The 115343-nt window shown below is 55.4% G+C and carries 103 protein-coding genes and 1 pseudogene (2 of these 104 only partly in view); 54 read left to right on the top strand and 50 right to left on the bottom strand.

Translation table 11 applies throughout. From position 1 onward, the window contains the following. The 4 genes from ACP0GE_RS08110 to tmpA form a co-directional block, all read right to left on the bottom strand. On the bottom strand, positions 1 to 863 hold the 5' portion of the coding sequence (locus ACP0GE_RS08110) for an 8-amino-7-oxononanoate synthase (RefSeq protein ID WP_424831472.1). 271 nt of this gene lie to the left of the window's left edge; the window shows 863 of its 1134 coding nt (coding positions 1-863); the start codon lies at positions 861 to 863; its stop codon lies beyond the left edge, outside the window. Beyond that, entirely contained in the window at positions 860 to 1840 is a 981-nt protein-coding gene (gene bioB / locus ACP0GE_RS08105) for a biotin synthase BioB (RefSeq protein ID WP_424831471.1), read from the bottom strand. The genes ACP0GE_RS08110 and bioB overlap by 4 nt, the downstream gene beginning before the upstream one ends. 165 nt (positions 1841 to 2005) lie before the next feature. Continuing rightward, entirely contained in the window at positions 2006 to 2596 is a 591-nt protein-coding gene (gene tmpB / locus ACP0GE_RS08100) for a (R)-1-hydroxy-2-trimethylaminoethylphosphonate oxygenase (RefSeq protein ID WP_424831470.1), read from the bottom strand. Beyond that, positions 2593 to 3738, bottom strand: a complete 1146-nt coding sequence (gene tmpA / locus ACP0GE_RS08095) for a 2-trimethylaminoethylphosphonate dioxygenase (protein WP_424831469.1) — start codon at positions 3736 to 3738, stop codon at positions 2593 to 2595. The genes tmpB and tmpA overlap by 4 nt, the downstream gene beginning before the upstream one ends. A gap of 96 nt (positions 3739 to 3834) precedes the next feature. Here tmpA and ACP0GE_RS08090 point away from each other — a divergent pair, with 96 nt between their 5' ends. After that, a complete protein-coding gene (locus ACP0GE_RS08090) occupies positions 3835 to 4701 on the top strand; it encodes a LysR family transcriptional regulator (RefSeq protein ID WP_424831468.1) in 867 nt (288 codons plus the stop codon). Here the strand turns inward: ACP0GE_RS08090 and ACP0GE_RS08085 are convergent. Next, positions 4682 to 5413, bottom strand: coding sequence for a creatininase family protein (locus ACP0GE_RS08085; protein WP_424831467.1), 732 nt, complete (start codon positions 5411 to 5413; stop codon positions 4682 to 4684). The genes ACP0GE_RS08090 and ACP0GE_RS08085 overlap by 20 nt on opposite strands. 65 nt (positions 5414 to 5478) lie before the next feature. On the opposite strand from ACP0GE_RS08085, the gene ACP0GE_RS08080 reads away from it, so the two are divergent. After that, positions 5479 to 6087: a helix-turn-helix domain-containing protein gene (locus tag ACP0GE_RS08080; protein WP_424831466.1), complete on the top strand. Its 609-nt coding sequence runs from the start codon at positions 5479 to 5481 to the stop codon at positions 6085 to 6087. A gap of 42 nt (positions 6088 to 6129) precedes the next feature. On the opposite strand, the gene ACP0GE_RS08075 is transcribed toward ACP0GE_RS08080, so the two are convergent. Next, entirely contained in the window at positions 6130 to 6900 is a 771-nt protein-coding gene (locus ACP0GE_RS08075; protein WP_424831465.1) for a transporter substrate-binding domain-containing protein, read from the bottom strand. 121 nt (positions 6901 to 7021) lie between these two features. On the opposite strand from ACP0GE_RS08075, the gene ACP0GE_RS08070 reads away from it, so the two are divergent. Genes ACP0GE_RS08070 through ACP0GE_RS08055 form a run of 4 tightly spaced genes read left to right on the top strand, consistent with a single transcriptional unit; the run spans position 7022 to position 9934 of the window. Further along, on the top strand, positions 7022 to 7762 hold the full coding sequence (locus ACP0GE_RS08070) for an amino acid ABC transporter ATP-binding protein (protein ID WP_424831464.1): 741 nt from the start codon (positions 7022 to 7024) through the stop codon (positions 7760 to 7762). 9 nt (positions 7763 to 7771) lie between these two features. Continuing rightward, positions 7772 to 8533, top strand: coding sequence for an amino acid ABC transporter permease (locus ACP0GE_RS08065; protein WP_424831463.1), 762 nt, complete (start codon positions 7772 to 7774; stop codon positions 8531 to 8533). An 11-nt stretch (positions 8534 to 8544) separates the two neighbouring features. Next, positions 8545 to 8880, top strand: a complete 336-nt coding sequence (locus ACP0GE_RS08060; protein ID WP_424831462.1) for a carboxymuconolactone decarboxylase family protein — start codon at positions 8545 to 8547, stop codon at positions 8878 to 8880. 4 nt (positions 8881 to 8884) lie between these two features. Beyond that, on the top strand, positions 8885 to 9934 hold the full coding sequence (locus ACP0GE_RS08055) for a Rieske 2Fe-2S domain-containing protein (protein ID WP_424831461.1): 1050 nt from the start codon (positions 8885 to 8887) through the stop codon (positions 9932 to 9934). Here ACP0GE_RS08055 and ACP0GE_RS08050 read toward each other — a convergent pair whose 3' ends face one another. After that, entirely contained in the window at positions 9935 to 11041 is a 1107-nt protein-coding gene (locus ACP0GE_RS08050; RefSeq protein ID WP_424831460.1) for a hypothetical protein, read from the bottom strand. It abuts the gene before it with no gap. A 145-nt stretch (positions 11042 to 11186) separates the two neighbouring features. Between ACP0GE_RS08050 and ACP0GE_RS08045 the strand changes: the two genes are divergently transcribed. Both ACP0GE_RS08045 and ACP0GE_RS08040 read left to right on the top strand, forming a co-directional pair. Continuing rightward, positions 11187 to 11768, top strand: coding sequence for a carboxymuconolactone decarboxylase family protein (locus ACP0GE_RS08045; RefSeq protein WP_424831459.1), 582 nt, complete (start codon positions 11187 to 11189; stop codon positions 11766 to 11768). Positions 11769 to 11795: 27 nt separating this feature from the next. Further along, on the top strand, positions 11796 to 13460 hold the full coding sequence (locus ACP0GE_RS08040) for a sulfatase-like hydrolase/transferase (protein WP_424831458.1): 1665 nt from the start codon (positions 11796 to 11798) through the stop codon (positions 13458 to 13460). Between the two features lie 15 nt (positions 13461 to 13475). On the opposite strand, the gene ACP0GE_RS08035 is transcribed toward ACP0GE_RS08040, so the two are convergent. The 5 genes from ACP0GE_RS08035 to iolD are packed head-to-tail and all read right to left on the bottom strand — an operon-like array spanning position 13476 to position 18831. Further along, on the bottom strand, positions 13476 to 14303 hold the full coding sequence (locus ACP0GE_RS08035) for a class II fructose-bisphosphate aldolase (protein WP_424831457.1): 828 nt from the start codon (positions 14301 to 14303) through the stop codon (positions 13476 to 13478). Continuing rightward, positions 14300 to 15142, bottom strand: a complete 843-nt coding sequence (locus tag ACP0GE_RS08030; protein ID WP_424831456.1) for a 5-deoxy-glucuronate isomerase — start codon at positions 15140 to 15142, stop codon at positions 14300 to 14302. The genes ACP0GE_RS08035 and ACP0GE_RS08030 overlap by 4 nt, the downstream gene beginning before the upstream one ends. Before the next feature lie 10 nt (positions 15143 to 15152). Further along, a complete protein-coding gene (locus ACP0GE_RS08025) occupies positions 15153 to 16127 on the bottom strand; it encodes a PfkB family carbohydrate kinase (RefSeq protein ID WP_424831455.1) in 975 nt (324 codons plus the stop codon). Further along, positions 16124 to 16963, bottom strand: a complete 840-nt coding sequence (locus ACP0GE_RS08020; RefSeq protein WP_424831454.1) for a phytanoyl-CoA dioxygenase family protein — start codon at positions 16961 to 16963, stop codon at positions 16124 to 16126. The genes ACP0GE_RS08025 and ACP0GE_RS08020 overlap by 4 nt, the downstream gene beginning before the upstream one ends. Next, on the bottom strand, positions 16963 to 18831 hold the full coding sequence (gene iolD, locus ACP0GE_RS08015) for a 3D-(3,5/4)-trihydroxycyclohexane-1,2-dione acylhydrolase (decyclizing) (protein ID WP_424831453.1): 1869 nt from the start codon (positions 18829 to 18831) through the stop codon (positions 16963 to 16965). Before iolD ends, ACP0GE_RS08020 begins: the two co-directional genes overlap by 1 nt. A gap of 135 nt (positions 18832 to 18966) precedes the next feature. On the opposite strand from iolD, the gene ACP0GE_RS08010 reads away from it, so the two are divergent. The 3 genes from ACP0GE_RS08010 to ACP0GE_RS08000 are packed head-to-tail and all read left to right on the top strand — an operon-like array spanning position 18967 to position 22130. Beyond that, positions 18967 to 20070 (top strand): Gfo/Idh/MocA family protein, encoded by a 1104-nt coding sequence (locus tag ACP0GE_RS08010; protein ID WP_424831452.1) that lies wholly within the window; start codon positions 18967 to 18969, stop codon positions 20068 to 20070. A gap of 20 nt (positions 20071 to 20090) precedes the next feature. Then, on the top strand, positions 20091 to 20984 hold the full coding sequence (locus tag ACP0GE_RS08005; RefSeq protein WP_424831451.1) for a TIM barrel protein: 894 nt from the start codon (positions 20091 to 20093) through the stop codon (positions 20982 to 20984). 12 nt (positions 20985 to 20996) lie between these two features. Beyond that, positions 20997 to 22130 (top strand): Gfo/Idh/MocA family protein, encoded by a 1134-nt coding sequence (locus ACP0GE_RS08000; RefSeq protein ID WP_424831450.1) that lies wholly within the window; start codon positions 20997 to 20999, stop codon positions 22128 to 22130. Here the strand turns inward: ACP0GE_RS08000 and ACP0GE_RS07995 are convergent. Next, the gene (locus ACP0GE_RS07995; protein ID WP_424831449.1) at positions 22127 to 23128 is read right to left on the bottom strand and encodes a LacI family DNA-binding transcriptional regulator; all 1002 of its coding nucleotides are present in this window, start codon (positions 23126 to 23128) and stop codon (positions 22127 to 22129) included. The two genes, ACP0GE_RS08000 and ACP0GE_RS07995, sit on opposite strands and share 4 nt — an antisense overlap. Before the next feature lie 197 nt (positions 23129 to 23325). Here ACP0GE_RS07995 and ACP0GE_RS07990 point away from each other — a divergent pair, with 197 nt between their 5' ends. From ACP0GE_RS07990 to ACP0GE_RS07980, 3 genes are all read left to right on the top strand, one after another. Further along, positions 23326 to 24276: a sugar ABC transporter substrate-binding protein gene (locus ACP0GE_RS07990; RefSeq protein WP_424831448.1), complete on the top strand. Its 951-nt coding sequence runs from the start codon at positions 23326 to 23328 to the stop codon at positions 24274 to 24276. 76 nt (positions 24277 to 24352) lie between these two features. Further along, positions 24353 to 25477 (top strand): ABC transporter permease, encoded by a 1125-nt coding sequence (locus ACP0GE_RS07985; RefSeq protein ID WP_424831447.1) that lies wholly within the window; start codon positions 24353 to 24355, stop codon positions 25475 to 25477. A gap of 1 nt (position 25478) precedes the next feature. Next, positions 25479 to 26297: an ATP-binding cassette domain-containing protein gene (locus ACP0GE_RS07980; protein ID WP_424831446.1), complete on the top strand. Its 819-nt coding sequence runs from the start codon at positions 25479 to 25481 to the stop codon at positions 26295 to 26297. A gap of 48 nt (positions 26298 to 26345) precedes the next feature. On the opposite strand, the gene ACP0GE_RS07975 is transcribed toward ACP0GE_RS07980, so the two are convergent. Then, complete coding sequence (locus ACP0GE_RS07975) at positions 26346 to 27329, bottom strand: glycosyltransferase family 2 protein (RefSeq protein WP_424831445.1); 984 nt, start codon at positions 27327 to 27329, stop codon at positions 26346 to 26348. A gap of 228 nt (positions 27330 to 27557) precedes the next feature. Here ACP0GE_RS07975 and ACP0GE_RS07970 point away from each other — a divergent pair, with 228 nt between their 5' ends. The 6 genes from ACP0GE_RS07970 (at position 27558) to ACP0GE_RS07945 (ending at position 34105) form a co-directional block, all read left to right on the top strand. Continuing rightward, the gene (locus ACP0GE_RS07970) at positions 27558 to 29351 is read left to right on the top strand and encodes an ABC transporter ATP-binding protein (RefSeq protein ID WP_424831444.1); all 1794 of its coding nucleotides are present in this window, start codon (positions 27558 to 27560) and stop codon (positions 29349 to 29351) included. Positions 29352 to 29393: 42 nt separating this feature from the next. Continuing rightward, positions 29394 to 30263 (top strand): glycosyltransferase family 2 protein, encoded by an 870-nt coding sequence (locus ACP0GE_RS07965; protein WP_424831443.1) that lies wholly within the window; start codon positions 29394 to 29396, stop codon positions 30261 to 30263. Between the two features lie 163 nt (positions 30264 to 30426). Next, complete coding sequence (locus ACP0GE_RS07960) at positions 30427 to 31440, top strand: D-cysteine desulfhydrase (protein WP_424831442.1); 1014 nt, start codon at positions 30427 to 30429, stop codon at positions 31438 to 31440. Between the two features lies 1 nt (position 31441). Then, on the top strand, positions 31442 to 32137 hold the full coding sequence (locus ACP0GE_RS07955) for an aspartate/glutamate racemase family protein (RefSeq protein WP_424831441.1): 696 nt from the start codon (positions 31442 to 31444) through the stop codon (positions 32135 to 32137). Between the two features lie 229 nt (positions 32138 to 32366). Beyond that, the gene (locus ACP0GE_RS07950; RefSeq protein WP_424831440.1) at positions 32367 to 33314 is read left to right on the top strand and encodes an AEC family transporter; all 948 of its coding nucleotides are present in this window, start codon (positions 32367 to 32369) and stop codon (positions 33312 to 33314) included. 104 nt (positions 33315 to 33418) lie between these two features. Next, complete coding sequence (locus tag ACP0GE_RS07945; protein ID WP_424831439.1) at positions 33419 to 34105, top strand: endonuclease III domain-containing protein; 687 nt, start codon at positions 33419 to 33421, stop codon at positions 34103 to 34105. Positions 34106 to 34139: 34 nt separating this feature from the next. Here the strand turns inward: ACP0GE_RS07945 and ACP0GE_RS07940 are convergent, their stop codons facing one another. The 5 genes from ACP0GE_RS07940 to ACP0GE_RS07920 form a co-directional block, all read right to left on the bottom strand. Beyond that, complete coding sequence (locus ACP0GE_RS07940) at positions 34140 to 36683, bottom strand: plasma-membrane proton-efflux P-type ATPase (protein ID WP_424831438.1); 2544 nt, start codon at positions 36681 to 36683, stop codon at positions 34140 to 34142. A 216-nt stretch (positions 36684 to 36899) separates the two neighbouring features. Continuing rightward, on the bottom strand, positions 36900 to 37529 hold the full coding sequence (locus ACP0GE_RS07935; RefSeq protein WP_424831437.1) for a DUF3726 domain-containing protein: 630 nt from the start codon (positions 37527 to 37529) through the stop codon (positions 36900 to 36902). Continuing rightward, positions 37526 to 39214 carry a hypothetical protein gene (locus ACP0GE_RS07930; RefSeq protein WP_424831436.1) on the bottom strand — a complete coding sequence of 563 codons (1689 nt, stop codon included), beginning with the start codon at positions 39212 to 39214 and terminating at the stop codon, positions 37526 to 37528. The genes ACP0GE_RS07935 and ACP0GE_RS07930 overlap by 4 nt, the downstream gene beginning before the upstream one ends. A 4-nt stretch (positions 39215 to 39218) precedes the next feature. Beyond that, the gene (locus tag ACP0GE_RS07925) at positions 39219 to 40193 is read right to left on the bottom strand and encodes a membrane dipeptidase (RefSeq protein WP_424831435.1); all 975 of its coding nucleotides are present in this window, start codon (positions 40191 to 40193) and stop codon (positions 39219 to 39221) included. Next, on the bottom strand, positions 40193 to 41638 hold the full coding sequence (locus ACP0GE_RS07920; protein WP_424831434.1) for an aldehyde dehydrogenase family protein: 1446 nt from the start codon (positions 41636 to 41638) through the stop codon (positions 40193 to 40195). Before ACP0GE_RS07920 ends, ACP0GE_RS07925 begins: the two co-directional genes overlap by 1 nt. A 97-nt stretch (positions 41639 to 41735) precedes the next feature. On the opposite strand from ACP0GE_RS07920, the gene ACP0GE_RS07915 reads away from it, so the two are divergent. Further along, positions 41736 to 42608: a LysR family transcriptional regulator gene (locus tag ACP0GE_RS07915; RefSeq protein ID WP_424831433.1), complete on the top strand. Its 873-nt coding sequence runs from the start codon at positions 41736 to 41738 to the stop codon at positions 42606 to 42608. 212 nt (positions 42609 to 42820) lie between these two features. Here ACP0GE_RS07915 and ACP0GE_RS07910 read toward each other — a convergent pair whose 3' ends face one another. The 9 genes from ACP0GE_RS07910 to ACP0GE_RS07870 form a co-directional block, all read right to left on the bottom strand. Continuing rightward, positions 42821 to 43627 (bottom strand): alpha/beta fold hydrolase, encoded by an 807-nt coding sequence (locus ACP0GE_RS07910; protein WP_424831432.1) that lies wholly within the window; start codon positions 43625 to 43627, stop codon positions 42821 to 42823. Between the two features lie 411 nt (positions 43628 to 44038). Further along, the gene (locus tag ACP0GE_RS07905; RefSeq protein ID WP_424831431.1) at positions 44039 to 45409 is read right to left on the bottom strand and encodes an MFS transporter; all 1371 of its coding nucleotides are present in this window, start codon (positions 45407 to 45409) and stop codon (positions 44039 to 44041) included. 313 nt (positions 45410 to 45722) lie between these two features. Continuing rightward, a complete protein-coding gene (locus ACP0GE_RS07900) occupies positions 45723 to 46121 on the bottom strand; it encodes a RidA family protein (RefSeq protein WP_424831430.1) in 399 nt (132 codons plus the stop codon). Then, positions 46122 to 47027 (bottom strand): sugar kinase, encoded by a 906-nt coding sequence (locus ACP0GE_RS07895; protein WP_424831429.1) that lies wholly within the window; start codon positions 47025 to 47027, stop codon positions 46122 to 46124. Between the two features lie 42 nt (positions 47028 to 47069). Beyond that, positions 47070 to 48125 (bottom strand): D-TA family PLP-dependent enzyme, encoded by a 1056-nt coding sequence (locus ACP0GE_RS07890; RefSeq protein ID WP_424831428.1) that lies wholly within the window; start codon positions 48123 to 48125, stop codon positions 47070 to 47072. After that, positions 48122 to 49588: a M81 family metallopeptidase gene (locus tag ACP0GE_RS07885; protein WP_424831427.1), complete on the bottom strand. Its 1467-nt coding sequence runs from the start codon at positions 49586 to 49588 to the stop codon at positions 48122 to 48124. The genes ACP0GE_RS07890 and ACP0GE_RS07885 overlap by 4 nt, the downstream gene beginning before the upstream one ends. 88 nt (positions 49589 to 49676) lie before the next feature. Beyond that, a complete protein-coding gene (locus ACP0GE_RS07880; protein WP_424831426.1) occupies positions 49677 to 50717 on the bottom strand; it encodes a DctP family TRAP transporter solute-binding subunit in 1041 nt (346 codons plus the stop codon). 36 nt (positions 50718 to 50753) lie between these two features. After that, positions 50754 to 52037: a TRAP transporter large permease gene (locus ACP0GE_RS07875; RefSeq protein ID WP_424831425.1), complete on the bottom strand. Its 1284-nt coding sequence runs from the start codon at positions 52035 to 52037 to the stop codon at positions 50754 to 50756. Next, positions 52034 to 52552 (bottom strand): TRAP transporter small permease, encoded by a 519-nt coding sequence (locus ACP0GE_RS07870; RefSeq protein ID WP_424831424.1) that lies wholly within the window; start codon positions 52550 to 52552, stop codon positions 52034 to 52036. Before ACP0GE_RS07870 ends, ACP0GE_RS07875 begins: the two co-directional genes overlap by 4 nt. Positions 52553 to 52741: 189 nt before the next feature. Between ACP0GE_RS07870 and ACP0GE_RS07865 the strand changes: the two genes are divergently transcribed. Then, positions 52742 to 53677 carry a MurR/RpiR family transcriptional regulator gene (locus ACP0GE_RS07865; protein ID WP_424831423.1) on the top strand — a complete coding sequence of 312 codons (936 nt, stop codon included), beginning with the start codon at positions 52742 to 52744 and terminating at the stop codon, positions 53675 to 53677. Between the two features lie 1037 nt (positions 53678 to 54714). Here ACP0GE_RS07865 and ACP0GE_RS07860 read toward each other — a convergent pair. The 4 genes from ACP0GE_RS07860 to ACP0GE_RS07845 are packed head-to-tail and all read right to left on the bottom strand — an operon-like array spanning position 54715 to position 60112. Further along, positions 54715 to 56139 carry an aldehyde dehydrogenase family protein gene (locus tag ACP0GE_RS07860; protein ID WP_424831422.1) on the bottom strand — a complete coding sequence of 475 codons (1425 nt, stop codon included), beginning with the start codon at positions 56137 to 56139 and terminating at the stop codon, positions 54715 to 54717. Positions 56140 to 56145: 6 nt separating this feature from the next. Continuing rightward, on the bottom strand, positions 56146 to 57744 hold the full coding sequence (locus ACP0GE_RS07855; protein ID WP_424831421.1) for a 5-guanidino-2-oxopentanoate decarboxylase: 1599 nt from the start codon (positions 57742 to 57744) through the stop codon (positions 56146 to 56148). 26 nt (positions 57745 to 57770) lie between these two features. Beyond that, positions 57771 to 58625 carry a D-amino acid aminotransferase gene (locus ACP0GE_RS07850; protein WP_424831420.1) on the bottom strand — a complete coding sequence of 285 codons (855 nt, stop codon included), beginning with the start codon at positions 58623 to 58625 and terminating at the stop codon, positions 57771 to 57773. Continuing rightward, entirely contained in the window at positions 58622 to 60112 is a 1491-nt protein-coding gene (locus ACP0GE_RS07845) for an N-acyl-D-amino-acid deacylase family protein (protein WP_424831419.1), read from the bottom strand. Before ACP0GE_RS07845 ends, ACP0GE_RS07850 begins: the two co-directional genes overlap by 4 nt. 438 nt (positions 60113 to 60550) lie before the next feature. On the opposite strand from ACP0GE_RS07845, the gene ACP0GE_RS07840 reads away from it, so the two are divergent. The 4 genes from ACP0GE_RS07840 to ACP0GE_RS07825 all read left to right on the top strand — a co-directional run bounded on the left by ACP0GE_RS07840 (position 60551) and on the right by ACP0GE_RS07825 (position 64024). Further along, positions 60551 to 61180, top strand: coding sequence for a GlxA family transcriptional regulator (locus tag ACP0GE_RS07840; protein ID WP_424831418.1), 630 nt, complete (start codon positions 60551 to 60553; stop codon positions 61178 to 61180). Between the two features lie 641 nt (positions 61181 to 61821). After that, positions 61822 to 63171: a site-specific DNA-methyltransferase gene (locus tag ACP0GE_RS07835; RefSeq protein WP_424831374.1), complete on the top strand. Its 1350-nt coding sequence runs from the start codon at positions 61822 to 61824 to the stop codon at positions 63169 to 63171. Continuing rightward, positions 63164 to 63529 (top strand): DUF5681 domain-containing protein, encoded by a 366-nt coding sequence (locus ACP0GE_RS07830; protein ID WP_424831373.1) that lies wholly within the window; start codon positions 63164 to 63166, stop codon positions 63527 to 63529. The genes ACP0GE_RS07835 and ACP0GE_RS07830 overlap by 8 nt, the downstream gene beginning before the upstream one ends. A 90-nt stretch (positions 63530 to 63619) precedes the next feature. After that, on the top strand, positions 63620 to 64024 hold the full coding sequence (locus ACP0GE_RS07825) for a DUF5681 domain-containing protein (RefSeq protein ID WP_424831372.1): 405 nt from the start codon (positions 63620 to 63622) through the stop codon (positions 64022 to 64024). A gap of 29 nt (positions 64025 to 64053) precedes the next feature. On the opposite strand, the gene ACP0GE_RS07820 is transcribed toward ACP0GE_RS07825, so the two are convergent. Beyond that, positions 64054 to 64992: a restriction endonuclease gene (locus tag ACP0GE_RS07820; RefSeq protein WP_424831371.1), complete on the bottom strand. Its 939-nt coding sequence runs from the start codon at positions 64990 to 64992 to the stop codon at positions 64054 to 64056. A gap of 118 nt (positions 64993 to 65110) precedes the next feature. Between ACP0GE_RS07820 and ACP0GE_RS07815 the strand changes: the two genes are divergently transcribed. Next, entirely contained in the window at positions 65111 to 65314 is a 204-nt protein-coding gene (locus tag ACP0GE_RS07815) for a helix-turn-helix domain-containing protein (protein WP_424831370.1), read from the top strand. 701 nt (positions 65315 to 66015) lie between these two features. On the opposite strand, the gene ACP0GE_RS07810 is transcribed toward ACP0GE_RS07815, so the two are convergent. Further along, the gene (locus tag ACP0GE_RS07810; RefSeq protein ID WP_424831417.1) at positions 66016 to 66927 is read right to left on the bottom strand and encodes a LysR family transcriptional regulator; all 912 of its coding nucleotides are present in this window, start codon (positions 66925 to 66927) and stop codon (positions 66016 to 66018) included. An 89-nt stretch (positions 66928 to 67016) separates the two neighbouring features. On the opposite strand from ACP0GE_RS07810, the gene ACP0GE_RS07805 reads away from it, so the two are divergent. The 3 genes from ACP0GE_RS07805 (at position 67017) to ACP0GE_RS07795 (ending at position 71583) form a co-directional block, all read left to right on the top strand. After that, positions 67017 to 68030: a TAXI family TRAP transporter solute-binding subunit gene (locus ACP0GE_RS07805; protein WP_424831416.1), complete on the top strand. Its 1014-nt coding sequence runs from the start codon at positions 67017 to 67019 to the stop codon at positions 68028 to 68030. A 65-nt stretch (positions 68031 to 68095) separates the two neighbouring features. Further along, positions 68096 to 70012 carry a TRAP transporter permease gene (locus ACP0GE_RS07800; protein WP_424831415.1) on the top strand — a complete coding sequence of 639 codons (1917 nt, stop codon included), beginning with the start codon at positions 68096 to 68098 and terminating at the stop codon, positions 70010 to 70012. After that, positions 70009 to 71583 carry a sulfatase family protein gene (locus ACP0GE_RS07795; protein WP_424831414.1) on the top strand — a complete coding sequence of 525 codons (1575 nt, stop codon included), beginning with the start codon at positions 70009 to 70011 and terminating at the stop codon, positions 71581 to 71583. Before ACP0GE_RS07800 ends, ACP0GE_RS07795 begins: the two co-directional genes overlap by 4 nt. A gap of 147 nt (positions 71584 to 71730) precedes the next feature. Here the strand turns inward: ACP0GE_RS07795 and ACP0GE_RS07790 are convergent, their stop codons facing one another. Then, entirely contained in the window at positions 71731 to 72189 is a 459-nt protein-coding gene (locus ACP0GE_RS07790; protein WP_424831413.1) for a GNAT family N-acetyltransferase, read from the bottom strand. Between the two features lie 299 nt (positions 72190 to 72488). Beyond that, a complete protein-coding gene (locus ACP0GE_RS07785) occupies positions 72489 to 73382 on the bottom strand; it encodes an AraC family transcriptional regulator (RefSeq protein WP_424831412.1) in 894 nt (297 codons plus the stop codon). A gap of 168 nt (positions 73383 to 73550) precedes the next feature. Here ACP0GE_RS07785 and ACP0GE_RS07780 point away from each other — a divergent pair, with 168 nt between their 5' ends. Then, entirely contained in the window at positions 73551 to 74504 is a 954-nt protein-coding gene (locus tag ACP0GE_RS07780; RefSeq protein ID WP_424831411.1) for an SDR family oxidoreductase, read from the top strand. Positions 74505 to 75000: 496 nt separating this feature from the next. On the opposite strand, the gene ACP0GE_RS07775 is transcribed toward ACP0GE_RS07780, so the two are convergent. The 4 genes from ACP0GE_RS07775 to ACP0GE_RS07760 form a co-directional block, all read right to left on the bottom strand. Beyond that, the gene (locus ACP0GE_RS07775; RefSeq protein WP_424831410.1) at positions 75001 to 75819 is read right to left on the bottom strand and encodes an outer membrane protein; all 819 of its coding nucleotides are present in this window, start codon (positions 75817 to 75819) and stop codon (positions 75001 to 75003) included. 71 nt (positions 75820 to 75890) lie between these two features. Beyond that, positions 75891 to 77555 (bottom strand): sulfatase-like hydrolase/transferase, encoded by a 1665-nt coding sequence (locus ACP0GE_RS07770; protein WP_424831409.1) that lies wholly within the window; start codon positions 77553 to 77555, stop codon positions 75891 to 75893. 11 nt (positions 77556 to 77566) lie between these two features. Beyond that, positions 77567 to 78829, bottom strand: coding sequence for a DUF3179 domain-containing (seleno)protein (locus ACP0GE_RS07765; RefSeq protein WP_424831408.1), 1263 nt, complete (start codon positions 78827 to 78829; stop codon positions 77567 to 77569). Between the two features lie 25 nt (positions 78830 to 78854). After that, a complete protein-coding gene (locus ACP0GE_RS07760; RefSeq protein ID WP_424831407.1) occupies positions 78855 to 79082 on the bottom strand; it encodes a hypothetical protein in 228 nt (75 codons plus the stop codon). A 223-nt stretch (positions 79083 to 79305) separates the two neighbouring features. Here ACP0GE_RS07760 and ACP0GE_RS07755 point away from each other — a divergent pair, with 223 nt between their 5' ends. Together ACP0GE_RS07755 and ACP0GE_RS07750 are read left to right on the top strand one after the other, a co-directional pair. Then, entirely contained in the window at positions 79306 to 80607 is a 1302-nt protein-coding gene (locus ACP0GE_RS07755) for a tetratricopeptide repeat protein (RefSeq protein ID WP_424831406.1), read from the top strand. A gap of 215 nt (positions 80608 to 80822) precedes the next feature. Beyond that, positions 80823 to 81452 (top strand): annotated as a pseudogene (locus ACP0GE_RS07750) (tyrosine-type recombinase/integrase). Positions 81453 to 81970: 518 nt separating this feature from the next. Here the strand turns inward: ACP0GE_RS07750 and ACP0GE_RS07745 are convergent. Then, positions 81971 to 82960, bottom strand: coding sequence for a helix-turn-helix transcriptional regulator (locus ACP0GE_RS07745; RefSeq protein ID WP_424831405.1), 990 nt, complete (start codon positions 82958 to 82960; stop codon positions 81971 to 81973). 387 nt (positions 82961 to 83347) lie between these two features. Here ACP0GE_RS07745 and ACP0GE_RS07740 point away from each other — a divergent pair, with 387 nt between their 5' ends. The 8 genes from ACP0GE_RS07740 (at position 83348) to ACP0GE_RS07705 (ending at position 90063) form a co-directional block, all read left to right on the top strand. Continuing rightward, a complete protein-coding gene (locus tag ACP0GE_RS07740) occupies positions 83348 to 86089 on the top strand; it encodes an autotransporter domain-containing protein (protein WP_424831404.1) in 2742 nt (913 codons plus the stop codon). A gap of 175 nt (positions 86090 to 86264) precedes the next feature. Then, a complete protein-coding gene (locus ACP0GE_RS07735; RefSeq protein WP_424831403.1) occupies positions 86265 to 86768 on the top strand; it encodes a hypothetical protein in 504 nt (167 codons plus the stop codon). Further along, a complete protein-coding gene (locus ACP0GE_RS07730) occupies positions 86761 to 87255 on the top strand; it encodes a hypothetical protein (RefSeq protein WP_424831402.1) in 495 nt (164 codons plus the stop codon). The genes ACP0GE_RS07735 and ACP0GE_RS07730 overlap by 8 nt, the downstream gene beginning before the upstream one ends. Before the next feature lie 321 nt (positions 87256 to 87576). Beyond that, the gene (locus tag ACP0GE_RS07725) at positions 87577 to 87765 is read left to right on the top strand and encodes a hypothetical protein (protein WP_424831401.1); all 189 of its coding nucleotides are present in this window, start codon (positions 87577 to 87579) and stop codon (positions 87763 to 87765) included. Continuing rightward, positions 87762 to 88016: a DUF3489 domain-containing protein gene (locus tag ACP0GE_RS07720; RefSeq protein WP_424831400.1), complete on the top strand. Its 255-nt coding sequence runs from the start codon at positions 87762 to 87764 to the stop codon at positions 88014 to 88016. Before ACP0GE_RS07725 ends, ACP0GE_RS07720 begins: the two co-directional genes overlap by 4 nt. Before the next feature lie 4 nt (positions 88017 to 88020). Further along, the gene (locus ACP0GE_RS07715) at positions 88021 to 88437 is read left to right on the top strand and encodes a DUF2924 domain-containing protein (protein WP_424831399.1); all 417 of its coding nucleotides are present in this window, start codon (positions 88021 to 88023) and stop codon (positions 88435 to 88437) included. Continuing rightward, a complete protein-coding gene (locus ACP0GE_RS07710; RefSeq protein ID WP_424831398.1) occupies positions 88319 to 89038 on the top strand; it encodes a recombinase family protein in 720 nt (239 codons plus the stop codon). The genes ACP0GE_RS07715 and ACP0GE_RS07710 overlap by 119 nt, the downstream gene beginning before the upstream one ends. Next, a complete protein-coding gene (locus tag ACP0GE_RS07705; RefSeq protein WP_424833826.1) occupies positions 88963 to 90063 on the top strand; it encodes a recombinase family protein in 1101 nt (366 codons plus the stop codon). Before ACP0GE_RS07710 ends, ACP0GE_RS07705 begins: the two co-directional genes overlap by 76 nt. A gap of 814 nt (positions 90064 to 90877) precedes the next feature. Here ACP0GE_RS07705 and ACP0GE_RS07700 read toward each other — a convergent pair. The 4 genes from ACP0GE_RS07700 to ACP0GE_RS07685 form a co-directional block, all read right to left on the bottom strand. Then, entirely contained in the window at positions 90878 to 92071 is a 1194-nt protein-coding gene (locus ACP0GE_RS07700; protein ID WP_424831397.1) for an IS91 family transposase, read from the bottom strand. 10 nt (positions 92072 to 92081) lie between these two features. Further along, positions 92082 to 92969 (bottom strand): tyrosine-type recombinase/integrase, encoded by an 888-nt coding sequence (locus ACP0GE_RS07695; protein WP_424831396.1) that lies wholly within the window; start codon positions 92967 to 92969, stop codon positions 92082 to 92084. 253 nt (positions 92970 to 93222) lie between these two features. Further along, positions 93223 to 94065 (bottom strand): SDR family NAD(P)-dependent oxidoreductase, encoded by an 843-nt coding sequence (locus tag ACP0GE_RS07690; protein ID WP_424831395.1) that lies wholly within the window; start codon positions 94063 to 94065, stop codon positions 93223 to 93225. A gap of 38 nt (positions 94066 to 94103) precedes the next feature. Continuing rightward, positions 94104 to 94916 (bottom strand): SDR family oxidoreductase, encoded by an 813-nt coding sequence (locus ACP0GE_RS07685; RefSeq protein WP_424831394.1) that lies wholly within the window; start codon positions 94914 to 94916, stop codon positions 94104 to 94106. Between the two features lie 161 nt (positions 94917 to 95077). Here ACP0GE_RS07685 and ACP0GE_RS07680 point away from each other — a divergent pair, with 161 nt between their 5' ends. The 4 genes from ACP0GE_RS07680 to ACP0GE_RS07665 all read left to right on the top strand — a co-directional run bounded on the left by ACP0GE_RS07680 (position 95078) and on the right by ACP0GE_RS07665 (position 102915). Next, positions 95078 to 95968 carry an AraC family transcriptional regulator N-terminal domain-containing protein gene (locus ACP0GE_RS07680; protein ID WP_424831393.1) on the top strand — a complete coding sequence of 297 codons (891 nt, stop codon included), beginning with the start codon at positions 95078 to 95080 and terminating at the stop codon, positions 95966 to 95968. Between the two features lie 284 nt (positions 95969 to 96252). Further along, positions 96253 to 98337, top strand: coding sequence for a hypothetical protein (locus tag ACP0GE_RS07675; protein ID WP_424831392.1), 2085 nt, complete (start codon positions 96253 to 96255; stop codon positions 98335 to 98337). 101 nt (positions 98338 to 98438) lie between these two features. Further along, a complete protein-coding gene (locus tag ACP0GE_RS07670; protein ID WP_424831391.1) occupies positions 98439 to 102515 on the top strand; it encodes an RHS repeat-associated core domain-containing protein in 4077 nt (1358 codons plus the stop codon). A 1-nt stretch (position 102516) separates the two neighbouring features. After that, positions 102517 to 102915 carry a hypothetical protein gene (locus ACP0GE_RS07665; RefSeq protein ID WP_424831390.1) on the top strand — a complete coding sequence of 133 codons (399 nt, stop codon included), beginning with the start codon at positions 102517 to 102519 and terminating at the stop codon, positions 102913 to 102915. A gap of 92 nt (positions 102916 to 103007) precedes the next feature. On the opposite strand, the gene ACP0GE_RS07660 is transcribed toward ACP0GE_RS07665, so the two are convergent. Then, positions 103008 to 104399, bottom strand: a complete 1392-nt coding sequence (locus ACP0GE_RS07660) for a GspE/PulE family protein (RefSeq protein ID WP_424831389.1) — start codon at positions 104397 to 104399, stop codon at positions 103008 to 103010. 62 nt (positions 104400 to 104461) lie between these two features. On the opposite strand from ACP0GE_RS07660, the gene ACP0GE_RS07655 reads away from it, so the two are divergent. The 7 genes from ACP0GE_RS07655 to ACP0GE_RS07625 all read left to right on the top strand — a co-directional run bounded on the left by ACP0GE_RS07655 (position 104462) and on the right by ACP0GE_RS07625 (position 110855). Further along, complete coding sequence (locus ACP0GE_RS07655; protein WP_424831388.1) at positions 104462 to 105454, top strand: hypothetical protein; 993 nt, start codon at positions 104462 to 104464, stop codon at positions 105452 to 105454. Positions 105455 to 105615: 161 nt separating this feature from the next. Beyond that, entirely contained in the window at positions 105616 to 105987 is a 372-nt protein-coding gene (locus ACP0GE_RS07650; protein WP_424831387.1) for a GspMb/PilO family protein, read from the top strand. After that, entirely contained in the window at positions 105984 to 106532 is a 549-nt protein-coding gene (locus ACP0GE_RS07645; RefSeq protein WP_424831386.1) for a hypothetical protein, read from the top strand. The genes ACP0GE_RS07650 and ACP0GE_RS07645 overlap by 4 nt, the downstream gene beginning before the upstream one ends. Before the next feature lie 33 nt (positions 106533 to 106565). Next, on the top strand, positions 106566 to 108584 hold the full coding sequence (gene gspD, locus ACP0GE_RS07640; RefSeq protein ID WP_424831385.1) for a type II secretion system secretin GspD: 2019 nt from the start codon (positions 106566 to 106568) through the stop codon (positions 108582 to 108584). A gap of 9 nt (positions 108585 to 108593) precedes the next feature. Next, positions 108594 to 109826 carry a type II secretion system F family protein gene (locus tag ACP0GE_RS07635; RefSeq protein ID WP_424831384.1) on the top strand — a complete coding sequence of 411 codons (1233 nt, stop codon included), beginning with the start codon at positions 108594 to 108596 and terminating at the stop codon, positions 109824 to 109826. Continuing rightward, a complete protein-coding gene (locus ACP0GE_RS07630; RefSeq protein WP_424831383.1) occupies positions 109816 to 110220 on the top strand; it encodes a type IV pilus modification PilV family protein in 405 nt (134 codons plus the stop codon). The genes ACP0GE_RS07635 and ACP0GE_RS07630 overlap by 11 nt, the downstream gene beginning before the upstream one ends. A 35-nt stretch (positions 110221 to 110255) precedes the next feature. Next, positions 110256 to 110855, top strand: coding sequence for a hypothetical protein (locus tag ACP0GE_RS07625; protein WP_424831382.1), 600 nt, complete (start codon positions 110256 to 110258; stop codon positions 110853 to 110855). On the opposite strand, the gene gspG is transcribed toward ACP0GE_RS07625, so the two are convergent. After that, positions 110813 to 111253 (bottom strand): type II secretion system major pseudopilin GspG, encoded by a 441-nt coding sequence (gspG, locus tag ACP0GE_RS07620; protein ID WP_424831381.1) that lies wholly within the window; start codon positions 111251 to 111253, stop codon positions 110813 to 110815. The genes ACP0GE_RS07625 and gspG overlap by 43 nt on opposite strands. Next, entirely contained in the window at positions 111250 to 111786 is a 537-nt protein-coding gene (locus ACP0GE_RS07615; RefSeq protein ID WP_424831380.1) for a prepilin peptidase, read from the bottom strand. Before ACP0GE_RS07615 ends, gspG begins: the two co-directional genes overlap by 4 nt. 16 nt (positions 111787 to 111802) lie before the next feature. Between ACP0GE_RS07615 and ACP0GE_RS07610 the strand changes: the two genes are divergently transcribed. Beyond that, a complete protein-coding gene (locus ACP0GE_RS07610; protein WP_424831379.1) occupies positions 111803 to 112432 on the top strand; it encodes a hypothetical protein in 630 nt (209 codons plus the stop codon). Positions 112433 to 112518: 86 nt separating this feature from the next. Further along, the gene (locus ACP0GE_RS07605) at positions 112519 to 112800 is read left to right on the top strand and encodes an ATPase, T2SS/T4P/T4SS family (RefSeq protein WP_424831378.1); all 282 of its coding nucleotides are present in this window, start codon (positions 112519 to 112521) and stop codon (positions 112798 to 112800) included. A gap of 16 nt (positions 112801 to 112816) precedes the next feature. Here the strand turns inward: ACP0GE_RS07605 and ACP0GE_RS07600 are convergent, their stop codons facing one another. Next, positions 112817 to 113110, bottom strand: a complete 294-nt coding sequence (locus ACP0GE_RS07600; RefSeq protein WP_424831377.1) for a hypothetical protein — start codon at positions 113108 to 113110, stop codon at positions 112817 to 112819. A 3-nt stretch (positions 113111 to 113113) separates the two neighbouring features. Beyond that, positions 113114 to 115343 carry the final stretch of an RHS repeat-associated core domain-containing protein gene (locus tag ACP0GE_RS07595; RefSeq protein ID WP_424831376.1) on the bottom strand. Its footprint extends 3914 nt past the window's final position, so 2230 of the gene's 6144 nt are visible here — the last part of the coding sequence; the start codon falls outside the window, past its right edge — the gene reads right to left on this strand; the stop codon is at positions 113114 to 113116.

Raw genomic sequence — 115343 nt, 5'->3', positions numbered from 1 at the left:
ATGCGCGCGCGGGCGGCCTCAATCAGGCTGTCTTCGCTGGCCAGATGGCTCAGTGCGGCCCGAACAAGCGCTGCGGTGAACGGGGCAGGGGCGGTAGCAAAAATGAAGGGACGCGCGCGGTTTATCAGCGTATCGATCATCACTTGCGGGCCGCAGATCAGGCCACCGGAAACCCCCAGACCTTTGCCGCAGGTGTGCAAGGTCAAAGCTTCGGCCTGAACGCCGTGCGCCAATCCTTTACCGCTTGGCCCGAATACGCCGGTGGCGTGCGCTTCGTCTACGATCAGGACAGCGTCGTTTTCCAGGGCCAGCGCTGACAAGGTATCCAGCGGCGCAAGGTCGCCCTCCATCGAGTAGACGCTTTCCACTGCGATCCAGATCTGACCAGTGCCGCCTTTGGCGCGCCACGTGTCGATGACAAGCTGCGCGTCCTGCGCGTCGTTATGCGAGAACGCACGCGTTTGCGCGCGACCCAGACGCATGCCTTCATGGGCGCTGGCATGCACAAGGGCATCGTACAGAATCAGGTCCTCAGCGGCTGGCAGGGTCGAGAATATCGCCTGATTTGCCTGAAAACCGCCCCCCATGAACAAGGCGGCTTCGGCCTCGAAGAAAGCGGCTGCTTCCCGTTCCAAAGCTTCATGCTCTGGGTGGTTCCCCCGCAACAGCCGAGCACCGCCCGAGCCCAGCGGGACGCCACGTGCCAAAGCCTCATGCGCCGCGCGTTGCAGTGTCGGCGAGTGTGACAGCCCCAGATAGTCGTTTGAAGCGAAATCCAACCCGCGCCGGGGCGCAAGGACCCGGCGGCGATGCCGGGTGTCCAGAACCTCAAGCATCGATTGCATGCGGCCTTTTGCCTTCATTCAGCAGCTTCCGTGCAAGATGCGTCGGCGGTAGTTTCAGCCTGAATCCCGAGCTTGGCGAACAGGATGGCATCAGTGTCTTCTTCGGGATTTTCCGCAGTCAGAAGGGTTTCGCCGACAAAGATCGAGTTCGCGCCGGCCAGAAAACACATCGCCTGCAACTCGTCGCTCATCTCACTGCGACCGGCGGACAGGCGCACGTAAGAGGTCGGCATCATGATGCGGGCGGTGGCGATCACGCGTACGAAATCGATCGGATCGATCGGTTTCGCATCGGCCAGCGGGGTTCCCTCTTGCGGCATCAGCATGTTAATCGGCACGGAATCCGGGGCCGGGTTCATATTCGCCAGCGTCACCAGCATATCGACACGGTCCTGCGCCTCTTCGCCCATGCCCAGAATGCCGCCCGAGCAGACCTTGATGCCGGCTTCCTGCACGCGGGTCATCGTGTCGATCCGGTCGGCAAAAGTGCGGGTGGTGATGATTTCGGAATAGTAGCGCTCGGACGTGTCGATATTGTGGTTGTAGTAATCCAGCCCGGCGTCGCGCAGGCGAATGACCTGATTGTCATCCAGCATGCCCAGCGTCATGCAGGTTTCCATGCCTAACTCGCGCACGCCTTCGATCATGGCGACCAGCGCATCCATATCCCGATCCTTGGGTTCGCGCCACGCCGCGCCCATGCAGAACCGGGTCGCGCCACCGTCGCGGGCCTTGCGGGCTTCGGTCAAAACGCGCTGAACCTCGATCAGTTTCGACGCCGACAGTGTCGACCCATTGCGGGCTGATTGCGAGCAATAGGCGCAGTCCTCGGCGCAGCCACCGGTTTTGATCGACAGAAGCTTGGATGTCTGGATTTTGTTGGGGTCAAAATGTTCGCGATGCACGGTTTGCGCGCGAAACAACAGGTCCATCAAAGGAAGGTCGTACAGGGCTTGGGCGGCTTCCCGAGTCCAAGGCGTAGCGGCGTTTGTCATTTTATCGATACTTTTCGTGTTCGCTATGATTGCGACATCTTTTTATCGATAAAATTCGGAACTACAACTCCATTCTCCTGTTCTCTTTAGGTTTCGGCATAAGGTTGCCTTGCTGCGCAGGACATTGGAAAGGGCGGCGCGGTCAAAGCACCGCCCGGCGCAGGTTTAGATGGCAACAGGATTGCAATGCTGGTCCACAAGCCGCTGCAGAAGCGGGGCGAAATGCCAGAAATCCGGTGTGTCCATACCATCCTGCTTGCCCGCGTCGTCCAGATACCGCACGGCAATGATGGCATCGAGGTTCGGATTGCTTTGGAAGGCTGAAACCTCGGCCTCACTCATCGGTCCGCCTTGCAGGTTCAGCGAATGAACCGAGGCTTCGGACAAGCGCCGCATATATTCGGGGCGGGTGGCGCAGAGGTAACGCTTGGCCGCCACGTGATAGCGCACGCAATCGGTGATGATCGACGGGAAGAACCGTTCCAGCACCTCGGCCCCTGCGTCCTCGTGGTGACGATCTTCGGTGTCGTTCATCGTGAAAGTGCCAAATTCGCTGGTGAAATGACCGATGTCATGCAGCAAGGCGGCGGCGATGATCTCATCCGAGTGTCCCGCCTGTTCGGCCAGCGTGGCCCCCTGCAGCATGTGTTCGCCCATCGTGACGGGTTCGCCCAGATATTCCTCGGTGCCCCGGCGATCAAAGATCGAGCCGAGGAAATCGACGATAGTCTCGGCGGTCAGGTCTTGTGCGGTCATTCTGCGGCCTCCGCTGGTTTGCGGCACATGGCGTCCCGTGTCGACCGCAGCCCGTCCTTATCGGCGTAGCAACCTTGCAGCCAGCGTTTGCCTGTTCCCGAATATGCCTTGCGCGCATGAAGAACACGGGTGTTGTCGACGATGAATGCCTCACCGGGATTCAGGCGGAAGGTGACTTCCATACTGGGGTCGTCGATGATTTCACCCAGCCGACGATAGGCTGCATACCACAAATCCATCTTGTCGAAGGGAATGTCGGTTACCGTGGCCAACGACCGGTTGTTGAAACGGATCGCAATCAACTCTCCATCAGGGGACAGTTCGATCAAAGGGCGACGCGAAGTCAGGCAGACACCATCTTCCCCCGCATATTCAAAGCGGGCGCAATAGTTGGCCAGAACGTCGAAATGCTCCGGGTTTTCCTGTTGCAAACGTCGGGCGCAGGCAAACCCATCCACCACCATGTTCTCACCACCCTCGGCAGTGCTTTCAAGGCAATAAAGAACCTGAATAGTAGGTGCCGGGTCACGATAGGGGTTGTCTGTATGGGCCTGTAGACCCAAACCCGTATAGGCCAGATTGGTTGGGTTCACCTCGGTGCGGACTTCGAACAGGCGACCGTAGTTTGTTTCGCGTACATAACCAAACAGGTCCACAACGCGGAACAAAGCCCCTTCTTCGGTCGGGCCGCCTTCGACTTTGGCAAAACCGTAACGTGTCGCCCCGTCCAGCCAGCTTTTCAGAGCATCTCCGCCGCTTTCCAATTCGGGCAGAGTTCCGGTGGGCACATTATCCGAGATGCTGGAATCCCAGCACTCTACGTCATCTGCGACCCATCCGCGGGATTGCTGAAACGAGCGGTCGTAGGCATGGGCCCGCAGCCAGCCGGTATTGAAGACAACGGTCTTGTCCTCGGGTTCGAACCGAAGCTCGACGCCAGCCTCGCCAATGTTGGCTGAGGCAATCCGGGTTTCGCGGGGAATGTCGCGCAGGGCAATCAGGCGCTGCCCGTTCGCGGGTGAGCGGGTCTCGGCGTCCTGCGCATTGTCGCGCAACCAGATCGCGTGAAAGCGCATGCAATCGTCGCCCTGTTTCAGGGTCAAAACGTTGCCAGTGGGATCAACGGCTATTTCCATGGTCATACTCTCGGTGATGGAAGTGGCGTGTTGTCTTACAAATTCTATATCGGGCTGATAAACTCAAATCAGAAATAACCGCAGTAAGTATCGGTTTTGCTAATGAGTGATCACAAGTTCCAACTGCCGCATCTGGAATGGATTCGCGCGTTCGAGGCCGCCGCCCGGTGCGGCAGCTTCACCGCCGCCGCAGAAGAGACAGGTTTGACTCAACCCGCGATCAGCCAGCGCATCAGCAATCTGGAGCAGCAACTGGGTTCGAAACTGTTCGTCCGAAATGCCCGGACGATTTCCCTGACAGTCGAGGGCGAGGCCTGGTTGCCGGTGGTGCAGGCGGCCCTGACGGAACTGCGCGAAAGCTCTGAGGCGCTTTTTTCCAGTGGCCGCAATCGCCTGACCATTTCCGCCAGCCAGTCGATCATCGATCTGTGGCTGATCCCGCGCCTTGCGCAGATGCAGAGGGCGACGGGGGCAAAACTGTCCTTTCAGTCTTTGGTGTTGGGCGGGCAGACGGCCTCGTTCGACGATGTCATTCAGATCCGGTACGGCGCTGGCAATTGGCCGCACGCCTATAGGTTGCCGCTATATCGCGAGGCGATGGTCCCAGTGGCATCGCCCAAACTGAAAGCTCAGGGCGGTGATTGGGTGTCTTGGCCGCGCATTTCGTGCACAGGTCCACGACCGGGCTGGGGTGATTTTTGCAGCCGTTTTAGTATCGCGGCCGAGCCAGCGTCACGTTTGCGCTTCGACACCTTCCAAAGCGCGCTTGCTGCGGCACGGGCCGGGTTGGGGGTTGCGCTGGGGTCGCTTGCGCTGTGCGCCAGTGACCTTAAGGCTGGGACGCTGGAACGCTTGGGCGACGATATTCTTGATCATCAGGAAACCTATTGGTTGCTGGCATCCAAAGAGGCGATTGCCCGCCGTCAGTGGGAGGCGCTTGCCTCGGTGCTTACCTCTGAAACAGCGTGAATTCCTGTGCGACGGCTTGGGCAGCGGCTTTCAGCAATTCCGTCCCATGCTCGGGTCGCGCCAGCGCAGAATGAGAGCCGACGCGCCCATCTGGAAACCGGGCGCGATGTTCGCCGGGCGGGCCGTGCCGGTCGCCCGCGTGGGCGCGCAGATAATCAGGGCTGAGTTTTTCAGGCGGTTCCGAGGCCTGATTTGCAGGCAATTCCCCCAGCAAGGATTGGGTAATCGCGATTTCCGAAGGCGTCGCGTGCATGCCTTCCCAGTCCCCATAGAGCTGTCGGCGCAGCGTATTCACTGCCTCGGGTTCCCACCAGCTGCGGATCAGCATCTTTTCGGGTGCAAGCCCTGCGGCGACCTGGGTCAGCGGTTCCAGATTCGCGCCATGGCCGTTAACCACGTAAACGCCCAAGAAACCCTGATCCAACAACCCTTCGATAACCTCATGGGCCAGTGCGTGGAAGGTTCCGACCGACACGGATACCGTGCCGGGAAAACCGGCATTGAACGGCGCGGGGGTATAGGCCAGCGACGGTGCGACGATGGCATTGCAGATCTCGGCAGCGGCCAGAGCCACCGCTTCGGCGCAGATCGTGTCGGTTCCGATCCGCCCCATGGGTCCATGCTGTTCGGTTGAGCCGACGGGCAGCAACACTGCGGCGCCAGCGCCAATGCGTGCATCCACGTCGTACCATGTCATGTGTTCCAGCTTCATCCTTGACCCTCTTCCGACGCACAGTATTGCTTTGCCTTTTTGATACACACCGATACTCTGAGCAAATGGAAGATTCACCAGCAATCGCCGCCGAAAAACCGCCTTTGGATCATTTGATCGGGTCAACGGTCAAAGCCAATCGGGTGCTTTCCGGGCTCACGCTGACCGAGCTGTCGGCCCGTTCCGGCGTCTCGACGGCTATGATTTCCAAGATTGAGCGTGGTCAGGTTTCGGCTTCACTGGGAACGCTGGATGCATTGGCCAGCGGGATCGGCGTCCCGCTGATCAGCTTGTTCGCTGGAACGGTTGAACGTTCGGATGTTTCGTTTGTTGTAGCAGGCGAAGGTGTAACGGTGCAGCGGTTAGGGACCGGTTTCGGGCACAGTTACAAGCTCATCGGACGTGCCGAGGCCAATCACGTCAGTTTCGAAAGTTTCAGTGTCACGCTGGAGGCACCGCTGGGCACGCGGCCCTTGTATCAGCATCAGGGGGTCGAATTCATCCACGTGACAGACGGCGAGATGGTCTATGGCTGCGGGGACGAGGCGTATCACATGCGCCCGGGCGACAGCCTCAGTTTTGACTCCAATGCCGCACATGGGCCGGTCGAACTGAAAACGGGCAAGGTGAGTTTTATCACCGTCGTGTCCAAGGCCGTTTCCGGCAGCAACTGAAAACGCCCGACCGCCGGGGCCGGGCGTTTTGTAAAGCGTGGGTCATAGGCCCCACTTTGTCTTGTTTTCTTCAAAAAAGCCTTGGGCCTTCTTCACCTCGATCCAGTTGTTCACGTAGTTGATCCAGACCTGATCGCTCTGCGGTAGCAGCATTGCGATGGGTGAAGGGGACCGGGGTCCGGCGTTTTTGACGCGGACGACCGGGAATTTGGCTTCAAGCGTCGATCCTTCGATGTTGGACGTAATGAAGACATCCGCACGCCCGGCCAGAACCTCCTGGAAACCACGGGCGGGCGCTTCGACCACTTTGATATCCGCGTTGGGGAACCACTCGCGCACGCGCTTTTCAAAGGTGGTGCCAAGGGTGGTGGCGACCTTCACACCCGGCTGGTTGATCGAATCGTACCCGTCGAATTTGTCGGCTTTATCCTTGGTGGTGTAGGGGAACAACTCTACCGCGATATAGCTGTCCGAGAAACCGGCAACCTTCATACGCGGCGGCGAGATCGAGGCCGAACCGGTGATGTGGTACTTGCCGGCAACCACGCCGTTGACCAGGGTTTTCCAGTCTGTGGGCACATATTCGACCTCAACCCCCAGATCGGCGGCCAGCGCGTTCATGATGTCGATATCATAGCCTTTGTAGCTGTTTGTGGCCGGATCGCGCAGGGACATCGGGTTCCAGTCACCCGTGGTTCCGACCTTCAGCACACCGGAATCCAGCACTTCATTCAAGGCCGATTGCGCCTGTGCGGCGCTCGACAATACCAGGCCAAGTGCTGCGGCTGCCGCAGCTTTCCAAAACGTGTTCATCTATCTCTCCCGTTGGTGGCGGTTGGGGCTTGCTGCCATATTGTTTGTTGATTTAAGCGCAAAGACAAAGATAACCTCAAGAAAATATTCCACTGAGAATAAAATAAGGTCAGTCCAGCCAATGCCAGATGTCGCGATCGAACTTGTTGATGTGAACAAGTGGTTTGGCACATTCCATGTGCTCAAGAACATCAACCTGACGGTTGCAAGCGGCGAAAAGGTCGTCATTTGCGGGCCGTCAGGCTCGGGAAAATCCACGGTTGTGCGATGTATCAACCAGTTGGAAAAGCATCAGAAAGGCACCATTCGCGTGGACGGTGTTGAACTGACGGACAACGCAAAATCCGTGGATACAATCCGATCCGAGGTCGGCATGGTATTCCAGCAGTTCAACCTGTTCCCCCATCTGACCGTGTTAGAGAACCTGACCCTTGGCCCGATCAAGGCACGTGGCCTAAGCCGGGTGGAAGCGGAAGAGAAGGCGCGCCACTATCTTGAACGCGTGCATATCCCGGATCAGGCGGAGAAACGTCCGATTCAGCTGTCCGGTGGCCAGCAGCAGCGCGTGGCCATCGCCCGTTCCCTGTGCATGGAGCCCCGGGTTTTGCTGTTTGACGAACCGACCTCGGCCCTGGATCCCGAAATGATCTCTGAGGTGTTGGACGTCATGGTCGAATTGGCGCAGGAGGGTATGACCATGGTGGTTGTCACTCATGAAATGGGCTTCGCCCGTAAGGTCGCGGACAAGATGATCTTCATGGACGCGGGCGAGATCGTGGAGCAGGGCAACCCCGAACATTTCTTCACCAACCCACAGTCGGATCGGTGCAAGAAATTCCTCAGCCAGATTTTACAGCACTGAGTGGGTCTGATGAAAAAAACGCTTCTTCTTCTGTCCCCGTTCCTGCTGATCGCGGGGTGTTCGTCGTCGTCCACATGGGGCTGGTACGTCATTGACCCGACCACGACGTCAGGGTGGGTCAATGTCAAATTCCTGATCTCGGGGATGGGGGCGACGATCCAGATTTCCTTGATTGCCGCGATTATGTCGATTGCCATCGGTTTGCTGGTGGCGCTGCCCGGATTGTCTGAAAAACGCGGCTGGCGTTTGGTCAATAGGGTCTATGTGGAGTTCATCCGCTCGATCCCGCTGCTGCCAATGCTGTTCTGGGTGTTCTACGGCCTGCCGATTGTTTTCCAATCGATGGGTATGAACGTTCCGATTGATCCGTTCTGGGGCGCGATCATTACCCTGGCCTTGTCTGACAGCGCCTTCACCGCTGAGATATACCGCGCGGGCATCCAATCCATCGCGCGTGGTCAGCGTGAGGCCGCGCAGACAATCGGTCTGAATTACATCCAGACGATGCGCTATGTGATCCTGCCCCAAGCGATCCGGCGGATTCTGCCGCCCTTGGCGAACCAGTTCATCTACATCGTCAAGATGAGTGCTTTTGCCAGTGTCATCGGGATGCAGGAACTGACGCGGCGCGCCAACGAACTGGTGGTGACGGAATACCGCCCGCTGGAAATCTATACCCTGTTGATTTTCGAGTACCTGATACTGGTTCTGATCATCAGTGCCGGTGTGCGCTGGCTGGAGCGCCGTATGGGTGCGGATGAGCGCGGATAAGGAGCACACGCATGGACTGGAAAGACTTCATGGCCGAAACCGAGGCCAATATCGGAACCTTCTCGAAAGAGGTGCCGGAAACGGTGCGGGGTTTCGGGATCATGGGCAAGGCGGCCAAAACCGATGGGGCGCTGAGTGAGAAAACCAAAGAGTTCATGGCGCTGGGCATCGCTATCGCCACGCGCTGTGACAGTTGCATTGGCTTTCACGTGAGATCTCTGGTCCGGCTGGGCGCCACGCGGGATGAGATGTGCGAGGCGTTGGCCATGGCGACCTATATGGGCGGCGGACCGTCCTATGCCTACAGTGCCAAGGCCCTCAAGGCGTTTGACGTTTTTTCGGAGTAAGGTGATGCGTCCAGATCTGGCCGGAGCCGAAGGCTTCATTCGAAACTGCTGGTATGTCGCTGGCCGCAGCGAGGATTTTGGCCGCGACCTCAGCGCTGTGCGCATGCTGAACGAAGAGATTGTGATCTATCGGGACACCAAGGGTACGGCCATCGCGTTGGAGGATGCCTGCCCGCATCGCAAACTGCCCTTGTCGCGCGGCACGGTGGAAGGTGATCACGTGGTTTGCGGCTATCACGGCCTGACCTTCGGCTGCGGTGGCGAATGCGTCAGCGCGCCCACTCAGTTGGACAACCCGCCGCGTCGCGCCGCCGTACATGCCTATCCGGCCGAGGACCGCTGGGGATTCCTGTGGCTGTGGATGGGTGATCCTGATCAGGCGCGTGTCGATGACATCATCGACATCCCGAATTTCGATGACCCGACCTGGGGCAAGACGCCCAAAGGCGCGATGGAGATGGCAAGCCACTATCTTTACATTACCGACAACCTGCTGGATCCCAGCCATGTGGCTTGGGTACACCTGACGTCCTTCGCCGGGGCCGGGACGGATAACCGCCCGCTGGACCTTGAGGAAACCGAGGATGGCGTAATCGTATCGCGCTGGATCGCGGATGAACCTGCGCCACCATACTATGCGCCGGTCCTGCCGTTTGGTCCCCACTGTGACCGCAAGCAGCACTATGAATGCCGCCTGCCATCGACAGCGATAAACATGTCCATCTACACTCCGGTTGGTGAGGGCGGGGCGGACCGTCCGCTTTCACCCAATGCCTTCGTGAACATTTCATATAATTTCATCACGCCGGTAGATCATGAAACCTCGCGCTATTTCTGGTTCCAGCATCGAAACATGCACGCTGATGACGCCGGGATGTCTCAGCGCATGTTCGACGGGGCGCTCATGGCCTTTAACGAGGACAAAGAGGTGCTGGAATACGTCCAGACCGGTATGGCGCGGCGCAAGACCGGGTATATCAACCTCGGGTTGGACGCAGGGGCCATGCGATTCCGGGCGCGGGTGTCCAAGATGATCGCGGCCGAGGCCGGTTGATCACTGCGCAGAAAGACGCCCGTCGCGACCCTGACCGACCGATTGCTCGGGCGCGTCGAACACTGCTTTGATACAAGGGTATTCCTCCAGAACCTCCGCGCCTCCGGGTATCAGTTCCGGCTTGAGAACGCCGTTGTCCCAGATGGCTATTCCATCAACCTCGATTGTAGGGTCAAGAACGTTCAGGGAAATCTCGCCCGGCGCATAGTTCCCGCAGGTGTGAAAGTGCATCAGACGTGGATTGCCAAAGGCCGAACCGCTCCAACGTTCGAAATTTTCGAAGGCCGGGGCGGAGTATGCGCAACCCGGGTGGATACCGGCGTGCCAGGAATGCATGGTCATCGGATCGAGGTCGAACATCTTCCCGACCTTTTCATAGTGCATTTGCGCGCAATGCACGTCCATTGGATGTCCCGAGAACCCGGTTAACCTGTTTTCGGTGAAATGAACGGCCAGCCGGTTTTTCAAATCACAGCCATAAGGTTTGTAGAACTTTGAGCCTGTGCCGACCAGAAACCCATCCTGCATCACAACGCCAGAAAACCCCCGTGCAGGGACGGGTGCAAAAACGGACATGGGAAACCGGGCGACGCTGACGTCGGACGCTCCGTCCTTGGGAAAAACGGCACCTGGCCCGCTGAAATCTGTTCCAAGAGGGCAGGTGACACGAATGCGCCGGGCATGGGACAAAAGCGCGTTTATCGCGTTCTTAAGCGCTACGAATCCGGTGTAATTTGCGCGCCCAAAGCCTGAGGCCAACATCCCCGTATCCAGAGCATAGGACATGATCGGACGAACATCGGCCATGTTGCTGTCAAACCGAATCTGATCACCGGTTCGCGACAGAAAGAGGGTACGGTCAACAGACCGCATGGCGCTTACCAGTTCAGACGCCAGTTTGCCGCCCATTGGTTCAAAGGGAATGGTTCGGATCGACGTTTCGATGCCTAGTGCGCGCGCGCTATCAACTACAGCCTGCGCGATTTCATCGTCGTAATACCCCCCGCCGGGTTCTTCGCACAACACCAGAAGACTGTCGCCCTGCGACAGACCTCCACACCTTACGAGCAGATTTTCGGCACCGGCACGCAAATCAGGCGAAAGCATCAAGACGGTTCCTTAACAGACATCCCCGTCTTTTCTAGCGGCTCACATTTCCGTTATCTAGGTAAATGTCGTGGCAGTAGAATTTTTTACTGACACTCATCCGCCGATACGCCATATGCTTGCGCAACAGACTGGAGGACCCGCGATGAGCGCATGGATCGATATGATCTCGGACGAAAAGGCTGAAGGCCGCCTAAAAGAGCTGCTGGACAAGGCCCGTACCCCCCATGGCACCGTTGACACCGTGATGCGTGTCCATTCCCTGCGGCCTGAGACTATGAATGGTCATGTTACTCTCTATCGCTCGGTGCTGCATTCGAACGACAACCAACTGCCCTTTTGGTTTCTTGAAGTTGTCGCGAGTTACACCTCGATTCTGAACGACTGCACCTACTCTTTGACGCATCACTTCATGAACGTGCGCAACCTGATCAAAGATCAACAGCGCAGTGATCGGATATTTCTGGCGCTCAAGGCGCAGCGCCCCGAGGACGAGTTTGACGGAAAAGAACTGGCCCTACTGCGCTATGCGGGCAAGCTGACGACAGATGTAGGCAAGATGGTTAAATCCGATTTTGAAGCACTTAAGATTGCCGGGTGTTCGGACGGAGAGATATTGGAAGTCAATCAGGTCTGTGCTTATTTCAATTATTCCAACCGCCTGCTAAATGGTTTGGGTGCAACGACCGAAAACGATGTGATCGGGTATTATACCGGAGACGAATAGCCCCTTTTTTGTGGACCGGAGTCCCTGATGCCCAAAGCAAAGAACATCCTTTTCATCATGTTCGACCAGCTGCGCTGGGATTACCTGAGCTGCTACGGGCATCCGCATTTACACACGCCACATATCGATCGTTTGGCCAGTATGGGTGTTCGGTTCACCCGCGCCTATATCCAGTCACCGATCTGCGGCTCATCCCGCATGTGCTATTACACCGGCCGCTATGCGCACAGCCACGGCGCGACGTGGAACAACGTGCCGCTGAAAGTTGGTGAGATGACGCTGGGCGATCATCTGCGCAAGGCCGGGATGGGGTGCTGGTTGGTCGGCAAGACTCACATGTCCCCGGATATCGAAGGGATGGAGCGCCTTGGCCTGAGTAGGGACACCGTGATCGGCGCGCGTGTTGCCGAATGCGGTTTTGATATCTTTGAACGCGACGACGGGATGCGCCCCGAAGGACCCAAAGGGTTCTACGACCCCGGCGGCGCTTTGAAATACAACGCCTACCTCAAGGGTGCGGGCTACGACGGTGAGAACCCGTGGCATGACCATGCCAATTCTGGCATCGACGCGGACGGAAATGTTCTGTCGGGCTGGTTCCTGAAGAACGCCTCGGAAGCTGCGAATATCGCCGAGGATGATAGTGAAACGCCGTACCTTACAAGGCGCGGGATGGAGTTCATGCAACAGGCGCAGGACCCCTGGTGCTGTCATCTGAGCTATATCAAACCGCATTGGCCTTACATCGTCCCGGCGCCGTATAATGACATGTACGGTCCCGAACATATTCTGCCTGCCGTTCGATCCGAGGCCGAGCGCGACAATGCCCATCCCGTGCTGGATGCTTTTACGCAAAGTCGCGTCAGTCAGGCATTCTCGCGGGATGAGGTGCGCGAGACGGTCATCCCCGCCTATATGGGCCTGATCAAACAGGTCGACGACCAGATGGGTGTGCTTTTCAATTGGCTGGAAGAGACGGGCCGGATGAAAGACACGATGATCGTACTGACCTCGGATCATGGGGATTTTCTGGGTGATCACTGGTTGGGAGAGAAATCCTTTTTCTATGAGACGTCGATCCGGGTTCCTCTGATCATCTACGACCCGTCATCTGAGGCGGACGCCACACGTGGGACCACATGCGATGCGCTTGTAGAAAGCATCGATCTAGCGCCGACCTTCCTTGAGGTTGCGGGTGGCGAACCGATGGATCACATCCTTGAAGGGGAATCGCTGTTGCCGATCCTGCACGGGCAGGCCGCTGACACGGCACGGGACGCTGTGTTCTGTGAGGTGGACTATACCACCAATAATGAGGCTGCCCTGCTCGGCGCGTCTGCGGATCAGGCTGTGGCCTTTATGGTTGCAACAAAGCGGTGGAAGCTGGTCCATTTCGAGTCCGGGCACCGACCGATGCTGTTCGACCTTGAAAACGACCCGGATGAGCTGAACGATCTGGGCGCATCCGCCGAACACGAAACTATCATCCGCGAGATGTATGATCGTCTGGGTGCCTGGGCGCGGCGTTTATCTCAACGGACCACGGTATCAAAGGCCGCTCTTGAGGAGCGGCGTAAAAAGCACGGTGGGACGGGTGTTCTGATCGGCGTATGGGACGAAAACGAATTGCCGCCAGAGCTGACGGCAAAATACGTCGGCCAAAAAGCCAAAGATATGCGCGAGGATACCTGAGCGCTGTGGCGCGCCTCAGGCTTTGAAATCCTGTAGAACCCGGCGTGTTGCGGCCACCAGCGGCGCATGCGTGTCTTTCAGAATCTGCACCCGATCAAAACGCTCGGGATCTGAATTGACCGCGTCGCGCAAAGCATGACCAAAGGCCATGCGCAATTCGGTTCCGATGTTGAATTTACAAATGCTAGACCCACGCGCGAGCGTGCGGCGCTGGGCGGACGGTACGCCTGACCCGCCGTGGATCACCAATGGCACCTTCGTCATGGCCTCGATGGCTCGGATGCGGGGCTCGTCCAGCCCGCCTTCCTTGTCCTGTTGGAGGTGGACGTTTCCGACCGAGATTGCCATCGCGTCAACACCAGTTTCTTTGGCGAATTGCGCTGCTTCTTCGGGGTCGGTCCCTGCCGAGTTCTCGCCACCGGAATAGCCGACGAACCCGATCTCACCTTCGCAGGACACGCCTGCTGCGTGCGCCATCTCGGCGATCGTCGCTGTTTCATCGATATTCTGGGCCAATGGTTTACGAGAGCCGTCGAACATCACGGAGCTGAACCCGCTATCGATGGCCTCGCGGCATTCCTCGACCGTATATCCGTGATCCAGATGGGCGACAACCGGGACCGAGGCCCCTTCGGCCAGATACCGGAACATCTTGCCAAGCACCGGTAAAGGCGTGTGTTCCCGGCAGGACGGACCCGCTTGCAGGATAACCGACACGTCTTCAGCCTCGGCTGCGGCGACATAGGCACGCATGTCTTCCCAACCCAAGGTCACCAAACCGGCCACGGCATGACCGCCCCGTAATGCCGGTTGCAGAACGTCGGAAAGCGTCACTAAGCTCATTTGAATTTGGCCACCATGTCCATGATGCCGGGAATGGTATGCAATTGCTCGGCATGTGTAGGTTGAAAATATTGTTTCAGACTGCGCTGGCTGAGCCCGCCCAGAATGGTGAAGTAGTACATCTGGTATCCGGGCAGAACCGCACAGGGATGATACCCTTTGTCGATGCAAATGGTTGACCCGTCGACGATGTGATAGGCGTCGCCCGGCTTGTTATCCTCTCGCTGCAGCATTTGCAGGCCAGACCCATAATTTGGTTTGAACCGGAAGTTATACGTCTCGTCATGTCGGGTTTCATCGGGTAGGCGGTCGGTGTCATGCTTATGACTTGGAAAGCCGGACCAACCGCCTTCACCGACGGTGTAGAGTTCCGAGACTAGCAGACGCCCCACCTTGTCATGATGATTGGCGCCAAGGATATGTTTGATCTTGCGATGGGTTTTGGTCTCGTCCGAGCCATATTGCACCACGTCCAGCTCACCGGCGCGGACATCGAACGGTTCCAGCACTTTGTCGTATTTCGCACCAGCAATGAAGGTCTCTGTTTCGTCCGTCAGGCAGGTTATACGCACGTTGGCCCCGACGGGAGCATAGACGCCTTCGGGCTCGCCATCCCAGACATCTTCGGTGCGGTTGCCCAGATTGTCATAAACCTTGCCGTCCACGTCTACAGTCACCGTTCCGATCGCCGGAACGATGCAGGTCTCATAACCCGGTACGGCGTATTCGAACATCTCGCCTTTGCGAAGCTTAACGATGTTGAAATAGTTCAGCGGGACAAGATCATCGTCTGCATCCACGATGGGTTTGTTCTGATTATCATAGGGCGCGATATGCATATGCGTCTCCTTACTCGGAAGGGCCGGGATGCGAGGCCAGAAACGCCTCAAGCTCGGCAGTTGTGGGCATGGCTCCGGCGCAGCCGGGTTTGGACACGGTGATCGAAGCGCAAGCCGATCCGCGCAAAACGGCATCGCCAAGGTGGTGGCCAGAGGCGAGCGAGGCCAGGAAACCGGCCAGAAAACTGTCCCCGGCGCCGTTGGGTTTGACGGCAGTGACCGGATAGATGCCGGTGCGGATCTCTTGCCCGTCCACCAGCGTGATCGCACCCTCTTGTCCCATTTTATAAACGACCATGCGCCCTTCGGCGGCCAATTCGCGGGCTTTATCCAAACCCCTTTCGATTCCACCGGCCATGAACCCGAACTCTTCGTCATTGCCGACGATCAGATCGCTTTCGGCACCTGCGCGCGACAACACATCCGACGCAACCTGGGGCGAGGGCCAGGAATAGGGGCGATAATCAATGTCGAAAATAACCGGCAGACCGGCCTTGCGTGCATTTTCAAACGCCCGAAACGTGGCCGAGCGCGAGGGTTCAGAGGCAAAGACCGTTCCAGCGGTGATCAGAGCAGAGAATGCCGAATAATCCACCGCGTCCATATCATCTTCGGTGACCTGAAAATCAGCGGCGCCATTGCGATAGATAACGTTCTGGAAGTTCTCAATGCAGCTTTCGTACACCGCAAGCGAGGTGCGGGCTTCTCCGCCCACGCTGCGGATGTAGGCCGTGTCGACGCCATAGTCTTTCAGTCGATTGAGGCAAAACCGGCCCACCGCGTCGTCCGAGACCGAAGTCACCAGCGCGGACGCGCTGCCCAGTTTCACCAGCCCAGCGCAGATATTGGCAGACGAGCCGCCCAAATCGGCCCGGAATGTCACGGCGTCTTCGCTTTTGACACCAACCGGGTCGGCAAACATGTCCATTCCCGCGCGACCGAAAACGGCAAAACGGTTGCCTTTGATACCGTTCATCAAGTTCATACGCGGCCCTCGGTGTTACCGGCCTGCGCGGCGTCCAATACTTCGGGGTAGGGATAGTCCAGCCCCAACAACTGACGCATGTCGGGGCTTGCAGTATCCAGAAAGTCTTGTGGCAAGGCGGCGGGCATGTTTTCCATCGGTTTAACCCATTTCGGCAGGTATTGAATCAGAATTGCGCTGCGGTCGTGATCCGCCTTGTTCGGCATCGCGCAGTGCCAAGTCACACCGTAGAACAAGGCGACGTCCCCAGGTTCGCCTGTCATGCGCTCGCAATGCTCGTAGAACCGGTCATCCGGGCCGGGGTAGCGCAGTTCTTTCTGCGATCCGGGCACATAAGCGGTCGCGCCGCTTTCTTCGGTGAACGGGTCCAACAGAACCGAGACCTGAGCGTTCATCGGGAAAGATCCGTTCAAACCTACGGGATGCGTTTCCGGCCGGTGAAAATCCCAATAGGGATAGTCGACATGTGGTTCCTGTCCGGGACCACCCGGCAGGATGCGATTGGCCGCGATAGAGCCCATGATGAATTCGGTTCCCAGAAACTGGCGCAGAATGTCCATCAGAACCGGGTGCGCGGCCATGTTCGAGAATACCTCGCCTTTGGCCAACAGGTTCCAAACGCGTCGTTGCAGGTTCAGCGCGCCGTCCTCAGCTGCGGCGCCCTGAAAGTGGGTCACCTTGTCCGCGGCCTCCTCGGAATGTGCCATAACGATTGCACGGGCCTCTGCGACATCCTCAGCAGAGAACAGCCCAGAGATGCCAACCGCACCACCACCATGCAGCAGTTCATCGACAATTTCTGCAGGATTGGCCGTTTGAGCCGTGAAACGCTTCATCATACACCCCGTCGTTGCTTTTCTCGTGTCGCTTCCCAATCGACATGAGCCTGGCGGACTTTTTCATTTTCGGTGACGTGCGGTGTCCCGACCTCCCACCAGGCATGGCCTTCGGTGGTCCAACCTTCGTAGGGGTCGACATCCATGACGATGACAAAGGTCTTATCGCTTGCCTTCGCGCGCTTAAATGCCTCGGCCAGTTCCGCAGGGTTAGATACCTTTTCGGTGGCTGCACCCATTGATGCGGCATGGGCTGCGAAATCCACCCCGAACGGCTCTGCAATGGTTGGACAGTCGGCGATCAAGTTGTTGAAGCTTTCGTTCCCGGTGTTGTTCTGCAGCTTGTTGATGACCGCAAAACCGCCGTTGTCCAGCACCAGAATGATCAATTTCATCTGACTAAGGACCGAGGAATAGATGTCCGAGTTCAACATCAGATACGAACCATCCCCGCAAAAGGTGATCGTATCCTGATCGGGTTCCTGCTGTTTCTGCGCAATCCGCGCACCCCAGGCCCCGGCGATTTCGTAGCCCATGCAGGAAAAGCCGAACTCGACATCGACAGTGCCGATGTCCAGCGTACGCCAGTTGGCGGTGACTTCGGCGGGCAGTCCACCGGCGGCGGCAACGACTCGGTCGCGCGGGTCGCACAGATCGTTCACCACGCCAATCGCCTGCGCATAAGAGTTGGGTCGATTGCCGTACGAGACATTCTCGGCCACGTAGGCATCCCATTTACTACGTTCTTCCCTGGCCAGCGAGACCCAGCTGTCTGGTGCGCGATAATCCACAGCCTCACCCAGCGCAGCAATGCTAAGCTTGGCGTCGCCAACCACCGGCAGCGACATGTGTTTCCCGGCATCATGACGCGCTGCGTTGAGTGAGATGAATTGCGCGTCCTTGGCAAACGCGGTCCATGATCCGGTGGTGAAATCCTGCAAACGGGTTCCGATGGCGACGATGACGTCCGCCTTTTCCGCAATTGCGTTGGCCGAGTCCGACCCGGTGACCCCAATCGGCCCGATATTCAATGGATGTGTCGCCAGCAGATTGGCGCGGCCTGCGATGGTTTCGACCACGGGGATCTGATGCGTTTCGGCAAAGCTGGTCAGTTCGCTGACTGCTTTGGAATACTGGACGCCGCCCCCGGCGATGATCATTGGGCGTTTGGCCTGGGTCAGCGCCACTGCTGCGTCCGCAATCTCATCGGCGTCTGGAGCCTGACGGCGGATGCGGTGAACCTTCTTTTCGAAGAATTTTACCGGGTAATCGTAGGTCCATCCTTGAACATCCTGCGGCAGCCCCAGAAAGGCAGGGCCGCAATCGGCAGGGTCCAGCATGGTCGCGATTGCGTTCGGCAATGACTGAAGCACCTGCGCCGGGTGCGTGATGCGATCCCAGTAGCGCACGACCGGTTTGAACGCATCGTTGACGCCAAATGTCGGATCGCTGAAGTTCTCCATCTGCTGCAAGACCGGATCAGGCAGGCGGGTAATGAACGTATCCCCGCACAGCATCAACATCGGCAGACGGTTGGCGTGGGCCAGTCCTGCTGCTGTCAGCAAGTTGGCTGTGCCGGGGCCTGCGCTGGCGGTGCAAAACATGAATCGTTGCCGCAGCCATTGCTTGGCATAACCCGCCGCCGCGAATCCCATGCTCTGTTCATTCTGACCACGATAAAGCGGCAGCTCGTCCCGAGCGGAGTTCAGCGCTTCGCCCAGGCATGTGACATTACCGTGGCCGAAGATGCCAAAGCCACCGCCACACAGGCGCATTTCTTGCCCGTCGATCTGGATGAACTGGTTGGAAAGCCACCGAATAATCGCCTGCGCTGTGGTCAGATAAACCGTGTCGCTAGATGTCGCCATTTTTGAACCAGCCCTCCGGGGAAAATCGGTGCATTTTTGATGAAGCGCCGAAAGCAGCTTGCGAGTTTTCGAATCTCAGGATACAAATTTTGCAACCGGTTGCAAATATATTTCCATGTGGGGGAGGCTTGTGGGATGACCCAGATCGGAATCGGCATCCTTGGCGGCGGTTATATGGGCAAAGCGCATGCTGTCGCCATGTCGTCCGTCGGCGCGGTGTTCAACACCGCTTTGCGCCCGCGCCTTGAAATGGTCTGCGCCTCCAGCGCGCAAAGCGCGGAGCGCTATCGCAAAGCCTATGGGTTTCATCGGGCGACGGATGATTGGCAGGCCTTGGTCTCGGACCCCAGGGTCGAGGCGATTGTGATCGCGACACCTCAGGAAACCCATCGTCCCATCGCCGAGGCGGCGTTCGCACTGGGCAAGCCTGTGCTTTGCGAAAAACCGCTTGGTGCTTCGTTGGAGGATGGGGCAGCGATGGTCGCGGCCGCCGAAAGCTCGGGTGTGACCAATATGGTCGGGTTCAACTATATCCGAACGCCTGCCAGCCAATATGCCCGCCAATTGATTGCCGAGGGCGCAATTGGAGATGTCACGTGGTTTCGCGGCGAGCATACCGAGGATTTTTATGCCGATCCGCAGACCCCGGCCACATGGCGCACCGATGGCATGGCGAACGGCACTATGGGTGATCTGGCCCCGCATATGATCAACGCAGCGATGGCCTTGATTGGTCCGATCACCAAAGTGTCTGCCGAGGTTGAGACAGTTCACAAGACTCGCCCAGGTGGAGAGGTCACCAATGACGACCACGCCCAGATGATGTGCCGGTTTGAGAACGGAGTGATGGGGCATCTATACATCTCGCGCATCGCAACGGGGCGCAAGATGGGCTACGCATATGAGATCAGCGGCACCAACGGCGCGATCCGGTTCGATCAGGAAGATCAGAACACGCTGTGGCTTTATCGTATGGAAGGCCCCGAAGCGACACGTGGATTTACCAAGATCCTCACCGGGCCGGAGCACCCGGATTATGAACCGTTCTGTCAGGGGCCTGGTCATGGGACCGGCTATCAGGATCAGATCATTGTCGAGGCCCGCGATTTTCTGAAAGCGATTGAGACCGGGCAGCCGATTTGGCCGACCTTCCGCGACGGGCATGCTGTCAATTGCGTTGTCTCGGCTGCGTTGGCCTCGGCCCAAGTCGGAACATGGAAAGACGTCGAACCTTTCTGAGCATTCGGAGTAGCAATAAAATGGCAATCAGAATTGGCAATGCGCCCTGTTCCTGGGGCGTGGAGTTTGCAAATGATCCGCGAAATCCGGGCTGGCAAACTGTGCTGCGGGAATGTGCCGAGGCCGGGTACAAAGGGATTGAATTGGGGCCTGTTGGTTTCATGCCCGAAGACCCGGCTGTGTTGGCGGATGCGCTGGCCGAGAACGATCTGGAACTGATCGGAGGTGTTGTGTTTCGCCCGTATCACGACCCGGACGCATGGGACGACGTGCTGGATGCCACGCATCGCACGGCGCGGGCGCTGAAGGCGCATGGAGCAGAGCATCTGGTGCTGATTGATTCAATATCCCAGCGCCGAGCGCCAACTGCCGGGCGGGCGTCTGAGGCGGAACAGATGGATCGGGCTGAATGGGCGGCTTATCGGGATCGGATAGCGGAATCGGCCCGGATAGGCGCCGAAGAATATGGCCTGACCGTTGGGATTCACGCCCACGCGGCGGGATTTATGGATTTCGAGCCCGAGCTGGAGCGGCTGCTGGATGAAGTAGACGAAGCAATCCTGAAGATCTGCTTTGATACCGGGCATCATTCCTATGCCGGGTTTGATCCTGTGGTGTTCATGCAGCGATACGCAAGCCGTATTTCCTATATGCACTTCAAAGACATAGACCCGAAGATCAAGGCTGACGTCATTGATAATCGAACCGGTTTCTATGATGCGTGCGGGCAGGGCATCTTTTGCAATCTGGGTGATGGCGACGTCGATTTCCCGGCGGTGCGGCAGGTATTGCTGGATGTAGGTTTCAAGGGCTGGTGTACCGTTGAGCAGGATTGTGATCCGACACTTGACCCCGATCCTGTCGGGGATGCCCGGGGCAATCGCGAATATCTTGAATCCATTGGCTTCAACTAGGGAGAGCAGGCAATGGCAAAGCTGAAATGGGGTATGATCGGCGGTGGTGAAGGCAGCCAGATCGGGCCTGCCCATCGCTTAGGGGCTCAGGCGGACGGTTTGTTCGAATTTGCGGCGGCAGCGCTGGATCACCGCCCGGAACAGGGCCGTGCGTTTGCCCAGGAATTGGGTGTTTCCGCTGATCGCGCCTATGGTGACTGGCGCGAAATGCTGCAGGCCGAAACGGCGCGCCCTGATCGGGTCGACCTGGTGACCATTGCCACGCCAAATTCGACACATTTCGAGATTACCAAGGCATTTCTCGAAGCCGGGTTCAATGTGCTGTGCGAAAAACCCATGACCATGACCGTGGAAGAGGGCGAAGAGATCGTGCGGGTCGCCGAAGCCTCTGGCAGGATTTGCGCAGTGAACTACTGTTATTCAGCCTACCCGATGATACGTCTGGCCCGCGCGATGGTGCGCGAAGGTGAGATCGGGAAGGTCCGGTTGGTCGTTACCAATTTCAGCCACGGCCACCATGGTGACGCAACGGATGCAGACAACCCGCGCGTCCGCTGGCGTTATGATCCGGCTATGGCTGGCGTATCTGGGCAATTTGCCGATTGCGGTATTCACGCACTGCATATGGCCAGTTTTGTATGTGACGACCATGTCAAATCACTGTCGGCTGATTTCGCCTCGACCATTCCCAGTCGCGAGTTGGAGGACGACGCCATGGTGAATTTCCGCATGGCAGGCGGAACCGTTGGTCGCCTTTGGACGTCTTCGGTGGCCATCGGTCGGCAGCACGGGTTCGACATTCAGATCTTTGGTGAAACCGGCGGGTTGCGCTGGATGTCCGAGCAGCCGAACCAATTGATCTACACTCCGGTCGGGGGGCGCACTCAGATCATCGAAAAGGGTGAGGGTGGCATTCACGAAGAGGCTCAGCGACTGTCACGCGTTGCAGTCGCTCATCCCGAAGGGTTCCCTCTGGCCGTGGCGAATATCTACTGCGACCTGGCTGACGCCATCCGGGGTGAAACGCGCGACGGGTTGCCGGGGGCCGAGGATGGTGTGCGGTCGATGGCCGCTGTTCATGCGGCAGTGGAGTCTGCAAAAGGCGAGGGGGCCTGGACGGACGCGCGCCCACCGATGTTCCGTTAATTTGAAACGGGGCGCAAAGTGCCCCGGTCCACCACGGAACAAGGGAATATGCGGGCTTCGGGGTAACGATCAGGGTCGTTCAGCATGGCGACCGTAAGCTCGATGGACGAGTTGACGATCTGACGGATCGGCTGATGTATGGTGGTCAGGTTGATGCTTTCCCACCGTGCCATTTCCATGTCGTTCAGCCCGATGATGCCGATGTCCTCGGGGCAGGAGTACCCGCTATCCTCAATCGCCGACAACGCTCCGATCGACAGCACGTCGTCCCCGCAGAAATAGGCCTGTGCAGGGCCATCGGCGAGAAGGCGCAACATTTCAATGCGGCCTGCGTCAAAAGAATAGGCCGCGGCGAAAGAGTGTGTCACGTGGACGCTTGGATACGCCTCAAGCTCGGACATGAATCCCTTGAACCGGTCTTGGGTGGATGTCGCCGCCTCTGGTCCGCCCATAAAGGCGACATGGTCATATCCTCGGCGCAGCAACTCGCGCGCGGCCATGCGCCCGCATTCCACGTTGTCGATGCCCACCACATGCACTTGCGGGGCCGAGGAGTAGCGGCCGAAGGAATGAACAACCGGCATCTGCGCGTCCCGAAACGCCTTGGCAAATCCGGGCGGCAGGGTCGAGGATGCCACAACGACGCCATCCACCGAATATTGCCGCAGCATGCGGACCGAGTTGGCGGGATCTGTTTCATCCGTCAGGTTCACAAGCAGGGGGCGCAATCCGCAATTCTGCAAGCCACGTGTGAACAGATCGAACACCTCCAGAAAGATCGGGTTGTGAAAGTTGTTCGAGATCAGACCGATCAGTTTTGTCCGCCCGGTGGTCAACGATGAGGCCAGAGCATTCGGGCTGTACCCAAGCTCGCGCGCGGCCTTTTCCACTTTGCGCCGCATTTTGTCCGAAACCGAGGCACCATCGGTGAACGTGCGCGAAACAGCAGACCGAGATACCCCGGCGCGTTCTGCAACGTCTTTCAATGTAACGGCCATCGTTTTCATGTCCCCTTTTCGGCGTACGCCGTTTCCGTCGCTCCTTTTAGAACGTTTCGCCCAATGGCGCAGCAGCGGGCCGATGCAGTCATTTTGCAACCGGTTGCAAGAAAAGGCAAGATGTGCTTTAAATTGAGTCGGAGGAGCGGCTTTGAATCGCTTCATCGCCACGAATTGGTGAAATCTGGGAGGAAATTATGTCATCACTGATGAAGAAACTGGCTCTGGCCGCAACCGTTGCCGCCGCTCCGCTGATCGCAGCGGGTGCCGCGATCGCCGAAGGTGAGAAATACGTTCTGGTCAGCCACGCGCCGGATAGCGACAGCTGGTGGAACACGATCAAGAACGGTATCGCGCTGGCCGGTGACCAAATGGGTGTTGAGGTTGAATACCGCAACCCGCCGACGGGTGACCTGGCCGATATGGCCCGCATCATCGAGCAGGCTGCAGCCGCTGGTCCTGACGGTATCATCACAACTTTGTCGGACTACGATGTGCTGTCTGGCCCCATCAAAGCGGCTGTCGACAGCGGAATTGACGTTATCATCATGAACTCGGGCACGCCGGATCAGGCGCGCGAGGTCGGTGCGCTGATGTATGTCGGCCAGCCTGAATATGACGCGGGCTTCGCGGCGGGGCAGCGGGCCAAAGGCGATGGCGTCGGGTCGTTCCTGTGCGTGAACCACTATATCTCGAGCCCGTCTTCGACTGAGCGTTGCCAAGGCTTCGCGGATGGTCTGGGTATTGATCTGGGCAATCAGATGATCGACAGCGGGCAGGACCCGGCTGAAATCAAGAACAAGGTTCTGGCCTATCTGTCGGCTAACCCGGAAACCGACGCGATCCTGACGCTTGGCCCGACATCGGCAGACCCGACTCTGTTGGCGCTGGATGAAAACGGCATGGCCGGCGATATCTATTTCGGCACGTTCGATCTGGGCGAAGAAATCGTCAAAGGTATCAAGGGCGGTGTGATCAACTGGGGCATCGACCAGCAACCGTTCCTGCAGGCCTATCTGCCGGTTGTTGTCCTGACCAACTACCACCGCTACGGCGTTCTGCCGGGCAACAACATCAACTCGGGTCCGGGTTTCGTCACCGCAGACGGTCTGACCCTGGTTGAAAAATACGCAGGCGAGTATCGCTGATTACATGAAATTGGGCGGCGCAGAGCAATCTGGCCGCCCTCTTTGTATCCATTCCAGGACAACATGAGGATTGATCATGTCCGGAACTTCCCAACAAGCCGCGACGGTTGACGAACGCATCAAACAGCGTTCCCGTTTTCGCGAGGCCCTGATCCGCCCCGAATTGGGGGGTATCGTCGGCACCATTATCGTGTTTGCCATGTTTCTGCTGTTTGCTTCGGATTCGGGCATGTTCACATCGCAGGGCGTACTCAATTGGAGCCAGGTCTCTGCTCAGTTCATGATTATCGCTGTAGGCGCATGCCTGTTGATGATCGCAGGGGAGTTCGACCTGTCCGTCGGTTCGATGATTGGATTTGCGGGCATGATGATCGCAATATTTTCGGTCACACTGAACTGGCCGGTATGGATGGCAATCCTGATCACCTTTGTGCTGTGCATCGCCATCGGGGCGATCAACGGGTTCATCGTGATCAAAACCGGACTGCCCAGTTTTATCGTGACGCTGGCCTCGCTGTTCATTTTGCGTGGTTTCACGATCTACCTGCCGCAAACGATCGAGCGTAAGACTATCATTGGCGGCGTCAAAGACGCAGCAGAGGGTGACTGGCTGGCGCCGATCTTTGGCGGAAAGATCATGACAGGCGTTTTCCAATGGTTGGGTGATGCCGGTATCATTGAAACCTTCGAACGTGGAACCCGTCAGGGACAGCCCGTGGTTGACGGCATTCCGATGTTGATTGTCTGGGCCATTGGATTGGTGATCTTTGGCCATATCCTTCTGACCAAGACCAAGTTCGGCAACTGGATCTTCGCCTCGGGCGGTGACGCTGAAGCCGCACGGAACTCGGGTGTTCCGGTCAGCAGTGTCAAGATTAAGATGTTCATGTTTACCGCCTTCTGTGCCTGCATCTTTGCCACCTGTCAGGTGATGGAATTCGGCTCGGCCGGCGCGGATCGTGGTTTGCTGAAGGAATTTGAGGCCATCATCGCGGTTGTTATTGGCGGAGCGTTGCTGACCGGAGGCTATGGCTCGGTTCTGGGGGCTGCGCTTGGGGCGCTGATCTTTGGCGTCGTCCAGCAGGGTTTGTTCTTTGCCGGGGTCGAAAGCTCTTTGTTCCGGGTGTTCCTGGGGCTGATCCTGCTCTTTGCCGTGGTGCTGAACACCTATATCCGCCGCATGATTACCGGAGAGCGTTGATATGACCGAAGATACCAAGTTCCACCATGGTGATCCGGCTGCAAGCACCCCGATCATCGAGATGAAGGACATCGAAAAGCACTTTGGCGCGGTTATCGCGCTGGCCGGGGTATCCGTGAATGTCTACCCGGGTGAGTGCCATTGCCTGCTGGGTGACAATGGTGCGGGCAAGTCGACCTTTATCAAGACCATGTCAGGCGTGCACAAGCCAACAAAAGGAGAGATTCTTTTCGAAGGCAAGCCGATGCATTTTGAGGATCCACGCGACGCGATCGCCGCTGGCATTGCGACGGTGCACCAGCATCTTGCCATGATCCCGCTGATGTCGGTCAGCCGCAATTTCTTCATGGGCAATGAGCCGTTGCGCAAAGTTGGGCCTTTGAATTTCTTCGACCATGAATACGCCAATCAGGTGACCATGGAAGAAATGCGCAAGATGGGTATCAATCTGCGCGGGCCCGATCAGGCCGTGGGCACGCTGTCAGGTGGTGAGCGTCAGACTGTGGCAATCGCCCGGGCGGTACATTTCGGGGCCAAAGTTCTGATTTTGGACGAGCCTACATCAGCCCTGGGCGTGCGCCAAACGGCGAACGTTCTGGCGACCATCGACAAAGTGCGGAAACAGGGCATTGGAGTAGTGTTCATTACGCACAACGTGCGTCACGCTTTGGCGGTCGGCGACAGGTTTACGGTGTTGAACCGAGGCAAGACCCTGGGCACCGCCAAACGGGGTGAGATCACTCCGGAAGAGCTTCAGGATCTTATGGCCGGTGGTCAGGAGATGGTTGAGCTGGAAGGCAGCTTGGGCGGAACCGTCTAAGCCAACTTGCGATAAAATGGCGGCACAGCGCAAAGGCGCTGTGTGCAATCAGTGGCCGGTGACTTTCTTGTACAAAGCCGACTTGTACCCCACAAGGATCCCCAACACGCCGACCAGCCATCCCATCAGGCGGGCGATCTGGATATACCTTTGGTTCGGTTGAAAGGGCAAAAGAACCACTGCGCCCAACAATGCGATCAGACGAAACGGCGCGCCCAGAAATCCAAGCGCGGCTTTCAGTGGTGACGCGCTGAGCTTGCGGCGTAGATGCGTATTCGACTGGTCGCGCCCGCGCGCGACCTGATACCAAAAGGACAGCCTGTCCGGCGGAATAGTTTCGTAAACAAACGCATCTTCGACCCAACCAACCGGCAGGCCAGCCGCAACGGTTTCCGCGTAGAATTTCGCGTCGGTTCCGCCTGTCATCCGCATTTTTTCGTCAAACCAGATACCGTGTTCGGTGAACAGCCGCGTCTCGCCCAGCCAGTTATTGGTCACAATCGTCACGCCACCGGTTTCATTCAGCGTGGCGCGTCTTGCGGCGGCTTTCTCCTTACCTAAATATCGATTGGTGATGTTGTGCAGCATCAGACGCTGCAAGGGAGTCTCGGACCCTGAGGGTTGAGCGGCCCTGAGCGGAGCCCCCAGCAGAACAGCCGAACTGTTACGGTAACCGTCAACTAGCTTTTCAAGCCAATCCCTGGCGACAACTTCGTCGTCATCTACAAAACACAGCAGGTCCGCTGAATCGGCAATCGCCTCGCGCGCGGCGCGATTGCGGCCAAAGGGGATCCCGGGTTCGGTTTCAAGGACATAGTCGAGAGGGACGCCATTAGGCAACTTTGCCCCCCAAGCCTCAATGACCGTTTGACTGTGGGGGATTGAATCATTCTCGACAACCAGACACCGAAGCACGGTGTTTTCCGGGATCAGCATCTTGCCCCAGCTTTCGACAAGCGCGTCCAGCATCTCTGGCCGCCGCCGGGTTAAGGTTGCAACTGTAATTCGGAGAGGAGTGGTCCGACGATTCATGGCAAGCTGATACAATTTTAACTGATCGTTTGGCAAGCAATAGGCCTTGCAACGGGTGAACCTATGACCATATGAGGCCTTCGTGCCAATCGGCGGGCGAGGGTTGGGCATACGCCGGGATAAGGTTGCATTCCGGATAACCGTGAGGTCAAAGTCGCCTGAAACTCTTAAGGAGCCGTTAACCCTGACGCACGGCTCCAGTAATGGCAGGTCTTCGTTTTGCGAAACATGAAGCTGAAGTTTTTGGACAAAAAGAACGAGTCGTTGTTGTGGCGGCTGGTTAGTGAAAATGTACGCTCGCAATCGGTGCCATACATCATCGCCATCTGTGCGATGGTGTTTGTGGCTGCGACAACCGCGTCAATCGCCTGGATCATGCGCGACGTCGTGGATTCGCTGTTCGAGCCCGACAATGCCTCGAAGGTCTGGGGTGTTTCGGTTGCCGTCTTTACGATCTTCTTCATAAAAGGTGTGGCGACTTATGTTCAGGTGGTCGCGTTGACCCGGGCAGGCAATCGGATCGTCGCGCTGCAGCAGATCAAGCTGTACGACAAGCTGCTCCGGCAAGGCGTGTCTTTCTTTAACCTTACTGAAAGCTCACAACTTCTGACGCGGGTGACCCAATCCGCACAGGCGGCCCGCAGCGTGATCGAGTCAATTGTCACAACAGCGGTCCGGGACACGCTTACCTTGATCGGCCTGCTTGCCGTCATGTTCTATCAGCAGCCGATCCTGTCCCTGTTCACTCTGGTGATAGGTCCTTTGGCAATTCTCGGGGTTCGTGCGCTGCTGCGCCGGGTTCGGGATATCGCGGATATGGAGATGCAATCGCTGGGCGCGATCATGAAGGTTATCCAGGAAACATCGGCCGGAATCCGCGTTATCAAATCGTTCGGGTTGGATCAGCGTATGGCGGAACAAATGTACAAGTCCGTCAAGAATGTCGAAAAACGTCGGAATAAGCTGGCGCGCCTTAAGGCAGCAACCAGCCCACTGATGGACATATTGGCCGGGTTTGCAATTGCAGCGGTCATCGGGCTGAGTGCCGCGAACATCTTTGGGTCCAGAGGGTCCACTCCGGGTGAGTTGTTGTCCTTTGTTACTGCACTGATGATGGCCTATGAGCCCGCAAAGCGCCTGTCCCGCATTCGTGTCAATCTTGAGATCGGATTGCGGCGTGTGAAGATGATGTTCGACTTGCTTGACCAGCCGGAAACGCTGATCGAGGAGGCGGACGCAAAGGCCTTGCCCGAAGGCCCCGGAGAGGTCCGGTTTGACGATGTCACGTTTGGTTATAGCGAGACGGATCCCATTCTAAAGAACCTGTCGCTGACATTCCAAGCGGGGCAAACCACGGCTCTTGTTGGTCTGTCAGGCAGCGGTAAATCGACCATTCTGAATCTCGCTTTGCGCCTTTATGACCCGCAAAGCGGCAGCGTTCTGATTGACGGACAGGATATCAGATACGCGTCGTTCGAGACCTTGCGCAAAGCAATGTCTTTTGTCGGGCAAGAAACCTTCCTGTTCTCTGCGTCGATTGCCGAGAACATCCGTATGGGCCGCGAAGACGCCACGCGCGAAGAGGTCATCGAAGCCGCCAAGGCCGCGAATGCTTATGACTTCATCATGAGGCTGGATGATGGCTTTGATACTTTGGTTGGTGAAAACGGTGCTTTCCTGTCTGGTGGCCAGAAACAGCGCCTTGCCATCGCGCGGGCCTTGCTGCGGGATAGTCCAATTCTTCTGCTGGACGAACCGACCAGCGCGCTGGATTCCAAATCGGAACATCAGGTTCAGGAGGCATTGCACCGCCTGACCAAAGGACGCACGACCATCATTGTGGCGCACCGGCTGTCGACTATCCTGCATGCTGACAAGATCGTCGTTGTCGAGTTCGGTGAGATTGCTGAACAAGGAAGCGCCCATGAGCTGCTGGACCGCGATGGGCCGTTCCGCAATCTGTATGATCATCAGTATTCGAATGCCGTGACGTCTTCGGCTGGTTCTGGCGAACAGGATTGAGTGATCGGACCCTTAATTACTTTCGGAGCAAGTAGAACCAGAATGGAAGCATCCGTCATCATTCCAACCTACCAAAGCTGGGACGACTTGCAGAACTGCTTGGATTGTTTGGCTGTTCAGACAATCGACCCGGGCTTGTTCGAAGTTATTGCAGTCAACAACGACCCGAATGACCCCGTACCCGCTTCCTTCCGTTTGCCAGCGAATGCCAGGATTTTGACCGAGGCCAAGCCGGGCTCATATGCCGCGCGCAATCGCGGCATCGCCAAGGCGCAGGCGGATCTGTTGTTTTTCACGGATGCTGATTGCCGCCCAGATCCGGATTACTTGGAAAACGGGTTGAAGATCGCCAAAGACAACCCCGAGGTTGGCCGGTTTGGCGGAGATGTTGTGCTGTTCCCGGCGGGCGATGATTGGACTGCGCCGGAACTGTACGATTCTCTCTGGGGTCTTGAGCAAGAGAAATGGATTCCGAAAGGGCGGGCGGTGACGGCCAATCTGATTGTGCGCCGCAGTCTTATTGATCGCATCGGTCCCTTCAACGACACTGTCTTTTCAGGTGGTGACATGGAGTGGAATGATCGCGCGACCGAGGCGGGCGAGCCCATTCTCTTTGCTGAGAAAGCCAAAGTCGGACATCCCGCGCGCACTCTGCACGAGCATCTGCTTAAGGCGCGCCGGATCGAAGGGGCGCGGCTACGACGCAATGCCAGGCGCGGGTTTGTTAACTACATTCCTCCGATTCAAAAACTCATCCCGTCGTTCAAGACTTTGGTGAGATTCTTACAAAACCCTGATCTGAGTACGCGGCGGGCTTTTGATCTGTGGGGGGTTCACTACGCGATCAGGGTAACAAAAATAGCAGAAGTTATCCGCCTGTTGTGGTTCAAACGCCCGGACCAGCGCAAGTAGTTCAGCGTCTGATATCCCAATATGTCCCATCCGGGTTGACATGATCCTGTTCGCAGCGCTGAGTATCGGCCTAGACAAACCCATCACAGCTCGCATGGCGCAACTCGGCCGAGGGGCATGATGCGGCGTGATCTGCCCGCGAAACAAACCGACAGGACCCAGAATGCATTTGTCCCGCTTTCCCCGTGTTCACCTTGCCCATTTGCCGACACCTCTGGAACGGTTAGAGCGTCTGTCGGCAGAATTGGGTGTCGAAATATGGATCAAGCGTGACGATTGTACCGGCATGTCGACCGGCGGGAACAAAACCCGCAAGCTGGAGTTCCTGATGGGCGAAGCGCTCGAGCAGGGCGCGGATATGGTCATGACACAAGGGGCGACCCAATCAAACCATGCGCGCCAGACGGCGGCTTTTGCTGCAAAACTGGGCCTCGGGTGCCATATCCTGTTGGAAGATCGCACCGGCTATAACAACGCCAATTACAACGAAAACGGCAATGTCCTATTAGATCACTTGCATGGTGCCACGACCCAGAAATTCCCCGGCGGTCATGACATGGTCGCCGAGATGGAGCGGGCGGCCGAGGCAATGCGGGGCAAGGGGCACAAGGTCTATGTCATTCCGGGTGGTGGCTCAAACCCGACCGGGGCGATGGGCTATGTAAACTGTGCGATGGAACTTGTGGGGCAGGCCAATGAAAAGGGCCTTGTGATCGACCGGGTTGTTCATGCCACCGGGTCTTCCGGGACGCAGGCGGGTTTGGTGACCGGGTTGTGCGCCATGAACAGTGGCATCCCGGTTTTGGGAATTGGAACGCGTGCGCCGCAGCCCAAGCAAGAACAGATGGTGTATGATCTGGCCTGTAGAATTGCGGACAAACTGGGATGCGCAGGTGTCGTCAAACCAGAAGACGTGATGGCCAATACAGACTATGTCGGCGACGGTTACGGCCTGCCGACGGATAGCGGGCTGGAAGCGATCCGCATGTTTGCCGAGTTGGAGGGTATTCTTCTCGATCCGGTATATTCTGCAAAGGGTGCAGCCGGGCTGATTGATCTTGCACGCAAAGGAACATTCGCGGGCGAGCGGGTGGTATTCTTGCATACCGGAGGTTCCGTCGGTCTGTTCGGCTATGATTTTGCCTTTCACAATGATGATCGCTGGGTCGAACTCTGACATGACCCGCAAAGTGGTTGGCATTTTGGGTGGCATGGGGCCAGAGGCGACCATTTTGCTGCAAAAACGGCTATTGCAGATTGTGGATGCACAGGATGACGCGGATCATTTGCCGTTGCTGATTGACATGAACCCACAGGTCCCTTCGCGCATTGCGCATCTGATCGAAGGGACCGGCCCTTCACCCGCGCCGGTTCTGATCGAAATGGCCAATCGGCTGGAGCAGGCAGGCGCGACGGCGCTGGCCATGCCTTGCAATACGGCGCATCACTATCTGCCTGAAATCGTTGACCATTTGACGGTGCCGTTTCTGGATATGATCGCGTTATCTGTGGCACGTGTTGCTCAATCCGCAGAAACGGGCGCGCGCATTGGTTTCCTTGCTTCACCAGCTGTTCAGATTGGCGGCGTGTTCGACAAAGCGCTGAAGCAGCATGGCCTGACACCCGCATGGCCTGAGCAGATGGACCTGTTATTATCTGCCATTCGGGACATCAAAGCGAATGGTCCAACGGATCGTGCCGCCAAAATCCTGTCCGATGCGGCGTCAGAGTTGGAAGGCAAAGGCGCTGCGCAGCTTATTGTCGCCTGTTCCGAGTTTTCGTTGACCACATCCTCGCTGAGTGCTTCGATTCCGGTCATAGATACAGTGGATGTTTTGGCGCGGGCCGTTCGGGATCATATGATTGTGTCCTAAATCGGGGACACTTTGACAGTGTGCAGATCCCGATCTGCAAGCAATGCAGAAGCGTTTTCTTTGACCCTACGGTTTGCGGTGGCAGGGCGCGAAGAAGATGAAACATCCAAGCGCCGTACCATCGCTGCCCCTTTGTTTTGGTGGATGCCGGTTACTGCGCTATAGTTGCCCAACCGCAAACGAAAACGCCCTGAGCGCAGGCGTTTATCGACACGGAGTTGGGCAATAGGTGCAGTTCGAAAGTTTATTCGATTCCTTTGTTGTCATGCTGGCGCTGGTGGGTGCGGCGATCTGGTTTCGGCAAAAAGGGGTCATCCAAGACCACGAACAAGGAGTTTTTGCACGCCTTGTAACTGATTTCGCACTACCCGCCCTTATTTTTGCAAACCTAAGCCGCGAGCCGTTCCGGCTGCAGAGTTTCGAACTCGCGTTTGTGCTGTTTGTCGCGATTGCGGTTGTGATGGTCGTCGCGTGGCTTATCGGGCGTTGGATGCAGCTTGCGCCACCCGTGCTGGGCTCGGTCATTTTGGTGTCGGGGGTCGGCAGTACCTCGACACTCGGATATTCATTGGTTCAGGGCATCTACGGGGAGAACCCCGAAATCATGAGCCTTTTGGTCGTCATGGGAGAGGTGGGCGTTGTACTTCCCCTGTTCACCATTGGCGTTGCGATTGCCAGCTATTTCGGAGGCGGCACCACGGGCGGGCCAAACGTGACCGACGCGGTCAAGACGTTCGTTCGATCGCCCATTTTCATCGCTTTTGTACTGGGCGTTCTGGCCTCGGCATTAGAGCTGCCGCAACAGAGCAAAGTTATGGTTCTGCTGAACGGCTTTCTTGAGATTGCCAGCGCATCTTTGACGGTTCTGGTGGCCTTTACCATTGGCCTGATGTTGAAGCCCGTCGCGCTTCGGGACATGGCAGGTTTGCTGGTTCTGGTCTGCCTGCTGAAGCTGATCCTTGAGCCATTGGTGGCTGCCGGGTTTGCCTATGTTCTGGGACTGCCGGATGTTCAACGGGATATCCTGATTGTCGAAGCCGCGATGCCATCGGGTGCATTGGCCACTGTCATTGCCGCCCGCTATGGCTGCGACGCAGCTGCGGCCTCGGCACTGCTGATCGCCACTTTCGCGTTCAGTCTAGTTGCCATTCCTTTGATCGGGTACCTTGCCCTGTAGTCCTGTTTGCCGCCACGCGGAGGTCGGTGTCAGGTTTGGGCAGGCGTTAATGTTCGCTTTTTGTTCTTTTCACATCTATACTGACCTCCATGCAGTTGCCTTTGATGCCGGACAATCGCTCGGACCAGTTGATGACGATCCACAGACGGCTGTTCCACTGCTTTGGTCAACCTGGCCCATATCTGATGTTGGACCCAGTCTCTCAACTGGTCATGGGGTTGGTAGGCGGCAGAACACGTGGAGATGTTTCATCCGCCGCATTCCTCCGCCTCGCACGGCGATTTTCGGGTTGGGAGGACCTTCGCGACGCATCTGTTACCGAAATCCGGACTATTATCGCTGACGTCACGTTTTCCGAACTCAAAGCACCGAGGCTCAAGGCGGCGCTTCAGGCGGTTACAGCTAGTCAAAGCACGCTGACACTCGATTTTCTCGCCGAACTTTCGGTGAGCTCCGGGCTTTGCTGGTTGGAGCGTTTGCCGGGAGTTGGCCGCAAGACTGCCGCAACCGTCTTGAACTTCAGCACACTCAGAAGGCGCGCCCTTGTGGTTGATACGCACAATTTGCGAGTTTTTCAGCGTCTTGGCCTGGTCAGGCCGCAGGATGGTGCAATCGAGGTTTATGAAACGTTGGTACCGCTATTGCCCCACGATTGGCAGGCCCGAGATTTCGATGACCACCACCAGCTTGTGAAGATGCTCGGCCAAAGGCTTTGCCGTCCAACCTCGCCGGTATGTTCCGTATGCCCCTTGCGCGATCTTTGTCGATACGGAACGGCACAATTGGATTAACGTCTGGTTTCAATAAATCCGGGCATCCTGACCATTAGGTCGTTCGAGGCTGAAGATGGCCGTGAGAGCGTTGCAACCTGCGGTACATCGCTAGCTTCACCTGATCCAGAATGACCATCCAAACAAGCATGTAGGCCCAGACCATAAGGATAATCGTCCATGGAATTTGGTCGACAAAAATGCCAAGGCCGCACAGCAGGACCGCAAGTATCTGTGTGCCGGTCACCGCGATAAACAGCGGCGGTGCTGGCCAGGGGCGCGCGAAGACAGCGCCACGAGATCGAATGACAAGCAAAAGCAAATGGCCGCCTGCTGCAAGTTGCAGGAACAAAACGGTCTGAAGTTGCGCCTGTGTCAGAGGAATCCACGCCTGCAGGTTTTGATTGTTGATCCACTCCATACCGATCAAAAGCAGCCCAAAGGTCTGCACCACCGACAGGACGCCCATCAGGCTCGCCCCGAACAGAATACGCCGCATATCCCATCGAACTGGCGCTTTGGGCAGGTTCGTATTGTCATAGGCGATGGTCATGATCGGAACATCGTCAAGCAGCGCGAGCATGATGATCATGATCGGGGTCAGCGGCGAAAATCCAAAAAACACCGTCGCAAAAACCACTACGCACATGATGTCCAGGGTCATTGCGACGCGGTAAACGATATAGTTGACGATACGCTCAAAAATCTGGCGGGCCTGCTCGATGGCATCAATGATCGTCGATAGGCCAGGGGCTGTCAGGATCAACGCGGCTGCTGCCCGGGCCGCATCGGTCGCGCCACTTACGGCCACGCCACAATCCGCCTGTTTAAGGGCAGGGGCGTCATTCACACCATCGCCGGTCATCGCAACAACATGACCACGGTCCTGAAGCGCTTTGACAATGGCGTATTTGTGTTCCGGGAACACCCTTGCGAACCCATCGGCCTTTTCGACGCAAGCGGTCACAGACTCTGGCAGATGGCTCAGATCCATTCCGTCTTTGAACAGGTCTGATGCGGCTTGAAGATGCGCACCCATTCCAAGCTGACCGGCAATCTCGTTTCCGATGGCAACATCGTCCCCGGTTACCATCTTGACGTGCAGGCCATGGGCCATCGCGCGTTGAATGGTCTCTTTTGAATCGTCGCGCGGGGGATCGTAAAGCGATAGAATACCCAGAAACTGCCAGGTTTTCCCCTCGTCCTCAGACCGCGCAACACCAAGTGCGCGCATGCCCTTGGATGCCAGATCATCGACTGATTTCTGTGCCTCTGTCTTTGATGTCTCATCTACATCGCTCAGGTCCAGAATGACCTGAGGCGCACCCTTTGTGTAACAGGTTTCGCGCCCTTGATCATCCGTGATAAGAGCCTGGGTTCGCTTGGAGACAGGGTCAAAGGGTGTAAAGTTCGATTGAGTGTAAGGCGACAGATCATCACGGTTTGCGAGACCGGCGACAACGGCGGCATCAATCGGATCATCCCCATCGAAATGGGAGGCCAATGAGCCCGCCAAAACCAGTTCGTGCGGGTCTTTCGCCGCAAATAATACCGGATCACCCAGGCTTAGCTGGTTTTTCGTCAGCGTCCCTGTCTTGTCCGAACACAGAACATCGACACCCGCCAACTCTTCGATAGCCTCCAGCCGAGACACGATTGCTTTTTTCTTGGACAGATTCATGGCGCCCAAAGCGTTGGTGACGGTCATGACAGTCGGCATGGCAACCGGTATGGAAGCGATCAGCAGGGCCAAAACCGTGCGCAGGATGTCCGCCGCAGCGGCCCATTGCCATGAATGATCTACAACTATATCGCGATAGAGCTCTGCGCCGACCAGTATGAAGGCAAGGATCAGCGATAGAATAATAAGGAAGTCGCCGATATGCGTGACGGCCTTTTGGGAATGCGACGCGCTTGCGCCTGCACCGGCGACAAGACTGGCGGTGCGGCCAAAGAACGTGTTGTCACCGGTTGCGATCACAACGGCGGTCATCTCGCCTTTCTTGGCAATACTGCCCGAGTACCCGACATCTCCGACCGTTTTGGTGACGGGAAGAGATTCTCCGGTCAGCGCCGCCTGATCGATACTGACATATTCACCGTCGGTGAACCGCACGTCGGCAGGCACAACGTCACCCAGCTTTACACGCACAATATCGCCAGGGACAATTTCAGCGGCATCGATTTGAGTGAACTTTCCATCGCGTTTGGCCATTGCTTTGGGTGCCATCCCGGCTTTCAGCGCGGCCAATGCGTCGGAAGCCTTCCGCTCTTGCCAAAACCCTGAGACGGCGTTGTAAACAAGCAAAACAAAGATGATGCAGAAGTCGGACCAATGCCCAATCAGGGCGGACAGGATCGCAGCGATTTCTATCATCCACGGGATCGGACCCCAGAGGTATTTGAACAACCGCTGAAGGTTGCTGACCTGCTTTTCCGCCAACGCGTTGCGCCCAAACGTGTCCAGACGTGTCTTCGCGTCAATCGAGTCCAAGCCATTATGTGATGTGTGTAAGTCTTCCAGGACTGACGATAGGTCAGCTTGTTCCAGATTTGGCTTGTTATCTTCAGCGTCCTGTTCAACGTTTTTGCCAGTCATACTATCATCCGTTACAAATTCGCTTGGCATTCGGTCTCAAATGGATCGCAACTCCTGAAAGATGAAAGTCGCCGGGGCATAATTTGGGGGCTGCGTGGATTGATTAGACAGCAGAATCCGCTGGTTGGGCAAAGATTTTGTTGTTTTTCCTCGAGTTATTCACGCTTTGATCAGCATATGGTGCTCAATTGGTCGGCCCTGATCGTGTTAGTGTCTTCAATCGTTGTCTGAAAGCCCGGCCCCAGCACCCAGCAGACGGGATTCCTCGGTTTCGGGGGCATATGTGCGGCGGGCAAAGCGGTTTAGGGTATCCCAATGCCGCATTGCCGGATAGGCGCGCGAGTGCTGTTTGCGTGGGGCCGAGGACGCACCACCCTGTGAAACGGAGACGCTTTCTGCCGTAGCTGGCAAACTATCCGGGGCCATCAGGTTATCCCCATCGGTCACCGCCCGCGCACCGTCGATTTTGACCGTCAGTGTAGAATTCAACATGCGTGCCGCATTTGAGGCAAACGGCAGCAGCAGAGCGGGCGCGGTGACCGTCTGCATCTCAATCCGGCCTGCCGTAAGCAGATGAGTGTTGTCAGACAACGAGGCCCCCGCCAACAATGGGCAAAGATCACCTTCACCTCGCCACGGGCTATCACCCTGCTGTGGACTATGGATTGCAGGGGCTGCGGCCAACCCACGTTCCAATAGCTGTGCTAGAATCCCGGCACCGTCCAAACCCTGTAAACATAGCCAGCGCGTCGCTTTTGACGCCTCCTCGGCCAGCCCCCAGGGATAACCTGCGCCACGAGTGGCTCGTTTGGCAATTGCCTCCATCTCGTTCAGAGAAAAATTCATACCGGACCCATTGGGTATATCCAGAAGTCAGCGTTTTCAGAGGTTAACTCGTCTGGATAAGGCGCGCCGGAATACATGCAGATGCGCACCCAGCGATCCGAGCGTGGATCAAAATGGGTTGCGCCAAAGAAGGACAGCTTTGCACGCAACATGTCGATGGGCAGCACTTCGGCCCCAATTGTGTTGTCACGGATTTCGCCAAAAGGCGCGGATGGGGTCATTTGAACCCGCCGGATCGTGTGACGGTGTTCGGGGTGGTGCAGCAGAAATTCGGCTACGGGTGTCAAGCCGTCCCAGTCCCGCAACGCGGCAAAGGCAGCCGCTGCATCCCGTGCTGGCGCCAGAGGTTGTTCATACTCTGCGATGGGCTCGTCAAATCGTTCGCCTAGGCGGGGTTCAAGCTTTTCCTCCGACACATACCAGGCCCGGGCGCAGTTCTCACGAGCCTCCCAATCCAGATCCAGCGCCCAAGCGTATGTCTCGCGGATCAGATCGCGGGTCTGTCTGATGGATTTGGTTCCATCAATCACAAATGCCTGGCTACGGCTATCCGCCATGCAAGACGCCAACCCATCTACAAGATCGCCATAAGGCTCCAGTATCAGCGAGGCCAAAAACTCCTGCCCTTCTTCGCTAAGCGCGGCTTCCGACCAGGTCACCAACCGATCCCATGGACGGTGTCCTTTCAGGTTGTCCTTGCGTAGATGTTCGGCAACCAACCGAAGGTCGGCGTTCAATGCTTCAAGCTTTTTGACCTGTATCGGATGCTCAGACCGCCACCATGAAACCGACAGCTTGCTGCGTTCGAAAACATCCCGGAAGAGATTGATTTCGGCCTCGCTGGCCACCTCCAGCGACCGGACCCGCGCGATTGCTTCTTCCCGCACCATGATCCAATTGTTGAACAGAACCGGATGGTTGACGATAAACGGTGCCATGCCAAGTCCGGTAGAGTTGCCGATGCCCAACCAGCGTGCGATCTCCGGGTCCAGTCTCGCAGCCTGATCACCGCCTTTAACGTTCGCCATATGCTGCACCAGGTCCCGGACAAAGGTCCGGGTCAGGAAGACCGACAGCATCTCGACCTGAAATGGCGCCTGGGTCTCGGGACGGTCGGCGACTTTTTCCCGATCCGCTGCACCGAACTTGCCCGAGCCATACACGGCCGTTGTTCGCATCAGGTATCCGACCTGATAGATTTGCTCCACATCCGGTTGCTGCCCGTTGGCCAGAGCCTCCACAACATGATCCCAAAGTCGAACCGAGCGGTTGGCGCGAGACAAGGACAGCTCGCTTTCCGTGACCCGTCCGGCCTCTTGCAGGGGAACGTTTTGGGAAAGGCGCTGGATATCGGCCTCGGTCGGGATGCCATCGAACAAGGCAAAGGTAGCGTCCCACGCCTCGGCAATCACACGGTCCGAGCGTTTTCCCGGTGGCAGGTCATGTGCGAAGGCCACCAGGGAATAGGCGCGATCTGGCCCTTGGGCTATGTAGACCGCGCGGCCGACACCATTCACGTCAATGTCGAACACAGGGCGCGAGAATGACCAGTTCTCGCGAGCCAAGCGGCGGGTTAGCTGCCGCATGAAGCTCAGCCGACACTGATGCAACGATCCCAGCCGCGACAGCCGCATGACGGTGGCCGGGTCTCGCCTTTCGATCGGTGTCTGCGCCTGTGTCTCCATTCAGCTACCCTTGAGGCACAAAGTTCTGGGAAAAGAACCTATACCAGTTTCCTCCCATGATACCGGCCACTTCCGCATCGCTCAGGCCGGTCGCACGCAGCCCTTTCTCGATATTGCCAAAGTCCCGATTGTCCCGGAACCAACCTGGCATACGAGGGAATCCTGCATTGCTGGCCGAGCCTTCGCCGTAGTCGATCTCCTTCGACCAACGCCCGACGCGCATCCATTCGACCACGCTGTCAGGTTGATCCTGGCACAGGTCCGTTCCGATCCCCAGATGTTCCGCACCATAAGTCTCGGCCGTCCGGGCGATCATCTCGCAGAAACTTTCCAAAGTGCAGTCCGACTTGCCTTTCAGGTGATGAGGATAGACCGAAAAGCCCAGCATCCCACCGTTTTCCGTCACCGCCCGGATCACCGCGTCACGCTTGTTGCGCAAGGCAGGTGCCCAATCAAACGGGTTTGCATGCGTGATCGCAATGGGGCGCTCGGACAGCTCAGCCGCCTCGATGGTCGACCGATCGGCAGAATGGCTCATGTCCACCACAAGCCCGACACGGTTCATTTCCTTGATTACCTGACGCCCCATGCGGGTGATCCCGATATCTTCGGCCTCGTAGCAACCCGTCGCCAGTAACGATTGGTTATTGTAGGTCAGCTGCATAAACCGCGCGCCCAGCGTATGCACGATTTCGACCAGACCGATGTCATCTTCGATGGGCGATGGGTTTTGAAACCCGAAGAATACTGCTGTGCGCCCGGTTTCCCGCGCCTTATCAATATCGCTGGCCCATTGGCCCTTCATAATCAGATCCGGGTATTGCTCGAACCACCTGTTCCATTTTTCAAAGTTCAGAACCGTTTCGCGGAAATTCTCATGATAAGCGACGGTAACATGAATCGCGTCCACGCCCCCTTCGCGCAATTGCCGAAAGATCTTTTCGGACCAATTGGCGTATTGCAGCCCGTCGATCCTCATCAGACTGGCTTTCCAGCGCTGATGTAAGCGGTTTTGACCGTTGTGTAGAATTCCGCCGCAGCCTTACCCTGTTCACGCGGACCGTATGAGCTGTCGCCGCGTCCGCCAAAGGGCACATGATAGTCGGTTCCGGCAGTGGGTAGGTTCACGGTAACAACGCCGGTGCGTGCGTTGCGGCGGAAATGCATGGAGCGTGCGAGGTTTTGCGTGACGATGCCCGAGGTCAGACCGAAATTGGTGTCGTTGACGGTGGCCAAGGCCTCGTCATAGCTGTCCACTTTGATGACCGAGGTCAGAGGCGCAAACATCTCTTCCCGGTTGATGCGCATATCGTTCGTCGTGTTCAGAAACACGCCGGGGTTCATGTAGTAGCCGTCATGAGGCATCTCTAAACGTTGACCGCCACAGGCAAGTTCGGCCCCTTCGGATCTGCCAAGATCAACATAAGCGAGGTTCTCAGCCAATTGCTGTTCGCTGACAACCGGCCCCATCTGCGTTCCGTCCTGTAAGGCGTGGCCTACTTTCATCGCATTGGCACCAGCGACCAGTTTTTCGACAAAGGCATCATGCACTGCGGCATGTACCACCAGTCTGGACGACGCTGTGCATTTCTGACCGGTTCCGCCAAACGCTCCGCCCAGAGCCAATGAGACCGCAAGATCGAGATCAGCGTCATCCATCACGGCCAGGGCGTTCTTTGATCCCATCTCCATCTGCACCTTGGTCAGGTTCTGAATGGCAGCTGCGGCAATGCCCTTGCCCACCGGAACTGAACCGGTGAAAGAAATCGCGTTGACCTTGGGACTTTCCACCAACCGCTGGCCGACAGACCGACCCGACCCCATGACAAGACTGAACAGGCCCTTGGGGATATCCTGACGGTTGATGATTTCAGTAAGGGCGACCGCCGAAGCCGGAGTGATGTTTGCTGGTTTCCAAACCACAGCATTGCCATAGCAGAGCGCCGGAGCGATCTTCCAAGAGGCCGTCGCGGTTGGGAAATTCCAGGGACTGATGACAGCGACAACACCAACGGGTTCACGGCGAACATCGACTTCAATATCAGGGCGTACCGAATCCGCGTTCTCGCCAGTCTGGCGCAGACATTCAGCAGCGTAGTAGGTAAAGAACTGCCCGGCGCGGTAGACCTCACCCTTTCCTTCCGCAAGCGGCTTGCCCTCTTCGCGGCTGAGCAGGGTGCCCAATTCTTCGGCGCGGGCCATCAGCTCGTTTCCGATATCCATCAGCGCGGCCTGTTTGCGTTCGAGCCCAAAGGCCGCCCATTCGGCCTGTGCCACATGTGCCTGATCCAATGTGACCTCAAGCTGATCCACATTGGCTTGTGCGAAATAGCCGATGAGGTCACTTAGATCCGATGGGTTGCGGTTTTCGATCTCACTTTCGCCAGCAAGCCATTCACCAGCGATCAGGTTAAGGTTGGTCACGGTTCGCCCCTAAACAAATATATCGGGGCAGAGTGGACTTCCTCAGTGACATCAGTCAAATTCAAATAGCTCAACAAAACTTCAGGAAAATTGAAGTATGGCTATTAAGATCGAAATGCTGCGCTGCTTTTGTGCTGTCGCTCAATCCGGCAATCTGTCCGAGGCCGCTGATCGTCTGGGCCGCACGCAATCGGCCGTCTCTATGATGCTGAAGCAATTCGAAAATCACCTGGGAAAAAAACTGTTCCTCGGAGAGCGCAAGAGCCACCTCACCGCGCTGGGGGAACAGGTGCTGGAGATGGCCCAGAAACAAATCCGCCAGTTTGACCAGACGGTGCTGGACATCAAAGCCGCCGCCGATGCCACCCATGGCCAGATAAGAATAGCTTCCGTTCCTTCGGTCGCTGCGTTGATCTTCCCCGCGGTGCTGGATCAACTCACCCGCCAGTTTCCACGGGTCAAGGTCGAACTTCGGGACACGGACACGCAACAGGTGCTGGACGCGCTTGCAGATGGTAAGGCAGATATCGGAATCGCCTCGCGGTTCCATTCGCTGAAGGGCGTCAAGGCGATGCCTTTGTTCGAAGATCGTTTCGGACTGGTCTGCGCGTCCGACCATCCGTTGATCACAAGGTCCGAGCCCCCGACCGCAGCTGACGTGATTGCGGCCCAGTTTGTTCGAAATGCCTTATGTGACCTTATCCAGACCCCACGGTTTGTGGCGGCAATCAAAGATGCGGATGTTACTATTCACAACACGCACTCATTGATAACTATGGTGAGGACAGGCAACTGGGTAACAATTCTTCCCCAAACCCTCGCAGGCTTTATTCCTGATACCATTGCTTTTAGGGAGTTTGTTGATCTGCCCGACAGGCGGCAGGTTTTTTTGTACATCAGCGAAAGATCTCGGTTCAAAGACCTGACGACTGCGTGTAGCGACTTTATCATGAGCAAGAAATGGATCTGAAACCTCTATTCTCAAATTGAAATGCCCAATAGGGGTTTTCTGAATTGGAAACGTCACTTCAAACTTTGAACGCGGGTTGGCTTTGTCTATGAAGATCTGACGGGAAGTCGGAACAGCACTTCCAAAGTGCAGATCATTCAACGTTCGCGCTACCGATAGCGGTTCGTTCATTGCGCGGCCGTTTCCTTGATGGGTTCGGCAAGACGGACTACCTAACCCCCAGAGCGCTGAATTGTGCGCTCGACCAGGGCAATCACCTGATCTGGTGTTTCGATCGACGAAGAATGACCGGCGCCTTGAAATACAACCAGCTCTGAAGTCGTGATCACACGGTGCATACGTTCAGATTTCTCTGGAGTCGTTGCAACGTCTTCATCACCGACGCCGATACCAACGGGAAGCGTGATCTTTCCAAGCAGATCTGCACAGCCATCCCGTTCGATTACACCTTTAACCGCGCGCGTAATCCCAATCCGGTCATTGCCCGTAATGGCCTTTGACCACCTGTCCTTTTCTGCCCTTCGCCCCGGATCGTTAAGAAATGTGCGTCCGAACATTATTGGCATGACCCTTCCTATGACGGCCCACAGCCCGACCCAGCGCGCGACAAGGTTCAGTAGACGATATTTAACGGCGTTTTTCGGATCTTCCGGGTCGGCGCTGGTTTCAAGCAATGTGAGGGATTTCACCAGCTCCGGCTCTTGGGCTGCCAACCTCATTCCCACAAATCCCCCCATGCTTAGGCCGACAAAATGACAGGGCGCAGCGTTAAGGCTTTTGATGAGTTCTGCGGCGTCCGCCGTCAGTGTGTCCATATCAAAGCCATCATCAGTCACACCGCTTTGTCCCTGACCTCGATGATCGAACGTGATGCAGCGAAAGCGGTCTTTTAGATGTTTAACCTGAGCTTCGAACATGGCCCCGCTGAATAGAAGGCCATGGGAAAACACGACCGGTTCGCCATCGCCACCAGTATCTTCGAAGTGGATTTTCGCACCATTCAGTTCAGCTGTCGGCATGCGATACCTCCAAAATTGTGATGGACCCACTTTAGCACGTGTGCGGTCATTTGCCTGTAAGGCAGATTTATCGCTGGGGTGTAGACGGCACATCTGGCCCCGGCGTTTTGGATGATGAGTTATCGCGACGGCAAAAAATCAAATATTGGGACGCAAAGTCCGGAGGTACGACATTTGGTGCGTCAGACTGGATTCAGCAAGCGGCGGAACCAATTGCGCCATCAATGCGCAAGCTGTGGCCAGCGTCCAAACGGCTTGTCGCGAAATTCGAAATGGAGCCTGACTTCTCGAACGTTATTTTCGATTGGTTTGAAGGGGTTGGTCCATAGATTGGCAATGCTGCGGATACAAGGCCAGTCTTGGACAAGCCCCGCGGGTTTATTAACTTTGCTTTCCACTTTGCAGCCTATTTCAGTCGTTACCCGGAGCGGTCTGTTTTCCAGCTTCCTGAATATCGATTGCGAAGTATGAGTAAGTGAGAACCAACAGGGAAATAAGGGCAGCCACCCAAAATACCGCCGCATGAGACGCGGTCACCGCCAGTATCGTGCTGCACAAAGCCATTCCGAGGGTCCCCCCAATCAATTGACTTGAGAGCACGATCCCGCCCGCCTGACCTTGCATATGAGAAGGGACCGACATCGTTACAGCGCGCTGAGATGGAACAAACATGAGCGAAACGGCCGCGCCGAAAAAGACGAAACCAATGAAGATAATCGCCATTGTTTTAAACATCATACCCGTCGCAACGAGGCTTAGGCCCACGGTGATAAACACCAAACCCGCGAGGGCAGGCCAACGTGTTCCGCGTTCGTCCGACAACTTGCCGGCGATCGGCGCGGCAAGGGTTGTGGGGATAACGGCTGGAAGCAGGGCCATTCCAGCCCAGAGCGGCCCCCAGCCTTCAACTGTCTGCAGGTACATCGATCCAAATACGAAGGTTGCTATTTTCGAATATTGGGCCGTTCCGACAATCAGGTTAGAGGCAGTAAACGTTGGGTCCCGAAAAAGAGCGACCGCAACCAGAGGATCGGTGTGCCGAGTTTCAACAAACACAAATACCACAAGCGCAAGAACCCCAACGATCAAGGCGGCGAAAACGTTGAAGTGTAGCCAACCCACTTCTGGCCCTTGCATAATTCCATAGACCGAAAGGGAAAGCCCGAAGACCAAAAGCACCAAACCAGCCAAATCAAAGCGTTCTTCGATGTGGCTTGGTGGGTCACGCCAAAGTCGCCAGACGACAAAGCCAACACACATCACAACAATTGGGTTGATCCAGAATATCCATCGCCAGGACAATCCGGTGGTCAGCGCGCCACCGACCAACGGGCCAGCCGCCAGAAAACAGGTTCCAATCGCGCCATAGATACCCAGGGCCTTGCCGCGCTCTGCTCCGTCAAATGACAATGCTATAAGCGTCAGGGAAAGCGGAAAGATCGCAGCGGCGCCAACGCCTTGAACACCGCGCGCCATAAGCAAGGCCAGCCCATTTTGTGCAAAGCCTGCGACGACTGACGCCGCTCCAAAAACAAAAAGCCCTGCGGTCAGAAGCCCCCTAATTCCGACGATGTCGCCAATTCTGCCCGCAGCGCCAGCCAGGCAGGCCAATGTTAACAGGTATATATTGACCACCCAGTGGGCAGAGATTTCCGAAAGCCCCAGCTCTTTGCGTATTGTCGGAAGGGCCACGCCGACGGCCGTTTCGTCTAACAAAATAACACCGAGGATTGCGCCCATCGCCCCCAGAAGCCACCAGCGATCATTGTTGTCAGTGCCCAAGGCAAATCGCTCCTCTAAACAACTCTGCATGACACATCAGCCTGTGCAGAGCATCCAGGATACATGAAATTTAGCGTTGTGTCGCAAACCTTTCGGCAATCGGTCCAAAGCGGAATTTCAAAGACAACGCATCTTTCACGCGATTCGAAATACTAGCTTGCACAGAAAGTGGTTGTCTCGCTTTACCATTTGGAGCGGATTTATCCCGATGGGGAATTCCTGCTTTGGTTCCCAAAATCGGCCCAATCCTCTGGGCAGTATGAACTGGCAAACCTGCGACAGTTCATACTGAAAGTTGAGAACTGCTTAACGATCAATCAAGCGGTTTGTAAACGACCGCATCGATCTCGACTTTTGCATCGACCATGATTTGGGAACGGACGGTCGAACGCGCGGGGCCACCATTGGGGAAATAGCTCGCATAGACTCGGTTGAACGTCCAAAAGTCGCGTGGGTCGTCCAGCCAAACGCCGACTTTGACGATATCGTCCAGCGTGCAGTCGGCAAGTGCCAGTGCTGCAATTAGGTTTTCCATGGTCTTACGGGTTTGGGCTTCAATGCCGCCGGCCTCGATTTCTCCGTTCTCTTTCATCGCGACTTGGCCGGAAATGAATACGAAATCTCCGGCGCGCACGGCGGGCGCAAAGGGAAGGGGCTGTCCACCTGCCCCGGTTCTGTCATCGCCAAGGCGTTGGATCTTTTTCTTAGACATTTAAACGGGTTCCTTACTTAGGTCCTTTGGGAATGGGATGGAGTCCACAGCGCCGAAGCCAGTGGTCGATAACGCCGCCGCACGATTGGCAAGTTCGGCCGATTTCATGGCATCCTTGGTGCGCAGGTAACAGGACAGAAAGACTCCGTTGAAACAGTCGCCTGCGCCGGTGGCGTCTACGGCGTCGACGCGCAACCCGGGCAGAGAGTGAATGCCGTCTCCTTGCGACAGCGCAATGCCGTCCGATCCCAGAGTGAGGGCCACAATTTCAGCACCCAGATCGTGGTAGAAGCGGATGATGTCCGAGGGACTTTGAAGCCCTGTCAACTGGCGTGCATCGTCGAGACCCGGCAAAGCGATCTGGCAATGTTGCATGACGCTATGCGTGACCTCGCGGGCTTGTTCCAGAGGCCACAAGGCGGTGCGCAGATTGGGGTCGATCGCAACCGGGACATTGGCGCTGCGCGCAGTGTGGATCGCATGCTGCGTTGTTGTGCGCAGTTCAGGACTGACGCCTAAGCTGATGCCGGAGGTATAAAACATCCTGGCGTTTGCCATGGCCTCAACCGGCACGTGACGCGGCATCATCAGGCTCGCGGCCGAGCCCTTTCGGCGATAAACGAACCGGTGCCCCTCGTCGTCATGAAAGACGAAGTACATTCCCGTCTCGCCGTCCCGGACGTTTGCGACATGGGTGTGATCCACACCCTCATGGGACCATAGTTCCCTTAGTTGGTCGCCAAAGTGGTCGGCACCAACGCATGAGATCAGCGCGCTTTTTGTACCTTGCCGCGCCGCTGCCACAGCCACATTAGAGACATCGCCCCCAAAACCGCTTTGGAACGCGCCGTCCGTCCGGGCGTTCAACTCAAAAAGAGGCTCGCCCAGACATATCAGATCAGCCATGAAACCATCCACGTTTGAAATTTGCACCATACCCCTTGGCGATCACAGTACCTTCCCCCTTGCGACGACTGGCACGGCACCCAAGGCGCGATTTCCTCGGATGGTTTCGATCTGGTCTACCATATTGGTGACGACGCAAGCATGGTTTGGGATGATGCGAAGACGGTCACCAATCTTCAGATTGATGTTCTCTGCCCTCAATACGCCGTGTTCTTCCGACAAACCGTCAACCAGAATGTCCGGCCGTCCCATAACATGCCCGTGCCCTTCCAGCCCCAACAGATCAGACGTGAGCACTTTGGACCCTGCATCAATGACGGCGCGATCATTGGCTGGCACCGAGATCACGGTGACCAGAACGCTCAGGGCGCAATCGTCCCATGTGCAGATGCCTCGCGCCTGCAAAGAGCGGTCATTGTAGACGTAGGTTCCAATCCGGTATTCGGTCGCAATTGGCACATCCTGCGCCTGCCACATGCCCGGAGAACCGCCGTTCGAGATCACATCAACCGTCAATCCGGCCTTTTCGATTTCTGCTTTAGCGGTGCGGAGCCAATTCTGAACCGCGTCTTCCTGTCCAACCGGCGGATATGTCATGAGACCGCAAAACGACAGACCGGGCTTGTCCGAGATATAGCGAGCCAGTGCGCGGGCTTGTTCGGGTGAAGTCACGCCGCATCGCGCGGCACCGGTGTCACATTCGACAAGGACGCTCAGCGGTTCGGATGCATCTGCAAAGAAACGTGACAAGCCATTTATGGTTTCATGGTTGTCCGCCACAACAGATAGGCGCGTCCTTTCGGACAAGGCGCGCAGGCGGGACAGTTTTGCGTCGCCCAGAATGTTGTAGGTGATCAGAACATCGTCAATGCCGCCCTCGGAAATCATCGCCTCGGCCTCGCTGACCTTCTGGCAGGTGATGCCAATGGCCCCGGCCTGCAATTGCCGTTTGGCCAGCATCGGTAGTTTGTGGGTTTTGATATGGGGCCGCACGGCCAGCCCGTGTTTGGAACAGTGGACCTGAAATCTGTCGATATTGGCCTCGGCAATATCCAGATCGATCAGAACCGCCGGAGTGTCGATTTCGGGAAAGATCATTCTGCGGCCTCCGTATGAGGGTCTTTGACAATTGGCCAGATCGCGCGTGTGAGGTTTTTGTAGGGCGTTTTGGTTGGGTCGTTCGGATACGGGCCTTCGACTGCAGCGTAAATGATTTCGGACGCGACGTCTGAAAAAGCGCCATGGAAATGGTTCGTCGACTTAACGACCAGCACCTTCTTTTGCGTGATTTCTATGCCAAGATTGGTGAAGAGGTCGGGCGAGAACGCCTGACTGCGGTTCGAGTTCAAAACGACCTCAATCCCGCCCAAACGGATTACGGAACAATCACCCAACGGAACGACAGAAGCCCCGAAGCTCTGTACGGCGTTGCGTTCGTTGCGCAGCACCGTGACCTTGGCGTCGATTGGATTGCCAGCCAAGGCGGACGTCTTGCCGCCAAAGCGCAGATCAAACTCTGCTCCTTCCCCAGCGGCGTGGCACAGGCGCACGGCCATCGGATCCCAGATCGTGCCGAAGGCGATCGAGGACATGTTCCGCGCGATGGCCTCTTCGAGAATCAGGGTTGAGTCTCCCGCCACACCGCCGCCGGGGTTGTCCCAGACATCTGCCACAACGACAGGACCGCGCGGGGCCTGTGCCGCTTTGGACAGGGCCTGTGCTGGCGCGAGGTAATCAGGCTTGGTCTGCCCCCGAAAGGAAAACAGCTCTGCACCCAGATTTCGGGCAGTACGATCCGCATTGGGCAGGTCATTGTCGGTCAGAACGATGATCTTGGCCCCAAGGTCCGGCGAGTCTCCGGCCATGAAGCCGTGAATGACCGAAGCAGAAAGCACCTTCCCTTCGGCCTCCATTTGCTTGATCCGGTCTACAAACCCGCGCATGGGTTCCTGACTGGTCGGCAAAACATCCAACATCCGGACATCGAAAACCGAAATGACGGGCTGGATTTCGCCCTTTATCGTGCGCAGGGTCAGGTCAACACAGGCTTCGCCTGCCTCGACAAAATCAGTGTGGGGGAATTCCTTGAACACGGTGATGACGTCCGCCTTGTCAACCCGTTTCCGGCTAAGGTGGCTATGCGGGTCGAAACTGGCGCCGATGACCGTTTCGGACCCAACGATGTCACGAATGGCTTCGATCAGGACACCTTCGCAATCCAGACATCCTTCGGCGATCATTGCGCCATGTAGTCCCAGAACAACCCCGTCCAAGGGCAAGGCTGCTTTGACTTGATCCAATACTTCCTGCTTTAGCCGCTGCCATGTTTCCTTGTTCAGCAAGCCGCCGGGCTCGGCCCACGTGGCTGTACCTTCGATCAGCTCCAGCCCATCGTATTGCACCCGTTTCCGCAACGCTGGGAATACGGCGCTACACAGGGTTGGCGTCTCAGGGTGTTTGCCCGGGGGTGCGTAAAAGCTCTGCTCAAAATCGGAGAAATCCGTGCGCAGGGGGGAAAACGTGTTTGTTTCGGTCGCAAGCGACGCACAGAAGACCCGCATGTTCTTTCCAATTCGTTGGTGATGTCGGAGACCGATCCACGGCCTCCGACAGGAAGCGCTGCCGGTTTCCACCGGCAGGCTGGGAGGATCAGTCGAGATACGAGGCGCTGTTGGCCCCGTCGACAGCGGTTTTGAAGCTTGTCAGAAGCTCATTGGCCTTTGCGTCGAGGTTCTCTTGAACATGTGCCTCAAATGCAGGCTGGGTCGCAGCAGCCATCGCGGCGCGCTGATCGGCGCTTAGGGCCGTGACCTGAATCTGGTCCATCAGTCCGGCCAATCCGCGATCTGATGCTTCGATGATGCGCGACAGGCCGCGGCTGGCAGTAACACAGTTTTCGGCGGCAGTGCGGATCGTGGCCTGTTCAGCCTCGGACAGACCTTCAAAGAAGGCGCGGTTGATCATGAAAGTGTACGGCGAAAACAGGTGATTGGTCAGCGTCAGATATTGCTGCACCTCGGCGAAGTTCGCGAACGAGATGATCGGAACCGGGTTCATTTGTCCGTCGATCACGCCGGTTTGCAGTCCGGAATAGACCTCGCCCCAGGACAGCGGGTAGGCTTCAGCCCCCAGCGCCTGTACGATCTTCTGATGCGACGGCAGGGTCATGGTGCGGATGCGAATGCCGTCGAAATCCTTCAGGTCGGCAATGGGGCGTTGTGAGTTGGTGACGGCGAAGAAACCACCGGTATCCGGGAAGCCCAGAACGACCACATCGCCCAGTTCGGCCTCGATATCTGCTGCCAGCGCTTCACCGAATTCACCGTCGAACACCTCATAGGTTGCGGCGTTGCCATTGAAGGCAAAGGGCAGGTTCAGCACGTCAATGCGCGGGTAGTAGCTGGCCAATGCGCCGGTTGACGTCAGCGTTGCCTGAATGATGCCATCGCGTACCTGCTGCACGTGTTCGGCGGCTGACCCCAACTGGTTCGAACCGAACACCTCGACCGACACACTGCCATTGGTGCCTGAATTCACGAGGTTCGAGAACACAGCCGTACAAGCGTGTGCCGGGTTTTCAAACGGATCAGTCTTGTTGTCGTGGCCGAACTTGATGACTCCACCTTCGGCCAGTGCCGTGCTGGCCATCATGGTCGCGGTCAGCGCGACGCTTGTAAGGATGTGCTTCATGATACTTCTCCTGTTGGTTTGGTTTTGATGGGGCAGTTACTGGGCAAAGCCCAACATTCGGGGCAGCCACAGGGCTGCGTCTTCCCAGAAGGCGAAGACAAAGAGGATGCCGATTTCCGCGATCAGAAATGGGAAGAGTTTCAGGGATATCCGCTCCAGCCTTTCGCCGGTGACCGAAGACAGCACGAACAGGCAAGCCCCCACCGGAGGCGTCATCAGTGAGATGTTCAGGGCCAGCACAAAGATGATCCCGGCATGGATCGGCTCGAGCCCGACCTGCTGTGTCAATGGCACCAGCACCGGAGCGAGGATGATCAGGATCGCGGTGATATCCATTACCATACCGACGATCAGCAACAGCCCGATTATGATGGCGATGACGGCATACCGGTTGTCGGACAGACCCAGAACAGTTTCGGCGATCAGTTGCGGGATGCGCTCAAAGCTCATCCACCAGCCCAGAATGCCAGCGAAGGCGATGATGACGAAGATCACGCCGGTGATGCGCGCCGTGCGCACCAGCATCCGGTAGAAGCCTTTGAACGTCAGCGTCCGGTACACGAAGATGCCGATAAACATGGCATAAGCGACCGCGATTGAGGCCGCCTCGGTCGGCGTGACCACGCCGCCAAGGATGCCGCCGAGAATGATCACCGGCATCGCCAGCGCTGTCAGGGAAGACACGAACGTTTCCCACACCTCGCGCGGAGTTGCGCCGCGCAAGGCTTTCGGCAGGTTTTCTCGCTTACCACCGATAGCGATGACGGCCATGCACACAAGGCAGATCACAAGACCAGGGAGGACACCGGCGGCAAACAGACCTGCGATAGATACGCCCATCAGTGACCCATAGACGACCATCAATCCCGATGGCGGAATGGTGGGGCCGATGATTGACCCCGCCGCCGTGACAGCACAGGCATAGTCGCGCTTGTAACCCTCATTCACCATGGCGGGCACGAGTGTCCGCCCAAACGCCGCAGCATCCGCCGTAGCAGAGCCCGTCAGACCCGCAAAGAAGACTGAGGCCAACATGTTCGTATGCGCCAAACCGCCGCGAAACCGGCCCACCAGAACCTGTGCCAGTTTCACAAGACGACTGGTGATCCCGATGTCGTTCATGATTTCTCCTGCCAGAATGAAAAACGGCATGGCGAGAAACGGAAAGATGTTGAGCCCGTTGAAGACCTTGCTTGGGCCGATGGCCAGAAATTGGGTTCCGCCCATATCGATCAGGCCAACGACACCGGCCAGACCGATGGCAAACCCGATGGGCATTCCAAACAGGATGAGAGCCACAAAGACGATTGCGACAATCATGACGCATCCTCCACCTCGGTCAGAAAAGGAGGGTCGTCAATTTGCGTGCCGAGATCGCGAAACAGGACAAGGATAAGCTGTATCGCTGAAAGCGCCGCGGCCACCGGTATGGCTGCGTAGAACGGGGCAAGGCTCGCCCCAAAAATCATCGCCTGCCTGGGGGCACCGCTTTGGGTAAAGCTGATCCCAAACCACGCTACATAGACGAACAACGCCAGAGCCAGAACGTCCATAACGATCAAACAAAACCGCCGCACATTTTTAGGAAGCATCATGACGAAGGCGGTCAGTCCGATGTGGTCACGTCGTGCAATACCCGAGGACACGGCCAGCAAAGCAGCCCAGATCATCAGGTATCGCGCCAGAACCTCGGGCCAGGGCAGTTGCCAGTGAAAATAGTAGCGATCCACGACACCTAGCCAAACATCCAGAACCAAGGCCAGCATCAACGCCGCGACGATCCCCTCGACCACCGAATTTATCCGTGCACTTGCGGTGGCAAACTGGTTCGACACTCGTACCCCTCCCAAGATCGCGAATCTGTAACTGAGTTTCATATTGCGTGATGGTAAGTAAGAAATCAACGATTTTATGTTACTTGGTTTCATATTTTGCTCAGAATCGATGGATTCTGCTGGGTTTCTTGCCCATTTTCCAAAAACTGTGTAACTAAATTTCACGCTTGCTGGATAAGGTTCTGAGACTTGGCTGACGATTTAAAGCACCCGGGACATGACGAAACGCTTCCTTATAAGGGGCGTTCGGGCGCAGTGGATTTGATCTCGGCCTTGCACAGCTCACAGATCAAGTTGGCCGTTCAGGAGCAGAAGGTCGCTGATTATGTCAAGGAGCATCTGAACGATATCAGCGCGATGACAATCGGGGATCTGGCCGAAAATTGCTCGGTGAGCAAACCTACGGTGGTCCGGTTCTGCCGAAGCCTCGGATGCGAGGGGTTCCGCGATTTCAAGCTGCGCTTAGCTCAGAACATTGCGGTCAGCGCACAATACTTGTTTGGCGCCCATGGGGCAGAAGGCTCGGATGCCGATGCGGCCATAGATCAGGTCCTGGGCGCTATGTTCGCAACGCTCGACATCATGCGCCGCCAAATCGATACGGACAGGTTGGAAGCTGCCAGAGACGCGTGCCTGGACAAGCGGCAAATCCTGTTCTCGGGTATTGGCGGCGGGTCTTCGTTCGTCGCGCAAGAGGCGTCCAACCGTTTTTTCAGGCTTGGCATCCCGTCCTTTTTCACCAACGATAGCTATGTGCTACAAATGCGGGCCGCGGCGCTCGGGGCTGACGATGTTCTGTTCCTTGTGTCCGCCAGCGGCGAGGCAGACGCAATCGTCGCCGCCGCCGAAGTGGCCAACGGTTACGGGGCGACGACGATCTGTGTCACGCGACCAAATACACGGCTGGCCGATGCCGCAAAGATCGCCCTGCTGACCGACCTGCCGGAAGATAGTGACATCTACAAGCCAACGGCATCCCGTTATGCGCATCTGGCCATTGTCGATACCCTGGCGATGACGGTTGCACAGGAGATGACGGATGAGACCAAAGAGAACCTGCGGCGAATCCGAGCCTCTCTTACCGCCTACCATGGGCGAACAGGCCCGCAGCCGTTGGGGGACTGATCCAGTGTTGGTAACAACCCTGTTCTTCTGTTCGCTGTAGGAAACCGACTAAAAGTGGGTTTATGCTCGGAGGCACTCAGCTTCCGACACCAATCGATCCCCAAGTGGTCGTTCATTTAGATTGCAACGAATGACGGTTTCCCGCCTGTGTCTGAAACCCCCTTCATTCTATTTTCAATGCAAACCGGAAAGGGTGCCGAGAAACCAACGGCCGAGGTAAGATCTGATTACCTAGATGATGTAAGCACTTAAATTGTCGCGCAAAAACCGAAAATAAGTTCGGCAAGAATCCAGCGCCGAACTGGGATAATTTTAGTGTTGCCTAGCGCGTGACTATGGTATCGATAAACCGTCCGAGGCTGTGGCTTGTTAACATTTTGGTTTTAAATGGAATCTGTGGCTGTGCGCGTAGTCTCAGGCTATCCAGTCTCACGCAGAATTCCCTGTTAACAGGGAAAATACAGGGATAACTTATAGATTTGGGCCATTTGCGGTGGTTTGGGGCTCGAAGTTACTTATTAAATCAGTCGCTTGTGTGGAACTTCCCGAGATCGGTTAACAGGGAATTTTTCTATGATGATCAGGGAATTTCTTCCGACTAACGGGAAGAGGATAGGGGGAGCGGGCCAAACTAATCTGATCTGAATGTCGGAAGCCGACATTCATGCGAAGTGTAGCCAACGGCTGTTGCGAGCCCATCTTGACTGATGCTGCATGACGCATGTACGGGCGCGAACCACGTATTGCCGCCATTGGTTATGGTTAGTAGGGCCCATTGCAGCCACTCGTTACCTCCCCGCCCGCCGCGATGCAGCTCCATCGAACCGGCCATTCAGGCGGCTTGCAACGATGTGGGCACGGAGAATTCACAGATCACGGACAGGTCGGACCTTTAACTTTGTATTGCGAGTGTCCGGTCCGCCTCCACATTATCTAATACAACGTCTTTAGCAGTAGGCGGAAGGTCCTAGAAGCTGGGCGGCATAGGGGCCGCTCAGTTTGGGCAGTCTTTTTTCGTGAGACCACATGCTGGCGTTTCAGCCAAAATGCAAAGTCTTGAGTTCCTGATAGTCTTCCAATCCCCAGACTCCGCCCTCGCGTCCGTTGCCGGAGTGTTTGTATCCGCCAAAAGGAGAGCCATAGTTGTACGCACCACCGTTGATGTGCACCGCGCCCGCGCGCAGGCGGGCAGCGACGCGTTTGGCGCGGGTCAAGTCGCCGGTTTGCAGATAAGCGGCCAGACCATAGGGCGTGTCATTGGCCAGTGCGATGGCCTCTTCCTCGGTGTCAAAGGGCGTGATCACCAGAACGGGACCAAAAATCTCCTCGCGATAGACTGTCATATCTGGCGTCACATCAGCAAAGATCGTGGGCTTGGTAAACCAGCCGGTTTTCTGCCCGTCCGGCTTGCCAGAACCTCCAGCCAGCACACGCGCGCCTTCTTTGGTTCCTGCTGCGATCAGGGCTTGCACACGGTCATATTGCAGCTGATCAAACATTGGGCCCAAGTGGTCGCCTTCAGTTGATGGATCCCCGACGGTGAGGGTTTCCACCGTCGCCTTTGCGATCCCCAGCACCTGTTCATAGCAACTGCGCTCGACCAGCAGGCGGGTTGGTGCGTCGCAGCTTTGGCCGGTGTTGTACATGCATTCATGCACGGCCCTGGTAACAGCCGTTTCCAGATCAGCATCCGCAAAGACCAGATTTGGGGATTTGCCGCCCAGTTCTAGCGTCACCCGCTTCACGGTATCGGCGGCGTCTTTGGTAATGGCCACACCGGCGCGGGTTGAACCAGTGAAGGACATCATATGGATATCTGGGTGGCGCGACATTGCTGATCCCACCTGCATCCCGTCACCAAACACCAGATTGAACACGCCGGGCGGATAACCCGCCGCGTCGATGATTTCGGCATAGATAGCCGCAGACAGCGGCGTATGTTCGGACGGTTTCAGGATGCAGCAGCAGCCCGTTGCCAGCGCCGGAATGACCTTCAGCGCGATCTGGTTGATCGGCCAGTTCCAGGGCGTGATCAGCCCGCAGATGCCGATCGGTTCGCGCAGCAGCACATCACCATTTGGCAAGGTCTCACGATCGGGCAATAGATCAAAGGCATCAATGAACCCTTGCAAATGGCCGATGGCAGCATCGGCCTGCGCCTCGCGCGCCATGGTGATCGGCGCGCCCATCTCAGCAGACATAGCCTGGGCCAGATCTTCCAGCCGTGCCTCGGTTGCCGCGCGCAGCCGGTGCAGCAGCGCCAGCCGTTCTTCGCGCTGAGTGAAGGCGAAGGTTTTGAACGCCGCTGTAGCGGCAGCGACGGCGCGATCCACATCGCGTGCGTCACCCAAGGCCACGGTGCCGATCTGTGCCTCAGTCGCCGGGTTGAGGATCGGCATTCGGGCGTCCCCCGCAGGGGCCACCCATTCACCGCCAATATAGAAGTGCAGCAGATCGGTCATGGCAGCTTACCCTTCGGGGGATTCGTGGAACACGATCACCGTCGGGCGATCTGCGGACAGCGCGGCGACAAACGCCCCTTGCGCCTCTTCCACTGTGCTTACCTCCAAGCCGTGGCAATGGCAGGCCTTGGCCAGCATGACAAAATCGGGGTTGATGCCTTCCACCCCAACGCGGTCACAACTGACGCGATCCATATCGTCCTGGATCTGCTTCAATCCGCCGTTTTCCCAAATGATGATTGGCAGGGCGAGCTTTTCCTCGGCTGCTGTCACCAGCTCGGGCATGGTGAACATAAAGCCGCCATCACCGGCCAAAACAGCCACCGGACGGTCCGGGCGGGCCATCTTTGCCCCGATCCCATTCGGCAGCGCATTGCCAAGGGCGCAATAGCCCGCCGGATAGAACCACTGGCGCGGGCCGGTCACATCCATGGCAAAGGCCCCGGTATAGACCAGCTGGCAGCTATCGCCGGACCAGATGGTGTTTTCAGGTGCAACGGCGCGCAGCCCGTCCAGAAGCGCCACATGCTGGCGCTCGGATCCTGTCAGGTTGCCAGCAATTTCGGCACGGACCGCTGTGACGCGGGCTTCGGCAGCGGCGCGGTTTTCTGATCTGTGATCCGCCAGTTCCGCAGCCAGCACAGTCATGGCCAAAGCCGCATCAGCAACGATGCCAATTTCAGCAGGGTAAAAATCGTTGATTTTTGATGGGTCGATATCCACTCGGATGATCTTGCCATTCAAATCCATACGCTCAACGAAACTGTCGGTTTCTGCCAGCTCTGTGCCAACGGCCAAAATGACGTCCGCCTCACCCAGCAGCGCCTGCACCTCGGGCCGCACGGTCGAAGCCGAGAGCGACAGTGGATGGTTATCCGGCACGATGCCCTTTCCTGCGGTCGAGGCCACGACGATGGCACCCGTCGCTTCGGCAATGGCGGTCAGTTCAACGCATGCGCCCGAGGCCCCGCCGCCGGTCATAATCAGCGGGTTCTTCGCGGATTTGAGCAGCGCCGCCGCCTGCGCGATCTGGCTCTCTGCTGCGGGCGGCAGGTCGGCTGGCATCAGTGCCCGCCAGTCGCCGTCAACCATTTCGGCCTGCACATCAATTGGGATCGAAATATGTACGGGCCGGGGCCGACCGCCTTTGAGCACAGCAAAGGCGCGGGCCATGATCTCGGGCACATCCGCCGCGCGGTAAGCAGTTGCAGAATAGCCCGTCAGCGGCTCGGTCACCTTTTTCTGCTCGGTCACCTCATGCAACACCCCCCAGCCTTTGCCGATGGTGTTCGATGCCGCCTCTGCCGAGATCAGCAACATCGGTAGGCTGTCAGCGTAACACTGCCCCAAAGCCGTGGTCGCATTGGTCACACCGGGGCCAGAGATCACCAGCGCCACGCCAACCTCGCCGGTGGCACGCGCCCAGCCTTCGGCCATGAAACCTGCGCCCTGTTCGTTGCGCGTCTGCACATGGCGCACCCCGCCATTATCGAGGCCCCGGCAGAAATCCAGCGTATGAACGCCGGGAATGCCAAACACGGTTGTGACGCCATAGCGCGCCAAAAGGTTCATTGTGGCTTCACCACAAGTGATTTGATTGCTCATATTTGTCTCCTGAATTTGGCGGGGCGCTACCGGAATGAGGCGCGCACAGCTTTGAGATATTCTTCGCGCAACAGCGCAGTGACCGGACCGATCTGGCCATCACCGATCTGCTGGCCATCGATTTCGGGCACCGGCTGAACATAGCTGGAGGCTCCGGTGGCGAACGCTTCATCCGCTGCAAGGGCATCATCCAGTGTATATGTGCCTTCGATCACCTTCAGGCCCTGTTCATCAGCGACCCGCAGCATGGTCTGGCGCGTGATCCCCGGCAGAACTTCTCGGCTGAGGGGGCGGGCATGGATGCGGCTATCCTTGACATAAAAAAACGACATGGCCCCGCATTCGGTCACTGTGCCATCGGGGGCAATCATCAGCGCCTCATCGGCTCCGGCCTTGCGGGCGACTTCCTTGGCCAGAACCTGCCCCAAAAGGTTGCTGGTCTTGATGTCGCGCCGCGCCCAGCGGATGTCAGGGGCGCTGGCCAGCCGTAGTGGCTGGGGCGCATCTGCCGCAAGCCCACCATGCAGGGGCTGGGTAAAGGCAAAGACATTGGCCGTCAGCCCGTCAGGATAGAGGTAATCGCGATCATGCGCGCCGCGTGTGATGTGCAGGTAAAGGAAAGCCTCCTGCACACCGTTGCGCGCGATCAGCCCCATCAACCCGTCAAACAGGGCGTCCTCATCTATCGGCTGTTGCATTTCCAGCTCGTTTAAAGACCGGTTCAGGCGTTGCATATGATAAGGGAAATCAATGATTTGCCCGTCCAGTACGCCAAATCCTTCATAGACAGCATCGGCAAACAAAAGCCCACGATCAAAAATCGGCAGCTTGGCGTCTTCTTCGGGCATATATTGCCCATTTAGCCAGATGGTTCTGCTCATTGATCCCCCCGTAGGTTTGGTTGATTGTCCAGGAAGCGCCCGGCGCGGCCGCTGGTTTGCAGTCCGTTGGTAAAGGCGACCTGCCCATTGACCACAACGGTATGGATGCCTTTGCTGGGGCGTTCAGGCGTGTCAAAATCCGCATGATCCGCGATTTCATCCGCATCAAACAGCACAAGGTCAGCCTTTTTCCCCACGGCAATTTCGCCGCGATCCGACATGCCGAATTTGGCCGCAGACAGGCCGGTCATCTTGTGGACCGCCTGTGCCAGAGAAAACAGTTTGAGATCCCGGGCATAGTGTCCAAGCACGCGCGGGAAAGTACCCCACAGGCGCGGATGCGGCTTTTCAGTGCCCGGCAACCCGTCCGAGCCAATCATCGCTGCTGGGTGCTGCATGATCCGCTGCACATCGTCTTCGTCCATGTCGAAATAGACGGCCCCGGCGGGTTTCAGGCGGGTGCAGGCCTCTTCCCGCGTTACGCCCCAATCCGCTGCGATGTCATCCAGCATCCGCCCGCCGCAATCTGGATGCGGGGCGGACCAGATCACAATCACGTCTTTCGCCGCTCCGATAAATCGTTCCATCAAAGCGGAGGAAGAGGCGACATAGGGATAGACATCCAGGGCAACCTCGCCAGCCCTGCGCGCCTCATCGATCATCGCAAGCGTGATTTTGCTTTTGCCAAAATTGCGGTGACCGCAACATTTGTGGTGCGACAGAACCAAAGGCACCTCGGCCTGCTGCCCGGTGGTCAGGGCCTCTTTGACGGCATCGACTACCGTATCACCTTCATCCCGGATATGGGTGGCATAAACTGTGCCTTTATGGCGGCGCAGAACACCCGCCAACGCCACAATTTCGTCCAGCGGAGCTTCCAACGCGGCAGGATAGTCCAACCCGCTTGAGAGCCCGGCGGCTCCTTCGCCCAGAGCAAGGTCCAACAGATCGGCCATTTGGTTGATTTCATCAGCATTCGCCGGACGGTTCAGATCTGGCCCCATCACCGTAGCGCGGAGCGCCGAATGTCCGACCAGCAGCCTGACATTCACCGCAGGCGGAGACTCGGTGATGGCCTGGCAGTAGGCACCGACGGTTTCAAAACTGAACTCCTTTAAGCCCGGAACCACGTTGAACGGGTCCGGCAACCCCTCCTGCATCCTGAACGGCGCGGCACTGATCCCGCAATTTCCGGCCACCACAGTCGTGACGCCTTGAGTGATCTTGAAGGGCATGTCCGGTGTCCGCAGCAGCGCCCAATCGTCATGCGTATGCACATCAATGAAACCAGGGGCCAAACAAAGGCCCGCCGCATCAACGACAGTCTCGGCACGAAGGTCTTGCAGATCACCCACACCAACAATCTGATCTCCCGCGATCGCTACATCTGCATGGCGTGCCGGACCGCCCGTTCCATCAATCACCGAAGCATTGCAGATCAGGAAATCGCATTCTTCTGGTATCAGTTTTTTACGTGTTTCACGCACGGCCAGCCTCCGTAGTTTAGTTATGGTATCGTCTGTGAGGCTTTACATATGGCTGATTTTGAGCATTCTACGGTGCAAAATGTGCAACATTGGAACGCTATGCCTCATTCCAGCCCGCAAGAACACAATCGCCTTCATATCGTCCTGGCTCTGATTCCGGGCTTCACGCTCAGCAATCTGACTGTCGCACTGGACTTGATGCGCATTGCCAACCGCGAGGCAATGGAAGAGGTATTCTCGTGGGATATCGTCACCCTCTGCGATGTCCCCTGCCGATCAAGCGCTGGCATCGAGATCGCACCGACTTGTGCAATTGGGCAGATTCACACAGCGTCAGCTACAGCCGTACTGGCGTCCTGGTCGCCTGAGGCTGGCTACGTAACTTCTCTGTTTACCTGGCTGCATCGCATTGACCGCCAGGGCGGTATGATCGGCAGCATGGAGAACGGCGCCTTCATTCTGGCCAAAGCGGGTCTTTTGGGTTCTGCGGAGGCGACACCGCATATTGAAAGCCGCGATAGCTTTGCCGAAGAGTTTGCGCCTGAACTCCTAAGTAAAGATCTGCATATCCTGACCAATCACCGGCTCGGCTGCACTGGTATCGTGTCTGAGTTTGATCTGTTCTTTGCGCTCATCCGCCAAACTCAGGGGGGCAAGCTAGCCGATAGCCTAGCCGATATCGTCAGCTATGGCAGTCCCGAAACCAAGTTCCTCTCGCGCCCTTTGCACAGAGATCAATTGCTGTTCCGTTCCGACCGGCGCATCGCAAGGTGCATTGAGCTGATGCTTGCAAATCAGGAGCAACCGCTCTCTCTCGCGGATATTGGGAAACGGGCTGGAATTTCGGTTTGGCAGATGCGGCGGCTGTTTTTAAGGGAACTTGGTCGCACCCCTTCAACCTATTATTCAGAATTGCGCCTGCAGCGTGCTAGGGAAATGCTTGAGCATGGGCGCGCGTCATTGCGCGAAATCGCATTGTCTTGCGGCTTTGCCGACGCTTCAGCCTTCGGCACCGCATTCAAACGTGAGTATGGAATCACGCCCAGGCAATGCCGTGCGCAGGTATAAGAAAGACGCGGAAACCGGGGCAAATAACAGAGGGAACGGCCACAGATGGATTGGAGTAATTTCTGTGAAGAGCAGTAGACTCTCTGCGATCTTGCCATAAAAGTCTGCTTTTCGACTTCAGATCTTGTCGCTGTGCAGCTGCGGCGAATGACTGTTTTCGCCCTTGATGCAGAGATCAAGGTCGCGATGCGCGAATTGCAGAAGTTGGGGTCCGCGACGCGAATTCACGCTTTGTCCGCACAGCGGTAATTGTGATCGGCTTTGGACCCTTCTGGATCTTTTGATTGGCTCTGATATTTGTAGCTCGATTCTAGCAATAACAATGCTATCTCAATGAGAGTGTATTGGGTTCAAAAATGGATTTGTCGGCGTTCTGAACCTGATCGGTTTGCCTGGAGTTCGACTTAGATGCATCGGTGGATATTGAATCTTTCACTGCGATAGTTACATTGATCTCAACAATAAAATGGCCGGAATGATCTTGACGTTGTCTGAGATTGAACCGGGACAGCGCCTGGCTGAAACAAGTGCCCAGACATATATCACGTTAGAATGCGCTTACGTGGACCCGAAGTGAAACCCGGGGCCGCATTGTATCTGACGTTTTGAATTCGGCTCCGCTTAAGTGAGGAGCCAGATCATTGACTGCGCTGAAGATAGTTTATCAATCCCCCAAGACGCTGAAGCCGCGGGACAGGAATCCCCGAACGCATTCGAAAAGCCAGATTCGGCAGGTGATGCGCTCGATCGAGCACTTTGGCTTCACCAACCCCGTTCTTGTCGATGAGGATAATCGGCTCATCGCGGGGCATGGCCGTGTCGAGGCGGCCAAACAGATGGGTCTGGAGCAAGTCCCAACGATTTGTCTTTCAGGCATGAGCGAAGAAGACATTCGGGCTTATGTCATCGCGGATAACAAGCTTGCCGAAAATGCGGGCTGGGATGCTGGTCTTCTGGCGCTGGAATTCCAGTACCTTGATGAGTTGGAAATCCCGTTTGACCTTACACTCACCGGTTTCGAGTTGCCTGAAATCGATCTGAGCATCCAGACGCTGAAATTGGATGGTGAAGAAGGGCAAGATCCATTGGATCAGGTTCCGATCCCAGTCGGGAAATCACCGGTAACCCGCGGGGGTGATATCTGGCACATTGGCCCTCATCGCCTGATCTGTGGAGACAGCACCGACGCGGAGACCTATGCTGCCTTGCTTGGGTCGGAACGTGCACAGATGGTTTTTACAGATCCCCCTTACAATGTCCCCATACAGGGACACGTTTCGGGCTTGGGGTCGGTACAGCATCGAGAGTTTGCCATGGCGTCCGGTGAAATGTCGCCAGAAGACTTTCAGAGCTTTTTGACATCTGTATTCCAACACCTTGCCTCTTATAGCGATGACGGTTCCATTCACTTTCAGTGCATGGACTGGCGTCATATGCGTGAAATTCTCGGGGCAGGGGAGGTGGTTTATTCAGAGCTAAAACATCTGTGCGTCTGGTCTAAGACAAATGGAGGGATGGGATCGCTCTACCGGTCACAGCATGAGTTGGTGTTTGTATTCAAATCGGGGACCGGCAAACACATCAACAATGTCGAGCTGGGCAAGAATGGCAGGAACCGGACAAATGTCTGGACCTATGCCGGGGCCAATAGCTTTGGTGAAGGGCAGGGCGGTCTTGAGATGCACCCTACCGTCAAGCCGGTGGCATTGGTGAGGGATGCCATTCTGGACTGCTCGCTTCGTGGCGGGTTGGTGTTGGACCCATTTTGCGGGTCGGGATCCACGCTTATCGCGGCTGAGCAATCGAGTCGGCGTGGATTTGGGATCGAGATTGATCCAGCCTACTGTGACGTGATCCTGCGCCGCCTGACGGATACATTCGGCCTGATCCCGCGTCTTGGTGACAATGGGCCGGTGTTTAAGGAGGTGGCGAGCGAACGTGAAAATGATGGCGCCAGTGCGGCGGCAGAGCAGGAGGTGGCCAATGTCTGATAAAGGCTACAACGTTGGCTACGGTCGTCCGCCCCGTGAAACGCAATTCCAAAAAGGTCAATCTGGAAATCCAAAAGGAAGGCCTCGGAAAAAGGGGACTGTTGAACTGGATCTGGATCAGGTCCTGGATCAGCATGTTAGAGTTAAGTCGTTAGGCGGCAGCAAAAAAATGGATACGCGCGAAGCGGCACTGCGGATGCAGGTTGCGAAAGCGCTTAAGGGAAACATTCAGGCCGCAAAGCACGTGCTAAAGCAGTTTGAAAAATATGATGCCATAACGCCGCCACGATCGAAGATACAAACAGGTGTGGTGATCGCACCTAGAGCCTCTTTTATAAAGCCTGAGAGAGATAGTTGATGGATTGCTGGGATCATTTGATGAATGGGCGCGTACTGCGGGAAGCAGAGTGTAAATGCCGCGACAACTGTATCTTCAAGGAACCAAACTATGACCGATGGTACTGACCCGATTGAGGACTTCGATCCTCTTTACCCCAACAGGTTCCAAAAAGGAAAATCTGGCAATCCCAAGGGAAGACCGTGCGGCGCGAAAGGGATGAAGTCTATTGTCCAGAGAGTCGCGCATGAAACGCATATCATAACTGAAAACGGTGAACGTAAGCGCGTCTCAACGGTGGACCTATTGCTAAAGACGATTCAGTGCGAAGCTCTAAAGGGCAACTTAAAAGCCAAGATTCTACTTGATGAACTACGGGAAAAATATAGCCCGCAGGAAGCCAACAATACGGGCTACGGCTGTCTTCTCGTGCCTGAAGGTTGCACGCTGGAGACCACGCTGCTCAGGGTCGAAGACGTTGAGGATGATGAACGCCTCAGGCACCGTTTGACATAGGCAGAGGTGGACTGTCGCAGTTCAGAGTGTCAGACTATTCTTTCGGACAACCATTTGAACAATCCGGACTCCACAGTCTGTGAAGCGAGCTCTTTGCCTGTCCAAATGTTTAAGTTCAATTCGCTTTGCCTTGGGAGGGCCAGTGCGCCGCGTGGATTGGCGCATGCAAATATGAAACGGTTACAGGACCCATCAGCTAAGAACCGATCAATGTAGCTGTCAAGTTCAGCCTGTCCAGCCTGGCTCTTGACCTGAACCCAGGCCGTTTCTCCGGTCAGGGGTTGCTCAAGCACCAGGTCCACATCAGGCATGTTTCCACCCAGCAGGCTGGTGCGCCGCCAACCGTTGCGCAGGAAAATGAGATCAATCAGTGTTTCAAATTCTGCCCAATGCAAGTTCCCGATCATTTGCTCGGTTAGGCTATACATCTCTGCGGTGAGAGCATTGGCGCTGTGTTGAAGTGGATGGCGTTCTATCCGGATTGATCGCAGCAGGTAGTCCTGAGCCTCGACACGGCATATTGTTCGCCTGTATGAAGCTGTTTTTGTAAGTGCTGAACTCAGGGTGTTTAGTTGTAGAGGAGTGCCAGCAAGCGACATTTTGGACCAACCACTTTGTGTGGTACGCCAACGAACCGGGCCTGACGATGTTATCTTGGATAGTTCGATCTTGTCGCCCACAAGCGCCCACCACAGATGCCCATGTGCCATCGTGATCCAAAGTGATCCTTCTGGCAGGTCATAGAAGTCTTTTAGTTCCCGGATGTCTTCTTTTGCAGCCTGAATTCCGCGTCCGGCCTGGGTCATCGTTGTTAGCAACATATCCCAATCGCCTGCCAGACACAGCGCATGATCGGCCAGGTCAAAGTCGACAGGTATGACCGCGTTCTCCAGGGCATAATCAACATGTTTGCCGCCAGAGCCTAGCTTTACATATCGCACATCTGGTGGGTTCAACTGGTCTTGCATGTGCCGCGCCTTGTCGTCGATCGGTGACATAGAAACGCTTCGTTTGGACGAGAAGTCAACTGAATATATCACTGATCGTCTGTAGACCGATCAACTGCATCACTGTCCAAGAAGCAATATGGATGTGCAGAACCGCCTGGCAAAAAACATGCGACGCTTGCGGCAGATGAAAGGCTGGTCGCAGGAGGAGTTCGCGCATCGGGCGGATATTCACAGGACGTACATTAGCGATCTCGAGCGCAGTGCTCGCAACCCTACGATCACCGTTGTTGATAAGCTGGCTGCGGCGCTTGGTGTCTCGTTGGGTGAGTTGTTGGATTAGTTCTAAAGACTGACTGACCACCGATCCAGTGCAAGCCCGTACGCCCGCTTTGCGCAATCCAAAGTTGGTGTTTTGCTTCAGGTTCACCCACTCTGACGGGCTAAGAGCTCAATCGCCCGCATACGCGCGGCGGCGTGTTGCAGTAGGACCTGGAGGGACTGAACAAGCTCTATTGCTTCTTCTGGGCTAATCTTCGATCGCTGGCCTCTGAGAGCATGCGATGCCGCGTCCTCCAAACTACCCGTTAGCTTTGCAAAAACGAAATTGAGCTGTTCACGGGTTGTGTCGTCCATGCCAGCAGTACCGCTTGCCAGGCCATGGAAGTCGAGCAATTTCTTTACTATCATCGGATGTACGACAAAAAAACGCTTCGAGGAATCCACATCAATTTATGGGACATGGAACAGTTAATTGAGGTCCCAAACTTGCGGGTCCAAAATCCCATGAGATGAAGCATCAGTCATGGGTCAAGAAAATGCGACGCCGGAAACGGCCCAAAGCCGACCTTGAGCATCGCGTTTAAACGCTGCGTCTGCAGCCCGCATTGCGGACATTCGTTTCGTCCACAAAACTTGACACCAGTTGAACCAACGGTGCTTGTGACAAAGCGGGTTGTGCAAATTGCTCGAAAATTATTTCGGAGTAAAAGAATACGCTCTTTGCAAAACGCAGATAGAGCGGTCTCGTAAGACGCTCCAAGCTCAGACAGGAAAATGAACTGCAAGCGATTTCTTGAGTGTGTGTAAGAAGCGATCTTCAATTCTGCTTGCGGCAACTCCGGCGCGCCGAATGACCCCTAAAGGCCGATGAAATTGCTGATGATCGAAATTCAAAAAGAGCAGTCGATCTTCCAGGTATGGTGCGGTCGTTGCCCTTGGCATAGTTGTAATCAAATCGGTCTCGGAAACGATCTCCAGGACCGACCGAATGGAGTCTGTTTCGCAGCCAATTCGCATGGAGCGGACACCAGAGGCAATCATGGCTGCTTCGGTTTGTTGACGCAGCAAACTCCCTCGAGAATGCGCAAGCCAGATCTGTGCTTCGAGATCTGACGCCATGACCTGCTTCAAAGCAGCCAGGGGATGACCCGTCCGACACATCACCCCAACACCGTCATCAATGAGTTCTTCGAATTCCAACCCGTCTACAGGTTCAGCCAAGCTTTCTGGGCCGAACACAAGGTCCACCTCACCTCGCTCTAGCAATGTCCGAAGTTCATGGACAAGACCGGTTCTGGTTTCGACACTGCAATTGGGATTTGCCTTGATAAATTGCGCCAGAGCATCACTCAGAAAGCGCCCGGACACGATCGGAGGCGCGCCGATCCGCAATTCACCGATCGAGCCATTCGCAGACTGGTCTGCAAGAATTCCGGCTTGCTCTTCCGCCAAACGAATGGCCAACCCGTTTCGCGCCAGTTTAAGTGCCAAGTTGTTAGGAATAGAACGCCGCCCCACTTTTTGAAAAAGCGGCGTACCCAATCGATCTTCTAACGCTTTCATGTTCCGGCTAAGTGCTGGCTGCGTGGTACCTAGCCGGCTTGCGGCGGTTTGATAAGAACCAGCCTCGACGATAACAGAGAGCTGGGCGAGATGCTTGGGGTCAAGTTTCATATCTAATTGTTATGTATAAGGCATAAAGTTTGATTATTCCATATAGTTTTGTACTGCTAAATTAGTCAGCAATTGACTGGGAGGAGTCCATGTTTCTGTTCAAATCGTTGGGTCGTACGCTTGCGGCGGCGACCTTTGCTTTCGCGGCCGCAAATGCCGGATCGGCTGAGATATTCAAAGGAGAGACAGCAGGTGTTGGTGATCCGGTCCACACAGTGTTCGTTGCGTTCTCGAACCAAGCGGGTAAGTCCGGTGTCGAAATTCAGGTCAACGCAGGTCAGACACTGACCAAATCGATGCTGAAAGGCGCAAAAGGCGAGATCGATTTTTTCTCTACCGTGCCATCGCTGGTCAATCTCATGGCTGGTCAAAAGCGGATGTATGAAAAAGTCGAGGGTGCGCCTGAACTCTCCAAGAACATCCGCGCAATCCTTGGGTTCAAGGCCGGAGCTTACCATCCAGTTACGTTGGCGGGTTCCGGGATCGAGACTTGGGACGATATCAAAGGCAAAACCGTTTTCACCGGCCCACCGGCCGGATCAGCATCCGCAACATCTGAAGCGCTGATCAAAAACATCACCGGTTATGTCGCCGGAGAAGACTACCAAGCCGTGCGGCTCGGCTGGGGCGAAGGATATGCGGCACTTGCCGACGGTAAAATAGATATGATGGTGCGGCCTGCCGAGATCGGCTCTGCCAACATCGAGCGCTTTGGCCTGTCAGGGGAATTCCGCGTGCTGTCGATCCCTGAGGATAAAGTCTCCAGCGAGGAAATGCAGGCCCTGTTCGGACGACCGGGCCGAGGCATGATGCAATTCAATGGCGACGTCTACAAAGGGCAACTGACCGACGGCGAGATTACAGCTTTGGGCTTTACACAGTTTGTGGGTACACACGCGGATGTTTCTGAGGATGTGGTTTACAATGCGACCAAATCCTTCTGGGAAAATCTGGACGAGGTGCACGCAACAGCGTTCTTCCTCAAGGATGTGACCAAAGATACGGCCTTTACTTCGATCAACGTGCCGCTGCACCCCGGTGCCCTGCGTTACTACGACGAAGTCGGCTTCGAAGTTCCAGACGACCTTCGCCCCGGCTCCTGAGGCTTACATCAGGCCAACGCACTGGCCTGGCGTATCCCCTTTCCTTTTGGATGAGAGATGCTCCGATGACTGATGCGGTTTCCATCACCCGTGTCTCAATGAGACTATTCGCCCTGGCCTCGATGGTCGCGTGCTGTGCACTCGGCCTGATCACACTCTACTCATCCGGCGTGGGTTTGATCGACCCCAAGATTCACCGGGCCGCCGGTTTTGCGCTAGCCCTGATCGTTGCCGTTGCGGTCTCGCAAAAGCGTCAATCGATCTATGGGGAGCTAAGCAGCGCGCGTGTCCTGATCGATATCGCCCTTATCGTTATTGGGATGTGGGCGATCTGGTCTTTCTATTTCGTACAGACCGAGATGGAAACGGCGCTTTACGACGTGACTACGAAAGATGCATGGCCGGCGTTGGCAGGATTGGCAGTATTCCTTGAACTGTGCCGCCGCCTTTGGGGATGGGGATTGTTTGCGGTTGGCACGCTTGGCGTCATCTACCTTTTGTTTGGGCAGGACTTACCGGGCATTATGGCGCATGCGGGTTTCTCTCTAAGAGAAGTTGCCGAGGCGCTTTGGTACAACACCAACAAGGGCGTGTTCGGTTCGATCACAAACATCGTTCTCAGCACCGTTTTTGTGTTCATCATTTTTGGGGTGTTGCTCGAAGGAACCGGCGCTGGCGACACGCTTCTGAAATTCGCTTTCCTTGCCACCAGGCGTACACGTGGCGGTCCGGCGCACGCCGCCATTCTAGCATCGTCCATGTTTGGCACGATGTCGGGGTCAACCGTGGCCAATATCGTGGGTACCGGTACATTCACTATCCCAATGATCAAGAAACGGGGCTTTTCGCCCACATTTGCAGCTGGGATCGAGGCCACGGCCTCATCCGGAGGGCAAATCATGCCGCCGATCATGGGCGCAGCAGCTCTGGTCATGGCGGATTTGACCGGCGTTGGGTACCTGAACATCATTATCGCTGCCTTGTTCCCGGCACTGTTTTACTATTTCAGTTTGTTTGCTGCCGTGACGGTTGAGGCGCGCCGTCAAGGTATCGAGGTTCAACCCATGACCGTTGACGATCAGATCACCCGCACAGACCTAATAAACTCCGTCCTGTTCGTCGGGCCTATTCTTGTCGTGATCGGTTCTCTGCTAGCGGGATTGTCCACCTCTGCTGCAGGATTCTACGCCGTTGTGGTTCTCCTGGTATTGTCTGCGATCAACCCAGAAGTTCGAGCCGATCCAAAGCGTATCTGGGATTCGTTTCTCAAAGGTGCGGAATCGGGCGCGCTGCTTTTGATTGCCATCGCCGCAATCGGTATTCTGGTCGGGTCGCTCGACAGTACCGGCCTTGGCCTCAAACTGGCCAATGTTATTGCTACGATCCGCGGAGAAAGTCTGTTCTCGGCGCTGCTGGTCGCGATGGTGGGGGCTCTGGTTCTTGGGATGGGCATGCCCACACTACCCGCTTATCTGATTATCATACTTGTGATGGGCCCTGCCATTCAGGAACTGGGTGTTTCGATGCTGACCGCGCACATGTTCGTCTTCTATTACGGCGTTGCCTCATCCCTGACACCCCCCGTTGCCATCGCCGCCTATGCAGCAGCCCCAATCGCGCAGGCCAATCCTTTGATGACAGCCTTCATGTCGTTCCGGCTTGGCATGGCAAAATTCATCATACCCTTTGTCTTTGCCTTCTATCCGACCATCCTGATTATCGAGCAATTCAGTCTATTGCCTTTCCTTTGGATCGTTGCTCGCACCTGCTTTTGCATTTGGCTATTCTCATCGGCCTTGTCGGGTTTCGACAGACGCAAGCTGACCATCCCTGAAATCGTTGTGCGTTTTGGTGCTGCATTTGCCTGCCTCGCGACTGATCCGTTGATCCAGGTTCCGGCCATTGGCATCGGAATGGCGCTGGTCGCATATGACTTCATGGCAGGTCGATCCACGCCCGAAACTTCAAAGGCATCCCAATGAGCAAACGACCAAATTTCCTGTTCATCATTACGGATCAGCATCGAGCGGATCACTTGGGCTGTTATGGCAATGACACTGTTCAAACACCCAACATCGACAGTCTCGCGGCGAAAGGCACGCGCTGGGATAGGTTCTATGTTGCCAATCCCATCTGTATGCCCAACCGCGCATCCATTATGACCGGGCGCATGTGTTCAGTGCATGGTGCACGCCACAACGGCATTCCCCTGTCAAAGGATCACACCACCTTTGTCGAGCTTTTGCGCGATGCCGGGTACAACACCGGTCTGATCGGCAAATCCCACCTACAGAGTTTTACCGGTTTGCCCGCCACTAATCAGTTCGAGCCACAGGACGGTTTGACAGCACCATCCGTCGCTCTGCGGGACGCCTACAAAAACAACAGGCATTCATCTGACTACGATCTTGAAGTCGCGCCCAAATGGGACAGACCGCTGTCCGAGCGTTTGACAGGCGATTTTTACGGGTTTGATCATGTAGAGGTTACTGCCGATCACGGCGACCAGGCCTCGGGTGACTATCTGCTGTGGGCCCGTACACAGCATCCTGACTTTGATAATTTGACCGGTCCTGACAACGCGTTGCCGAACAATCGAATCAATGCGCCTCAAGCCTGGCGGACGGCTGTGCCGGAAGAACTTTACTCTACCTCATGGATTGCCGATCGGACCGAAGCCTGGCTGACCGAACAGGCACAGCAGGACGCGCCATTCTTTCTGCAAATGTCTTTCCCGGATCCGCATCACCCGTTCACACCGCCTGGGCGGTATTGGGATATGTATGATCCGGCAGAGATGGCGTTGCCCCTCTCGTTTGGTCATGGTGATCTGCCACCGATCAAAGCCATGAAAGAGGCGATGGCACAGGGAACAGATCCGCGTGACAGCCAGAACCCTTTTGCTGTCAGCAAGGATGAGGCTCGCGCGATTATAGCGCTAACCTATGGGATGATCACCATGATCGATGATGCCATCGGTCGGGTGCTGGCCCGGCTTGAGGCATTGGGGCTGGCAGAAGACACTGTGGTGATTTTCACCTCGGATCACGGCGACTATATGGGCGATCACGGGCTGATGCTAAAGCTCTTGCTGCACTACCAAAGCATCATCCGCGTACCGTTCATCTGGAAAGACCCCAAAGCAAATCAGGCTGTAGTTGATACCGGCTTAGGTTCTTCGATCGACATTGCAGCAACAATTCTGTCCCGCGCGGGCATACAAGCCTTTAATGGTATTCAGGGGCGCGATTTGCTCACATCAAAGCCCCCAAAGGCCATTCTTGTTGAAGAGGACAGCCAGCGAACAATGACCGGTTTCGATCGGCCACAGCGAGTGCGAACTGTGGTAACGGACAGATACAGAATGTCACTGCGCGAAGGTGAAGATTGGAACGAACTTTACGACTTGGAACATGACCCTCACGAGTTGCGAAACTTGTTCGACGATCCGTCAGCAGAAATAAGTAGTGTTCGCCAAAGTGTCGTGGAAACGATGCTTCGAAGAATGATAAACTTGCAGGACCGGGCACCTCTTCCTGCATATCGTGCCTAAAATCGCTGATAGTAATCAAACGGCCCTTTCCGGACCTTCACCCTATAGTCTCCATGCTGCGGTGCGGCCTGTCGAACCTGCCGTTCGCTGCGAGCGCAGAATCAAAGGCTGCATGAACTCGCGAAATGCGGACATTTCCGCCGTTCGTCAAATCGTCTTCTCGAAAAAGATGCGGTTGAATCCATCTTCTCTTCGCCGTTCCGTTTCTTGATATCCGAGATGCGGGTAGAGCGACAAATTCTCAGTCATTTTTTCATTCGTGTATAGCTTCACTGACCCTAAGTTGGCATCCTTCGCTACTTCCTCACAAAATTCGATCAGTCGCTTACCGACGCCCCTTCCTGTTGCATTTCGGCGTACCGCGACATTCTCAAGAAACATATGATCACCCCTTTGAAAGAAGGCGATAAAGCCGAGTATGTCGTCATCTAAATCGACTGCGACATACACATGCTCGGAATCAATCAAAGAAGCAAAGTCTGCAACCATGGGAGCGGGCTTTTTGCCAATCGCAGCAGCGTATTGTTCATATGCTTCTTCTGCGCACTGTCTAACGGCAGGTTCGTCTTTGGTTTGCGCTCGTTTTATTTCCAAGTGTTTGCTCATTTTTGCTGCTCGTGGGTCTACACAAAAACACTATTCCTGCGGTGCAGCATTGGTCAACAAGGGGCTCTATGCCGCCATCGGAGCGACCGCGGCATCCTACCGTTCGGGCCGTCTTGAACCGATGAGGAGCGGCCCAAACCTGCCATTCACCGACCGATCAACATGCTGCAGTCCCAGCTCACATAGCCGCCGTTCGCTGCAAGCGTAAATTCCAAGCTTCGTCGGACTCACACATCGCGGGACAAAGCTTCTGTTCGCTGCGGTGGCTCCAAGGTCCGCTCTGCTCACGCAAGTTAGCCTCAAGCAACTTTGACCAGTAGTTTCTGTGCCTCTCCCCATTGCCTCGGCGATTGCCCATACATGCGCCTGAACTCGCGACTGAATTGGGACGGGCTGACATAGCCAACGTCCATTGCGGCTTCGTTCACAGGCATCCCGCCCGCGATCTTCATTGCGGCGTTGTTGAGGCGCATCGACTTAACGAACTGGATTGGTGCCATCGTCGTGACCTGCTTGAATTTGCGATGGAAGACCGCCCGGCTCATGCCCGCTCGGCTTGCCATATCGTCAATCGAGATCGGCGCATCCAAGTGTGACGACACGTGCGCTATGGAACGTGCGATGGCGTTGCCAGCACCGAATGCCTGCCGTGCGAAGGTGCCAGCTTCTCCCTTCAGGATCGAATAGAACAGTTCACGCAATCGCGCCTCGCCGAGAACCGCTGTATCCATCTCGCTGTCTCCGAGCCGCAGTAGCCGTAGAAGCGCATCGGTGAACCCATCATCCCATCGCGCGAGAGTAATTCCCGGCTCCCGAAGTTCTCCTTTGACCGAAGGCAGAACGCCTTCAGCATTTTCCATCTCCATCGACAACTCGGCCATAACACGTTGTTCCAGTGAGATCATAACCCCGTAGAGAGGGTTGTCATGCGAGGCCAGAGGCGTCCCCGCCTTGACCGGCATCGACACTGGGCAGCAGAGATACTGGCTGCTATTGTATTCGTATCTTTGACCATCCAGAACGGCTTCCTTCACCCCGCTCACGATGGCCACGATGCAGGGCTCGTAAACGGCTGGAACGCAGGGGATTGATTGCGTGGCGCGAAAGAGTTGCACACCCTTGATGCCCGTCTCGGTCAGGCCGTCCGTTTCGGTTCGGTCTGCGATGTTTTGCTTGATCTGATCCTTGCTCATAGGAGAGATGTAAGGGCTCCAGATCAATGCAGGCAACTACCTTGATACAATCGGGCAAGTATTTGCGATGATCTCGTCTGTTTCTACGATTTGGCGAGAGTTATCTACATTTCCAAGTTGAAGCACAATTCGCTCGCCCCCTGCGTCGACGCAGATAGGAGACAAAAGATGCCAGATACCACATTCGGACCCAAGGGCTGGACGCCCGAGCGCCTCGGTGACCTCTCCGACAAGACCTACCTCATCACGGGTGCCAACGCCGGTGCCGGGTTCCAGGCCGCGCGGACGCTTCTTAAGAAGAACGCTAAGGTTGTAATGTTGAACCGCTCGGCTGAGAAGTCTCATGCAGCTGTTGCGGACCTGAAAAGCGAGTTCGGCAGCGAGGCGGAAGTGAGCTTCATTCGCATGGACCTAGCCTCGCTCGCTAGCGTACGCGAAGCTGCGGACGAGGTTCTGAATTCCGTTACCCAGATTGATGCGCTCATCTGCAATGCTGCTATCGCGCAGGTGCCAACCCGCAAGTTGACCGTGGATGGCTTTGAAAGCCAGCTCGGCACCAACCACTACGGGCATTTCCTGCTTTGCGGGATGCTGTTCGAACGGATCACGCAATCGAACGGTCGCATCGTTGTCGTGGCCAGTCTCGGCTACAACATGGGCCTGAAGACGATCAAGTTCGACGACATGAACTGGGAAGAGGGCTACTGCCCGAACATCGCCTATTCGCAAAGCAAGCTGGCGCAAATGATGTTCGCTTATGAACTACAGGACAGGCTTGCCGCCGCCGGGCGCCCCGAGGTCGAGGTCTATGTCTGCCACCCCGGCTCGTCGGCAACGTCACTGATCAGTACGAGCGGCAGCCGGACGATGCGGTTCATCTGGTGGCTGATGACCAAGACACCGATGGTGCAAACGGCCGAGCAAGGGTCCTATCCCGAAGTCATGTGCGCCACCGAAGAGACTTTGACGGAACAACGCGCGCTCTATGGACCAACAGGCCGCTTGGAAGCCATTGGTCCGGTCGGCAAGGGTACATTGAACCCACACGCGTATGACAAAACCGTCATGACAAGGCTTTGGGAGGTCACTGAAAAAGAAATAGGCTTGAAGTGGGAGATTTGATCCAACAGGTCCCATGCGGCCGGTGATGCTTCAGCCACAATCGGACATTCGTGCACCGTGCAGCATTTAGTAGAATGGGGTCGAAGCGGGACTCAGAAGCGGCGCAGCACTGGAACGACCTGAGGTACTTAGAGAGAGAAGGCGGCCCATGCCAGACCTTCATGGAAGACCCACGCTGCCGCACTGCGGCCCGCCAGACCAGACTTTCGCTGTGGTTGCATGATCGAGGGAGCTCCGAACTCACACATCGCGGACTTTGCAGCCATCCGCATTTTTACTCCAGAGGACCGCAGTCAGCCCAAACCAGACGATTTGATCACTTGCGATGAACAAATATTCCGCCCCGTAGCGCATGCTTCAAAGCTCTCATCGGGAAGTAGCGAATATGTACCAATCGCGAAAACCGACCGTTCACCGGATCCATTTAGACGGGTTCATGCATCACAACGATAAAAAACGATTTGCGTCGCCGCCAGACTTGTACAACAGAACCAGCCTAGTTGAAGAAAACCTTTACGCCGAAATAGGGTCCGTGCTGGGTAACATCATAGCTGAAATCACCGGAATCGAGCGTGTCACTGTAGTCGACGCTGAAAAATCGGTAGCCGAACGTAATCGCCGTGTTCTGCCAGGGCTGATAGTCAAATCCAATATTGGCGCCGACCTGAAGGTCGTTTCCTCCGGCTCCGAAGCCGCCAAGATCCAGTGAAGCGATGGTCGTCCAGCGGTCGTTGAGGCGCCACATACCGCGGGCACCAATCACAGGCTCAATCCAATCCTGATCGCCGCCCAAAGTGGGTGGGTTTGTCGGGCCAGACGTTGTGAAATCGATCTCTTGCCGGATCGAATTGTAGCGGACGCCCCCCTGTAGATCGACTGTGTACCGTTGGTTGTTCGCACCATAGGTTCCGTCAGCAATTCGATATGCGCCTAGGATTGCGAACCATTTCTGTCGAACATCCACATTTACGGCAGTAGCACGCGGGCCAGAAAGTGTCGTGTCCTCTTCTATGCCCACATAATTCGCGTCGACAATGATCCCCAGATCACCGTTCCACGCCTCATACCGTCCGGCCGCGGCGAAATCCAGAACGCTCAGGACATCGCCCAGGTCAAGGTCAAGGTCGGCAGAAACGCCCGCGACCGTCGAAGTGCCCGTGGTTCTGAGTGGCGTGAACAGGTAGAACCCCAGCGTGTGCCGCCAGCCCTCTTCGTCCTGCCCCGGTGCGGATAGGGATTGGGCAGACACGCCGCAGGCCAGCAAGAAGGACAGTGCAGTGGCGCTTGCGATGCAAGCAGTTGAATGAATGGGCATGTCTTACTCTCCTTGCATGATGCTCGCCGCCAAACAGGGCCCCGGCTTTACTTGAACGCAAACCGCTCTGATCACTTGCTGACTGAGGATTGTTTGAGCAGGAACGCCTCCACAGCGGCCTGCGTTTCGGGACGCAGATTTTCAATGCCTTCATAAGGGACGCCGCGCGCGGGTTCGATATCTGGGTACTTTTCCTTTCGCTTCAAATGCCGTCCGAGAATGCGCACAAACTCTTGACCGCCCCAGGCCCCGACCTCGGTAGAGACCGGATATTTTTCGTGCGTGTCGCGGTAGACGTCAAAGAAGTCCGCAAGGATCGCGCTTTCGCCAGCCCCCGGTATGCGCAGCTTTAGCTGATCCTTGATAATCGCCTTTGGTGAATTGACCGAATAGACGATCAAGTGATCCCGTCGGCCTTTGGTTTCGCCCAGCAACAGCAGGGCAGACTGATCAACACCGTCCACCAACCGATCTCGCGGGATTTTCGACTCCGCACCCGCAAACCGCGCAAGCGTGGTGTAGAGATCAGAGACATGAACAATGTCGCCAACGATCCCGTCAGCTTCGATCATTCCTGGCCAGCGAATAAAACTGTCCACCCGAATACCGCCTTCGGACACGTCGCCTTTGCCGCCAGCGAAAACCATTGGGGTGAAACCAGATTGGGGAGAGTATTTGGTGAAATGACCATTATCGCCCATCACCACAACGATGGTGTTCTCCGTAAGACCCAGAGCCTTCATCTCGTTGAAAATATCTCCAAGCCAACTATCGAGAAGCTGCATTTTGTCCACGTAAAGTCCGCCATTTGGAGACTGAGGCCCCGAACGGCCAGAGCGCGTGTTATCGAGCGGGATCAGCGGCCAGTATTGGAGGAAAAAGGGTTTGTCACCGCCCGCAAGCTCTCGCAGCTTTTCGAGCGTTTGATCTTGATAGCGCTGGTTCATGGCGTCATATTTTTCGGCGGTCCAGCGCTCGCCCGCTGTCATATCAACTTCACGTGCGATTTCGCCTTTTTCTGCTTCAAGACCAGTGACCATGGCGGCCGGGTCGGGACGAAAGAAATCGTCCAGAACGAACCGGTCATCGAAGTCAGATATTCCAACCGAAACTTGTTCTTTGATCGCATCGTCATTGAAGATGGTCAGTTGCCCCTGCTGATGCACCGGGAAGCCAGCCCAGTCGAAACCTTGATTGTGAGGCCAGGCTTCCGGAATGTCGCCCATATGCCATTTGCCGACATGGGCCGTCGCATAGCCAGCTTCAGATAGAACCTCGGCCAGTGTGACCTCATTTGCGGGCAAACCGAACCCAGCAATGTCTACGGTGGTATCGCCCATCCCCATCCGAACCGGTAGCCGCCCAGTCATCATTGCGACCCGTGTTGGTGTGCACGACGGTTCGGTGTACATGCGGACCACCCGCATCGCCTGATCGGAAAAGTCGTTGATATTTGGGGTAGAATACCCGCGCACGGCATTGAGTTCGGGAATGCCCAGATCGCCAAAGCCGATATCGTCGATCAGAATGTTGAGGATATTCGGCGGCTTACCTCCGTTCGAAATTTGGAACTGCTCCAATAACCGATCGACCTCGGTATTGTCCGCCGCCCATTGCTCCGCGTTTTGCGCTTCGAGGATGTAATACTCGGCATCATGGACGATGGGCGCGTCCTGCGCTGTCGCGATGCTTGCCGCGAGACAGATGAGCGCCGATAGGCCAATCCGGTGTTTCATTTCGGTGCTCCTCATTGGTTCTGCTCCGGTGTTGGTTGAGTTTTGGATTTGCTGGTGTCTTGTGGGTGGCGGGGGCCAGCTTGCTCCGCATTTGTGCGGTTGATGTCGGTGTCGGGAAAGAACTCGACCCAAACATGCCAGAACATCCCTGACCGCAGGGTTTCAACGCGGTTCAGCTTTCCGCAGTTTGCATTTCCAAAGAAATCGATTTTGGTGACTGGCGCACCGCTGTCATTGTACCAGGCCCCGACGCTTTCATAAGTCGGGTCATATGACACCACGATATCGCGACCGCCCAGCGTGGCGTTGATCAGCCCATGATGCTCTGCAATGAAGTCATCAGTCCAGCACACTGCGTCGTTATCGATCGTAACGCCCCAAACATAGGTTTTATTCGGAAGCCGATCATCGCTATGGCTCATGTTATCCATGACAGGCGCAGCTTCTTGATGCTGCTTTGCAATGCCCGAGGAGAACACGGTTTCGGTAAACATATCGAACAGCCGTAGAAATGGGTTCGAAGACGGTTTGTTCAGAAACACCTCTCCATCAGGGTAGGCCTTCTGAAAGCCGCGAAAGCTCATCCGGAAGGTCGGCCAAGGCTGCATCGCGGACTGCTTTGAGGTATCGCTGTCGAAGTGGCCATATATCTGTTGGATCGGTTCACCGGTGGTGTTGTCGCGCAGGATCAGATTGTTGCCATGCTGGGCCAGTACTTCCAGATCCAGTCTCTTGCCATCGACGACGGGCTTGTAAGCCAGACCAAGATTTGCCATCGCGCAATAGGTCATCACGATGTCGTCGCCACCCAAGCCCTTCGCATTCCCCGCCAGATGCGGGCGCATCAATTGTGCGTCGGAGTGCGCACGCGCGTGGCCATTGTTTTCGATAACTAAAACGCTTGCGGATGGGTTGATAAAATCGCGCGCCTCCGAGATCGGGAAATACTGCGCGCTGTTTTGCTGATTGCGCAGACCGATATGCACCCAAACCCAAGGGAAGACGAACAGAAAGATGATCAGTAAGGCCACAGCCGGCATGCCTAGGAAAAACAGCCAACCGGGGCCGCCGCCCATCAAATGGCCAACCAGCATCAGGACCAGCGCCCCTATTCCGGCGGCCAGGTAGGTCTGTTCGTTCCGAATAAAGCGGATCATGTTGTTCCGCTTCACCTTCAATACCATCTGGCTGATGTCGCCGAGGTCGCGGAAATACATGAACCCTATGGTCAACGATATGATCAGCCCGACGTAGAACAATAGATTGGCCAGCATTTGGATCGCCTTTGCTGTGTTCTGGTCAGCCTTCGGGTGGCTTTGATCCGGACGTGAGGTAGAGTTGAATTTCGTCCTCAAGTCCCCGAAGGCTATTGATTAAGTCTGAGTAGGTTGGATCGCTGGTATCGCAGGGCAGCAGGGCATTCAGGTTTTCATAGTCAGCGCAGATTTGCGCAAACACTGTGTCCACGCTTCGCAAGCGTCCGATTTCGTTCATCCGATCCGGAAACAACATCGACAGCGTATCCATAGTGATCTCCAAATGGAAAAATCCGAATTGATGCCCAGCGACTAAGCGCATCCCCCTCCTTTCGCGGCCAGTATCGCCGAAATCTATTTACATATTCAGGTATCTTAACGTATGTTACGACGTAACATGTTTATTTTCAGTGACTTACCAAGCTTCTGAAACTGGCAGCAGGATGTCGTTAACAAGTTTGCAGACAAATGCGGGTCATGATCCGGACAGGCCAATGCCGCCGGATAGCGAAATCCGACAGGCGTTGAGGGCGATTCTGGATAGCCCTGAATTTGATGGCGCAGAGCGTCTGCAGTCCTTTCTGAGCTATGTCGTCGAAAAGTACCTGATGGGGCAGGCCGATGACATTCGCGCCAAATCTATTGCCGAGGACGTCTACGGTAGATCGCTGGACGCTGGCAGCGACCCGATGGCTGTCGTGCGTGTTGACGCTGGTCGAATGCGACGACGGCTGGCCAATTACTACACGAATTCCGGCAAACTGCAGCACCTGCGCATTCATGTCGACCCCGGAGGATATGTGCCCCGGTTCGAGCTGTTAGAAACCGAGCGCGACGATGCCCAAAATGTATTGCGGTTGAGATATGTTTTTCCCGGAGCGATGGTTTTGGCGGCGTTGACCATTGGAGGGATGGCCTATTTCAAAGCGCCAGACGTACCTCAAGATGGTGATGTCCAGTTGGGAAACACCTTGAAACAGCAAGCCGTTCGAGAAGCGCTGTTTTCGACGAATCCTACAAAACTACAAGCCCTAAACCTTGCCTCCGAGGCGCGCCCCTTGATGTTTCCGGTTTTGGATCGCGAACGGTTACGAGCGGTGCGTGGGATGTTTGAGCGCGCCATTGAACTGGATGAGACGTATTTCGGCGGCTTCGCAGGCTCTGCACAGGCGACAAGTATTCTCGCAATCACGGTGCCGCCCGGTGATGAAAAGGGTGACTTGCTGAAGCTCGCAAGAGCTCGTGCAGACAGGGCCGTTGAATTGGCTCCCGACGAAGGGTGGAGCCATTCGGCGCTTGCATTGGTTTCATTCGCCCATCGCGAATTTGATGCAGCCCTCGCACAATCAGCGCGCGCAACCAGCCTTGGTCCGGACGACATTCATGTCACAAATTTTGATGCCTTGTTTGCACTGTTTGGTGGTGAATTTGAGCGCGCCATTACCTCCGCCAATCGCGCGCAAGGCATCGATCCAAACAACCGAAGGTTTCCGTACAGAAGCGTGTTGGCGTCGGCCAGTTTTCATCTCGGAAACTACCAAGAATCCGTGGATCGATTTAATGAGGCAATCAGGCTGGGTGATCCTGTAAGCGCGATTTCAATTGGATATCTTGCTGCAGGATACCAACAACTCGGCGACTATGAACAAGCAAGAGCGACCATGCTGCTCTTGGACGAAGCCTGGCCAAACTATCCTCTGGATACATTGTTTCGAGCGCTGTTTTCAGATAAAAGCCACGCCGATGAAATACTTAAATCGCTGAACGAAATCCCGTCCGAGCGAAGCGGCGAATGAACTTTCGGAAACGGTATTGAAAACAAAAGAGCTTTTATGGCGCTCGCGCCGAAGCTTTCGATCTGTTAGCCGTTCAGACGTCGCCTCGCCTGGATTCGAAAGCTCGCTTTGGGCTCACTGCTGACATCGGAAGCGACGCGGCCTCCTGTGGTATGACGTCCGTGTCAACGTCGGGTTGTCGCTTTGGAAGGGCATGGCGGATCGGAGGATCAGTCATGGAAACACCAAACTTACCAGCCATTCGCGCGTCGCCCAGCTTGGAACAAAGGACGTATCGTTGGCCAGAAACGACCGTTGAAGCCAAAGCACGTCTGGGCGATCCGAGTTCGACTTGAACTGGCCGAGAACCATCGCGGCCTCGCGCTTTTCAATATGGAAATCGACAGCAAACTTCACGGTTGTGATCTAGTGAGAATGAAAGTCGTCGACGTGATGGCATCGGGACAGATCAAAGAGCGCGCCTCCGTCCTGCAAAGCAAAACTCAGAAACCAGTCCGCTTCGAGACTTCCGAGGGCACGCGTGCTTCAGTCGAAAAGCGGACGGAGGATGAACTTATGGTTGGTTCGGAGTATCTTTGGCCTGGCCGCTTCCATGAGCGCCTGCAAATTTCAATGCGTCAGTATGCACGGATCGTCCGTGATTGGGTAACATTCATTGGCCTTGCGGCAAGTGCATACGGAACGCATTCAGTGCGGCGAACCAAAGTAACCCAGATTACAGGAAGACTGGCAATCTGCGCGCCGTGCAGTTGCTTCTTGGACATACGAAGATGGACAGCACAGTCAGATATCTGGGCGTCGAGCTTGAAGACGCCCTAGCTATCGCCGAAGCCATTGAAATCTAGTACCGTTGGGCCGCTTTCATTGGCGGCCCTTAGCGGATTTTGAACGCATTTGCCGTCGCGGCAGCGCAGTATCACCGGACCAGTCATTCGCCGCAAATGCGAAATCCGGTGAAGATCGAATTCACTATCTGCGGACTTTGCGGCCATCCGCAGTTTCTGCCTTAAGAGCAGCCGTAGCCCCATAGCGGACATGCCCGATCTGCAGTTTCGGCAGCAAGTAGAATTTCCCCGCTGATGAAACTAAACTATAAATTAACGTAAATGCGGCCATTTGGTTGGACCTCTCTCGGACAATCGAGAGCGCTTACGCCACATACATTTAGGTTCACGACTACTATTTGAGACCTGCTGGTGTTCACGGCCAATTCGAAATCCCAAGCTGACAAGCACGTCAACCCTTTGGCGCGCTGCTTTACCAAGGCCCGGTTCAAAAGGGCGGTATAACATCCTACTCTAGCCAAACCGATAATATATGATCCTGATTTTGTGGCAGCTTAAGTGTCTGGCTCACCGCAGACTTATAGTTCCAACATTTCCGAGGCGTTAAACCCGAACTCTTTTTTGAAAGCACGAGAGAAAGTCGCGGTGTCCACAAAACCATATTGTTCAGACACCCTTCGTACCGCACCACGAGTAAGGGGCCCGTTCTTCAAGGACAAAAGCGTGTGATACAATCTGCGTTTTGATATGTATGAGTGCACGCCGCCATCCTCTTCAAACATCCGGTAGAGTGCAGCCCGCGATACCCCAAACTCCTGTGTCAAGGTCGCAGCGCCAAGCGATCTGCTTCGAATGCACTGGTCGATGAAGGCATTCATCGCAAGCCGCCTCGCGCGGGCAACGTTCTGGCGGTTCACCTCTTTTCGGTTCTTCAAGATCACATCGCGGAAAAGATCCGTTATTTCCTCAACCATTTCCGGGACGTCCTGAGACGCTGTATACGGCATACGAGAGGTCACATCTAAAATGGCCGCGCCGATCAACCGGCCCTTGGAACTTTCTAAACCGAAATCGAACTGTTCTTTGTGAAGAGACGGGTCATAGCCGATGATCTCAAAAGGCAAGTAGAAATTTGCCATATGTGCACCAAACACAGTGTCGGCCTCTTCTATGTCCATCGTGCGGACCGTAACTGCATTTTTCTGGACGGCAGCACTCGTGTCGCATTTCGTGTAGCCAGACAGAATGGTTCCAACTTGCAGGATTTCTTTGCCCCAATGCCGATCAGGGTGGCGTCTGAACGTAACACCATCCCAACGGCTCCGCGCCAAAGCAAAACTGTCAGAGACCCAAAGATCGGTGTCGATATTGACGTCATCAATCCTGAACGCTGCATCGATGTCATAAATACTGCGATACCGGTCCACCGCAGTCTGCAATTGCAGGTCTTTTGGCAAGCTTCCATCAATTCCAAGGGACGGTATCGGGTCCAACGAGCTATAGGCCGGTACGGTATGATCAAAAAGCATAGCTAAATTAGTTTCTCTGTTTGATTTCGTGCATTCCAACACCGCGCATGAGTGGCTTTTAAGGAAAATTTAGTCGCCTTTTACGCGAAGCGAAACTGTCGGCCTCGGTCATTCGAGTGCTTTGGATATCCCTTTCTTCCGCGATGTTAAAATAACAACTTCTTCGGACTCCGCCAAAAGCCAAAGATAACTGCATTTTCGCAACGCCTTGGCCCGCAGTCACACGGGCGACGCATCGAACGAGCCTGCATAGCGTGAGACAATAAAGCTATTGGAACTCGCGAAAATGAGACTCTGTGACAATGAAGCTTCGCACCGGATTGAATATGGGACCTGCGTTGGCAGATTCCAATCAGCGCCGTGAAACCAGCCTTTTGTCTGAAACGGTGAGTGTCTGCCGTGACAAGAAAAGAAGAATGGGCAGACATGAGCAGAGAGACGAAATCCAACCTCGATGGGCGAACTGTACGCGGCGGCCGGGTGCTTAAGATGAAGGGCAAAGTGGCGAGCATGGCGCCTTCCCTCTTCCTTGCCATCGTGACTGTCCCGGCGCTCTCTGTGGGGTCCGTTCGGGCGCAGACAATTATAGATGTGCCGCAGACGACACCTCTGGATGTCACGACAAACGAAGAAGTGACCATCACGAGCAACGGGGCGATCAATGTCGCCTCGGCCAGTGCGCCCTTGGTGACGATAGATGTCGCAAATTATTCAAGTGCGTTCATCAGCAACGGTGCGATTACAGGTCAATTCGGAGTTGAGCGGGCTTGGGGCGCGGAAATCACGCAAAGCCTCGCCGGTACCGCCCAGATTGTTAACAATGGGGTTGTCAACGTAGATTCAGGCAGACCGTCAGGTAATGTTCGAACTTACGCCTTCGATTTCGCCGGTGCCGTTTCTGAGGGAGCTAGAATAACCAACTCCGGTATGGTTGCCACTCAGGCTGACGGGGCGGGTATTGTTTCGTCAATCGGTTACAGATTCTTGGCTGTAAACAATGGGGATTTCGACAATTCCGGGACCATTCAGGCGACAGCTTCGTCGTCAAACAACTCTGCAAATACGATTGGCCTGTTCGCCCTAAATGGCGTGAACGGCACGATCGACAATAGCGGAACGATGATTGTGCGCTCCGACGCCTTGGGCATGAACAGAAGCGCAGGGGCAGATGCCTTTCGCATTCAGCGAGGCTTGACGGGCGATTTCATCAATTCCGGGTCGATTATAGTCGAAGCAACATCCGACACCGGACTTGCTTCGGCCGACGGTCTTAACATCACCAGCAGGGGGGTGACGGGCAACATCGTGAACAGCGGTGCTTTGTCTTTGAATGCCAAAGGACAAACCAGAGCCTTAGCCTACGGCTTCGAGATATTTCAAGGCTTGACCGGCAGTTTCGTCCATTCCGGTTCAGCCAGCATCATCGCGACAACTGTTGACGGCCTGGCAGAGGCCTATGGCCTCGAAGTCTTCAATGGCAACGTGAATGGCATGATCGACAACAGCGGTGCATTGAATTTGCAGGCGAGCGGGGACAGCGCGACGACCCGCGGCTATCACCTGCACCGGGAGTTTACCGGCGATTTCACCAATTCCAGTTCGATAGAGTTGATTGCCACGGCCACAGATGGCAATGCGCTTGCTGAGAGTTTCAGCGTCTCTAGCAGAAACATGACTGGGACGATCAACAACAGCGGCACAGTCTACGTGCGCGCGGACGGAACGGATGCGACAGCGCGCGGATACTTTATAGCTGGCGATCTGATCGGTGACTTTGAGAACTCGGGCAGTATCGAAGCTATTTCCCGAAGCGAAGGCGGGTCTGCGGAGGCGTACGGCGTGCGTCTGGGATCGGTGTCAGGCGCATTCTCGAATACCGGATCGATCACGGCGACGTCGGGCGGCCAGGCCTACGGACTGTACATTGAAACATTCGACAGCGAGATCACGGATGTCGGTCAGATCGCCGCGTTCTCCAACTCGGGCGATGCCTACGCGATTTTTCTTGAGGGTGGCAGCGGTACATTGAACCTCGATACAGAAGATGACGTGACCGGGCTGATCCGGGTCAACGCGCATGATGTCAATCTCAATGCCCGGGGGCGCAGCAATATCTTCCGCTTCGAAGATGCGAACCCCGATGCTGGAACGTTTTCAACACGCATTTCTGATGACCGCTTCGCTTGGTTTGTTGAGGATCAGAGTGGATCAAATCCGATCTATGCCGCTGCGAAGGTCGCCGACCTTGCCCCCTCGGACGACGTTGTGGCGTTTTATGGGGATATCGTCGGCAACGGCCGAGCCGCCCTGACCTATGATGTGCCGTCAGAGGTGACGCGTGGATTCTCTTTGGGCAACCGTCAGGGCGGGTTGGGTCTGCGCCCATTCGTACTGATCGACGCGGAATACAGGCAGTTCGATACAGATGGTGGTCACACCACGGATGTTTCTGTTTTTGACGGTGAAGCAGGGTTCTCCGGCCAGACAGATAACGGTTTGGCTTTTGCGGCAGGTCTGGGTGTCTTCCGAGCAGATGGTAGTGGCGATACGCCAGACTTTGACACCACAGGCGTCTATATCGATGCTGCGTTGGGGCGCCAATACGGGTCTTGGACCGTGGAAGGCGGCCTCGGGTTTGGTTGGCTTTCGACCAGCCGCACCCGCCAGATTATGGGCAGTGCTGACGCGACGGCGGACTACAACAGTCGCTTGCTGACGGCCAATCTGGCTGTTGAGAAAGCCTTCGATCTAAGCCGAAATGTTGATTTGCTTGGGTTCTTCGAGGCACGCTATACCCAACAAAAGGATGACGGATACACAGAAACCGGATCCTCGGCGAATGCCACGGTGAGCGATACCACCACAGAAGTTATCGAGGCGCGCCTGGGCATCGAACCCAGCTTGACCCTCAAGGGTGGCGGAGTGCTGAAAGGCCAACTCGCCGGGGTTGTGCGCAGAGGCCTTGGTGATACGGAAACCAATGTGACAGTATTCTCGGACGCTCAAGCCCTTACGTTCGCCGCTACTGATTTCACGGGCGGTAGCATTGCAGTGGGGTACGAGCACGGCCTGTCCCAAGGGATTGAACTGGAACTAACCGCAGAACAGGAGATCGGCAGTGACGCGCAAGGCCCCTTCGTCCGGGCAGGACTCAAATGGGCTTTTTGAAGAGAAGGCGAGCTTTTCTGATGAATACACTCAAGGGAGGCGACCTACTGCACCGGCAACAGGAGCCGGACGACCGCAATACGTCTGTATCTAGCCGTGCACTCGGAACGGACCGTAAATTGAACATTGCAAAGTCGACCTTCTGCGCATAACCGCTGCTCGCGCATTGAGCATCATGGGTAAGATGGGCTCAGAGCTGGCATTAGGAGCAATAGTCAATCAATACATGGCTTTGGTGGATAAAAAACTTAAAGACCAAGTTGCGAGGGTAGCTCGCGAGAAGCGCGATGGCAGTTTCTTTGATACATTTTATAACACCTATGGCATGACAGGTGTCGTTTTCAACATTGGAGACACAGTTATCGGCGGTGAATTTACGGGGAGCGTAGAGGAGCAACATGGCGTTCTAAACGTACAAGGCTCATTTAATTTCTACTTAAGAGATGAATTTGCTGACCCGGCTGACATAGGTGTTGAGGTCATTGATCCACGCGAGACGATTTTTGAGAACATACATAGGCCGCTAGATAACTACCTTAGAGGCCGCACCCGCCTTCCACCGCGTGGACCTCAACGACTTGGGGTTCAAACCGGTGAGCCCTATTCAATAACTGACGATTGGTCAGGAACCCTGAAAGGGCAAATCTACCTAGACCCCGCGCGAAGTACCTATGGATAAATTCCGCGTCCTTTTCGTTACCGGAACATGTGCTGCAATTTTTGCAATCGCCTTCTCTTGGGGGGTCCCAACACACTGCGTTCAGCTTCCGAACGGTATGAATATCGGAAAGCAAGCCCTGATCGACCTGAACAGGCCATATTTCATACCCGATATTGTCCCAAAGTTCAGAAACGGACGGTCGCTACTACCTGGAGACGCATGGCCGTTCTTTACCACAGAAACAACAGTTCACGGGCTTGCGTTAGAAACCGATCCCGAAGATGATTTCTGGTTCGCATGGCGTGAAGACACTGGTTTGGTCCTAAAGAAAGAAAACCTTTCGCTTTATGAAACGCTCGTTTCCGAAGCTGGCGCACCGATGGGCAACAAAGGTATCAATGTCGTAGGTTCTCATATCGTGATGATGGAACTGCAAAGACGACCGGAATATGCCAATCAAACGTGTCGAACGCGATGGATGACAATCGGAACGGGTAATCTCTAGGCCGCAACCGCCTCAGCACTGTTTTTCGCCATTTTTATATTCCGCACGGTGGTCGCGTGCCATTTGCCGCCCCGCGCAGTATTGATGCCCCGCGCGTTCTATTCCGCCGCGATCTGGCGAAGGGATGCAACACAGCCGACCTTCGCGCGTCGCGCAGCATTGGTCAAATTGGGCTCATTCCGGACCTCGATGCCATTGCAGCACAGTTCCCTGCTCCGCCGTCAGCCAATTGTGTAGAACGGCCTATTTCGTTGAAAAACTCTTGCTTGATCGTGAAGTAGGTCGCTGATTCAATTCCCTCGACGAGCGGAGGAACTGGTGATGATGGGACCGAAGCAGGAAGCGCAGGGGGCATTGTTCAACGAAATACGCCCTTTTTCGGCAAACAACTGGACTTTGGCTTGTACAGAAGCGGTACTGACGACGGTCAGGATTCGCCCGGAACAGCCGGGCTCCACTCAGTACAGGGCACAGGATCAGCCTGTGTTCGCCAAGTGGAGATATCAATGACAACTTCATCTGATACAGAAATCAAAACATCGCCCTCCAAACCTGCCCGAAACAACCTGACGCGTCAGCAACAGTTACAGAAACTGCTGTCCCACAAGTCTGGTGCCACGATTGCGCAGATTCAGAAGGCGTTTGACTGGCAACCGCATTCCGCGCGTGCGGCGATTTCGGTGATGCGCAAGGCGGGACATACAATTGAGCGATCAGGATCTGACAAAGGCACGATGTATCGGATCGTGAAGGGGGGGTGAAACTATGGATACTACGCGCGCGGACCGTGACCTTGCGAAGGTATTCGACGACATTGAACACCTGGATCGCCCCGGCTGCCTTGATCGATGGCGGGAAGTGTTCGGTCGACCCCCGCCAAAATACCTGTCCCCGCAATTCATGAAAAGAGTTTTGGTCTGGGAACTACAGAACCGGGAACTGGGCGGGTTATCTGTGAAGACAGAACGTCGACTGAAGCAAATCGCGTTGGGTAAAACACCGCCACCTACTCTGAAACCGGGATCACATCTGGTGCGGGAATGGAACGGGCGCACCTATCAGATTGAAGTGGTTGATCGCGGGTTCGTCATGGACGGCAAGATGTGGCGCTCCCTGTCAGCCATCGCAAAGCATATCACCGGGGCACACTGGTCAGGCCCGCGCTTCTTTGGGGTTCAGTGATGCGACGTATCCGCTGCGCCATATACACCCGGAAAAGCTCGGAGGAGGGGTTGGAGCAGGATTTCAACTCACTCGATGCCCAGCGGGAAGCCTGCGAAGCTTATGTTGCCAGCCAAAACATGAAGGCTGGGAGCTGCTGCCAAACCACTATGACGATGGCGGTATCTCGGGTGGGCATCTTGAGCGTCCAGCTCTGCAGCGGCTGATGAGGGCCGTCGACGATAAACACGTGGATCAGATTGTTGTCTACAAGATCGACCGGCTGACGCGCTCACTTGCTGACTTCGCAAAGCTGGTGGAACGCCTTGATGCGGCAGACGCGTCTTTCGTGTCAGTTACCCAGTCCTTCAATACGTCTACCAGCATGGGGCGCCTGACCCTCAACGTGCTGCTCAGCTTCGCCCAGTTCGAACGGGAAGTCACCGCTGAGCGTATCTGGGATAAAATTGCAGCCTCCAAACGCAAGGCCTGTGGATGGGCGGGAATGTTCCGCTTGGATATCAGGCTGACGGCCGGACGCTTAAAATCGACGACAAGGAGGCTGAGACCATCAGAACGCTCTTTTATCTCTATCTGGAACATCAGAGTATTCTTGACGTGAAAGAGCAGGCGGAGGCACTGGAGCTCCGGTCCCGGCGCCGGGAACGCCCGGGCGGACGCGTGACAGGCGGTAAGTTTTTTGACCGCGGACACATCCATCACCTGCTCAGCAATCCTATCTATGCTGGTCGCATCCGACACAAGGGGCAGGTTTTTGAGGGGCAGCACTCTGCCATCATCGACCCGGCAGTTTGGACCCACGTGCAACAGCTGTTGACAGATGGCGCAGCCAAGGAGCGTGGAGTAAAGCAGAAAGCAACGCGATCAGCGCTGGCCGGAAAGCTCTTCGATGAGACCGGAGATCGGCTGACACCCAGTCATAGTCGCAAAAATGGGAAGCGTTTGCGTTACTACATCTCCGGACGTCTGGTGACTGATCGCAGTCAGAAGCATTCTGATGCGTGGCGGCTGCCTGCAGAGCAGCTTGAGAGCCTTCTGGCCGAAGTGGTCAGACAGCATTTGAGCCGATCGAACGCGGCGACATCAATGACACGGGATATGTCGGCGACCGAAATTGCTTCAGCAACAGAGCTTCTCAGAGATTGCCAGTCCGTCAGGAAATGCCTCGGCCTGATTGAGAGGGCAGATCTGCGACAGGGGGTCTTGGCCGTGCAACTGGATTCCCGGGCACTCGCCCGAACGATGGAGTGCAGGGCGGATCAGGTCGATGCAGAGGAGCTATCGATTGAAGCGCCATTCCGGATGCGCCGCAGAGGCGTGGAATTGAAATTGCACTTGGGCGATCCGCCTCCTGAGATCGATCAGACACTTGTCCGCAACATCATCAAGGCACGCCAATGGTTGGCGATGATCATTGATGGCAGAACGTTCTCAGAAATCGCGGAAGCAGAGGGCACGTCCAAACGCCGTGTGCAGGATGTGGTCGATTTGGCAATGCTGGCGCCTGATGTTCTGGAGGCCATCACTGCAGGCGAACAGCCTGTCGGCCTGACCACGGATTACCTGATCAAGTCCGGCTTCCCGGCTATCTGGTCAGATCAGCACAAGCAGTTCGCTGCGCTCTGATCCACAGACTCTTCCAAAGTCACCAAACTCGTACCGCCGGAATCGCGAACTGAGACTGCGACCCGAAATCGACCATTGTTGCGCATAAACTCAGGTCTCAGCTGGAATAGCCGGATGATAACCTGCTGAAAACACGCGGTAATAGGCGTCCAAATATTCAGTGCGTGAGATTAGGGAAAATTATGGCTGTGCGCGTAGTCTCAGGCTATCCAGTCTCACGCAGAATTCCCTGTTAACAGGGAAAATACAGGGATAACTTATAGATTTGGGCCATTTGCGGTGGTTTGGGGCTCGAAGTTACTTATTAAATCAGTCGCTTGTGTGGAACTTCCCGAGATCGGTTAACAGGGAATTTTTCTATGATGATCAGGGAATTTCTTCCGACTAACGGGAAGAGGATAGGGGGAGCGGGCCAAACTAATCTGATCTGAATGTCGGAAGCCGACATTCATGCGAAGTGTAGCCAACGGCTGCTGTGATGAAGATTTTCTGATGCGGGCCAGGATGTGAGGTTTCAGCTTGGCCGTAATGGTGGCCCGCGTTGGAAAATCTCTCAGGGAGGAAGCCGCGGGGGTTGGCGGTGTCTATGGGGAGAGTTTACTGCCGGTTGGATTTGAGGCTGCTGCGGATGCATTGGTGTGGGGGTTGAAAACGGTTGTTTTCACTTTTGACCGGAGTGTTTTCCTTGGATTTAGCCCGGGCTGCTGACGGTTTGCGCCTTTTACGTGACTTCCCGGTTCGCTGCGCACAAAGGGGTTTGATCGGTTTGGCTGAGTCAACCGGTCTGCAATGGATGGGATGAACTGGCACTCGGTCATGCGGCCTGTTCCCTTGGTGGAGCGCGGGATCGAGGAACCTGGCCGCGCCGGAACGTTTCAATGATGCGCATCGAGCTACCGCAACAGAGGCACGGCTCGCGCAGGGTAAGTGGTGCGGGATTATCCTCAGGCGGAGGTTCTTGCTCTGGTGTGCTTGCCCCGATCAGGACGCGGACCTTTGCGATATTGACCTTGCGCTGTACCGAAGCCAGCAGGCCGTAGTGGCGGATGCGGTGAAAGCCGTCGGGCAGGACATGCGTCAAGAACCGGCGGATGAACTCGTTTGTGTCGAGCCGCATGACCTTCATGCGGTCACCTCGTTTGATGCGATAGTCCTTCCATCGGAATGACACGGTGTCGGCACTGGCACTGACGAGGCGGCTGTTCGAGATCGCGACACGGTGCGTGTATCGGCTGAGATAGGCCAGCACTGCCTCGGGTCCGCCCAAGGGCGGTTTGGCATAGACGACCCATTCGGATTTGCGGAACGGGACAAGCCATGCAGCGAAGGCGTTCGCGTCCGCCAGTTCGGCCAGATCGCCGAAGAAGGCAAGCTGCCCGGTCCGATGCAGACCCAACAGTCCTTCGAGGAATAGCCGTCGGAACAGTCGTGACAGAGCCCGGACATGCAGAAAGAACCCCGGCCGACAGGTGATCCACTTTGTGCTGTCCGGAGACAGGCCGCCGCCGGGCACAATCATGTGGATATGGGGGTGATGCGTCAGCGCCGAACCCCAAGTATGCAGTACACTGGTCATGCCGACACGCGCGCCGAGGCGCTTGGGGTCGTCGGCGATGGTCATCACAGTCTCGGCCGACACCTTGAGCAACAAGCCGTAGATTGCTCGCTTGTTCCAAAGGGCGATCCGCGCGATCTCTGCAGGCAGGGTGAAGACCACGTGGAAGTACTCGGCCGGCAGCAGGTCTTCGGCCCGCGCCTCCATCCAGTCGCGCGCTGCCGAGCCCTGACACTTCGGGGAATGCCGGTTCTTGCACGAGTTATACGCTATATGCTGGTGGCCGCATTTGGTGCAGGCCGCCACATGCCCGCCGAGCGCCTCGGTCCGGCAGGCCTCTATCGCCGACATCACCTTGAGCTGTCTCAGACTGACATGCCCGGCATTGGCCCGCCGCCACGCGGGGCCGTATCTGCGGAATATGTCAGCAACCTCCAGCCTTGCACGGGGCAAGGCCCGCGTCTCACCCCGGTCGCTTGTTACGAGCTCGCAGGTTCAATTGCTTGAGGGCCTCAAACGGGCTGGCTGTGTCCCGGATCATCTTGGTGGCGACTTTGGTATATTGGGCGGTGGTCGTCAGTTTGGCATGACCAAGGAGCACCTGGATGACCCGTACATCCGTCCCCGCTTCCAAAAGATGCGTGGCGAAGCTGTGCCGCAGGGTATGCAGCGTCGCGGGCTTGTTGATCCCGGCCATGCGTTTGGCCGAGGTGAAGGCGCGGTTCAACTGACGTGGCGAGATCGGGTTGATCTTCGGCTTGCCTGGAAACAGCCATCCCTCGGGCCGGGCCTCGCACCAGTAGTCCCGCAGAAGATCGAGCAGATCGGGCGACAGCATGACCTTGCGATCCTTCCACCCTTTGCCCTGCGCGACATGGATGAGCATCCGGTCGCTGTCGATATCGCCGGTGGTGAGATTGCAAACCTCGGAAGCTCTCAAACCTGCACCGTACGAAATGCGTAGCGCGGCACGATATTTAAGCCCAGGGCCAGGTGCCACCGCCAGAAGCTCGGAAACTTCCTCGGCGCTCAGCACCGCGGGCAGTTTGCGCGGCTGGGTGCGGAAACGCATGTATCGCTTCATCTCCTCGCGACCACAGGTCATCGAGAAAAAGAAGCGCAGGGCGGTGATGCGCGCGTTGTAGACCGAGGGCGTGACCCCAGTATCCGTCATGTGAAGCTGATATGCCCGAAGCTCTTCCGTCGTCGCAGTATCGGGCGAGCGCCCCAGAAACCCGGCAAAATCCTTCACCGCCCGGATATGCGCTCGCTGAGATTGGGGTCCCAGACCCCGAATGCGCATATCCTCAATCATCCGCTCCCGAAGCGGTGTTGTTCTCTCCTCTGTCATTGGAACCTCCTCTGCCGACTGAGAAAGCCTCAATCGTCAGACAGGTTCGTCAGTTCACAAAATGCACGACGTCAGGAACAGGGCGAAACATCAGCCACAAGCGCCATTGCCGCGCGAGCAGCTTCGTCCGTGAGCCCATTTTGACCAATGCTGGGCTTGGAATAAACGTCCGCTAGGAATTTAGAAGTGGTGTAAGCCTTGTTGTTTGGTCACTGTTTCGCTGGCTCTATGCCTGACCGCTCTTTGAGACCGGCTATGCCGAGACCTCGTGCGCCGCAAAGGCATCTGCATAGTCGGGATGCCATCGCGAAAGAGCCGGGCGATTGTTGATAATATCTCCTGCAGCCCATTCAACCCGTTTGCGGTCGCGCTCTTCGGACACATCATTGTCCGGACAAAGAATATAAAAATCCCCGTCCGACATGCGCCTCAGCAGATACTCAATTGCCTCTTCACTTGTCCAAGCTGCCGCAGGTTTTTCCGGCATGAACTTCTCAATCATACCAGTATAAGTAAATCCCGGCACGAACAGATGGGCGGTGATATCCGCTTCGGCCTGCCGCAAATCATGCGCAAGCATTTCTGTCATGACCTTCACGGCAGCTTTGCTGGTATTATAGGCGGGGTTTCCGGGTGGTGTGGTGATGCCCTGTTTTGACCCAGTGTTGACCACCACAGCCGGACGCGCCGCCTTAATCATACGCGGCAGGAAAGCATGGACACCGTTCATGACGCCAAAAAGATTGACCTCAAACAATTTGCGCCAGTTTTCCGCGTTTTCCCAACTGCCGGACGGCACCGCGATACCGGCATTGTTCATCAGGACAGCCACCTCGCCGAGCGCAAAGACCTGATCCACCAAGGTATTCACAGCAGTGGCGTCGGTGACATCAGTCGGAACCGCCTGAACAATTACGGACGTCCCAGCCTGATCGCGCAATTCCGCCTCAGCTCTGTCCAAGGCCTCACCCGTCAGATCGACCAGCACGACCCCCAGACCGTCCTGAATAAATCGTTGGGCCGCGGCCTTGCCAACACCGCTTGCAGCCCCGGTTACAACGGCCAGACCACCTTTATCGATTGCTTCGCGATACATGGATCACCCTCTTTTTCTATGAATGACTAAGCGGTTCTTCAGGGCGTCATCTTTTGCTTGAGGCCACCAATGAACGTCTCGTCATCCTGTTGTTTCCGCGCGTTCAGCAGTTCTTCGGCATCAGGCCCTGCGCGAAAACGCAGGCGGCTCCCGGTCTCGTTGGCCGCATCCCAAATGACCTGCGCAACAGTTTCTGGTTCAGAAGGGGTCGCGGCCAGCGTGCCAAAAAGACGCCCCATGGCTTCGGCCATTGGTGCGTAGTCCGGCAGGTTCTCATCCATCGCGAAATCGAAAGAGCTGCCGCCGAAGTTGGTCCGTATCATGCCCGGTTGGACAATACGGACCCGAATGCCAAGGGGTTCCAACTCGTAGTGCAACGCCTCAGATAGCCCCTCTACTGCGAACTTGGTGCCGTGATAAAGCGCCCCAAGTGGAAATGTGATCTGTCCTCCAATGGACGAGATATTTATGACCGTTCCTGACCGGTTCTGACGGAAATGAGGCAGAACCGCTTTGGTCACTTCCATCAACCCAAGCACGTTGGTGTCAAACTGACGTCGGATGCGATCCATCGAAAAGGCCTCTAACGCACCGTAGGCGCCGTAACCCGCATTGTTCAACAAAACATTAATCTGCCCAAACCGTTCGATGCCACCTTGCACGGCCGTTGCAATTGAGCCCGCATCCGTCACATCCAGCTGGGTCAGATGTACGTTGTCCAAAGCCCCCAGATCCGTGCTGCCCGCGGGGTTGCGCATCGTGGCAATGACATTCCAACCGTTTGCTTGGAAATGTCGGGCAGTTGCCGCACCAATACCGGATGAGGCCCCGGTGATCAGAATGGTTTTCATATTATTGCTCCGCAGCTTTATAAGCACACAATAATCACCGAGGGAGGATGTATCTTTCTATATCCTCCAGCTTTCTTGTCTAATCCTCCAGAAGTATACGTTTTCAGTAATAATCGTTTTTGATTCCGTGCTAGCGATGAGGGCAACAACAGGAGGCATTCATGAGACCTCAGAAACTATTGGACTATGTTCTGGCACTGCTTGACCACGCGGGAGTCGCGCAGGGTGTCCTGACACATAAGGAAAGCGGGGCGGTTTTTCTCACCCAGCCGTCGACCACGCAACATGACGCAAATGTCTACCGCCCGCTGTTGTGTGCGGTTTTGCAAGGCGCCAAAGAGGTCGGGACCAGTACCAGAACGCTCACCGTGCAGGCCGGGCAGTCGCTGATCGTCAGCAATGCGCTGCCGGTTGTCTCAAGGATTACCGAGGCCACATCCGAACGTCCCTACGTCGCGCTTGTGTTCCCCCTTGATCTGGATCTCTTGCGCGCCCTGGCATCGTCACTGCCGCAATCTTCTACCAAACGCGTGTCGGATCCATTTTCGATCTGCCTCGCTGAAACCGATGACGAAATGAAAAGCGCTCTGTTGCGGTATTTTCAGCAGTGCGAAACCAAGGAGACGCATCACATGCTGGCGCCGATCACGGTGCGGGAAATCCATGCCCGCCTGCTGATCGGGCAACATGGCGGCACGCTTCAAAAACTGGTATGGCACGAAAACACGTCCAGCCGGATTTTCGCGGCGACACATGAAATCCAGTCAGATCTGGCTAATCCTCTTGTCGTCGGAGAGCTCGCCGGGCGTGTTGGTATGAGCAGTTCGGCCTTCTTCGAACAGTTCAAGGCCGTCACAGGAACCTCCCCGCTGCAATACCAGAAAGACCTGCGTCTGCTTCATGCCCGGAATGAGCTTCAGACCACTGGCTCAAAGATTTCAGAGATTGCTTACGGGGTTGGATATGAAAGCCCGGCTCAATTCTCTAGAGAATATGCCCGCAAGTTCGGGCGCTCTCCAAGACAAGAGCGCGTTGCCGAAACTGGCAGATAGGGCTGCTGGGATAAAGCTGAAACGTGTAGATAAATCTGTATGTTGAGGGTGAATTCCCTGAGCATCCGAATAAGGAAATTTTAGCGTCTTTTCAGTGAAAACTTGCGGCCCCCCGAAGAAAGAGCAGCTCCTTCAGTTTTGTCCGTATGAATCCTTCAGCGGTAAATCGAAGTTTCCGATTGACGGGCAACGGTAGATGTGCGACTCCCAAGTCTCAGCCACTGGTGGAATATTCTTTCACCTAAGCGACCTAAAGATGAATTCCAGCGGTGGCTCCGTCTTAGATGCTTTCCTACAAATTTCTCCCGACGCTTTTGATTCTAATGGCCCTTCATGTTCTTCAATCGACAGAACTGAGGGCGCAAGACTTAGTCCTATCCGGTGATCCTCTGGAGTTCTCGGAAGGCCGGGCACGTGATCCTGTTGCTGTGTCTGGCTCGTTTACTCAGATGCTCGACTTTGATGTACCGGAGTATTTCGATATCCAGCCACAACTGGGGTTGTCATATAGCTCAGCGCATTCCGGGTTCGGCGACCCTGACCGGGTAGTGGGGCGCGGATGGGGCGTCTCGGGTGTTTCCAGCATTCGCAGACATAGCGCTGGCGGTGGAGCACCATTTTATCAGGAAGATCAAGACGTCTTCTATCTGGACGGGCAGGCGCTTCTGGCGTGCAAAGATACGAACGCAACAAATCCGTGGCCAGGCCCTTATCCAACGCTTTGGCACACGACTTCGGAATCAGCATCCTGCTCGAGCGGCGGCAATTTTGTGGCCTTGCAGGAAGATTACCGCAAGATCATAAAGTCGGTAGGCAAATGGGAAATTTGGGAAAAGGATGGAAGCGTCAGGGTTTACCACCCTGTGGGCTACCATACTTCTGCTACTGCTGAAGCTGGTAGTGACGCGGATTTGCTGCTGAACCAACACCATTGGCTGTTAACTGAAGTGCAGGGGGCGCAATCAGATTATCACACCGTTATCTACAATTGGTCGATTGGGTCGGTTGATGATGGATTCTCGCATCGCCTGGCCGACGTCACCTATGGGGCTTATGAGATTAAGTTCAACTACGAGTTTCCCGGTCAGAAGGTCACCTATGGTACGGGTACCGGGATTTTCGGCAAACAAGGGGCGAGGTTGGCATCGGTTGAAGTGAAAGATGATGTTGCCGGTTTGCGTGCCTATCGTCTGGACTATCAAATGACGGCGATCACCTCCCAGACGGTTCTGGTATCGGTCCGGGAATATGGCTCTGATTATCAAATGTCCGGTGTTCGTCCGTCCTCTGGTTCGACATTACCAGAATACGGCTTTGAATATTCTCAAGAGAGCTTCGAATACCAGGATGTTGAGCTAAGTGGGACCGGCTTAAACGGAATCGGGTTTGATCGTGTGTTTCCGCTGCAATCTGCGGACTTTGATAATGATGGTCGAGATGAGGCTTTTTTCCCCGGTCGACACGACCGACAAAGCTACGTTTCAAACTGCGCAGAAGGGTGCCACTACCAATCAAGCAATACTATAGTTCACGGGGTTGCAAACTATGTAGCCCTGGGTTTTTTAAGGTCATTTGGAGGTGAGAGGGGTCAAGCTTTTGGTGAGGGGAATCAACTATTAAGTATGTTGTCGAGTGGGGTAAATGAAAGACAGTTTATTGGAATTACTCCCAAAAGCAGCAATACCGGAAAATCTTATTTAGTTGAAATAGAAAATTATTTGCAACAATCGAAAGGCCTCATAACTCTTGACCCCTCAATAGATGATTCTGCCAACTTGAGCTTTGGCATTGTCGACCGGATTGGCGACGCTACTGTGACCGTAGATGTCGGGCGTTTTGATTTTGAACGCGGCATTCACATCCTTGACGCTCGGAGATACGGCTTTGAGAGTTCAAATTGGAATAATCGATCATTCCTACTAAATGATGGTCAATTTGAAGTAAGCGATATCGATCTTGGTGATTTTGGAGGAAGGGCTTGGAATGTAGGACCGAACCTTAATGCAGAGCCGGTTATTGTATTTGACCTTGATGGAAATGGCCTAACGGACTTGCTTCATGATAGGCGTGTTAATCGCACCAAGCCGGGTGATTTGGGTAATGACTTTGGCACTATACTTGGTGAGCTAGGCGTACACGACGACTACGCAATTGGTGATTTCAATGGCGACGGCATGCAGGACGTTGTTTATGGATGGTCGAACAAAAACGACATTGATGTCTACCTGAGCAGCGGAAAGGCGTTCCTTCAGAAGCAAAAGTGGGCTTCTCCAGCACAATATAGCCTTCAAAAAAATGCCGAACCAGAGAACTCCAGCCCTCCTGTGGGGGGGCGTTGCGGTTATCCGCGATTAATGCAGTTGATGTAAACCGCGATGGGCTAACCGATATAATTCAATACTATAAAAGTAGCATCGCATATGGTTGCCATGTTGTCCCGAATTCCTCATATCATGATGTTGCAACAAGTTTGTATTGCTCGCGCCACAAGCTTTACCCGGCACGTATATTCCTTTCCACCGGGAATAGTTTTGTTCCGCTGACGGGCACAGATGGCAATCCGGTCATCATCAAAGATTACGCGGGAAGCGGTGATTTCGACGGTGACGGCAATCTCGATTTCTGGGGTCGGGTTGGCTCGTCGACGGCGCGTTATTCCACCATTGCCTATGCAAACCACGAACGCAGTAATCTCTTGACCAAAGTCACGACTCCATTGGGAGCCACTACCGAAGTTACCTATCAGTCTATCCGCAATACATCTGAGAACTTCCTTTCGCAGGAAGTGGACCTGGTCAAACAGGTCGTTCAGCATGACGGTCGCGGTGGTGCCCCCAGGGTTACAGGATATGCATTCTCCGGCGCACGTCAGGATGAGGTTTATGGTCTTTCTCTGGGGTTCCGAACCGTCACCGAAACCTTGCCAGGTCTTGAGAACGAACTTGAACCCCTCACGGTGACAACCACCTATTCGCAGGCGCTTGGAGGCGTTGGGCTTCCAGAGGTGATTGAAACCAAATTGGGCGAAACGGTTTATGAGCGTGAGACATTCACTTACGCACAGCGAAATCTGGACAGGCCATTCCGTGGACAAATGTCTAAACACACAGTTGAAATGCGCCATGGAAGTGATCTTACACCTCAAACCACGGAGTATGTTCATAACCTCTTTGGAGAGGTTACGGATATCCGGGAGTTGGGATTTGACGGTCCTGAGGATGATCGCACGACATGGTTTTACTTCAACCCCAATCCGGACGCCTACATTGTCGACAAGCCGATGGTGAAAGGCGTCAATGCTGGCTCGACCTGGTCGGCGGATCAGGCGACCTGGCTGTCAGTGGACTACTTCGCCTATGATGGTGAGGTGTCCTGGGGGCAAGCCCTTCCGACGAAGGGTCTTTTGACCCAAGTGCGCCGGATGCGCAGGGATGCTCAGCATGTGGCCTCAGAACAAACAGTTGGCACCTATTCTTATGACGCGTGGGGTAATGTTGTCTCAGAGACGGATGCGAAGGGTCGGACGACGACCCACACGTATGACACGCAGAAACACCTGTTCCGGACGAGTTCAACTAACGCGGCGGGCCACACGGCGAGCACGCAATGGCACCATGGCTGTCAGGTTCCGCTGACGGAGACCGATCTCAACGGTCTGGTGACCACGGTCACGCTTGACGGGCATTGCCGGGAGGTAAAGAGAACCGCCCCGAACGGGCATGAGGTCAACTGGTCCTATAATCACTTTGGCGATCCCGATGCGCAATATGTCGAGACCCGTGCAGCGTCGGCTGATGTGGCCAGCGGTAACCCGGACACGGTATCGCGGCAGTATTTCGACGGGTTTGGTCAGACCTACAAGGACACCACCAGCGGTGCGACCGATCAGATCGAAGATGCGATTGTGACGCTCAGCGGCCATGACACACGGGGCAATGTCGCCTGGACCAGTATTCCTCTGACCTGGGCCGAGGCTGCCGGAAACACTGCCGCTGCAAATCAGCGGGTCAGCTTCAGCTACGACACGCTGGGGCGGGTGATACAGACCATCGCCGCAGATGGAACATATGTCCAAAGAACGTATGGGCTGTCGCTTTCGAGAACTTCGTACAGAACTGGTCAGACCCTGACCTTTCCATCTGTAGAGCAGCAAGATGCGCATTGTTTTGACAATGACGCTGCCACGATCTGTGGCTGGACGCGCACTCTGTTTGATGGGCATGGAAATGTCATCTGGTCGGGCGTGAGAAATGACAACACGGACCCGAACTCTCAGTGGTTTGATGAAACCGACTATGCCTACGATCATCTGGATCGCCTGATCGGTGTCCGTGATCCGGGCGGAGCGGAATGGACCTATACCTATGATACGGTTGGCAACCGGCTGACGGCGGATGATCCGGGCCTTGGGCTGTGGAGTTTGTCTTATGACGAAACGGACAACCTGATCGCGCAGACCGACGCCAAGGGCCAGACGATCGCCTATACCTATGATCAGCTGGACCGCGTCCTGACCAAGACAGTCAGCGGCCCGGGTCTGGACACTATCACCACCCAGCACAGCTATGATCAGCCCCGCAGCGGCTTTTACAATACCGGCATGCTGACAGGCCTTTCGATCGATGGCCCATATGCGCATACGATCGAATATGATTACAACAATCAGGGCCTGCTGGCTGAAGAGCGGTATGATCTCATCGGTCGTGTCTTCCGGCTGCAGACCGAATACGCCGCCAATGGCGTTCCGCTGCGGCGCGCGCTGCCGGACACGCCGGATGCCGAGACCAGCAGCTGGACGGATGTGTTCTCATACGATGCCGCAAACCGGCTGACCGGCTTTGGTCCGCATATCACCAGCGTCACCTATGATTTGCGCAGCAACCCGACTGAGATTGTCTATGGCAACGGGTTGCGGACGGTCAATGAGTTCTCGTACAGCCGCGGCTGGATGGACCGGACCGAGGTGCGCGACGCCTCCAGCCAGGTCATGGCCAAAACGCAATATGTACGCTCGGCGACGGGCCGTGTGGCGCAGCAATGGACGACGCAGGATGAGGGCAATCTGGATTATGCCTATGATTATGCCGGGCGCCTGACCACGGTCACCAACCGCAGCGGTGTGACCGCGTTCGACCAGAACTTCACCTATGATACTGCGGGCAATATGCGCTCGAACAGTCATCTGGGCACCTATGACTATCTGCCGGGCACCCACCGCCCCACGGCTGTTGCCGGTCAGAGCTTTACTTACGACCCCAACGGCAACATGACGCAGGGCCTGCATGGCAAGGTGATGACCTATGATGGCGAGAACCGCCCGCTGAGCGTCACCTATGCCGGCACAAGCACGACCTATGTCTACAGTGCCGACGGCACGCGGATAGCGCGGTTCGACAATGAAGGCCAGACGGATGAGACGATCACGGTCACCTTCAGCGATGTCGAGATCCGCAACTTCGGGGATGGTCCCAGCGAAGAGGTCATCGTGACCTATCCGCATCCGGATGTGCGGCTGGTCAATGGCGTGGCCAGCTACATGCACCGCGACCAGCTGAACTCGGTCCGCCTGATCACCGGCGGTGACGGGGCCGAGGACAAGCGCACCATCTACCACCCCTTCGGCCAGGCCCAGGACTGGACCTCAGACCTGATCGCCGCCCCCGAAGACAAAGGCTACATCGGAGAACGCTACGACGCAGGCGCAGGCCTCCAATACCTCAACGCAAGATATTACGACCCAGAACTCTCCATCTTCATACAACCCGACTGGTTCGAAGTGACCCAGCCGGGAGTCGGAACAAACAGGTACTCCTACTCGTTCAATGATCCCGTGAATCTGAGCGATCCGGGGGGGAACTCATGGCTCGATAGAGCCTGGGATAGCGTTTTTGGCGAAGACTCATTTAATAACACTTTTGGAGACGCCGGGTCGGCCTGGTCAGACCGACATTTTGGCAATGACCTCGAACAGTTTGTTGGTGAGGTATACAAACGCGATGTTGGCAAAGATAGCCTCTCCAGCCTGGGGTATGACGAAGACTACGACTACGACGACTATAAGGAAGGTACGATAGCCGCAGCCAGCGGCTTGGCCATGAGCGCCGATGGCGCATTGGTTGAGGCGGTTGCAGGGGCCAACACAATTGGACTGCTGTACAAAGCCGGGCGTTGGACCTATCTTGGTGTAAAGACAGTAATCAACCCCAAACAAGCACTTGGCGGTGCAGCCACAGCGGGAATTGGCGTAAAGGCCACTACATCAATAGCAAAAAGGCCTCATGGCAATAGCAAATTAAGCAATGAGCCCCAAGTTCTTTACAATCTCGTTGACGTTGGCACTGGCGCTATTGCAAAAATTGGCATTACCGGTGCAAAAACCGGAAGCAATAGATACACACAGGGATATTACCGTGAACACAACGTGAGGTATGTTGCTGTGGCCCGCTATAACAACAGGCTGCTAGGTTACGCAGTGGAAACTGCGTCATTGATTGGGCACCTGGCCAAGCACGGAAGCCTGCCGAGGCTGAACAAAGGATTTCGTTGAAGTGAAATATTGGGAAAGCGCAGAAGTTGAGAAATCTCTTGATTCAAGCTTGAGAAGTAGTCGTTTACTTCTTAGCCCAAAAATTGGCGAGATTTTGACGCGTGGGACCTTGGCAAACTTAGATTGGGAGTTCTGCTACATTCCGATAGTCATGGGCCCTGATTTTATTGATCTTTTCCCTGCCAGAACCCGTTTGGACAGGAAAGAAAAGAAGTTCTTTCACTCACCCCAACTAAGTGCCGGAACTTTCAAAACAGGTAATGAAAAGCAAAAAGCTGCCGAGTATCTACGAGGAATTCTGTTGGCTACAGAACGTTTAAAATCAACTATTTTGGACGATTGCCAATTGGCAGAATTTCAGTCTGGAATTGAAGCTTTGGTTACAGAGTATCAGAATTGATCTGGCGGACAATTTCGCCCATCTGCTCATCCCTAGGTTCCAAAAACATCAACATAGTTGGGTCCCGCTGTAGTAGACATCAGCGGTCAAATTTAAGCTACTAATCTTGCCTGCAACTGCCGCACACACCCATCCTCAACCTCCAACCGCTGTCCCAATACCCCACGCAGCACATCCTTCACCACATAATCCGGCACACCCAAATCCGTAAGCCGAGTTACCGCCCCTTCCGGCGTGTTCGTGTGCAGGGTCGACAACACCATCCGCCCGACCAGTGCCGCCCGACAGGCGATCTCGGCCGTCTCCTGATCCCGGATTTCCCCCACCATCAGCACATTCGGGTCCTGACGCAAAAACGACCGCAACGTCCGCGCAAAAGTCAACCCGATCTCCTCATGTACCTGAACCTGCTCGACGCCCGGCAAGTTGTATTCAATCGGGTCCTCGACCGTCAAAATCTTGCGCCCTTCGTCATTCAAATGCGCCAGCGCGGTGTAGAGCGTCGTGGTCTTCCCCGATCCGGTCGGACCGGTCACCAGAAACAACCCGTTCGGCTGTTCAATAATCTCGATGATCTGTTGTGTCGTGTCAGCATCGAACCCCAGCTTGTCCCACCCCAGCCGCAAAGCGTCCGGGTCCAGAACCCGACAGACAATGCTCTCGCCAAAACTGGTCGGAACCGAGGATACCCGAAAATCAACCTTGCGCCCGGCAATGGTAGAGGTGATCCGCCCATCCTGTGGTAGCCTGCGTTCCGAGACATTCATTCCCGACATGACCTTAAGCCGCGCCAGAATGGAAGCGACGCTCAGAGATCGGTCCACCGGTTGGGACCGCAATATCCCGTTCACGCGCATCCTGATGCGAAGCCCATCCTCCTGCGCCTCAAAGTGAATATCGGATGCGCCGGTTGCGACGGCTTCGTTAAAGACCTCTGACACAAAACGGATAACCGGCCCATCGATCTCACCACGCCTTAGCGCTTCCTGATCCGCTTGCAATCTCTCATCCGAGATTTCAGAGTTCTGCGGCTCCTGATCCAGCGAGGCCAGCAGCGACCTGATCGCCCGGGTTGGCGCAACAACGATATTCGGCTCGCTCTCGAGAAAAAATGAGAGCTCAGACAGTAGGGATGAGTTCGCTGGATCACAGGACAGAATGTGACAAGTGTTCTGATCATCCACGATCGGCGCAACAAGTTGGGACCGGCAATATGGAAGCGTCAGTACATCCATCGAGGCCATATCCAGCTCATGCTTCCCAAGGCTGGACACATGAATGCATTCGATTACCGAAGCCAGTTCCTTCAGCAGTGCTTCTTCATCCACAAGGCCGAGTTTCAGGATGGCCCGGTCCAGAGAAATCTGCTCAACTTCAGCGATTGCGAGCGCCCTTGACAGACTCGCTTCACTTATTACGCCTTTTTCGGTAAGGTTATCGCCTAGTGAACTATTCCAATTAAGGTTTTCAGCAAGCAAAGACATCTTGGAGCTTCGACCCTTTTCATACTATAAGTTGTACAAACTCTAAATCACCGGGTGACGAATTGAAAGAACACACGGGAATACAGGCGTACATTGGATGGCGGCTTGTTGCGTCATGGAGGTGGGCTTATCAGCAACTTCCGGCATGGCTTGTCCTTCCCGGATTTCTGCGGCAGTGGTCCCATACGGTGCAAATTGATGCTATTCCTTTTGAGATAGATGGAAGTGTTTCGGGACAGTTCGTGGATGTGGAATTGAACCCGGCCCTGATGCTCCAGAAACAACTAATCGTTCCGCATGCGGCCAAAGCAAAACTGGCGCGCACCGTGGAACTGGATGTGCGCCAATCCCTTCCCGGCGGAGGTGACGATCTTGTGTGGGTCTCGACGATCGAGAAAAGAGAGGGCTCAAACCTGCATGTCATCGTCTATCTGATAAAAAGAAAGACACTGGAGCAAATCGAAGAGCTCCTTGCATCGAAGAATGCGATTGCGCGGACAATCTCTGTTTCAGGTGGCTACAAGCTGAAACCTTTGATTGATCATAGGCGTGTCACTGACCGATCACGTAGGGTTTGGGACATTGTTTTGGTTTTGCTTTTGGTGCTTTCGTTCGGTTTGGTATTTTGGGGAGAGCTGCGAGAACGAGCTGAACTCCAAGCTCGCATAAGCCTGTTACAACAGCAAAAAACGGAATTGAGCACCGGGCTGTTGAGTCTCAGGGAGAAGTTGGAAAACGAGAGTTCAAGTTATTCGGCCATTTTGAATGATGCGAACGCCCTCATGTCGGAGCACCAAAGGCTTCATGCAATTTTGGATCTGACAGAGGTTCTCGATGACAAGACTTGGATTTCAGAGCTGGTCTTTAGTGGCTCGAACCTGAGACTTTCCGGGTTCACAGGCGACGAAATAACAAGCGTGATCGATGCAATTCGGCCCCTAGGCTGGGTCAATCGCGTCGATATCAGCGGTCCAATAACGTTTGACACTTACACTCGAAAAAATCGGTTTGATTTGTCGGTTTCCACTAACAAAGCGGGGGTTATCGACAATTGAAGAATACTCGACCCGTACTGGCAATCGTAATTTTGGCCTCTGCGCTCAGCGGGTTGCTGTGGCTCTCACGACTTCCGTTTCACAACCACAACGCAAAATTGGCTAAAGAAGTGGCAACTTTGGACGCGGAGATTACTGGGCTTCATCGCAGGCTCGCAACCTTGTCCAACGACGCAATACAGGTTGAGTTTCCGGCCGAGTTGATGTGGCCGGAAGAAACCAAAGCCGATGCTGAACTGTCTCTTCAAAAGGTCATTGTCGATCTTGCATCAAAGTCCGGTATGAAGGCGACCACCTTCAACAACACTCTGACCAAACGCAACGCTCAGCGAGCGATTGCTTCGTTTAACATTGAGATGGAGGGCGTTCTCGACGACGCGTATGCGTTTCTGGCAGGATTAGAGGCACACCAACCGAAAATCGCAGTGGGGAACCTCCGGATACGCCCCGGTCAATTGCGAACTGGTCCGGCAAAGCAGGGCGTTGTCAGGGTGCAAGTTGATCTTTGGATCTATTGGAGTTCCGATGCATGATGGTACTTCGTAGATGTGCACCACCTTTGATATTTTGGATGCTTGGCGTTTTGCTTTTGTGTCAGATTGGGCTCCTAAATAATAGTCAAGCAACATCAGATTCAAATCCAATCAAAGGCAAGCTGCCAGGTAAAGTTGGGCTTCAGCAGGCAGCGACAAAAGTCACTCTGCCCAACGCTCACGATCATTGGGAGCGACTTATTGCGCTCGGTAGCAAACCACTTTTCCTAGAGGCAAGGAAATACCCTCAGAAGAAGACTGAAGAACATGACGCGACGGCTGTAGTGCAGCTTGAAAGCGCTGAGCCTTTGGATGCCTCCATTCAGGAGCAAGAAAGTGCTCCAGTGCCACCTGAGGTCCTGTTTCGCGGCTATATTCGCGAGAGGGATGTGCTTCAAGTCTTATTGGCTTTTCCTTCTTGGGGTGAGGAGCGGTGGGTCGCAATCGGTGACAACGTAGAGGATTGGAGCGTTGCGGACGTGTCAGAGTCCATGGTCCGATTGGAAAATGGCAGTTTCGAGCATGTCGTCACGAAATCTGAGTGACGATAAACAACAACAAGAGAACTGGGGGACGTGATGCGTCTCGATTTCGTAACCATAGTCCTAGCCTTTATCACCGTAGCTAGTTGCACAGAAACTGTGACAACAAGTTCCGGTATCTTTGGTGACGACGTTACTGTTGAACGTCACTCATTTTTAAATCGTTCAGATAGCGTGGGCACCGATCCCGGTTCTGGTGTTCGACCAGGAGCGTTAGCGCGCGGCAATGATCAGTTTGTTAACCCCAGGCGCGTTGCAAATACTCGCCGGTCAAAGGCCATCATCGTTCCGCGCGACAGAGAAATGGTTGAGGTTTCGCTTGTCAATGCAAGTGTAGACGCAGCCGCAGAAGCCGTGTTGGGCGATGCACTAGGATTGCGTTATGCGATCAGTGACCAGGTGAGGGGAACAATAACTATTCAATCCACCGGACCAATTCCAAAAGACGCACTGCTGGAGCTTTTTGAAGCCGCTTTGTCCGCAAATGGTGCCCGCCTCGAAAAAGAGGGGAATGTTGTTTCGATTGTTCCAGGCACTTCCGGGAATCGAGCCTTTCGCTTGGCATCCGAGGGTGTTGGGAGCGGAGCAAACATAGTCGTTGCGCGTCTTGAGTACATTTCGGCAACTCAAATGGTCAACTTGCTGGAGCCGTTAGTTACTGAAGGACTAACAGCAGTTGCCGACAAACGTCGAAATCTGATGATGATGACGGGCACCCCACCTCAACTGGAAGCGGCGCTGGACGCGCTGAACCTTTTTGATGTTGATGTATTGCAGGGGAAATCTATAGCGCTTGTCGAATTGTACTCTGCCGCTCCGGAAGCGATTGTGGAAGAATTGAAAGTGATTTTTGAGAATGAAGAGGGTGGCAATCTTGAAGGCGTGATAGAATTCATTCCAAACAAACGCCTTGGGTCCGTCCTAATCATAACCTCACGCTCCCGCTACCTTTCTACGGCCCAAAAATGGATCCGGCAATTGGACAGGACGGCGAGTGGAGCCAATAATTACATCCAGATTTACGAGCTTCAAAATCGTTCAGCCGTTGATGTTGCGCCCATTCTCAACGATCTACTTACAGAGGGAGTTTCTACTGATGAAAAAAAGAGTGAAGATACAGTAGCAAGCGTAGGTGGATCACGTGTGGCCGCAGACAAAGCCAGAAATGCTCTGCTGGTTCGCGCAACCCGAAGAGAACATCGCGAAATTCGCAACCTTCTCAACCAGATTGATAGTAGCCCACAACAAGTGATGCTTGAGGCCACAATTGCCGAGGTTCGTCTGAATGACGAACTGGATCTTGGTGTGCGCTGGTTTTTCGAAAGTGGGAACTTTGACTATACATTCTCTGATGCTCCCAATGGAAGTACCGGTCCGGTTTTCCCAGGTTTTTCTGCGGTTTTTGGGACAGGTGGAGCCAGTGCAGCCCTGAGCGCACTATCAGGAGTAACAGACGTAAAAATAATCTCGTCTCCCACACTGATGGTGTTGGACAACGAAGAAGCTGTCCTGCAAATTGGCGATCAGGTTCCAATTGCGACCCAAACATCGACCGACAATACGTCAAACGATGCACCCACCATCACGAATATTGAATATCGGGATACCGGCGTCATTCTAACGGTCACACCCAATATCAGCCGCAACGGAAGGGTCGTGTTGGATGTTGTTCAGGAAATCAGCAGTGTTTCACAGGAGCAAACTTCGGGAATTGATTCTCCAACAATCAGGCAGAGAAAAGTCGCGACTAATGTAATGCTGAGTGATGGCTCCACGCTGGCCCTTGGCGGTTTGGTTCAGTCTTCGGATACAAAAACTGTCACAAAAGTGCCCGGCCTTGGCGATGCGCCAGTTGTTGGCAGCCTGTTCAGAAGAACTGAAAGTGACAAGCGTAGATCTGAACTCCTAGTGCTCATACGCCCACGTGTCGTCTTCACCGAGAACGATGCCCGAACGGCCACTGAATACTGGCGAGCAAAGCTCTCCGGTGCAAACTCCATTCTGAAGACGGGCCTGGGCTCTCCAAAGCATACAGTTAGTGACGTACTTGATTGAGGGTTATTGATGCCTTTGTATTCCTATCGAGGGTATGACAAAACTGGTTCGAGCGAAGAAGGCACAATCGACGCGAGCAGCGAACAACTCGCGTTCGAAATACTCAAATCACGTGGCGTAACAGTATTTCATCTTGCTGCCGGTATTGCTTGGCCAAACGAAGAAATTCCTTGGTATAGGCGTGATATCAGGCTCTCAGGCGCTGAGCTTTCTTATCAGGATCAAGCTATTGTTGCAGGTTTGCTGGCAACATTGTTTCGAGCCGGGTTGCCAGTTGCAGACGTCATACGAATTGCTGGCCTATCCGCCGATAAAAAGGAAGTAGCACGTCACTTTGAGCGTGTTGGACTGCGGGTGGCAGACGGGGCCAATTTCCCTGAGGCATTCAGGGATGAAAACCACATATTCTCACCCGTTTTTGTCTCGTTCCTGAAAATCAGCGACACAGCCAATTCTCTACCAGCGCTTTTGTACGAGCTCTCTGGATTCTTTCAAAAGCAGTATGCAGCAAAGCAGAAGGTGATTTCTGCGCTAATCTATCCATCTGTCTTGGTGTGCGCTTCGGTAGCCCTGTTTCTGGTCATTGTCCTCTATCTGGCTCCAAATCTCTCCCCAATTTTTGCATCAGTTGGGCGCGAAGTACCTGCTACAATCGGAATATTGCTGAGTATAAACCTATTTCTGAAGAGCCACTGGCCGCTAGCTACTCTTGCGGTGATCTCAGTATCCTTAAGCACCATCGCGGCATTGCAGCTACCGCAAATTCGCTCAGCCGCATCAATATTGAAAATGCGGTTGCCAGTTTTTGGTTCTCTCTTATCTCTTTCTACGCTGACACGTCTTGTACAATCGACCGAACTTTTATTGCGAGCGGGCAACCCTCTTTCTGAATCCCTTAGAAGCTCTGCCGAGAATATGGGAGTGGGAACATCGTTGGGCAGTCGGTTTTTGGAGGCAGCTGACGCCGTAGAGGGCGGGAGATCAGCAGCATCAATCTTCGACCAAGATCCTGCTTTACCATCTTCATTTAAGGAGCTGTTTCGTGTTGGAGAGACCACAAACAATCTGCCGGTGACTCTTTTGGCATTATCCGAACACCTCAGTTCGGATCTCGAAAGAAAATCTGAGAGACTTCTCGGTCTGATAACCCCAGCGCTTACCCTGATCATGGGCACCGGAATTGGTTTCCTGATTTACACGCTTATGGCAGCGATTCTTGAGGTAAACGATATTGTGCTGTGACTCATCTCAACGGAAATGCGATCGGGGGTTCTCGCTTCTGGAAGTGATGATTGCCATGGCGTGTGTGGGTTTGTTGTTGACGACAATCTACAACATGTCGGTGAGTTTAACCCGCAAGCAGGCCGAGGCTTGGATGTCGTATGAAAACACCGCAATGGCGCGAGCTTTGCTTGACGAGTTCGTAACCACCTACCCGCAAATGCCAACCTCTGGAAACTACAAGAGCAAGTGGGACTGGAGAATAACCGAGGAAATGCAGCCCGCCTCGGAGACTACAGAGTTCGATAACAATATTGAATTGATCAGGGTCACAGTTGAAGTTCGGAGAGTCGGGGCAGTTCAAGATCCATTCTATAGCAGTGTTGTAGTTTCTCGAAGAAATGGTGGTTTATGAGGCGAACCCATAAATCTGGCATCACTCAGCTGGAGATGATGATTGCCCTGGCAATAATGGGGATGATTGCCGTGCTCCTTGCAAACGCTTTGAGTTTCAATCGGCAAACCATCGAGCGTTTCCATGTGCTGAATTCAAGCACCGATGAAATTTATGCGCGCCGCCTCCTCAAACAATGGATCGAACAGATGCCTCTTTCGAAACGGAATGGGGACAATACCTTTGGACTCGATGGAACCAGAGATAGCCTGACTTTTGGTACGTTGGTCGATGACGGTCAATTTGAGGCTGGGTGGTACACGGTATTTTCTGTCGAATTACAACCGCAAAATGGTTCGTCTGCTTTGGTCCTTCGGGGACTGGGAAGGGGTGAGCCCAATGATCAGCAAATCGAGTTACAGTGGACAATTGCAAATGCGGTTGAACATCTTTCCTTCAGCTACTTTGGGCAAACGGATTCGTCACCCCAAAAAGCCTGGTACACGGATTGGTCAAGTGACTATCCTCTTCCCGATCTCGTGAAATTGGAATGGGAAACTGAGACGGGTGTACCCAGCCCTCCAATAACTTTGCTGCCAGGAAAGCATAACCATCAAAGATTTATGTCGCTATCTTCTTTGCTGCCACCTGGATGACCATCCCTTCCATAAGTGAACAAGTCGAATGCCCCCTCCGCGCCCGGATTGCGGTAATAGTACACTCTTCCCCACGGGTCCTGGATGTCGCTGTTCTGATCAAGGTATGGACCGCTCCAGTTGCTTGTGTCGGATGGGCTCCGCAGCAGGGCTTCCAAACCTTCTGATTCTGAGGGATACCGCCCGACGTCTATATAATACAGCTGGAGCGCTCCCTTGATATTCGTCAGTTGAATCTCCGCAGCTTTTGATTTCGCCTTGCCGAAATTTTCCATGATGCGTGGAGTCGCGAGGCCGACAATAAGTGAGATGATCACAAGGACCACCATGATCTCCAATATGGAGATACCGGATGTTCCGTTGCGTCGTTCCGCAGGTCTAACAGGCTGTGATTTCATACAAAAACACCGTTCAGAAGACTAAGGATGAATATGGAATAGGCAACAAATGGACCAAAAGGAATGCCCTGACGAGGACCATTGGAAAACACTGTTGCCATCAGGTACCCGACAATTCCGCCAAGGCTGGAAAACAAGAGAAACTCAGGTAGTTTTAGCGGACCCAACAGAATGGCTCCGGCACCAAAAAGCTTTGCGTCCCCGATACCTAAACCCTCTTGCTTTGCATGGCGAAAGTAGAGTTCGCCAACCAGCCAAAAGAAACCCATGACCAGCAGTCCTGTAGAAAGGTGCACTACCAAAGAAGCCGTTCCGGAAATCCAGACGGCAACCGCGCTGACTATTGCGACACCCAGGGTGGCGATATCCGGAATCTCCAGCGTGTTCATGTCGCACACCGATAGCCAGATCAGCATCGGCGCAAGGGCAGCCGACAACCCAGCCTGAAACCAATCGCCGTATGTCCAAAGACTGCAAAACGTGATGAAATACAGTACAACGAAGGGTAGAGTCGTATTGAACTGAGCTTTCAAGGTCTTGCGTTTCCTCATGAACGATACGGAACAACTCCAGCGCCAACCCCAATGCGGTATTATACTGCTTTCCACCTTGGTCATGCTAATCCTTATGGTTAGCCTGATTGTTGTTACTCAATCTCTGGCTGTGGGCAATATCAAATCGATAACGCGTTTGCGGCAGGCTGAACAGCGGGATTTACTGGAAGATTCAATTCGTGAACTGGCGCGGCCTCTGATTGCCGAGGCAATGTTGGGGTTTCGTGAACCGCATAATCTGAAACTTGATGGATCTGACTATCCGATCCGTTTCCAGGGCCAGACAGTATATGTTTCGGTTCAGAATATTGAGGGGTTGGTGTCGGTTTCGAAGTCGTCAGAAGAGCTTATCAGGCAATACTTGCCAGGTGACCTAGCAGAAACCGTCATCGCGATGAAACATGACGCTCAGCCTGGTCTCTCCCTGCGTCAAAGATTTGTCTTGGCTGGAGGAGATTTGACGGAATACCCGGATATCGAGTTCTGGATCACAGATCATCCAGAGTATTCCCGATTCAACAGCACGAGTACCCCAGAGTACTATCTGCAGAGTTCCGCCGGATCGTCCCTGCCTCAATCTGGAAGCGGGTTGCAACCTAAAGCCGTAGTGCTGTCGGTGCGCTAGTGGCAGATCATACGTCGGACAAAATCAAACTGGAGTGGGGCAGGTTCAGGCGCGCGAGGAGATCGGGCTGATTTTTTGCGCGGACGTTGCGGTCGTTTTTGCGTCAGGACCCGAATGTGCTGATGGTGGGGGAAATCCGGGATGAAGAGACGGCCGAGATCGCCTGTCGGGCGGCACTGGTCGGGCGGATGGTGTTGTCGACCTTGCATACGAACACGCCGGAAGGGGCGGTAACTCGGCTTACGGATCTGGGTGTGCCGGAGTATGTGGTGAAGGATGTGTTGCGCGGAGTGTTGGGGCAGCGGTTGGAGATTGCAGAGGGTGGTGTGCGGCGGCTGCAGGCGAAACTTGCAGCGTTGGCCCACTAAACTCTCCAAGCTGAGATTAGCCACTCTGGACGAATGCCTTCACCTCAAAACAGTCAAAACAAATAAAAACATACACCATTCCGACATCCGCAAACACAATATCGTCACCAACCGAGTCCAGTTGGCACAGAAAGCTCATTTGTTCACCACATGCGTCGCATGTTGGTGTATGGTGGGGCTGAAGGTAATCAGGTGCACCTCCTAGCTTCGACCTCTTTCCAATTTCAGAGCCTGCCCATTTGAAGCCCATCATTTTAGATGCTTCAACCGACAACGGTTTCAACTCGATTTTGTACTCAGGTAGTTTCATAACTTACTTATATGGACCAATAGGGAGATCGTCTAGGTTGTATTCACGCCGCAATTTATTCATATGCTCAAGAACTTGTGACTTCGTTGGGCTAGGATTTTTTGAGAAGAAATCAGCCCAGCGACTATTCCACTTTCCTGGTAAGCCGTTTAGACCTTTGCCGTGAACACCACGCAGATGCGTCGAGCGGCCTAGAGCTACTGTAAAGTCATCAATGTTGATTCCAAGGCGGGCAAATTGCTTTCTAAACTGCTGCGGCAGAAGATGATGCCTCTGAATTGCAAGTGTTGTCGATGGAGCTATGGCCTGAGGAGTTGGTTTCTTCCGGAAGATTTTCTTTGCAACCCACTTGACGATGGGCTTAGCGATGGTAGCGATGGAGCCCCATACTGCTGGTTGAGGCGACTTAAAGTAAAACCCATTTGACTTGCTCACGATTTGCGAATTATGTGCTTCGGACGCGCTTCCCTGATACTGTTGGGGGTAGGCTGCGTCTAAGACGTTGTGAAAGCCGACATTTCCAAAGACACCTGCTTGGTAAGCGCGCGCGAGTTCTGATTTTCCATCCAGGTAGTCATGGTAGGCTTCTTGTGAAGCGAACTCTCTTACGTATCCCGTCTCATTTCCCAAGTGGTCGACTTCGTGCTGAGTAACGCCTCCACCGCTGTGATAGGTGGTGCCATTTCCACTTGGGTCAGAGAGGTTAATGGGATCATTGAACGAGTAGGAGTACCTGTTTGTTCCGACTCCCGGCTGGGTCACTTCGAACCAGTCGGGTTGTATGAAGATGGAGAGTTCTGGGTCGTAATATCTTGCGTTGAGGTATTGGAGGCCTGCGCCTGCGTCGTAGCGTTCTCCGATGTAGCCTTTGTCTTCGGGGGCGGCGATCAGGTCTGAGGTCCAGTCCTGGGCCTGGCCGAAGGGGTGGTAGATGGTGCGCTTGTCCTCGGCCCCGTCACCGCCGGTGATCAGGCGGACCGAGTTCAGCTGGTCGCGGTGCATGTAGCTGGCCACGCCATTGACCAGCCGCACATCCGGATGCGGATAGGTCACGATGACCTCTTCGCTGGGACCATCCCCGAAGTTGCGGATCTCGACATCGCTGAAGGTGACCGTGATCGTCTCATCCGTCTGGCCTTCATTGTCGAACCGCGCTATCCGCGTGCCGTCGGCACTGTAGACATAGGTCGTGCTTGTGCCGGCATAGGTGACGCTCAGCGGGCGGTTCTCGCCATCATAGGTCATCACCTTGCCATGCAGGCCCTGCGTCATGTTGCCGTTGGGGTCGTAAGTAAAGCTCTGACCGGCAACAGCCGTGGGGCGGTGGGTGCCCGGCAGATAGTCATAGGTGCCCAGATGACTGTTCGAGCGCATATTGCCCGCAGTATCATAGGTGAAGTTCTGGTCGAACGCGGTCACACCGCTGCGGTTGGTGACCGTGGTCAGGCGCCCGGCATAATCATAGGCATAATCCAGATTGCCCTCATCCTGCGTCGTCCATTGCTGCGCCACACGGCCCGTCGCCGAGCGTACATATTGCGTTTTGGCCATGACCTGGCTGGAGGCGTCGCGCACCTCGGTCCGGTCCATCCAGCCGCGGCTGTACGAGAACTCATTGACCGTCCGCAACCCGTTGCCATAGACAATCTCAGTCGGGTTGCTGCGCAAATCATAGGTGACGCTGGTGATATGCGGACCAAAGCCGGTCAGCCGGTTTGCGGCATCGTATGAGAACACATCCGTCCAGCTGCTGGTCTCGGCATCCGGCGTGTCCGGCAGCGCGCGCCGCAGCGGAACGCCATTGGCGGCGTATTCGGTCTGCAGCCGGAAGACACGACCGATGAGATCATACCGCTCTTCAGCCAGCAGGCCCTGATTGTTGTAATCATATTCGATCGTATGCGCATATGGGCCATCGATCGAAAGGCCTGTCAGCATGCCGGTATTGTAAAAGCCGCTGCGGGGCTGATCATAGCTGTGCTGGGTGGTGATAGTGTCCAGACCCGGGCCGCTGACTGTCTTGGTCAGGACGCGGTCCAGCTGATCATAGGTATAGGCGATCGTCTGGCCCTTGGCGTCGGTCTGCGCGATCAGGTTGTCCGTTTCGTCATAAGACAAACTCCACAGCCCAAGGCCCGGATCATCCGCCGTCAGCCGGTTGCCAACCGTATCATAGGTATAGGTCCATTCCGCTCCGCCCGGATCACGGACACCGATCAGGCGATCCAGATGA

It is taken from the genome of Ruegeria sp. (assembly GCF_965243365.1).
Classification (GTDB): domain Bacteria; phylum Pseudomonadota; class Alphaproteobacteria; order Rhodobacterales; family Rhodobacteraceae; genus Ruegeria.
Note: the sequence above shows the minus strand (reverse complement) of the source record. Positions and strands in the feature narration are given on the sequence as shown.

Coding starts and splice junctions, on each gene's coding strand:
- ACP0GE_RS08025 (WP_424831455.1), bottom strand. CDS start 16,127: ATGAACTTGATGAACGGTATCAAAGGCAACCGTTTTGCCGTTTTCGGT.
- ACP0GE_RS07645 (WP_424831386.1), top strand. CDS start 105,984: ATGATGGTACTTCGTAGATGTGCACCACCTTTGATATTTTGGATGCTT.
- ACP0GE_RS07810 (WP_424831417.1), bottom strand. CDS start 66,927: ATGAAACTTGACCCCAAGCATCTCGCCCAGCTCTCTGTTATCGTCGAG.
- ACP0GE_RS07940 (WP_424831438.1), bottom strand. CDS start 36,683: ATGACTGGCAAAAACGTTGAACAGGACGCTGAAGATAACAAGCCAAAT.
- ACP0GE_RS07910 (WP_424831432.1), bottom strand. CDS start 43,627: ATGCCGACAGCTGAACTGAATGGTGCGAAAATCCACTTCGAAGATACT.
- ACP0GE_RS07985 (WP_424831447.1), top strand. CDS start 24,353: ATGTCCGGAACTTCCCAACAAGCCGCGACGGTTGACGAACGCATCAAA.
- ACP0GE_RS08055 (WP_424831461.1), top strand. CDS start 8,885: ATGCGTCCAGATCTGGCCGGAGCCGAAGGCTTCATTCGAAACTGCTGG.
- ACP0GE_RS07830 (WP_424831373.1), top strand. CDS start 63,164: ATGTCTGATAAAGGCTACAACGTTGGCTACGGTCGTCCGCCCCGTGAA.
- ACP0GE_RS07680 (WP_424831393.1), top strand. CDS start 95,078: ATGAGACCTCAGAAACTATTGGACTATGTTCTGGCACTGCTTGACCAC.
- gspD (WP_424831385.1), top strand. CDS start 106,566: ATGCGTCTCGATTTCGTAACCATAGTCCTAGCCTTTATCACCGTAGCT.
- ACP0GE_RS07600 (WP_424831377.1), bottom strand. CDS start 113,110: ATGAAACTACCTGAGTACAAAATCGAGTTGAAACCGTTGTCGGTTGAA.
- ACP0GE_RS07850 (WP_424831420.1), bottom strand. CDS start 58,625: ATGAGCAGAACCATCTGGCTAAATGGGCAATATATGCCCGAAGAAGAC.
- ACP0GE_RS07730 (WP_424831402.1), top strand. CDS start 86,761: ATGGATAAATTCCGCGTCCTTTTCGTTACCGGAACATGTGCTGCAATT.
- ACP0GE_RS07825 (WP_424831372.1), top strand. CDS start 63,620: ATGACCGATGGTACTGACCCGATTGAGGACTTCGATCCTCTTTACCCC.
- ACP0GE_RS07995 (WP_424831449.1), bottom strand. CDS start 23,128: ATGGCCGTTACATTGAAAGACGTTGCAGAACGCGCCGGGGTATCTCGG.
- ACP0GE_RS08030 (WP_424831456.1), bottom strand. CDS start 15,142: ATGCATATCGCGCCCTATGATAATCAGAACAAACCCATCGTGGATGCA.
- ACP0GE_RS07785 (WP_424831412.1), bottom strand. CDS start 73,382: ATGAGCAAGGATCAGATCAAGCAAAACATCGCAGACCGAACCGAAACG.
- ACP0GE_RS08060 (WP_424831462.1), top strand. CDS start 8,545: ATGGACTGGAAAGACTTCATGGCCGAAACCGAGGCCAATATCGGAACC.
- ACP0GE_RS08090 (WP_424831468.1), top strand. CDS start 3,835: ATGAGTGATCACAAGTTCCAACTGCCGCATCTGGAATGGATTCGCGCG.
- ACP0GE_RS08080 (WP_424831466.1), top strand. CDS start 5,479: ATGGAAGATTCACCAGCAATCGCCGCCGAAAAACCGCCTTTGGATCAT.
- ACP0GE_RS08020 (WP_424831454.1), bottom strand. CDS start 16,963: ATGAAGCGTTTCACGGCTCAAACGGCCAATCCTGCAGAAATTGTCGAT.
- ACP0GE_RS07725 (WP_424831401.1), top strand. CDS start 87,577: ATGATGGGACCGAAGCAGGAAGCGCAGGGGGCATTGTTCAACGAAATA.
- ACP0GE_RS07855 (WP_424831421.1), bottom strand. CDS start 57,744: ATGAGCAATCAAATCACTTGTGGTGAAGCCACAATGAACCTTTTGGCG.
- ACP0GE_RS07755 (WP_424831406.1), top strand. CDS start 79,306: ATGCCGCCGGATAGCGAAATCCGACAGGCGTTGAGGGCGATTCTGGAT.
- ACP0GE_RS07715 (WP_424831399.1), top strand. CDS start 88,021: ATGGATACTACGCGCGCGGACCGTGACCTTGCGAAGGTATTCGACGAC.
- ACP0GE_RS07635 (WP_424831384.1), top strand. CDS start 108,594: ATGCCTTTGTATTCCTATCGAGGGTATGACAAAACTGGTTCGAGCGAA.
- ACP0GE_RS07965 (WP_424831443.1), top strand. CDS start 29,394: ATGGAAGCATCCGTCATCATTCCAACCTACCAAAGCTGGGACGACTTG.
- ACP0GE_RS07980 (WP_424831446.1), top strand. CDS start 25,479: ATGACCGAAGATACCAAGTTCCACCATGGTGATCCGGCTGCAAGCACC.
- ACP0GE_RS07780 (WP_424831411.1), top strand. CDS start 73,551: ATGCCAGATACCACATTCGGACCCAAGGGCTGGACGCCCGAGCGCCTC.
- ACP0GE_RS07900 (WP_424831430.1), bottom strand. CDS start 46,121: ATGTCTAAGAAAAAGATCCAACGCCTTGGCGATGACAGAACCGGGGCA.
- ACP0GE_RS07685 (WP_424831394.1), bottom strand. CDS start 94,916: ATGAAAACCATTCTGATCACCGGGGCCTCATCCGGTATTGGTGCGGCA.
- ACP0GE_RS07945 (WP_424831439.1), top strand. CDS start 33,419: ATGCCGGACAATCGCTCGGACCAGTTGATGACGATCCACAGACGGCTG.
- ACP0GE_RS07775 (WP_424831410.1), bottom strand. CDS start 75,819: ATGCCCATTCATTCAACTGCTTGCATCGCAAGCGCCACTGCACTGTCC.
- ACP0GE_RS08035 (WP_424831457.1), bottom strand. CDS start 14,303: ATGAGCTTAGTGACGCTTTCCGACGTTCTGCAACCGGCATTACGGGGC.
- ACP0GE_RS08050 (WP_424831460.1), bottom strand. CDS start 11,041: ATGCTTTCGCCTGATTTGCGTGCCGGTGCCGAAAATCTGCTCGTAAGG.
- ACP0GE_RS07960 (WP_424831442.1), top strand. CDS start 30,427: ATGCATTTGTCCCGCTTTCCCCGTGTTCACCTTGCCCATTTGCCGACA.
- ACP0GE_RS08005 (WP_424831451.1), top strand. CDS start 20,091: ATGGCAATCAGAATTGGCAATGCGCCCTGTTCCTGGGGCGTGGAGTTT.
- ACP0GE_RS07675 (WP_424831392.1), top strand. CDS start 96,253: ATGCTTTCCTACAAATTTCTCCCGACGCTTTTGATTCTAATGGCCCTT.
- tmpB (WP_424831470.1), bottom strand. CDS start 2,596: ATGACCGCACAAGACCTGACCGCCGAGACTATCGTCGATTTCCTCGGC.
- ACP0GE_RS07760 (WP_424831407.1), bottom strand. CDS start 79,082: ATGGATACGCTGTCGATGTTGTTTCCGGATCGGATGAACGAAATCGGA.
- ACP0GE_RS07695 (WP_424831396.1), bottom strand. CDS start 92,969: ATGACAGAGGAGAGAACAACACCGCTTCGGGAGCGGATGATTGAGGAT.
- ACP0GE_RS07765 (WP_424831408.1), bottom strand. CDS start 78,829: ATGCTGGCCAATCTATTGTTCTACGTCGGGCTGATCATATCGTTGACC.
- ACP0GE_RS07885 (WP_424831427.1), bottom strand. CDS start 49,588: ATGCGGGTCTTCTGTGCGTCGCTTGCGACCGAAACAAACACGTTTTCC.
- ACP0GE_RS07860 (WP_424831422.1), bottom strand. CDS start 56,139: ATGACCGATCTGCTGCACTTCTATATTGGCGGTGAATGGGTGGCCCCT.
- ACP0GE_RS07880 (WP_424831426.1), bottom strand. CDS start 50,717: ATGAAGCACATCCTTACAAGCGTCGCGCTGACCGCGACCATGATGGCC.
- ACP0GE_RS08085 (WP_424831467.1), bottom strand. CDS start 5,413: ATGAAGCTGGAACACATGACATGGTACGACGTGGATGCACGCATTGGC.
- ACP0GE_RS07955 (WP_424831441.1), top strand. CDS start 31,442: ATGACCCGCAAAGTGGTTGGCATTTTGGGTGGCATGGGGCCAGAGGCG.
- ACP0GE_RS07820 (WP_424831371.1), bottom strand. CDS start 64,992: ATGCAAGACCAGTTGAACCCACCAGATGTGCGATATGTAAAGCTAGGC.
- ACP0GE_RS08075 (WP_424831465.1), bottom strand. CDS start 6,900: ATGAACACGTTTTGGAAAGCTGCGGCAGCCGCAGCACTTGGCCTGGTA.
- ACP0GE_RS07795 (WP_424831414.1), top strand. CDS start 70,009: ATGAGCAAACGACCAAATTTCCTGTTCATCATTACGGATCAGCATCGA.
- ACP0GE_RS07790 (WP_424831413.1), bottom strand. CDS start 72,189: ATGAGCAAACACTTGGAAATAAAACGAGCGCAAACCAAAGACGAACCT.
- ACP0GE_RS07770 (WP_424831409.1), bottom strand. CDS start 77,555: ATGAAACACCGGATTGGCCTATCGGCGCTCATCTGTCTCGCGGCAAGC.
- ACP0GE_RS07890 (WP_424831428.1), bottom strand. CDS start 48,125: ATGATCTTTCCCGAAATCGACACTCCGGCGGTTCTGATCGATCTGGAT.
- ACP0GE_RS07930 (WP_424831436.1), bottom strand. CDS start 39,214: ATGGAGACACAGGCGCAGACACCGATCGAAAGGCGAGACCCGGCCACC.
- ACP0GE_RS07915 (WP_424831433.1), top strand. CDS start 41,736: ATGGCTATTAAGATCGAAATGCTGCGCTGCTTTTGTGCTGTCGCTCAA.
- ACP0GE_RS07800 (WP_424831415.1), top strand. CDS start 68,096: ATGACTGATGCGGTTTCCATCACCCGTGTCTCAATGAGACTATTCGCC.
- ACP0GE_RS07925 (WP_424831435.1), bottom strand. CDS start 40,193: ATGAGGATCGACGGGCTGCAATACGCCAATTGGTCCGAAAAGATCTTT.
- ACP0GE_RS07975 (WP_424831445.1), bottom strand. CDS start 27,329: ATGAATCGTCGGACCACTCCTCTCCGAATTACAGTTGCAACCTTAACC.
- ACP0GE_RS07875 (WP_424831425.1), bottom strand. CDS start 52,037: ATGATTGTCGCAATCGTCTTTGTGGCTCTCATCCTGTTTGGAATGCCC.
- ACP0GE_RS08000 (WP_424831450.1), top strand. CDS start 20,997: ATGGCAAAGCTGAAATGGGGTATGATCGGCGGTGGTGAAGGCAGCCAG.
- ACP0GE_RS07840 (WP_424831418.1), top strand. CDS start 60,551: ATGGAGAACGGCGCCTTCATTCTGGCCAAAGCGGGTCTTTTGGGTTCT.
- ACP0GE_RS07625 (WP_424831382.1), top strand. CDS start 110,256: ATGATGATTGCCCTGGCAATAATGGGGATGATTGCCGTGCTCCTTGCA.
- ACP0GE_RS07970 (WP_424831444.1), top strand. CDS start 27,558: ATGAAGCTGAAGTTTTTGGACAAAAAGAACGAGTCGTTGTTGTGGCGG.
- ACP0GE_RS07720 (WP_424831400.1), top strand. CDS start 87,762: ATGACAACTTCATCTGATACAGAAATCAAAACATCGCCCTCCAAACCT.
- ACP0GE_RS08040 (WP_424831458.1), top strand. CDS start 11,796: ATGCCCAAAGCAAAGAACATCCTTTTCATCATGTTCGACCAGCTGCGC.
- tmpA (WP_424831469.1), bottom strand. CDS start 3,738: ATGACCATGGAAATAGCCGTTGATCCCACTGGCAACGTTTTGACCCTG.
- ACP0GE_RS08045 (WP_424831459.1), top strand. CDS start 11,187: ATGAGCGCATGGATCGATATGATCTCGGACGAAAAGGCTGAAGGCCGC.
- ACP0GE_RS08070 (WP_424831464.1), top strand. CDS start 7,022: ATGCCAGATGTCGCGATCGAACTTGTTGATGTGAACAAGTGGTTTGGC.
- ACP0GE_RS07935 (WP_424831437.1), bottom strand. CDS start 37,529: ATGAATTTTTCTCTGAACGAGATGGAGGCAATTGCCAAACGAGCCACT.
- ACP0GE_RS07740 (WP_424831404.1), top strand. CDS start 83,348: ATGAGCAGAGAGACGAAATCCAACCTCGATGGGCGAACTGTACGCGGC.
- ACP0GE_RS08010 (WP_424831452.1), top strand. CDS start 18,967: ATGACCCAGATCGGAATCGGCATCCTTGGCGGCGGTTATATGGGCAAA.
- bioB (WP_424831471.1), bottom strand. CDS start 1,840: ATGACAAACGCCGCTACGCCTTGGACTCGGGAAGCCGCCCAAGCCCTG.
- ACP0GE_RS07805 (WP_424831416.1), top strand. CDS start 67,017: ATGTTTCTGTTCAAATCGTTGGGTCGTACGCTTGCGGCGGCGACCTTT.
- ACP0GE_RS07660 (WP_424831389.1), bottom strand. CDS start 104,399: ATGTCTTTGCTTGCTGAAAACCTTAATTGGAATAGTTCACTAGGCGAT.
- ACP0GE_RS07990 (WP_424831448.1), top strand. CDS start 23,326: ATGTCATCACTGATGAAGAAACTGGCTCTGGCCGCAACCGTTGCCGCC.
- ACP0GE_RS08065 (WP_424831463.1), top strand. CDS start 7,772: ATGAAAAAAACGCTTCTTCTTCTGTCCCCGTTCCTGCTGATCGCGGGG.
- iolD (WP_424831453.1), bottom strand. CDS start 18,831: ATGGCGACATCTAGCGACACGGTTTATCTGACCACAGCGCAGGCGATT.
- gspG (WP_424831381.1), bottom strand. CDS start 111,253: ATGAAATCACAGCCTGTTAGACCTGCGGAACGACGCAACGGAACATCC.
- ACP0GE_RS07895 (WP_424831429.1), bottom strand. CDS start 47,027: ATGGCTGATCTGATATGTCTGGGCGAGCCTCTTTTTGAGTTGAACGCC.
- ACP0GE_RS07690 (WP_424831395.1), bottom strand. CDS start 94,065: ATGTATCGCGAAGCAATCGATAAAGGTGGTCTGGCCGTTGTAACCGGG.
- ACP0GE_RS07815 (WP_424831370.1), top strand. CDS start 65,111: ATGGATGTGCAGAACCGCCTGGCAAAAAACATGCGACGCTTGCGGCAG.
- ACP0GE_RS07735 (WP_424831403.1), top strand. CDS start 86,265: ATGGGTAAGATGGGCTCAGAGCTGGCATTAGGAGCAATAGTCAATCAA.
- ACP0GE_RS07610 (WP_424831379.1), top strand. CDS start 111,803: ATGAACGATACGGAACAACTCCAGCGCCAACCCCAATGCGGTATTATA.